100 protein-coding genes, 1 tRNA gene and 3 pseudogenes (2 of these 104 running past the window's edge) are annotated in these 113794 nt (G+C 67.0%); 68 read left to right on the forward strand and 36 right to left on the reverse strand.

Features of this window, described 5'->3' with window-relative positions; genetic code table 11:
* Positions 1-587 carry the final stretch of a DUF6351 family protein gene (locus tag DELCS14_RS22495; protein ID WP_013803695.1) on the forward strand. 1738 nt of this gene lie to the left of the window's left edge, so only the last 587 of its 2325 coding nucleotides appear in the window; its start codon lies beyond the left edge, outside the window; the stop codon is at positions 585-587.
* 114 nt (positions 588-701) lie between these two features.
* Positions 702-1394, forward strand: a complete 693-nt coding sequence (locus DELCS14_RS22500; RefSeq protein WP_013803696.1) for a Crp/Fnr family transcriptional regulator — start codon at positions 702-704, stop codon at positions 1392-1394.
* A 16-nt stretch (positions 1395-1410) separates the two neighbouring features.
* Here DELCS14_RS22500 and DELCS14_RS22505 read toward each other — a convergent pair whose 3' ends face one another.
* Together DELCS14_RS22505 and DELCS14_RS22510 are read right to left on the reverse strand one after the other, a co-directional pair.
* Positions 1411-3690: a diguanylate cyclase gene (locus DELCS14_RS22505; RefSeq protein ID WP_043796433.1), complete on the reverse strand. Its 2280-nt coding sequence runs from the start codon at positions 3688-3690 to the stop codon at positions 1411-1413.
* A 120-nt stretch (positions 3691-3810) separates the two neighbouring features.
* Complete coding sequence (locus tag DELCS14_RS22510) at positions 3811-4446, reverse strand: Crp/Fnr family transcriptional regulator (RefSeq protein ID WP_013803698.1); 636 nt, start codon at positions 4444-4446, stop codon at positions 3811-3813.
* A 140-nt stretch (positions 4447-4586) separates the two neighbouring features.
* Between DELCS14_RS22510 and DELCS14_RS22515 the strand changes: the two genes are divergently transcribed.
* The gene (locus DELCS14_RS22515; RefSeq protein ID WP_013803699.1) at positions 4587-6470 is read left to right on the forward strand and encodes a phosphodiesterase; all 1884 of its coding nucleotides are present in this window, start codon (positions 4587-4589) and stop codon (positions 6468-6470) included.
* A gap of 97 nt (positions 6471-6567) precedes the next feature.
* Here the strand turns inward: DELCS14_RS22515 and DELCS14_RS22520 are convergent, their stop codons facing one another.
* Together DELCS14_RS22520 and xdhC are read right to left on the reverse strand one after the other, a co-directional pair.
* Positions 6568-7917: a urate hydroxylase PuuD gene (locus DELCS14_RS22520; protein ID WP_013803700.1), complete on the reverse strand. Its 1350-nt coding sequence runs from the start codon at positions 7915-7917 to the stop codon at positions 6568-6570.
* Between the two features lie 186 nt (positions 7918-8103).
* The gene (gene xdhC / locus DELCS14_RS22525) at positions 8104-8988 is read right to left on the reverse strand and encodes a xanthine dehydrogenase accessory protein XdhC (protein ID WP_013803701.1); all 885 of its coding nucleotides are present in this window, start codon (positions 8986-8988) and stop codon (positions 8104-8106) included.
* A 130-nt stretch (positions 8989-9118) separates the two neighbouring features.
* Between xdhC and DELCS14_RS22530 the strand changes: the two genes are divergently transcribed.
* Positions 9119-9607, forward strand: a complete 489-nt coding sequence (locus tag DELCS14_RS22530; protein WP_013803702.1) for a hypothetical protein — start codon at positions 9119-9121, stop codon at positions 9605-9607.
* Between the two features lie 13 nt (positions 9608-9620).
* Here the strand turns inward: DELCS14_RS22530 and DELCS14_RS22535 are convergent, their stop codons facing one another.
* Positions 9621-10010: a hypothetical protein gene (locus DELCS14_RS22535; RefSeq protein WP_013803703.1), complete on the reverse strand. Its 390-nt coding sequence runs from the start codon at positions 10008-10010 to the stop codon at positions 9621-9623.
* Positions 10011-10103: 93 nt separating this feature from the next.
* Between DELCS14_RS22535 and DELCS14_RS22540 the strand changes: the two genes are divergently transcribed.
* Positions 10104-10433 (forward strand): Arc family DNA-binding protein, encoded by a 330-nt coding sequence (locus tag DELCS14_RS22540; RefSeq protein ID WP_012204047.1) that lies wholly within the window; start codon positions 10104-10106, stop codon positions 10431-10433.
* Between the two features lie 66 nt (positions 10434-10499).
* Here the strand turns inward: DELCS14_RS22540 and DELCS14_RS22545 are convergent, their stop codons facing one another.
* On the reverse strand, positions 10500-11084 hold the full coding sequence (locus tag DELCS14_RS22545) for a YSC84-related protein (protein ID WP_013803704.1): 585 nt from the start codon (positions 11082-11084) through the stop codon (positions 10500-10502).
* Between the two features lie 318 nt (positions 11085-11402).
* Between DELCS14_RS22545 and DELCS14_RS22550 the strand changes: the two genes are divergently transcribed.
* Positions 11403-11792, forward strand: coding sequence for a DoxX family protein (locus tag DELCS14_RS22550; protein ID WP_013803705.1), 390 nt, complete (start codon positions 11403-11405; stop codon positions 11790-11792).
* A gap of 106 nt (positions 11793-11898) precedes the next feature.
* Here the strand turns inward: DELCS14_RS22550 and uraH are convergent, their stop codons facing one another.
* On the reverse strand, positions 11899-12249 hold the full coding sequence (gene uraH / locus DELCS14_RS22555; RefSeq protein WP_013803706.1) for a hydroxyisourate hydrolase: 351 nt from the start codon (positions 12247-12249) through the stop codon (positions 11899-11901).
* A 339-nt stretch (positions 12250-12588) separates the two neighbouring features.
* On the opposite strand from uraH, the gene ggt reads away from it, so the two are divergent.
* A complete protein-coding gene (gene ggt, locus DELCS14_RS22560; protein WP_013803707.1) occupies positions 12589-14409 on the forward strand; it encodes a gamma-glutamyltransferase in 1821 nt (606 codons plus the stop codon).
* Positions 14410-14505: 96 nt separating this feature from the next.
* Here ggt and glxR read toward each other — a convergent pair whose 3' ends face one another.
* The 3 genes from glxR to gcl all read right to left on the reverse strand — a co-directional run bounded on the left by glxR (position 14506) and on the right by gcl (position 18303).
* Complete coding sequence (gene glxR / locus DELCS14_RS22565) at positions 14506-15420, reverse strand: 2-hydroxy-3-oxopropionate reductase (protein WP_013803708.1); 915 nt, start codon at positions 15418-15420, stop codon at positions 14506-14508.
* A 52-nt stretch (positions 15421-15472) separates the two neighbouring features.
* Positions 15473-16273 carry a hydroxypyruvate isomerase gene (gene hyi / locus DELCS14_RS22570; RefSeq protein WP_012204041.1) on the reverse strand — a complete coding sequence of 267 codons (801 nt, stop codon included), beginning with the start codon at positions 16271-16273 and terminating at the stop codon, positions 15473-15475.
* Positions 16274-16512: 239 nt separating this feature from the next.
* Entirely contained in the window at positions 16513-18303 is a 1791-nt protein-coding gene (gene gcl, locus DELCS14_RS22575) for a glyoxylate carboligase (protein ID WP_012204040.1), read from the reverse strand.
* Positions 18304-18424: 121 nt separating this feature from the next.
* On the opposite strand from gcl, the gene DELCS14_RS22580 reads away from it, so the two are divergent.
* The gene (locus tag DELCS14_RS22580; protein WP_013803709.1) at positions 18425-19342 is read left to right on the forward strand and encodes a LysR family transcriptional regulator; all 918 of its coding nucleotides are present in this window, start codon (positions 18425-18427) and stop codon (positions 19340-19342) included.
* A gap of 337 nt (positions 19343-19679) precedes the next feature.
* Here DELCS14_RS22580 and DELCS14_RS22585 read toward each other — a convergent pair whose 3' ends face one another.
* The 3 genes from DELCS14_RS22585 to DELCS14_RS22595 all read right to left on the reverse strand — a co-directional run bounded on the left by DELCS14_RS22585 (position 19680) and on the right by DELCS14_RS22595 (position 23252).
* Complete coding sequence (locus tag DELCS14_RS22585) at positions 19680-21002, reverse strand: glycerate kinase (protein ID WP_013803710.1); 1323 nt, start codon at positions 21000-21002, stop codon at positions 19680-19682.
* A 104-nt stretch (positions 21003-21106) separates the two neighbouring features.
* Complete coding sequence (locus tag DELCS14_RS22590) at positions 21107-22087, reverse strand: tripartite tricarboxylate transporter substrate binding protein (protein ID WP_013803711.1); 981 nt, start codon at positions 22085-22087, stop codon at positions 21107-21109.
* A 52-nt stretch (positions 22088-22139) separates the two neighbouring features.
* Positions 22140-23252 carry a tartrate dehydrogenase gene (locus DELCS14_RS22595; RefSeq protein ID WP_013803712.1) on the reverse strand — a complete coding sequence of 371 codons (1113 nt, stop codon included), beginning with the start codon at positions 23250-23252 and terminating at the stop codon, positions 22140-22142.
* A gap of 124 nt (positions 23253-23376) precedes the next feature.
* Here DELCS14_RS22595 and DELCS14_RS22600 point away from each other — a divergent pair, with 124 nt between their 5' ends.
* The 8 genes from DELCS14_RS22600 (at position 23377) to DELCS14_RS22635 (ending at position 33641) form a co-directional block, all read left to right on the forward strand.
* Complete coding sequence (locus tag DELCS14_RS22600) at positions 23377-24300, forward strand: LysR family transcriptional regulator (RefSeq protein WP_013803713.1); 924 nt, start codon at positions 23377-23379, stop codon at positions 24298-24300.
* Between the two features lie 86 nt (positions 24301-24386).
* The gene (locus DELCS14_RS22605) at positions 24387-25064 is read left to right on the forward strand and encodes a GntR family transcriptional regulator (protein WP_012204034.1); all 678 of its coding nucleotides are present in this window, start codon (positions 24387-24389) and stop codon (positions 25062-25064) included.
* A complete protein-coding gene (gene puuE / locus DELCS14_RS22610; protein WP_013803714.1) occupies positions 25061-26017 on the forward strand; it encodes an allantoinase PuuE in 957 nt (318 codons plus the stop codon). The genes DELCS14_RS22605 and puuE overlap by 4 nt, the downstream gene beginning before the upstream one ends.
* A gap of 6 nt (positions 26018-26023) precedes the next feature.
* Positions 26024-27799, forward strand: a complete 1776-nt coding sequence (gene uraD, locus DELCS14_RS22615) for a 2-oxo-4-hydroxy-4-carboxy-5-ureidoimidazoline decarboxylase (RefSeq protein ID WP_013803715.1) — start codon at positions 26024-26026, stop codon at positions 27797-27799.
* Positions 27796-29088 (forward strand): M20/M25/M40 family metallo-hydrolase, encoded by a 1293-nt coding sequence (locus DELCS14_RS22620; protein ID WP_013803716.1) that lies wholly within the window; start codon positions 27796-27798, stop codon positions 29086-29088. Before uraD ends, DELCS14_RS22620 begins: the two co-directional genes overlap by 4 nt.
* 393 nt (positions 29089-29481) lie before the next feature.
* On the forward strand, positions 29482-30969 hold the full coding sequence (locus DELCS14_RS22625; RefSeq protein WP_013803717.1) for a nucleobase:cation symporter-2 family protein: 1488 nt from the start codon (positions 29482-29484) through the stop codon (positions 30967-30969).
* 185 nt (positions 30970-31154) lie between these two features.
* Positions 31155-33452, forward strand: coding sequence for an NADP-dependent malic enzyme (locus DELCS14_RS22630; protein WP_012204029.1), 2298 nt, complete (start codon positions 31155-31157; stop codon positions 33450-33452).
* 101 nt (positions 33453-33553) lie between these two features.
* Positions 33554-33641 (forward strand) — tRNA-Ser (locus DELCS14_RS22635).
* A gap of 172 nt (positions 33642-33813) precedes the next feature.
* Here DELCS14_RS22635 and DELCS14_RS30870 read toward each other — a convergent pair.
* A pseudogene (locus DELCS14_RS30870) lies at positions 33814-33956 on the reverse strand (IS3 family transposase); the annotation flags it as partial.
* Positions 33957-34102: 146 nt separating this feature from the next.
* On the opposite strand from DELCS14_RS30870, the gene DELCS14_RS22640 reads away from it, so the two are divergent.
* Entirely contained in the window at positions 34103-34678 is a 576-nt protein-coding gene (locus DELCS14_RS22640) for a Panacea domain-containing protein (protein ID WP_013803718.1), read from the forward strand.
* A 10-nt stretch (positions 34679-34688) separates the two neighbouring features.
* Positions 34689-35138, forward strand: coding sequence for a hypothetical protein (locus DELCS14_RS30875; RefSeq protein ID WP_013803719.1), 450 nt, complete (start codon positions 34689-34691; stop codon positions 35136-35138).
* Here DELCS14_RS30875 and DELCS14_RS31335 read toward each other — a convergent pair.
* Positions 35135-35257, reverse strand: a pseudogene (locus DELCS14_RS31335) (IS630 family transposase); the annotation flags it as partial. The gene DELCS14_RS30875 and the pseudogene DELCS14_RS31335 sit on opposite strands and share 4 nt — an antisense overlap.
* A gap of 749 nt (positions 35258-36006) precedes the next feature.
* Between DELCS14_RS31335 and DELCS14_RS22650 the strand changes: the two are divergent.
* On the forward strand, positions 36007-36648 hold the full coding sequence (locus DELCS14_RS22650; RefSeq protein WP_043796435.1) for a BRCT domain-containing protein: 642 nt from the start codon (positions 36007-36009) through the stop codon (positions 36646-36648).
* Positions 36649-37178: 530 nt separating this feature from the next.
* Here DELCS14_RS22650 and DELCS14_RS31340 read toward each other — a convergent pair.
* The 4 genes from DELCS14_RS31340 to DELCS14_RS29595 all read right to left on the reverse strand — a co-directional run bounded on the left by DELCS14_RS31340 (position 37179) and on the right by DELCS14_RS29595 (position 39157).
* Positions 37179-37652 (reverse strand): hypothetical protein, encoded by a 474-nt coding sequence (locus tag DELCS14_RS31340; protein ID WP_228676804.1) that lies wholly within the window; start codon positions 37650-37652, stop codon positions 37179-37181.
* Positions 37653-37947: 295 nt separating this feature from the next.
* Positions 37948-38649 carry a hypothetical protein gene (locus DELCS14_RS30195; protein WP_013803722.1) on the reverse strand — a complete coding sequence of 234 codons (702 nt, stop codon included), beginning with the start codon at positions 38647-38649 and terminating at the stop codon, positions 37948-37950.
* Between the two features lie 16 nt (positions 38650-38665).
* Positions 38666-38812: a Com family DNA-binding transcriptional regulator gene (locus DELCS14_RS30200; protein ID WP_013803723.1), complete on the reverse strand. Its 147-nt coding sequence runs from the start codon at positions 38810-38812 to the stop codon at positions 38666-38668.
* 60 nt (positions 38813-38872) lie between these two features.
* Entirely contained in the window at positions 38873-39157 is a 285-nt protein-coding gene (locus DELCS14_RS29595; RefSeq protein ID WP_013803724.1) for a hypothetical protein, read from the reverse strand.
* Positions 39158-39441: 284 nt separating this feature from the next.
* Between DELCS14_RS29595 and DELCS14_RS22665 the strand changes: the two genes are divergently transcribed.
* Positions 39442-40914: a glycosyltransferase family 39 protein gene (locus DELCS14_RS22665; protein WP_013803725.1), complete on the forward strand. Its 1473-nt coding sequence runs from the start codon at positions 39442-39444 to the stop codon at positions 40912-40914.
* A 24-nt stretch (positions 40915-40938) separates the two neighbouring features.
* On the opposite strand, the gene DELCS14_RS22670 is transcribed toward DELCS14_RS22665, so the two are convergent.
* Positions 40939-41466 (reverse strand): hypothetical protein, encoded by a 528-nt coding sequence (locus DELCS14_RS22670; RefSeq protein WP_013803726.1) that lies wholly within the window; start codon positions 41464-41466, stop codon positions 40939-40941.
* Between the two features lie 21 nt (positions 41467-41487).
* Complete coding sequence (locus DELCS14_RS22675; RefSeq protein ID WP_013803727.1) at positions 41488-41832, reverse strand: hypothetical protein; 345 nt, start codon at positions 41830-41832, stop codon at positions 41488-41490.
* Between the two features lie 158 nt (positions 41833-41990).
* Between DELCS14_RS22675 and DELCS14_RS22680 the strand changes: the two genes are divergently transcribed.
* Positions 41991-42539 carry a hypothetical protein gene (locus DELCS14_RS22680; RefSeq protein WP_013803728.1) on the forward strand — a complete coding sequence of 183 codons (549 nt, stop codon included), beginning with the start codon at positions 41991-41993 and terminating at the stop codon, positions 42537-42539.
* A gap of 31 nt (positions 42540-42570) precedes the next feature.
* Here DELCS14_RS22680 and DELCS14_RS22685 read toward each other — a convergent pair whose 3' ends face one another.
* Positions 42571-43230 (reverse strand): TetR/AcrR family transcriptional regulator, encoded by a 660-nt coding sequence (locus DELCS14_RS22685; protein WP_013803729.1) that lies wholly within the window; start codon positions 43228-43230, stop codon positions 42571-42573.
* Between the two features lie 60 nt (positions 43231-43290).
* Between DELCS14_RS22685 and DELCS14_RS22690 the strand changes: the two genes are divergently transcribed.
* The 12 genes from DELCS14_RS22690 (at position 43291) to DELCS14_RS22745 (ending at position 55258) form a co-directional block, all read left to right on the forward strand.
* A complete protein-coding gene (locus tag DELCS14_RS22690; RefSeq protein WP_013803730.1) occupies positions 43291-44499 on the forward strand; it encodes an arabinose transporter in 1209 nt (402 codons plus the stop codon).
* Positions 44492-45265 (forward strand): siderophore-interacting protein, encoded by a 774-nt coding sequence (locus tag DELCS14_RS22695; protein WP_013803731.1) that lies wholly within the window; start codon positions 44492-44494, stop codon positions 45263-45265. The genes DELCS14_RS22690 and DELCS14_RS22695 overlap by 8 nt, the downstream gene beginning before the upstream one ends.
* Before the next feature lie 130 nt (positions 45266-45395).
* Entirely contained in the window at positions 45396-46829 is a 1434-nt protein-coding gene (locus tag DELCS14_RS22700) for an amidase (RefSeq protein WP_013803732.1), read from the forward strand.
* 1 nt (position 46830) lies between these two features.
* On the forward strand, positions 46831-47706 hold the full coding sequence (locus DELCS14_RS22705) for a polysaccharide deacetylase (protein ID WP_013803733.1): 876 nt from the start codon (positions 46831-46833) through the stop codon (positions 47704-47706).
* 28 nt (positions 47707-47734) lie between these two features.
* A complete protein-coding gene (locus tag DELCS14_RS22710; protein WP_013803734.1) occupies positions 47735-49180 on the forward strand; it encodes an MFS transporter in 1446 nt (481 codons plus the stop codon).
* A gap of 7 nt (positions 49181-49187) precedes the next feature.
* A complete protein-coding gene (locus DELCS14_RS22715; protein WP_013803735.1) occupies positions 49188-49964 on the forward strand; it encodes an SDR family NAD(P)-dependent oxidoreductase in 777 nt (258 codons plus the stop codon).
* Between the two features lie 11 nt (positions 49965-49975).
* Positions 49976-50734: an SDR family NAD(P)-dependent oxidoreductase gene (locus tag DELCS14_RS22720; protein WP_013803736.1), complete on the forward strand. Its 759-nt coding sequence runs from the start codon at positions 49976-49978 to the stop codon at positions 50732-50734.
* A 191-nt stretch (positions 50735-50925) separates the two neighbouring features.
* On the forward strand, positions 50926-51258 hold the full coding sequence (locus DELCS14_RS22725; protein WP_228676805.1) for a hypothetical protein: 333 nt from the start codon (positions 50926-50928) through the stop codon (positions 51256-51258).
* The gene (locus tag DELCS14_RS22730) at positions 51255-52367 is read left to right on the forward strand and encodes a GTP-binding protein (protein ID WP_013803738.1); all 1113 of its coding nucleotides are present in this window, start codon (positions 51255-51257) and stop codon (positions 52365-52367) included. The genes DELCS14_RS22725 and DELCS14_RS22730 overlap by 4 nt, the downstream gene beginning before the upstream one ends.
* A 23-nt stretch (positions 52368-52390) precedes the next feature.
* On the forward strand, positions 52391-53581 hold the full coding sequence (locus DELCS14_RS22735) for an extracellular solute-binding protein (protein WP_013803739.1): 1191 nt from the start codon (positions 52391-52393) through the stop codon (positions 53579-53581).
* Between the two features lie 82 nt (positions 53582-53663).
* Positions 53664-54740: a GntR family transcriptional regulator gene (locus DELCS14_RS22740; protein ID WP_013803740.1), complete on the forward strand. Its 1077-nt coding sequence runs from the start codon at positions 53664-53666 to the stop codon at positions 54738-54740.
* Between the two features lie 128 nt (positions 54741-54868).
* Positions 54869-55258, forward strand: coding sequence for a hypothetical protein (locus DELCS14_RS22745; protein ID WP_013803741.1), 390 nt, complete (start codon positions 54869-54871; stop codon positions 55256-55258).
* A gap of 61 nt (positions 55259-55319) precedes the next feature.
* Here the strand turns inward: DELCS14_RS22745 and DELCS14_RS22750 are convergent, their stop codons facing one another.
* Positions 55320-56834: a L,D-transpeptidase family protein gene (locus DELCS14_RS22750; protein ID WP_013803742.1), complete on the reverse strand. Its 1515-nt coding sequence runs from the start codon at positions 56832-56834 to the stop codon at positions 55320-55322.
* Positions 56834-58186, reverse strand: a complete 1353-nt coding sequence (locus DELCS14_RS22755) for a tetratricopeptide repeat protein (RefSeq protein WP_228676806.1) — start codon at positions 58184-58186, stop codon at positions 56834-56836. The genes DELCS14_RS22750 and DELCS14_RS22755 overlap by 1 nt, the downstream gene beginning before the upstream one ends.
* Before the next feature lie 478 nt (positions 58187-58664).
* Here DELCS14_RS22755 and DELCS14_RS22760 point away from each other — a divergent pair, with 478 nt between their 5' ends.
* The 22 genes from DELCS14_RS22760 to DELCS14_RS22865 all read left to right on the forward strand — a co-directional run bounded on the left by DELCS14_RS22760 (position 58665) and on the right by DELCS14_RS22865 (position 89005).
* Positions 58665-63647 carry a hypothetical protein gene (locus DELCS14_RS22760; RefSeq protein ID WP_013803744.1) on the forward strand — a complete coding sequence of 1661 codons (4983 nt, stop codon included), beginning with the start codon at positions 58665-58667 and terminating at the stop codon, positions 63645-63647.
* A gap of 82 nt (positions 63648-63729) precedes the next feature.
* Positions 63730-64254 (forward strand): OmpA family protein, encoded by a 525-nt coding sequence (locus DELCS14_RS22765; RefSeq protein ID WP_012204004.1) that lies wholly within the window; start codon positions 63730-63732, stop codon positions 64252-64254.
* A 112-nt stretch (positions 64255-64366) separates the two neighbouring features.
* Positions 64367-67564 carry a Mur ligase gene (locus DELCS14_RS22770; protein ID WP_228676807.1) on the forward strand — a complete coding sequence of 1066 codons (3198 nt, stop codon included), beginning with the start codon at positions 64367-64369 and terminating at the stop codon, positions 67562-67564.
* Positions 67565-67663: 99 nt separating this feature from the next.
* Positions 67664-69544 carry an ATP-binding cassette domain-containing protein gene (locus tag DELCS14_RS22775; RefSeq protein ID WP_013803746.1) on the forward strand — a complete coding sequence of 627 codons (1881 nt, stop codon included), beginning with the start codon at positions 67664-67666 and terminating at the stop codon, positions 69542-69544.
* Positions 69541-70917 carry an HlyD family type I secretion periplasmic adaptor subunit gene (locus DELCS14_RS22780; protein ID WP_013803747.1) on the forward strand — a complete coding sequence of 459 codons (1377 nt, stop codon included), beginning with the start codon at positions 69541-69543 and terminating at the stop codon, positions 70915-70917. Before DELCS14_RS22775 ends, DELCS14_RS22780 begins: the two co-directional genes overlap by 4 nt.
* Entirely contained in the window at positions 70917-72650 is a 1734-nt protein-coding gene (locus DELCS14_RS22785; RefSeq protein WP_013803748.1) for a TolC family protein, read from the forward strand. Before DELCS14_RS22780 ends, DELCS14_RS22785 begins: the two co-directional genes overlap by 1 nt.
* Before the next feature lie 105 nt (positions 72651-72755).
* Positions 72756-72932, forward strand: a complete 177-nt coding sequence (locus DELCS14_RS22790) for a Flp family type IVb pilin (RefSeq protein ID WP_013803749.1) — start codon at positions 72756-72758, stop codon at positions 72930-72932.
* Positions 72933-73023: 91 nt separating this feature from the next.
* Positions 73024-73200: a Flp family type IVb pilin gene (locus DELCS14_RS22795; protein WP_013803750.1), complete on the forward strand. Its 177-nt coding sequence runs from the start codon at positions 73024-73026 to the stop codon at positions 73198-73200.
* 2 nt (positions 73201-73202) lie between these two features.
* Positions 73203-73772 carry a prepilin peptidase gene (locus DELCS14_RS22800; protein WP_013803751.1) on the forward strand — a complete coding sequence of 190 codons (570 nt, stop codon included), beginning with the start codon at positions 73203-73205 and terminating at the stop codon, positions 73770-73772.
* Between the two features lie 192 nt (positions 73773-73964).
* Positions 73965-75011, forward strand: coding sequence for a Flp pilus assembly protein CpaB (gene cpaB, locus DELCS14_RS22805; protein ID WP_013803752.1), 1047 nt, complete (start codon positions 73965-73967; stop codon positions 75009-75011).
* A gap of 25 nt (positions 75012-75036) precedes the next feature.
* Positions 75037-76542, forward strand: coding sequence for a pilus assembly protein N-terminal domain-containing protein (locus DELCS14_RS22810; RefSeq protein WP_013803753.1), 1506 nt, complete (start codon positions 75037-75039; stop codon positions 76540-76542).
* A gap of 4 nt (positions 76543-76546) precedes the next feature.
* The gene (locus DELCS14_RS22815; protein WP_013803754.1) at positions 76547-78031 is read left to right on the forward strand and encodes a pilus biosynthesis protein CpaE; all 1485 of its coding nucleotides are present in this window, start codon (positions 76547-76549) and stop codon (positions 78029-78031) included.
* Between the two features lie 7 nt (positions 78032-78038).
* Positions 78039-79361, forward strand: a complete 1323-nt coding sequence (locus DELCS14_RS22820; protein WP_012203993.1) for a CpaF family protein — start codon at positions 78039-78041, stop codon at positions 79359-79361.
* Entirely contained in the window at positions 79358-80320 is a 963-nt protein-coding gene (locus DELCS14_RS22825; RefSeq protein WP_013803755.1) for a type II secretion system F family protein, read from the forward strand. The genes DELCS14_RS22820 and DELCS14_RS22825 overlap by 4 nt, the downstream gene beginning before the upstream one ends.
* Before the next feature lie 60 nt (positions 80321-80380).
* Positions 80381-81385: a type II secretion system F family protein gene (locus tag DELCS14_RS22830; protein ID WP_013803756.1), complete on the forward strand. Its 1005-nt coding sequence runs from the start codon at positions 80381-80383 to the stop codon at positions 81383-81385.
* A gap of 2 nt (positions 81386-81387) precedes the next feature.
* A complete protein-coding gene (locus DELCS14_RS22835) occupies positions 81388-82431 on the forward strand; it encodes a tetratricopeptide repeat protein (protein ID WP_013803757.1) in 1044 nt (347 codons plus the stop codon).
* A 10-nt stretch (positions 82432-82441) separates the two neighbouring features.
* On the forward strand, positions 82442-82882 hold the full coding sequence (locus tag DELCS14_RS22840) for a DUF3613 domain-containing protein (protein ID WP_013803758.1): 441 nt from the start codon (positions 82442-82444) through the stop codon (positions 82880-82882).
* A 96-nt stretch (positions 82883-82978) separates the two neighbouring features.
* Entirely contained in the window at positions 82979-83431 is a 453-nt protein-coding gene (locus DELCS14_RS22845; RefSeq protein WP_267233355.1) for a TadE/TadG family type IV pilus assembly protein, read from the forward strand.
* Positions 83428-83970: a TadE/TadG family type IV pilus assembly protein gene (locus DELCS14_RS22850; RefSeq protein ID WP_013803760.1), complete on the forward strand. Its 543-nt coding sequence runs from the start codon at positions 83428-83430 to the stop codon at positions 83968-83970. Before DELCS14_RS22845 ends, DELCS14_RS22850 begins: the two co-directional genes overlap by 4 nt.
* 16 nt (positions 83971-83986) lie before the next feature.
* Positions 83987-86251, forward strand: coding sequence for a TadG family pilus assembly protein (locus DELCS14_RS22855; protein ID WP_013803761.1), 2265 nt, complete (start codon positions 83987-83989; stop codon positions 86249-86251).
* Between the two features lie 50 nt (positions 86252-86301).
* On the forward strand, positions 86302-87696 hold the full coding sequence (locus tag DELCS14_RS22860; protein WP_013803762.1) for a sigma-54 dependent transcriptional regulator: 1395 nt from the start codon (positions 86302-86304) through the stop codon (positions 87694-87696).
* 34 nt (positions 87697-87730) lie between these two features.
* Entirely contained in the window at positions 87731-89005 is a 1275-nt protein-coding gene (locus DELCS14_RS22865; RefSeq protein ID WP_013803763.1) for a glycosyltransferase, read from the forward strand.
* 76 nt (positions 89006-89081) lie between these two features.
* Here DELCS14_RS22865 and DELCS14_RS22870 read toward each other — a convergent pair whose 3' ends face one another.
* On the reverse strand, positions 89082-90521 hold the full coding sequence (locus DELCS14_RS22870; RefSeq protein WP_013803764.1) for an EAL domain-containing protein: 1440 nt from the start codon (positions 90519-90521) through the stop codon (positions 89082-89084).
* Positions 90522-90536: 15 nt separating this feature from the next.
* Positions 90537-91094 (reverse strand): hypothetical protein, encoded by a 558-nt coding sequence (locus tag DELCS14_RS22875; RefSeq protein WP_043781120.1) that lies wholly within the window; start codon positions 91092-91094, stop codon positions 90537-90539.
* Positions 91095-91394: 300 nt separating this feature from the next.
* Between DELCS14_RS22875 and DELCS14_RS22880 the strand changes: the two genes are divergently transcribed.
* The 6 genes from DELCS14_RS22880 to DELCS14_RS22905 all read left to right on the forward strand — a co-directional run bounded on the left by DELCS14_RS22880 (position 91395) and on the right by DELCS14_RS22905 (position 97792).
* Entirely contained in the window at positions 91395-92819 is a 1425-nt protein-coding gene (locus DELCS14_RS22880; protein WP_013803766.1) for an ATP-binding protein, read from the forward strand.
* Entirely contained in the window at positions 92804-94150 is a 1347-nt protein-coding gene (locus tag DELCS14_RS22885; protein ID WP_013803767.1) for a sigma-54 dependent transcriptional regulator, read from the forward strand. The genes DELCS14_RS22880 and DELCS14_RS22885 overlap by 16 nt, the downstream gene beginning before the upstream one ends.
* 199 nt (positions 94151-94349) lie before the next feature.
* Positions 94350-95018 carry a hypothetical protein gene (locus DELCS14_RS22890; RefSeq protein ID WP_013803768.1) on the forward strand — a complete coding sequence of 223 codons (669 nt, stop codon included), beginning with the start codon at positions 94350-94352 and terminating at the stop codon, positions 95016-95018.
* 97 nt (positions 95019-95115) lie between these two features.
* A complete protein-coding gene (locus tag DELCS14_RS22895; RefSeq protein WP_012203978.1) occupies positions 95116-95463 on the forward strand; it encodes a DMT family protein in 348 nt (115 codons plus the stop codon).
* An 11-nt stretch (positions 95464-95474) separates the two neighbouring features.
* Entirely contained in the window at positions 95475-96686 is a 1212-nt protein-coding gene (locus DELCS14_RS22900) for an MFS transporter (RefSeq protein ID WP_013803769.1), read from the forward strand.
* A gap of 140 nt (positions 96687-96826) precedes the next feature.
* Complete coding sequence (locus DELCS14_RS22905; protein ID WP_013803770.1) at positions 96827-97792, forward strand: DNA/RNA non-specific endonuclease; 966 nt, start codon at positions 96827-96829, stop codon at positions 97790-97792.
* 356 nt (positions 97793-98148) lie between these two features.
* Here the strand turns inward: DELCS14_RS22905 and DELCS14_RS22910 are convergent, their stop codons facing one another.
* The 4 genes from DELCS14_RS22910 to DELCS14_RS22925 all read right to left on the reverse strand — a co-directional run bounded on the left by DELCS14_RS22910 (position 98149) and on the right by DELCS14_RS22925 (position 99885).
* Positions 98149-98754 carry an ATP-dependent Clp protease proteolytic subunit gene (locus DELCS14_RS22910; RefSeq protein ID WP_013803771.1) on the reverse strand — a complete coding sequence of 202 codons (606 nt, stop codon included), beginning with the start codon at positions 98752-98754 and terminating at the stop codon, positions 98149-98151.
* A gap of 117 nt (positions 98755-98871) precedes the next feature.
* Positions 98872-99228, reverse strand: coding sequence for an SRPBCC domain-containing protein (locus DELCS14_RS22915; RefSeq protein ID WP_013803772.1), 357 nt, complete (start codon positions 99226-99228; stop codon positions 98872-98874).
* The gene (locus DELCS14_RS22920; protein ID WP_013803773.1) at positions 99225-99539 is read right to left on the reverse strand and encodes a metalloregulator ArsR/SmtB family transcription factor; all 315 of its coding nucleotides are present in this window, start codon (positions 99537-99539) and stop codon (positions 99225-99227) included. The genes DELCS14_RS22915 and DELCS14_RS22920 overlap by 4 nt, the downstream gene beginning before the upstream one ends.
* Before the next feature lie 25 nt (positions 99540-99564).
* On the reverse strand, positions 99565-99885 hold the full coding sequence (locus tag DELCS14_RS22925) for a hypothetical protein (protein WP_228676908.1): 321 nt from the start codon (positions 99883-99885) through the stop codon (positions 99565-99567).
* Between the two features lie 188 nt (positions 99886-100073).
* Here DELCS14_RS22925 and DELCS14_RS22930 point away from each other — a divergent pair, with 188 nt between their 5' ends.
* The 3 genes and pseudogenes from DELCS14_RS22930 to DELCS14_RS22940 all read left to right on the forward strand — a co-directional run.
* Complete coding sequence (locus DELCS14_RS22930; protein ID WP_013803775.1) at positions 100074-100406, forward strand: helix-turn-helix transcriptional regulator; 333 nt, start codon at positions 100074-100076, stop codon at positions 100404-100406.
* A 218-nt stretch (positions 100407-100624) separates the two neighbouring features.
* Positions 100625-103612 carry a metallophosphoesterase gene (locus tag DELCS14_RS22935; protein ID WP_157158314.1) on the forward strand — a complete coding sequence of 996 codons (2988 nt, stop codon included), beginning with the start codon at positions 100625-100627 and terminating at the stop codon, positions 103610-103612.
* A 461-nt stretch (positions 103613-104073) separates the two neighbouring features.
* A pseudogene (locus DELCS14_RS22940) lies at positions 104074-104229 on the forward strand (DbpA RNA binding domain-containing protein); the annotation flags it as partial.
* Between the two features lie 161 nt (positions 104230-104390).
* Here the strand turns inward: DELCS14_RS22940 and DELCS14_RS22945 are convergent.
* Positions 104391-105338, reverse strand: coding sequence for a LysR family transcriptional regulator (locus DELCS14_RS22945; RefSeq protein ID WP_013803777.1), 948 nt, complete (start codon positions 105336-105338; stop codon positions 104391-104393).
* A 66-nt stretch (positions 105339-105404) separates the two neighbouring features.
* Here DELCS14_RS22945 and DELCS14_RS22950 point away from each other — a divergent pair, with 66 nt between their 5' ends.
* Complete coding sequence (locus tag DELCS14_RS22950; RefSeq protein ID WP_013803778.1) at positions 105405-106187, forward strand: SDR family oxidoreductase; 783 nt, start codon at positions 105405-105407, stop codon at positions 106185-106187.
* A 63-nt stretch (positions 106188-106250) separates the two neighbouring features.
* Here the strand turns inward: DELCS14_RS22950 and DELCS14_RS22955 are convergent, their stop codons facing one another.
* Entirely contained in the window at positions 106251-107288 is a 1038-nt protein-coding gene (locus tag DELCS14_RS22955) for an LLM class oxidoreductase (RefSeq protein WP_013803779.1), read from the reverse strand.
* 20 nt (positions 107289-107308) lie between these two features.
* Positions 107309-107932, reverse strand: coding sequence for a glutathione S-transferase family protein (locus DELCS14_RS22960; protein WP_013803780.1), 624 nt, complete (start codon positions 107930-107932; stop codon positions 107309-107311).
* Positions 107933-108049: 117 nt separating this feature from the next.
* Here DELCS14_RS22960 and DELCS14_RS22965 point away from each other — a divergent pair, with 117 nt between their 5' ends.
* Genes DELCS14_RS22965 through DELCS14_RS22975 form a run of 3 tightly spaced genes read left to right on the forward strand, consistent with a single transcriptional unit; the run spans position 108050 to position 109897 of the window.
* Complete coding sequence (locus tag DELCS14_RS22965) at positions 108050-108952, forward strand: LysR substrate-binding domain-containing protein (protein WP_013803781.1); 903 nt, start codon at positions 108050-108052, stop codon at positions 108950-108952.
* A 29-nt stretch (positions 108953-108981) separates the two neighbouring features.
* A complete protein-coding gene (locus DELCS14_RS22970) occupies positions 108982-109449 on the forward strand; it encodes a MerR family DNA-binding transcriptional regulator (protein WP_013803782.1) in 468 nt (155 codons plus the stop codon).
* A complete protein-coding gene (locus tag DELCS14_RS22975; protein ID WP_013803783.1) occupies positions 109442-109897 on the forward strand; it encodes a PaaI family thioesterase in 456 nt (151 codons plus the stop codon). Before DELCS14_RS22970 ends, DELCS14_RS22975 begins: the two co-directional genes overlap by 8 nt.
* Positions 109898-110003: 106 nt before the next feature.
* Here the strand turns inward: DELCS14_RS22975 and DELCS14_RS30205 are convergent, their stop codons facing one another.
* The 3 genes from DELCS14_RS30205 to DELCS14_RS22985 form a co-directional block, all read right to left on the reverse strand.
* Positions 110004-111305, reverse strand: a complete 1302-nt coding sequence (locus DELCS14_RS30205) for a multidrug transporter MatE (RefSeq protein ID WP_013803784.1) — start codon at positions 111303-111305, stop codon at positions 110004-110006.
* Positions 111306-111759: 454 nt separating this feature from the next.
* Positions 111760-112875, reverse strand: coding sequence for a 3-deoxy-7-phosphoheptulonate synthase (locus DELCS14_RS22980; protein WP_013803785.1), 1116 nt, complete (start codon positions 112873-112875; stop codon positions 111760-111762).
* Positions 112876-112947: 72 nt separating this feature from the next.
* A protein-coding gene (locus tag DELCS14_RS22985) for a hypothetical protein (RefSeq protein ID WP_013803786.1) crosses the window boundary here: on the reverse strand, positions 112948-113794 show its final stretch. Its footprint extends 1403 nt past the window's final position; 847 of the gene's 2250 nt are visible here — the last part of the coding sequence; the start codon falls outside the window, past its right edge; its stop codon occupies positions 112948-112950.

Consider the following 113794-nt stretch of genomic DNA (forward strand, 5'->3'; position numbering starts at 1 on the left):
TGACCTGGCGCAGCCTGCAGCAACGCGCACGGCTGGATGCCGCCAACGGCCACCATGACAACCATGTGATCCGCGCCAGCAAGGGTATGGTCCCGCTGCTGATCGCCCCGGCCATGCGACGCGAGGCCTTTGTCATGATGGACCGCTGGCTGACCGCCGTGGAGCGCGACACCACCGGCGCTGCGCTGGCACAGAAAGTGGTGCGCAACAGGCCTTCGGATGTCAGGGATGGATGCATCGCCGCAACGGGAGCCGCCCCTTCGGATCTGGACAAAGTCCTGGCCCTGGACGACCCAGCCTGTCCCCTCAAGCCGACCCTGTCGCCACGCCAGGTGGCCGGAGGTCCGCTCGCGGAGGACATCTACCAGTGCCAGCTCAAGCCCCTTTCGTTCACCAGCCCGGAGTACGCCGGCATCACCTTCAGCCCGGCCCAGCAAAAGCGCCTTGCCGCAGTGTTTGCGGCGGGAGTGTGCGACTGGAGCCAGGCCGGAAGGGGCCAGAGCCAGGAGGCGGCCTTCCTGACCGATTTCAGTGCCGGCCCGGCGGGCACCAAGGCCGGGCCTGCGCCGGTCTCGCGCAACGATTGAGTTGCACCCTGCGCGAAGTCCCGCAGGCGTCCAGGGGCCGGTGATCAGGGTTTGCAGCGTGCCAATTCATGCAATGAAGCAGCAGACTTTCATTGAAGATTTGCATCAAGCACCATGCAGCCGCCCACGATCAACGCCGTCCTCAAGTCCGCGCCCTTTGCGCCCCACCTGAGCAGGGCCCACCTGCTCAGGTTGCGGCGGGAGGTGCTGTTGCGGCACATACCGGCCGGCACCCCGCTTTGCCACAAGACGCACCGGGCCGGCCACTGGGCCGGCGTCGTCCAGGGAGCGATCAAGATCCATGCGCTGTCGCCTACCGGGCGCAGCACCACGCTGGCCACCTTTACCCCGGGTTGCTGGTTCGGCGAGGGCACACTGCTCAAGCACGAATGCTGGCCGTTCGACGCAACGGCGATCGAGGATACGCTGGTGGCACTGATGCCGGCCAGCACCTTTCACTGGCTGCTGGAGCGCAGCCTCGGCTTCAACCGCTTCCTGCTGGACCAGCTCAATGCGCGCCTGGGCCAGTTCATCGGCCGCTGCGAGCATGCGCGGCTGCACCATTCCAGCCGCCATGTGGCGCACTGCATCTCGGAGCTGACCGATTCGAGGCTGTATCCGGACACCGGCAACCGGCACCTGGGCATGTCGCAGGAGGAGCTGGCCAGCCTGGCCGGCGTGTCGCGCCAGATCGTCAATCGCACCCTGGGGGAGCTGGAGGACATCGGAGCGGTCCGCGTCTCCTATGGCGCATTGACACTGATCGATCCCGAAGGACTGCGGCGCTTCAGCGAATCCTTCGAGTGAGGCTCGGCCCCGGCGCTCAGGCGGCCTCCAGCACCTCGACGCGGTTACGGCCCTTGCGCTTGGCCGCATAGCAGGCCATGTCGGCCGAGCGCAGCGCGCTGCTGACCGTGTGCTGGCGGGCATCGAGCACCACCATGCCGACGCTGGCGCCCATCAGGTAGCGCTGGCCCTCGTGCGCGCCCTCCCAGTCCTGCACGGCCATGCACAGGCTTTGCGCCAGCAGCATGCCCTGCTCCGCCGAGGTGCCCGCCAGCAGCACGGCGAATTCATCACCGCCCAGGCGCGCCACCCAGCCCAGCGGCCGGACCACGCTGTCGATCAGCCGGGCCATGTGGCACAGCACCTCGTCGCCGGCCGCATGGCCGCCCTGCTGGTTGACGTGGGCGAAGTGGTCCAGGTCCAGGAACAGGATCACGCCATGCTGCTGCAGGCCGACGGTCTCCTCCTCTGCCTCTTGCGCCTCTTGCGCCTCCTCGATCGTGGCGACGGCGGTGTTGTCGCTCTGCTGCAGGGCGGATTCACCCTGCTGCAGCGCCTCGGCCGGCAGGCGCTGGGCGGCACTGCATTCCTGCAGCCATTCATGCAGGCGCATGGCAAAGGCCTCGCGGTTGGGCAGCAGGGTCAGCGGATCGTGCATGGCCTTCCAGCCCGGCTGCTCGCGCACCAGTCGCTGCATGGTCACGTCCTCGACCACCCAGACCAGGGTGGGGTCTGCCGGCACCACGGCGCGCGGCTCCAGGCCGCGCTGCAGGCGCTGCAGGCTCTGGCCGTGCAGGCGCACCCAGATGGGGCGGCCGTCCTTGCGGACAAAGCACTGCTCGCTGTCGAACTGGCCGTACATGTCCAGGTCCTTGCGCACGCGCTCCAGCAATTGGATGTGCGCCGCGTCGGAGGCGCACAGCTGGCGTATCGCCTGCCCCTGCAGCTCGCGCGGCGGGTAGCCGAGCATGCGCGCGGCCTGCAGGCCCACCAGCTCCAGATGCGCCGACCGCGTGACCACCAGGCCCACGGGCGCGTAGTCCATCAGCGTCTGCAGCTGCAGTTGCAACCGGCCGACCTCGTGCGCCTGCTCCTGCCCCATCTGCCCCAGGCGATGCAGGGCCTGCCACAGCGTGGAGGCTTCGCCCCAGGCATGGGTCCAGGGCATGCGCCAGCCGCCTTCCTCGGCATGGCCCGGCTCGGGTTCGGGCGCGGGATCGGGCTCCTCGGCCATCAGCCTGCCCTGGCTCGCCAGCCATTGGCGTGCAGTGCGGTGCAGGGCCGCCATGGGTTCGGTGACCAGGATCAGCAGCAGGACCAGCAGGCCAGCGACACCGGCCACGGCGGCCAGCAGCCACCACAGCACGCGCGGCGCCAGGCCGGGTGCGATGGCTTCCTCGGGGGTGATCCTGACCACCAGCCACTGCGGCAGCGGCATGCCTGCCGTCGTCACCAGGTAGCCCGCGCGCCGCTGGGTGTCGGGGCCCACCTGCACTGCGCCGGCCGCGGGGTCCTGCAGCCAGTCCGCACCCAGGCCGGGCTCGGCCTCGGCGCGCGCCGACCAGCGCGAGGGGTCGGAGTGGGCCAGGATCTGCCCGTCACGCTGCATGACCAGCAGGCGCCCGCCGGAGCGCGAGGGATCGATGCTGGGCGGCAGCAGTGCCTGGGCGGACATGCGCACGCCGGCCGACAGCACGCCGCTGACCGTGCCGTTGCCAGTGCGCAGCGGCACGGCGTACAGCAACTCCATCATTCCGGGATCAGCCCCCTTGCGCACCATGGTGGAGACCACGGGCCGGCCATCGGCCAGGCTGCGCCGCATCACGTCGCGCACGCCTTCGTCCAGATCGACCAGGGGCTCGGAACGGCCGCCGCGCAGGCTGAGCTGCAGCTGGCCACGCGCGTCCGCCAGTTGCAGGGTGTCGAACAGCCGCACGGATGCGTCTCCGCGCAGCATCTCGCCCATCAGCCGGCTCGGGTCGCTGCCCTGGTCGGCAATGCCCTGGGCCAGCACCCACAGCAGGCGCTGCTGCTGCTCCAGCCGCGCGGCCAGCATGCGCGCCACGGTATCGACCTCGTCGGCCTGCCGGGCCATGGCGCGCTCCAGTGTCTGCTGGCGCATGTTGTGCGAGACCCACCAGGCACTGCCAAGGCCCGCCAGCAGCACGGCCGCAGCGGCCAGCGCCAGCACCGTGCAGCGCATGGCGCCCCAGCCTGTGGCCGCGCGCGGCCGCGAGGGTGAATCCGGCAGCTGCGGAGCATCCTGGGATGCCAGCAGTGCCTGGAAAAAGGGAGATCGGCGGGCGTCCAGTGACATGACGCCATCAATATATGCAGGCCCGAAAGCCGTCCCACTGGGTGGAACCCGCGAACCAGTGGATACCCCGCCCCACAAGGCCCGGCGCTTGCAGGCCGGCACCCGTCAGCGGCGTGGGAATCAGCCTACTGCGAGCACTTCGAGGGCCGCCGGCTTGGGCAGATCGATGACATTGCCCCGGCCCGCGATGAGCCCGTGCTCACGCAACTGGCGCAGCACGCGCGAGAAGGTCTCGGGCGCAATGCCGAGCTGGGCGGCGATCAGCCGCTTGCGCAGGTGCAGCGTCACGCGCAGGCCGCCAGCCTCGTGCGGCATGGCATGGCGCAGCAGCCACTGGGCGCAGCGCGCCTCGGCGTCCTTGGACAGGCGGCTCACCGCCAGCTCGGTCTGCGCGCAGTAGGCCTGGGCCATGTCCTGCAGCAGTTGCTGGGCGGGCGAAGGCAGCTGCGAGACGGCCTTCAGGAAGTCGGCCTGGGGAAGTTGCTGCACGCGGACATCGCTGTCGGCCAGCATGTCCAGGCTGCTGCCGCGCCGCTGCAGCACAAAGGCGGCGTCCAGCCAGGCCGGCCCCTCCACGACACCGAGCTGGTGGCGCATCTGCCCACCCTGGCCTATGCCCAGGAGCACGCGACCGCGCTCCAGATACATCACCGTATCCGGCGACTGCCGACGCAGCCTGAGCCAGGTACCCGCGGCCAACACCTGGGCGGAACCCGGCGCGAAGGCGAAAGCTTGCAAGGAAGACAGGGCGAACATGCATGCAACTTTGCCGGCTTTGCTCCCGCCGCGTTTTGAGCCATGTCAATCCGCCGCCAGCACACCGGTCCGCAGGCGGCATACTTGTCACAAGAATGTCACCAATGAAACGTAATGTATCCAACTGAAAAGTTGAGCCCATGATCGATCCCCAGATGCTCGCCAGCCTGCCCGCTGCCGCGGCCGTGCTGTCCACCGCCGTGCGGTCAGGCGCAGGCCCCGTGGCGCAGCTCATGCGCGCGGGCGGCCTGTACTGCGTCTTCCAGCCGCTGGCCGATCTGCGCAGCGGCAGCATCTACGCGCATGAGGCGCTGATCCGCGGCCCCCAGGGAACGCCGCTGCACACGCCCGACGCCCTGCTCAAGGGGGCGGCGGCCGAGGGCATTCTTCGGGAATTCGAGCTGCTGGCGGTCTGCGTGGCGCTGCAGGACTGGGGCCGGCAGAGTGCGCCGGGCCGGCTGTTCGTCAACCTCAGCGCCCAGGCGCTGGTGCAGGCCGTGGGGGTCTGCGGCCCCGGCATGGTCGGGGACACGGTGCGCAGCTTCGGCGTGCAGGCCCGCTCCCTGGTGGTGGAGATCACCGAACACGACCATGTGACCGACCTGCCCGCCGTCTGCGCCGCCGTGAAGGCCGTGCATGCCACGGGCGCGCGCCTGGCGCTCGATGACTTTGGCGACGGCCGATCCAGCCTGCGCCTGTGGTCCGAGGCCAAGCCCGACTTCGTCAAGATCGACAAGTACTTCATCCACCAGATCGAGCAGCGCCCGGCCACGCTGCAGCTGCTGCAGGCCATCAAGGGCATTGCCGAGGTCTTCGGCACCACGCTGATCGCCGAAGGCATAGAGACCGAGGACGAGCTGCGCACCCTGCGCGACCTGGGCATTCCGTATGGCCAGGGCTGGCTGCTGGGCCGCCCTGCCGAAACCGCCCAGCCCCAGATCAGCACGCAGGCGCGCAGCGTGGCCCAGGACCCGCGCGTGGCCGTGCTGCCCCACCAGGGACACAGCGCGCGCCCGGGGGTGCTGCGCAATCTGATGGTGATGCAGGCGCCCTGCGTGGTGCCTGCGGCCAGCAACGACGAGGTGGCCGAGCTGTTCCAGGCCGGCCAGCAGTTGCATGCCATTGCCGTCGTGGAGGCCGGCCGGCCGCTGGCGCTCATCAACCGCCAGCAGTTCATGAACCACTACGCCACGCTGTACTTCCGCGAAGTGCACGGGCGCAAGCCCTGCCTGGCCTTTGCCAACGTGCAGCCGCGCATCGTGGAGCTCGATTGCGATGTGGACCAGCTCGTGGGCATCCTGACCTCGCAGGACCAGCGCTACCTGAGCGACGGCTTCATCGTCACCGACAACGGCCGCTATGTGGGCCTGGGCACGGGCGAGCAGCTGGTGCGCCGCGTGACCGAGGCCCGCATCGAGGCCGCGCGCCACGCCAACCCGCTGACCTTCCTGCCCGGCAACATCCCCATCAGCCTGCACATGCAGCGACTGCTGGACAGCGGCGCCGGCTTCGTGGCCTGCTACGCCGACCTCAACCACTTCAAGCCCTTCAACGACCACTACGGCTACTGGCGCGGCGACCAGATGATCCGCCTGGTGGCGCGGCTGGCCGTGGCGCACTGCGATGCGCGGCGCGACTTCGTGGGCCATGTGGGCGGGGACGACTTCATGCTGCTGCTGCAAAGCGAGGACTGGCAGCGGCGCTGCGAAGGCATTGTGGGCGCCTTCGCCAGCGAGGCGCGCCAGCTGTTCGACGACCAGGCGCGCGAGGCCGGAGGCATCTGGGCCGAGGACCGCCACGGCATCCGGCGATTCTTTGCCTGCACTACGCTGTCCATCGGCGTGGTGCGCGTCACGCCGGGCAGCGTGCTGGCACCCGAGGACATCGCCAACCTCGCGGCCCTGGCCAAGCAGCAGGCCAAGGCACAAAGCCTGCCGGGGCGCGGCGCCATCGCGCTGCACACGCCGCGCGATGAAGCGCGGCGCCCGGCCCTGCACGGCACCGCAGCGGCCTGGCCTGCCTGAAACAGAAAGCCCGCAGGCTCTTGCGAGGCTGCGGGCTGGTGGCTGGCCGCCGAACGCTGACAGCAAACGCCGACAGCGTCTGGGCGCGGCCCAGCGATCAATTCACCGATGCACCAGACTCGTACCAGCGCTTGACCATGCTGCGCTCGTCATCGTTCAGGGCACCCGGATTGCCAAAGGGCATCTTGCGCAGTTGCACCACCTGCTGGTAGATCTGCTGGGCGTGGGCCTTGACCTGCTCGGGCGAGTCCAGGCGCACATTCTTTTGCTGCAGGGCGGCACCGTGGCAGACCACGCAATGCTGCTGGAAGAAGGGCGCCATCTGGGCGTAGCCCACGGCGCCGTCGGCGGCGGGAGCAGCGGTCGCAACGGGTGCAGCGGCCGCAACGGGTGCAGCAGCTTCGGCACCGGGCGCCGCCGTCGCAGCGGGCTCGGCACCAGCAGGCGCCTGCACGGCGGCGGGAGCCGGTGCGGGGGCTGCGGCAGGCGCAGACACAGGGGCGGCGGCAGGCGCCGGTGCAGGCTTGAGCCAGACGGCCGTGCCGATAAGCACCAGCACGCCAACCAGAGCGTAGGGCCAGGGATGGGCATTGCGGCCCAGCTTGAAGCCGTGGCGCATCACGAAGAACTGGCGGATGGCAGCGCCCGCGAACATCATCAGGATCAGCACCAGCCAGTTCAGCTCATGGCTGTACAGCCAGCCGTAGTGGTTGGACAGCATGGCGAACAGCACCGGCAACGTGAAGTACGTGTTGTGCACGCTGCGCTGCTTGCCGCGCTTGCCGTGGATGGGGTCCACGGGCTGGCCTTCCTTCAGGGCCTTCACCACCGTGCGCTGGCCGGGGATGATCCAGAAGAACACGTTGGCGCTCATCGAGGTCGCCAGCATGGCGCCCATCAGCAGGAAGGCGGCCTGGCCCGGGAAGATGTGGCAGGCCAGGAAGGCCGCAATGCACACCAGCACCAGCACCATGGCGCCCACCGTGGCGTCGCCGTTCTTCTTCTGGCCGAAGACGCGGCAGATGCCGTCGTACAGCAGCCAGAACACGACCAGGAAGGCCAGGGCCGAGGCAATGGCCGCAGCCGAGCCCATGGCGTTGGGATCGGCCGGATTGACGAGGTAGATCTTGGCGTTCCACAGATACGACACCGTCAGCAGCGCAAAGCCGCTGAGCCAGGTGGTGTAGCTTTCCCAGTAGAACCAGTGCAGGTGGTCCGGCAGCTTGGGCGGGGAGACATTGAACTTGACGGGGTGGTAGAACCCACCGCCGTGCACGGCCCAGAGTTCGCCGCTGACGCCCTGCTTCTTGAGGTCATCATCGACAGGCGGCGTCAGGCTGCTGTCGAGGAAGACGAAATAGAAGGAGGAACCGACCCAGGCGATGGCCGTAATGACGTGGAGCCACCGCAACAGCAGGTTGGCCCAGTCGAGAATGTAGCTTTCCATAGCTCTCAACCTTGGCAGCGTGGGGGCCGCCGGTGTTCAACCTGCTCACCACTGCGGGCGCTCTGAGCAGAAGAAAAAGGCCGCGCACCCGGTAGATATACCGCCGGTGCACCGCTGCGACCATTTCGTAGACACAAAGTGTATGCAATTTTTCGACAGCCAGCCGGCTTGCGCGACATCAATTCACTAGAGATTTCCCTGATTCTGCGCAGGCGCGGCGCTGCGCCGCTGCAGCAGCTGCGCCGCCACGGCCACCGCGATCACCTCAGGCTCCTTGCCCTTGATGCCGGGCACGCCGATGGGGCAGGTCACATGGTCCAGCTCCGCATCGCTGAAGCCGCGCTCGCGCAGCCTGCGCCGGAAGGTGGCCCATTTGGTGGCGCTGCCGATCAGGCCCACATAGGGCAGGTCGCCGTGCTGGCGCTGGCGGCTCAGGCATTGGGCGACCACCTCCAGGTCCTCGGCATGGCTGAAGCTCATGATCAGCACCTGGGAGCCGGCGGGCAGGTCGGCCACGGCGGACTGCACGGGATCGGAGTACTCACACTGCACGAGCTCGTGCTCCTCCTCGGGGAAGACCGAATCGCGGCTGTCCACCCACATCACGCGGTAGGGAAGATTGCACAGCAGGCGCACCAGCGCATGGCCGACGTGGCCTGCGCCGAACAGCGCCACGCAGTCGCGCGGCGGCTGCAGCCGCTCGCGCAGCATGTCCATGCGGCCCTGGGGCACCAGCACGAACCTCAGCATCACCACGCCGCCGCAGCACTGGCCCAGGCTGGGGCCCAGCGGATAGCGATGCTGGTGCTCGGCAAGGGCGGGACCGGCCTGCCCAGGCTGTCCGGGCAATCCGGCCTGAAGGGCAGCGTCGCGCAGCAGGCTGCGCGCGCGGTCGATGGCGTCGAACTCCAGGTGCCCGCCGCCAATGGTGCCGGCCACGCGGTCGGCAAACACGGCCATCCAGGCGCCGCGCTCGCGCGGCACCGAGCCGCGCGACTCCATCACCTCGACCCAGCACAGCGGCCCCTGCGCAAGGCCCTGCTCGACTTTCTTGAACGTGTCACTCCACATGGGCGCACCTGACAGCCCGTCGTGGCGCCTGCGGGCTTCGTTGGAATTTGTTGCGGGATTTTCCGCTGCGGCACTTGAGTTTTGCGCTCCGACTGCCGGTGCCGCAGCGTTTCAGGATACGCTCGCAATCATGCCCGATTCCCCCGATTCCTCTCAGCACAGTTGCGTGCAAAAGCCACGTTCCGGCCGTCCCTGGCTGTGGGCGGGACTGATGGCCGCCATTGCCTCCCTGGTCACGGCCTGCAAGTCGCCACCCGGCCCCGGCCCGCGCCCCGACGAGGCCACATCCAGCGCACAGTTGCAGTACCGCAAGGTGGCGGCCAATCATCTGTACACGCGCAATGCCGAGCGCATCTACAAGGGCAAGTTGCCGCCCATGCTCTACGCGATCGGCGTGCTGCAGGTGCAGATCGACCGCAACGGCCAGGTCCAGCGCCTGCACTGGATGCGCGCGCCCAGCCATGCCCCCGAAGTGGTGAGCGAGATCGAGCGCCTGGTGCGCGCCGCCGCGCCCTTCCCCGCCCCGGCCGGCGCCGCCCGCATCACCTATACCGATACCTGGCTCTGGGACAAGTCCGGCCGCTTCCAGCTCGACACGCTGACCGAAGGCCAGCTCTGAGCTTCAGCACGGTTCAGGCAGATTCACGCGGCTGGCCGTCGGCAAAGCTCCTGGCGCTTCTGAGCAGGCAGGTCACGGCATACAGCACCAGGTCCTCCGGGGCATCGTCGTTCACGCGGTCGATGACCTCGATGGCATAGCCCAGGTCCTGCGACATCTGCGGCAGCACGCCTGCCGCACGGTCGCCGGCCTGCAGGCTGGCCACCGCCTGGTCAGCGCTGGCGTGGTAGCCGCGCAGCAAATCACGCGCGGCACACACCATGGCCGAGTCGGCGCGCTCTGCATGCAGCTCCAGCACGCCCAGGGCCGCGCCCATGTGGCACAGCGCATCGACCGCCAGTACCTCCTGGTGCTGTGGTGAGTATCTTCGGTGGCTGCGGCCCGATGGGTTGACTGTCTTCATGGCTCCCCTTGCGCGGGACCGTGCTGGTCCCGAAGCAACAATACCTTTCAGGTCCCTTGCAGTCAATACCTTTCCGGTCCATGATTGCCGGCGATGAAACAGACCGATCCTCAGTACAAGCTGCGCCTGCCGCAGGAACTCAAGGACCTCGTCGAGGAGGCAGCCAAGCGCACCGGCCGTTCCATGAACGCCGAAGTCGTGGCCCGGCTGCAGACCACGTTCGAGGCCCCTCTGCTCGGCCGCCTGTCGGCCGCGACGGACCCTGCGCTGGAATGCGAGGAGCCCGTGAGCATCTACGACATCAAGATGAGCGCCGAAGCCGTGGAGCGCATCGAAAAGCGCCTCGAACGCATAGAGCAGGCCGTGCTCCCGCCCGCTGCGCCGGGCAGCGCCAATGAAGACGGCGCCGCTGGCGCCGACTGAGACAACCGCACAAAGAAAAAACCGGCCCGCAGGCCGGTTTCGTTCAAAGGCCCCTCAGGGCCTGGATCACTCGACCACCTTGGTGATCTTCGAGCCCTGCAGCGACACGCCGGCTTCCAGACCCGCATTGGTCAGCACATAGCTGGTCACGGGGCCCTGGGCGGTCGTGGTGTCCACGCTGCCATTGGCGCCCACCTTGCCTGCGGCCACCGTGGCATCGGCGCCCACGGACCAGCCCTCGCTGGCCAGGAACTTGTCCAGCGCTTCCTGGGTGTTGAACACATAGATCACAGCCTTGGACTGGCCACCGGCCTGCCAGCCCACCGAGGCGCCTGTCGTGCTGTAGTAGCCCTTGTTCTGGCCGCCGACGCGCAGCACGCCGCGGCCATGCTCGACACCGATGACGAAGCTGCCGCCGATCACCGAGGGGAAGATCAGCACGCCCTTGGAGCGGGCCACCATTTCCTTGGAGCCTGGCGCCGTCTGGTACAGCCGCTCCAGCGCAGCGTTGGCGCGCGCATTGACGGTGGTGGCATCAGCGCGCGGCGCGGACTGGGTTTCCGGCTTGGTGGTCGTGCAGCCGACCATGGCAATGCTGCCGGCCGCCAGTGCAGTGGCCATCACGACGGTACGCAAAGAAAACTGACGCATGGGAAAACCTGCCTTTCTTGATTGGACGTTTTGGGGAGACCCCATCGGTTCATTGGATTGATCACCTTGCCTCCCGGTCCCGGGCACCCCTTCCAGTGCTCGCAAACCGTTTCCGAGACAGGCTGGGGATGATGCTAGGCGGCTTTGCGGTACTTGTGATGAGACATGTCACAAGTTGCGCCATAGGACTACAGGCCCGCAGGAAATGTCTGAAAATCCCGTGCCGGGCCGCCACAGCCGACACCGAAAGCGCGCTGATGCCAGAATGCACGCACAGCAACACCCGGCCCACCGGGCCTATCCACACCGAGGGAGTTCATGAAGTTCTGGAGCCACTTTCACCATCCCCAGGCAGCCATGGTGCTGCTGCGCGTCACGCTCGCGGTCCTGTTGCTTTTTCACGGCTGGGCCAAGCTGCGCTACGGCATAGGCAGCATCGAGCGCATGGTGGAGTCCACGGGCGCACCGGGCTGGCTGGCCTATGCGGTCTATCTGGGTGAGGTGGTGGCGCCGCTGCTGCTGCTGGTCGGCCTGTGGGTGGTGCCTGCGGCGCTGGTGATTGCGATCAACATGGTCGTGGCCTTTGCGCTGGTGCACACGGGCCAGGTGATGCAGCTGCACAGCTCGGGAGGCTGGGCGCTGGAGCTGCAGGCCTTCTTCTTCATCACGGCCCTGGTCGTGGCCATGGGGCATTCCAAGGGCAAGTAGCCCGCACGCTTGCTGGAGCCCCAAAAGCAACGGCCCGCAATGCGGGCCGTTTTTCGTTTCAGGGCTCACTCCAGGCCATCCCCCGACAGCCTGCCTGCAGCAGGGCTCAGGAGCCCCGGTACGTGGAATAGCTCCAGGGGCTGACCAGCAGGGGCACGTGGTAGTGCTGGTCGGCATGGGCCACGCCGAAGTCCAGGCTCACCTTGTTGAGGAAGTTGGGCTCCGGCAGTTGCACGCCACGGGCCTTGAAGTAGGCCGCCACGTCGAAGGTCAGGCGGTAGGTGCCGATCCTGAGGCTGTTGTTGTCGAACAGCGGTGCATCGGTGCGGCCGTCGTGGTTGAGCACCAGGCTCTTGATCAGCGTGGCCTGGTCGCCATCGGTGGAATACAGCGCGACAGCCATGCCGGCTGCGGGGCAGCCGTTCATGGTGTCGAGGACGTGGGTGCTCAGGCCCATGGAAATCTCCTGTGCGGCGGGAGCTGGCCCGCCCGGTTGTCATTGGTTGGTCAATGCAAGGAGCGCGGCGCGCGACAGCACTCGCGGCCCTGCCCTGCATTCGCAAAGTGTATACAGTTTTTGTACGCCCTTGAAGGGCGTTGCACGGCCGACGCCTAGGCAGATACCCGCACTTTGGGCGCCCGGGCCGGCGCGCGGGAAGCCTGCCGACGCCATGCTTCTACACTGTGGTCCGCCGCCGCCCTGGCCGCAGGACCCTCCGGCCGGCGCGCACAGGGCGGCACAGGACTCGCGCTTTTTTTCCACTGTTCCACTGTTTCATCTGCCAAGGAGATACCGATGCAACTTCGCTCCCCCTTGCTTGCAACCAGCCTGGCGCTGGCCATTGCCAGCCTGGCCGCCTGCAGCAGCACGCAGCCGCCCGCGGCTTCGGCGGCGCCAGCACCCGTGGCCGCAGCGCCTGCCCCGGCAGCGGCGCCCATCACGCAGAGCAACGCGGCCCAGGCCGCCAGCGCCGCCTATGACTTCGACATGGATGTGTTCCATCCCGTCGTGGGCAGGAGCGGCATGGTGGCCAGCGAGCAGGAGCTGGCCTCGCGCATCGGCCTGCAGGTCCTGAAGTCCGGCGGCAATGCGGTGGACGCCGCCGTGGCCATGGGCTTTGCGCTGGCCGTGGCCCTGCCCAACGCAGGCAACATCGGCGGCGGCGGCTTCATGGTGGTGCATGACGCCAAGAGCGGCAAGAACATTGCGCTGGACTTCCGCGAGGTCGCGCCCTCCAAGGCCACGCGCGACATGTACGTGGGTGCGGATGGCAAGGTCATCGACGGCAAATCGCTCTACACCCACTACGCCGTGGGCGTGCCCGGGACCGTGGCCGGCATGGAGCATGCATTGAAGAAATGGGGATCGCTGCCCTTGTCCACGGTGATTGCGCCGGCCGCAAAGCTGGCCGACAAGGGCTTTGCGGTCAGCGAGACCCTGGCCAAGATCCTGGAGCAGGAAAAGAAGAACATGGGCCAGTGGCCCGCCACCCAGGCCATCTTCTGGCGCAACGGCGAGCCCCTCAAGCGCGGCGACCGCCTGGTGCAAAAGGACCTGGCGCAGTCGCTGCGCCTGATCGGCCAGCAGGGCTCCAAGGTGTTCTACGAAGGCTCCATCGCCCGCAAGATCGCGGCCGAGATGGCGCCGCATGCAGGCGCCCTCTCGCTGCAGGACCTCAAGAGCTACAAGGTCGCCGAGCGCGAGCCTCTGCGCGGCACCTACCGCGGCTACGAGATCGTGACCATGCCGCCTCCGTCCTCCGGCGGCGCCCACCTGATCCAGATCCTCAACATGATGGAACGCTGGCCCATGAACCAGTGGGGCGTCAACAGCGCGCAGAGCATCCACTACATGGCGGAAAGCATGAAGCTGGCCTATGCCGACCGTGCCGAATACCTGGGTGATCCCGACTTCGTGACCGTGCCGCTCAAGGGCCTGACCTCCAAGCGCTATGCCGAGGCACTGGCCGCCGGCATCGACCCCTACCAGGCGCGCGCCGGCAAGGACATCCGGCCCGGCAAGCCCCAGCCCTACGAGAGCGACCAGACCACGCACTACTCGGTGGTGGACAAGGCGGGCAACGCCGTGGCCGTGACCTATACGCTGAACACCAACTTCGGCAGCGGCATCGTGGCCAAGGGCACGGGCATCCTGCTCAACAACGAGATGGACGATTTCTCGGCCAAGCCCGGCGTGGCCAACGCCTATGGCCTGGTCGGCGGCGATGCCAACGCGGTGGCCGCAGGCAAGCGCCCGCTGTCGTCGATGACGCCGACCATGGTGCTCAAGGGCGGCAAGCCCGTGCTGGTCACCGGCAGCCCCGGCGGCGCACGCATCATCACCACCGTGCTGCAGACCGTTGTCAACACCATAGACTTCGGCATGAACCCGGCCGAGGCCGCCGCCACGCCGCGCTTTCACCACCAGTGGACGCCCGATGAGCTGCGCGTGGAAAAGGGAATCAGCCCCGACACCGTGGCCCTGCTCAAGTCGCGCGGCCACAACGTTGCCGTGAAGGCGTCGATGGGCCGCACCCAGACCATCGAGCTGCGCGACGGCATGCTCTACGGCGCCTCCGACCCGCGCAACCCCGACGGGCAGACACTGGGCTATTGAAGCAAGAAAAAGCCGCGCCCGTTGCCGAGCGCGGCTTTTCACAACAGGGCGGCGCAAGGCCGCCCTCCCACCAATCGCGTTGTCAGTTGCGCGGCATCAGGCCGGGACCTTCTGGCCCACTTCGAAGTTGGCCTGGATCTCCAGCGCACGCACCATGCCCGAGTGATCCCAGTTCGCGCCGCCGTGGGCCACGCAGCTGTTGAACAGCTCCTGCGCCTGGGCGGTGTTGGGCAGGGACACGCCGAGCTGGCGCGCGCTGCTCAGGGCCAGGTTCAGGTCCTTCTGGTGCAGCGAGATGCGGAAGCCCGGATCGAACGTGCGCTTGATCATGCGCTCGGCATGCACTTCCAGGATCTTGGACGAGGCAAAGCCGCCCAGCAGCGCCTCGCGCACGCGGGCCGGGTCGGCACCGGCGCGCGACGCGAACAGCAGGGCCTCTGCCACCGCCTCGATGTTCAGCGCCACGATGATCTGGTTGGCCACCTTGGCGGTCTGGCCGTCGCCGTTGCCGCCCACCAGGGTGATGTTCTTGCCCATGCGCTCGAACAGCGGCTTGACGCGCGCGAACACGTCCTCCGGGCCGCCGACCATGATGGACAGCGTTGCGTTCTTGGCGCCCACCTCGCCGCCGGAGACCGGCGCATCCAGGTACTGGGCGCCGATGGCCTCGATGCGGCGAGCGAAGTCCTTGGTGGCCACGGGCGAGATGGAGCTCATGTCCACCACCACCTTGCCGCTGCTGCCCTTGAGGCCGGCGGCCACGCCGTCCTCGCCGAACAGCACCTTCTCGACATCGGGCGTGTCGGGCAGCATCAGGAAGATGATGTCGGCCCGCTCGGCCACGCCGCGCGCGGTGGTGCACTGGGTGGCGCTGCTTTCGGCGATCTGCGCGGGGATCTTGCCCAGGGTGTTCACGAACAGCTGGTGGCCTGCCGTCAGAAGGTGGCCCGCCATGGGCGCGCCCATGATGCCCAGGCCCACGAAACCAAGCTTGAGAGAGGATGCATTCATGCTGTGTACTCCTTGTCGTTTTTGAAAAGCTGAGAAAAAACTCCGGCGGCGCTCAGGCGGCGACTGCCGCGCGCACGCTGGTGTGGGCGTCCAGCCAGCCCAGGCCCGATTCGGTATCGCGCGCGGGCTTGTACTCGCAGCCCACCCAGCCCTGGTAGCCGATGCGGTCCAGGTGCGCGAACAGGAAGGGGTAGTTGATCTCGCCCGTGCCCGGCTCGTTGCGGCCCGGGTTGTCGGCCAGTTGCACGTGGCCGATGCGCGCCAGGTGCTTTTGCAGCGTGGCCGCCAGTTCGCCCTCGGTGCGCTGCGCGTGGTAGATGTCGTACTGCACGAAGGCGTTGGGCGCACCCACCTCATCGAGGATGGACAGGGCCTCGTCCGTGCGGTTCAGATAGAAGCCGGGAATGTCGAAGGGGTTGATGGGCTCGATCAGCAGGCGCAGATTGGCCGCGCTCAGCGCCGATGCGGCAAAGCGCAGGTTGTCCACGAAGGTGCGGCGCAGCAGCGCGGCATCGGCACCGGCAGGCGCCTTGCCGGCCAGGCAGTTGAGCTGGGGCACGCCCAGCGCATGGCCATAGGTCACGGCCTTGGCCACGCCGGCGCGGAACTCGTCCACACGGTCGGGGTGGCAGGCAATGCCGCGCTCGCCCGCATCCCAGTCGCCGGCCGGCAGGTTGTGCAGCACGATCTGCAGGCCGTGGGCGTCCACGCGCTCCTTGATCTCTTCGACCGTATGGGCGTAGGGAAACAGGAATTCCACGGCCTCGAAGCCGGCGCGCGCCGCGCGCTCGAAGCGGTCGAGGAAGGGCACCTCGGTGAACAGCATGCTGAGGTTGGCAGCAAAACGGGGCATGTCAGAAGTCTCCGGTTGTCGTTTGGTGGGTTGGGAGCGGCAGGGCGCGCAAGGCGCCCCGCCGGTAAAAATGCCCAAGGGGCAATGGAAATCGGAACCCCCGAGTGCCTGCACCGCCCGCAATGCAGGCATTGGCGCAGCGCCAGCCAGGGATGCCAGGCAAGGGCCGCCCCGCAGCGATGGCGTCGTCCCCTCCGAAGAGAGGGGAAGCGGCGCAGCCGCTCAGGGGGTGCCTTGCTTCAGTCCAGCAGGGCCAGGGCGCTGGGCACGTCGGCAGGCGCTGCGGCCAGGTCCTCGAACTCGATCACGTTGTCGATCTCGGCGCCCATGGAGATGTTGGTCACGCGCTCCAGGATGACCTCGACGACGACCGGCGTGCGGTGCTCTGCCATCCAGGCCTCGGCCTGTTGCATGGCGGGCGCGAAGTCCTCGGGACGGTGCACGCGGATGGCCTTGCAGCCCAGGCCCTCGACCACCTTGACGTGGTCCACGCCATAGCCCTTGGACTCTTCCTTGTCGTCGACATTGATGTTGTCGAAGGCCAGTTGCACGCAGTAGTCGATGGAGAAGGCGCGCTGCGCCTGGCGGATCAGGCCCAGGTAGCTGTTGTTGACCAGCACATGGATGTAGGGCAGCTTGAACTGCGCGCCCACGGCTAGCTCCTCGATCATGAACTGGAAGTCATAGTCGCCCGACAGCGCCACGATCTTGCGGGCCGGGTCGGCCACGCGCACGCCCAGGGCGGCCGGAACGGTCCAGCCCAGCGGGCCGGCCTGGCCGCAGTTGATCCAGTTGCGCGGCTTGTAGACATGCAGGAACTGCGCGCCGGCAATCTGCGACAGGCCGATGGTGGAGACATAGCAGGTGTCCTTGTCCAGGCTGCGGTTCATGCACTGGTAGACGCGCTGCGGCTTCATGGGCACGTTGTCGAAATTGGTCTTGCGCAGGTACTCCACATTGTTCTTGCGGGCCTGGCATTCGGCCACCCAGCCGCTGCGGTCCTTCAGGCGGCCAGCCGCCTTCCACTCGCGCGCCACCTCCACGAAGAGCTTGAGCGCAGCGCCTGCGTCCGAGACGATGCCGTAGTCGGGCGCGAACACGCGGCCGATCTGCGTGGGCTCGATGTCCACGTGCACGAACTTGCGGCCCTTGGTGTAGACCTCGACCGAGCCCGTGTGGCGGTTGGCCCAGCGGTTGCCGATGCCCAGCACGAAGTCGGAGGCCAGCATGGTGGCATTGCCGTAGCGGTGGCTGGTCTGCAGGCCGCACATGCCGGCCATCAGGCGGTGGTCATCGGGAATGGTGCCCCAACCCATCAGGGTGGGAATCACGGGCACGTCCAGCAGCTCGGCGAACTCCACCAGCAGCTCGGACGCATCGGCGTTGATCACGCCGCCGCCCGAGACCAGCAGCGGACGCTCGGACTCGTTGAGCATGGCGATGGCCTTTTCCACCTGCTTGCGCGTGGCGGCAGGCTTGTAGACAGGCAGGGGCTCGTAGGTGTCGATGTCGAACTCGATCTCGGCCAACTGCACGTCGATGGGCAGGTCGATCAGCACGGGGCCGGGACGGCCCGAGCGCATCAGGTGGAAGGCCTGCTGGAAGGCGCGCGGCACCTGGGCCGGCTCCAGCACCGTGGTGGCCCACTTGGTCACGGTCTTGGCGATGGAGGCAATGTCCACGGCCTGGAAATCTTCCTTGTGCAGACGCGAGCGCGGCGCCTGGCCCGTGATGCAGAGAATCGGAATCGAATCCGCGCTGGCCGAGTACAGGCCCGTGATCATGTCCGTGCCGGCCGGGCCGCTGGTGCCGATGCACACGCCGATGTTGCCGGCCACGGCGCGGGTGTAGCCCTCGGCCATGTGGCTTGCGCCTTCGACGTGGCGCGCCAGGATGTGGCCGATGCCGCCATGGTCCTTGAGCGCTGCGTACAGCGGGTTGATGGCGGCACCGGGAACGCCGAATGCGACGGTCACGCCTTCTTTTTCCAGCACGCGGACTGCGGCTTCGATTGCTTTCATTTTTGCCATGGGAGGTCTCCTTCAAATTGGAGTCAACTCTAGGCAGACAGGCCGATTGGCGGAACGCCTGCGCAGACCATAAAATTTATTCCGCACAGGAATAACTACCAATGAAAAAGGAGACAGCGCCATGGACAGACTCGATGCCATGCACATGTTCGTGCGCGTGGTGGAGACCAGCAGCTTCACCAAGGTCGCGCACGAATTCGCCACCACGCAGCCCACGGTCACCAAGCAGATCGCAGCCATGGAAGCGCGCCTGAAGGTGCGCCTGCTCAACCGCAACACGCGCGGCGTGAGCCTGACCGAAGCGGGCGCGCTGTACTACGAGAAATGCAAGGCCATCGTCAACGACGTGGCCGAGGCCGACAAGGTGGTCCAGGTGCGACAGACCCAGGTGCAGGGCCAGCTGCGCATTGGCAGCTCGGTGGCCTTTGGCCGGCGCGTGCTGATACCGCTGGCGCTGGAGTTCATGGCGCACAACCCCCAGGTGCAGGTCGACCTGAGCTTCGAGGACCGCTACACCGACCTGGTGGCCAACGGCATCGACGTGGCCCTGCGCCTGGGCAAGCTGGCCGACTCCAGCCTGGGCGCACGCACGCTGGGTGTGAACCCCTGGGTGCTGGTGGCCTCGCCCACCTACCTGCGCAAGCGCGGCACGCCGCGCCGCCCCTCCGACCTCAAGGAACATGCCACGCTGATCTACAGCAGCGTGCAGGGCAACGACATCTGGCGTCTGCGCAACGCCAGCGGAGAACCGGTCTCGGTGGCAGTCACGGGCCGGCTGCGCTCCAACAACCTCTCGGCCCTGCTGGCGGCCTCACGCTCGCACATGGGCATCGCCGCCCTGCCCCGCTACGTGGCCCACGACTCCCTGGAAGCCGGCCGCGTGGTCGAAGTCCTCAAGACCTGCCGCCTGCCCGAGCAGGAAATCCACGCCGTCTACCCCTCGCCGCGCCTGGTGCCGCAGAAGGTGCAGTCCTTCATCGCCTTCCTGCAGGGGCGGTTCGATGCCGAATGGTGGGAGACGCTGCCGCGCGGGGCGTGACAAAGGAAGCCAGGCCGAGCACAGCAAAGGCCCGTGCCACCAACCCTTATGGCCGCGCCTGCGTCGTGCCATCTGCGGGGTGGCAAGCCTGCCGAAGGACAGGCTTGTTTCGTGATCTGACTCGCCGTGCTTGTCTGAACGGAGCGCGTAGCGCGCAGTGAGTTGCACGGCGCACCCCGCAGATGGCACGGCGCAGGTTGCCCCAGCGCGCAGCGCTGGGGTCGCGGGCATCAGGGCGCGTTTCTTTGCTTACTTTCTTGCCGCGCGGCAAGAAAGTGAGTCGGCCGCCGGGCCGAAACCCGGCCTCGAAAAACAACCACCCGGCAGGATGAAAAACCTAGAGAACCAGAATCGCCCGGAAGTCATTCACGTTGGTATGCGTGGGCCCGGTCACCACCAGATCCCCCAACGCATCAAAGAACCCATACGCATCATTGCGATCCAGATACTCGGCAATCCGCATGCCCTGGTCCTGTGCCCGCGCCAACGTATCCGGTGACACGCGCGCTCCCGCGTTGTCCTCCACGCCATCGATGCCATCGGTATCGGCCGCCAGCGCCCAGACCTTGTCCTGCCCCTGCAGGGCCTGGGCAAGACCCATGCAGAACTCGCCCGCGCGCCCGCCGCGCCCCTTGGGCGTGCCGGCCGGGCGCTGCCGGATGGTGACCGTGGTCTCGCCGCCGGACAGGATCACGCAGGGCTTTGCAAACGGCTGGCCGTGGCGGGCCACGGCGCGCGCCAGGGCGGCGTGGACCTTGGCGACTTCGCGCGATTCGCCCTCGATCTCGTCGGACAGCACATGGGTGCGCAGGCCTGCGGCCTCGGCCACGCGTGCGGCCGCCTCCAGCGAGTGCTGGGGCGTGGCGATCATGTGGACCTCATGGCCGTCGAAGCGCGCGTCGCCGGGCTTGGGGGTTTCCAGCTCGCCCGCCTCCAGCGCGCGGCGCACGGATTCAGGCACTTCGATGCGGTAGCGCGCGAGGATGGCCAGCGCGTCGGCGCAGCTGCTGGCATCGGGCACGGTGGGGCCGCTGGCGATGATGGAGGGATCGTCGCCCGGCACGTCGCTGATGGTCAGTGTGACCACGCGCGCAGGCGCGCAGGCCGCGCCCAGGCGCCCGCCCTTGATGCGCGACAGGTGCTTGCGCACGCAATTCATCTCGCCGATGGCGGCGCCGCTTTCCAGCAGGGCGCGGTTGATGCGCTGCTTTTCCTCCAGGTCGATGCCTTCGGCCGGCAGGGTCAGCAGGGCCGAGCCGCCGCCCGAGATCAGGCACAGCACGAGGTCGTCCTCGGTCAGCCCTTCGGTCAGCGCGAGGATGCGCTCGGCGGCAGCCAGGCCTGCCGCATCGGGCACGGGGTGGGCGGCCTCGACCACCTCGATGCGCTGCGCCAGCCCTTCGGGGCGCGGCGGGATGTGGTGGTAGCGCGTGACCACGAGGCCGGACAGCGGCGCGTCCGCTGGCCACAGCGCCTCCAGCGCCTGGGCCATGGAGCCGCCGGCCTTGCCCGCGCCCAGCACCAGGGTGCGGCCCTTGGGAGGCTTTGGCAGGCATTGGGCCATGCTGTACAGGGGCTGCGCATCCTTGACCGCAGCGCGGTAGAGGTCGAGCAGAAAGGCTTGGGGATCGGTGAGGTGCAGGTCCGTGGTGCTGGTCATGGTGTGTTGTCTCCGCCGGGCATTATGGAATTTCCTGCACCGGCGGTGGCATGCGGTCAAGTCACAACTGATTCGCCCGGCCTCGTTCCTCGCGCCAACTCAACTCAATCCAGGGCCACCTTGGCGTCCTTGACCAGCCTGGCGAAGCGGTCGGTGTCGTCGCGGATCTGGCGCGCCATCTGCTCGGGCGATCCGCCGATGGGCTCGGCGCCTATCTCCTCCATCTTCCTGCGGAACTGCGGCGACTCGATGATGCGGTTCATGTCAGCGCCCAGCCGCGCCAGTACCTCGCGGGGCGTGGCGGCCGGTGCCAGCACGCCGAACCAGGTGCCCATGTCGAAGCCCTTGAGGCCGGCCTCGTCCAGCGTGGGCACATCGGGCAGGGCCACCGAGCGCCTGGCCGTGGTCACGGCCAGCGCGCGCAGCTTGCCGGCCTTGATGTGGGGCAGCACGGGCGTGACGGTATCGAAGGACATGGCGATCTGCCCGCCCAGCAGGTCCGTGGTCAGCGGGCCGCTGCCCTTGTAGGGCACGTGCAGCAGCTCCACGCCGCCCATGGACTCGAACTGCGCGCCAATCAGGTGCTGGCCCGTGCCCGCGCCGTTGGAGCCATAGGCCAGCTTGCCGGGCTGAGCGCGAGCCTGGGCCAGCAGCTCCTGCACGGTTTTGGCGGGCACCTGCGGATTGACCACCAGCACATTGGGGACCACGGCCACCACGGTGATGGGCGCCAGGTCCTTCTGGAAGTCATAGCCCAGCCTGCGGTAGACGCTGGTGGCAATGGTGTGGTGCACAGCGCCCATGAGCAGGGTGTAGCCGTCAGGTTTCGCCTTGGCCACATGGTCGGCGCCCAGGGTGGCGCCCGCGCCGGGGCGGTTTTCCACGACCACGGGCTGGCCCAGACTCTTGGACAGCTCCTGGCCCAGCGCACGTGCCAGCACATCGGTGGTGCCGCCTGCGGGAAACGGCACGATGAGGTTGACGGGGCGCGCCGGCCAGGCCTGGGCCCAGGCCGAAGACATGGCGGCTGCAATGGTGGCGGCGGCCAGCGCGCACGCGGCGGCAACCCTGGTGATGCGGTTCATGGTTTGTCTCCTGTCTGTTCTTTTGTGGGTTATCGGACCATGCAGCGCGCGCTCAGGCAGGCACGGGCTCGGCCTGGGCCTCGGCCTCGGCAGTCTGCGCGCGCAGCCGAGTGCAGACCGCGTCGGTGACCTGGCGCGTGGTGGCCTTGCCGCCCAGGTCGCGCGTGTGCAGCGAGGCATCGGCCGTCACCTGCTCCACTGCCTGCATCAGCCGCTGCGCGGCGCGGTGCTCGCCCAGGTGCTCCAGCAGCATCACGCAGCTCCAGAACGTGCCCACGGGGTTGGCCAGGCCCTGGCCCATGATGTCGAAGGCCGATCCGTGGATGGGCTCGAACATGCTGGGGTAGCGGCGCTCCGGATCGATGTTGCCCGTGGGCGCAATGCCCAGGCTGCCGGCCAGCGCGGCCGCCAGGTCGCTGAGGATGTCGGCATGCAGGTTGGTGGCGACCAGGGTGTCCAGCGAGGCGGGGCGGTTGACCATGCGCGCCGTGGCCGCGTCCACCAGCTCCTTGTCCCAGCGCACGTCGGGGAACTCGGCGGCCACCTGCACCGCGATCTCGTCCCACATCACCATGGCGTGGCGCTGGGCGTTGGACTTGGTGATCACCGTCAGCAGCTTGCGCGGCCGCGACTGCGCCAGGCGGAAGGCGAAGCGCATGATGCGCTCCACGCCCGCGCGGGTCATCATGCTCACGTCGGTGGCCACCTCGATGGGATGGCCCTGGTGGGCGCGGCCGCCCACGCCCGCGTATTCGCCTTCGGAGTTCTCGCGCACGATGACCCAGTCCAGATCCTCTCGCGCGCAGCGCTTGAGCGGCGCATCGATGCCGGGCAGGATGCGCGTGGGCCGCACATTGGCGTACTGATCGAACCCCTGGCAGATTTTCAGGCGCAGGCCCCACAGCGTGACATGGTCGGGAATGTGCGGGTCGCCGGCCGAGCCGAACAGGATGGCGTCCTGGCCGCGCAGCGCGTCCAGCCCGTCGGCCGGCATCATCTCGCCGTGCGCGCGGTACCAGTCGCCGCCCCAGCCGAAACTGGTGAAGGCAAAGCCCAGGCCAGGCTGGGTTTCGGCCAGCGCCTGCAGCACCTCCTGCCCTGCGGGCACCACTTCCTTGCCGATGCCATCGCCGGGAATGCAGGCGATGCGGTATGTCTTTGTCATGAGGGCTCCTTGGATTGCGGTGGATGAAGCGCCATGCGGATCCATGGCCTTGTTCGTGAATCTATCGATGGAACAACGCCGCGCGCGCCTCTAGAGTGATGGCATCGTTCACTTTGATTCAACAATGAGCACACCCGTCTCAGCGCCATCGGAGATGGCCTTCTTCTGCCTGCTGGCCCGCAGCGCCAGCCTGTCAGCCACGGCCCGCGAGCTGGGCATCACCACGCCGGCGGCCAGCAAGCGCCTGTCCCAGATGGAGGCGCGGCTGGGCGTGCAATTGGTCAGCCGCACGACGCGGCGCCTGGGCCTGACCGATGAGGGCCAGACCTACCTGGCCCATGCGCGGCGCATCCTGGACGACATTGCCGCCATGGAGCAGGCCGTGGCCGGCATGCCCGGGCAGCCGCAGGGCCTGCTGCGCATCAATGCCACGCTGGGATTCGGGCGCAGCCATATCGCGCCGCTGATCGCCAGCTTCGTGCGCAAGCACCCGCAGATCCAGGTGCAGCTGCAGCTGTCGGCCTCGCCGCCGCCCCTGGTCGATGACAGCTTCGACCTGTGCATACGTTTTGGCGAACCGCCGGACGCGCGCATCATCGCGCGGCGCCTGGCGCCCAACCGGCGGCTGCTGTGCGCGTCTGCCGCCTACCTGGCGCGGCGCGGCACGCCGGCCACCCCGCGCGAGCTGATGCAGCACGACTGCATCGACATCCGCCAGGGCGACGACACCCACGGCGTCTGGCGCTTCACCCACAACGGCCCCGGCCGCAAGACCGAGGCCATCCGCCTGCGCGACAGCCTGAGCACCAACGATGGCGAGATCGCCGTGGGCTGGGCCCTGGCCGGCCTGGGCATCGTCATGCGCGCCGAATGGGATGTCGCCCGCTACCTGCGCAGCGGCCGCCTGGTGCAGGTGCTGGCCGACCATGCCACGGCGCCGGCCGACATCCATGTGGTCTATCCGCAGCGGCATGCGGCAACCCAGCGCGTGCAGCGCTTTGTCGAGCACCTGGCACGGCACTTCGACACGGCCGCGCCCGGTTTCTGAAAAGGCATGCCGTATGCGGGGAAACGCCAATAAGCAGTAGACAGAAACTGTATACAACTCTTGTGACCAGCCGCTATGATGGCTGAATGGAGACTTCCACCACCAGTTTCATTGTCGAGAGCCTGACCCGGGCCATCGTCGAACACCGTCTTCTGCCCGGCACCAAGCTGGCCGAGCAGAAATTGGCAGACCATTTCGGCGTCTCGCGCACCCTGGTGCGCCAGGCGCTGTTCCAGCTGTCGCAAAACCGCCTGATCCGGCTCGAACCCGCGCGCGGGGCCTTCGTGGCCACGCCCTCGGTGGACGAGGCGCGCCAGGTCTTCGCCGTGCGCCGCATGCTCGAAGCCGAGATGGTGCGCGCCTTCATCGCCCAGAGCACGCCGGCCAAGATCCGCGCGCTGCGGCAGCACGTGGCGGCCGAGAAAAAGGCCATGGACGGCAACGACGTCGGCCAGCGCACCGAGCTGCTGGGCGACTTCCACGTGCGCATGGCCGAACTCATGGGCAACGAGGTGCTGGCCCAGCTGCTGGGCGAGCTGATCTCGCGCTGCGCGCTGATCACGCTGATGTACCAGTCCAGCACGGCCGCCGAGCATTCCCATGACGAGCATGCCGAAATCGTCACGGCCCTGGCCGGCGGCGACGCCGACCACGCCGTACAGCTCATGCAGCAGCACCTGGACCACGTGGAAGCCGGCCTGACCTTCGACCGCGACATGCCGACCAGCGATCTTTCGATGGCCCTTTCCTCCGTATCCGCATGACCTACGACGCCACTGCCCCCTATCCCCGCGACCTGATCGGCTACGGTCGCACGCCCCCCCACGCCCGCTGGCCAGGCCAGGCCCGCGTGGCCGTGCAGTTCGTCCTCAACTATGAAGAGGGCGGAGAGAACTGCGTGCTGCACGGCGATGCCGCCAGCGAGCAGTTCCTGTCCGAAATGTTCAATCCGGCCGCCTACCCCGAGCGCCACATGAGCATGGAAGGCATCTATGAGTACGGCTCGCGCGCAGGCGTCTGGCGCATCCTGCGCGAGTTCGAGAAGCGCGGGCTGCCGCTGACCGTGTTCGGCGTGGCCACGGCCCTGCAAAAGCACCGTGAGCTGGCCCAGGCCTTCGACGAGCTGGGCCATGAAGTGGCCTGCCACGGCCTCAAGTGGATCCACTACCAGAACATTCCCGCCGAGGTCGAGCGCGAGCACATGCGCCAGTGCATGGAGATCTTCGGCGAGCTGTACGGCCACGATGGCGACCACGGCCTGGGCTGGTACACGGGCCGCGACAGCCCCAACACCCACCGCCTGGTGGCCGACGACGGCCGCTTCGCCTACGACAGCGACTACTACGGCGACGACCTGCCCTTCTGGATGAAGGTCGGCAGGAGCGACGGCAGCACCCGCAGCCAGCTCATCGTGCCCTACACGCTGGACTGCAACGACATGCGCTTCGCCCTGCCCCAGGGCTACTCGCACGCCGACCCGTTCTTCCAATACCTGAAGGACACGTTCGACGCCCTCTACGCCGAGGGCGATCCGGCCGGCGATGACTCCCCCAAGATGATGAGCATTGGCATGCACTGCCGCCTGCTGGGCCGCCCCGGCCGCATCACGGCACTGCAGCGCTTTCTGGACCACATTCAGCGGCACGACAAGGTCTGGGTCTGCCGCCGCATCGACCTCGCGCGCCACTGGGCGCACCACCATCCCGACAAGGAATAACGCAGCATGGCTCTGACGCTGGAACAACTCAACGCCGCCGACCTGGCCACCGCCGCCAGTCTGCTGGACGGCCTCTACGAACACTCGCCCTGGATTGCCGAGGCCGCGCTGGCCCAGCGCCCCTTCCGCTCGCTGGCCCAGATCAAGTACGCCATGGCCCAGGTGCTGGACAAGGCGCCGGTGCAGGCCAAGCTTGACCTGATCCGCGCCCACCCGGAGCTGGCCGGCAAGGCCATGGAGACCAACACGCTCACGGCCGAATCCACCAACGAGCAGAACAAGGCCGGTCTGACCCGCTGCACGCCCGAGGAGTTGGAGCACATCCGCAAGCTCAACGCCGAGTACGGCAAGCGCTTCGGCTTTCCCTTCATCCTGGCCGTGCGCGGTCCGCGCGGCGCGGGCCTGGCCAAGGCCGAGATCATCGAGACCTTCGAGCGCCGCCTGCACAACCACCCCGACTTCGAGCTGGGCGAGGCGCTGCGCAACATCCACCGCATTGCCGAGATCCGCCTGAACGACAAGTTCGGCTACACGCCCGAGCTGGGCAACGATGTCTGGGACTGGCAGGAAAAGCTGGCCCAGCACAGCGACCCCGGCTATGCCGAAAAGGGCCAGCTCACCGTCACCTACCTGACCGATGCCCACCGCGCCTGCGCCCAGCGCATCAGCCACTGGATGCGCGACTGCGGCTTCGACGAGGTCGAGATCGACGCCGTGGGCAACGTCGTGGGCCGCTACAAGGCGGCCACCGAGGACGCCAAGACCCTGCTGACCGGCAGCCACTACGACACCGTGCGCAACGGCGGCAAGTACGACGGCCGCCTGGGCATCTTCGTGCCCATGGCCTGCGTGCGCGAGCTGCACCGCCAGGGCAAGCGCCTGCCGTTCCACATCGAGGTCGTGGGCTTTTCCGAAGAGGAAGGCCAGCGCTACAAGGCCACCTTCCTGGGCTCGGGCGCACTGATCGGCGACTTCAAGCAGGAATGGCTGGAGCAAAAGGATGCCGACGGCATCACCCTGCGCGAGGCCATGCAGCACGCCGGCCTGTGCATTGACGACATCCCGAAGCTGCAGCGCGATCCGGCCCGCTACCTGGGCTTCATCGAAGTGCACATCGAACAGGGCCCGGTGCTCAACGAGCTGGACATCCCGCTGGGCATCGTCACCTCCATCAACGGCAGCGCGCGCTACATCTGCGAGATGATCGGCATGGCCAGCCACGCCGGCACCACGCCCATGGACCGCCGCCGCGATGCCGCCTGCGGCGTGGCCGAGCTGGCGCTGTACATCGAAAAGCGCGCCGCGCGCGACGGCACCTCGGTGGCCACCATGGGCCAGCTCAATGTGCCCAGCGGCTCGGTGAACGTGGTTCCCGGCCGCTGCCAGTTCAGCCTGGACCTGCGCGCGCCCACCAACGAACAGCGCGACGCCATGGTGGCCGACATCCTGGCCGAGATCGAGGCCATCGCCCAGCGCCGTGGCCTGCGCTACAGCACCGAGCTGGCCATGAAGGCCGCCGCCGCTCCCAGCGCCCCCGAATGGCAGCAGCGCTGGGAAGCCGCCGTGGACGCCCTGGGCGTGCCCCTGTACCGCATGCCCAGCGGCGCCGGCCACGACGCCATGAAGCTGCACGAAATCATGCCCCAGGCCATGCTGTTTGTGCGCGGCCTGAACGCCGGCATCAGCCACAACCCGCTGGAAAGCTCCACCGCCGACGACATGCAACTGTCCGTCGATGCCTTCTCCCACGTACTGAACCAGCTGGCCCAAGAGCAGCAATGACCGACATGAACCAAGACAAGCAAGCCACCTACGCCGCCCTGGACGCCTGGATCGACCAGCATTTCGATGAAGAGGTGCAATTCCTGCAGGCCCTGGTCCAGGTTCCGACCGACACCCCGCCCGGCAACAACGCACCCCACGCCGAGCGCACGGCCGAGCTGCTCAAGACCCTGGGCTACGAGGCCGAGAAGCACACCGTGCCCGAGGCTGACGTCAAGGCCTACGGCATGGAGTCCATCACCAACCTGATCGTGCGCCGCCCCTACGGCAGCGCAGGTGACGCCGGCGGCGGCCTGACCATTGCGCTGAACGCCCACGGCGACGTGGTGCCGCCCGGTGAAGGCTGGACCCAGGACCCCTATGGCGCCGCCATCGAGGACGGCAAGCTCTACGGCCGCGCCGCCGCCGTGAGCAAGAGCGACTTCGCCACCTTCACCTACGCCGTGCGTGCGCTCGAAGCCGTGGCCCGGCCCTCCAAGGGCGCGGTGGAACTGCACTTCACCTACGACGAGGAATTCGGCGGCATCCTGGGCCCCGGCTGGCTGCTGGCCAACAACCTCACCAAGCCCGACCTGATGGTCGCGGCCGGCTTCAGCTACGAAGTCGTCACCGCCCACAACGGCTGCCTGCAGATGGAAGTGACCGTGCAGGGCAAGATGGCGCACGCCGCCGTGCCCCACACGGGCGTGGACGCGCTGCAGGCCGCCGTGGTGCTGATGAACGCGCTGTACGCTGAGAACACCAAGTACCAGCAGGTGACCTCCAAGGTGCCGGGCATTAAGCACCCCTACCTGAACATCGGCCGCATTGAAGGCGGCACCAACACCAACGTGGTGCCCGGCAAGGTCTTGCTCAAAATCGACCGCCGCATGATCCCCGAGGAGAACCCGGCCGAGGTCGAGGCCAGCATCCGCGCCGTCATCGCCCAGGCCATTGCCGACTTCAACGCCAAGGGCGGCTACACGGGCGAGGATGCCGTGCGCGTGGACATCAAGCGCCTGCTGCTGGCCAATGCCATGACGCCGCTGGCGGGCAACAAGCCCCTGGTGGACGCCATCCAGGCCCATGGCGAAGCCGTCTTCGGCGAAAAGCCCCCGGCCGTGGGCACGCCGCTGTACACCGACGTGCGCCTGTACGTGGAGCGCGGCATTCCCGGCGTGATCTACGGCGCAGGCCCGCGCACCGTGCTGGAGTCCCACGCCAAGCGCGCCGACGAGCGCCTGGTGCTGGAGGACCTGCGCCGTGCCACCAAGGTCATTGCACGCATGCTGTGCGACCTGACGGCCTGACCGCCTGACGGCCCGCATCAAGGCCTGACACCCAAGCCCGGCGCCGCCGGGCTTTTTTGCGCCCGGGCACCGCATCGGGGCGCATGCACCACCGCAGCCCATGCCGTGCGCCAGAGCCGCGCACGAGCCGCGCCCAAGCCGCGCGGTAGCGGCCGCCAGGCACCAGCACGGTGCCTGGCGCTTGCCTGGCGGCTGGCATCCATCTTGCAATGCACCATGGCACTCCCGCCCTGGCAGGCGATGCGCACCAAAACGGGTTGGCGCGACTGCCGCAACAGGGTTTACCGGGAGCAGAAATTTCCCATGATCTGTATACACTTTTTGTATGGATGTTGGCGCCGAACCCTGCCACGCCGGCGTCCGTTCCCATAAATCCCGAGGAGACAAATCCCCATGCAATCTTCCGTTCATCCCGTCGATGAGATGCTGCCCGCAGGCAAGCTCACGGCGCTGGGCCTGCAGCACGTTCTCGTGATGTATGCGGGCGCCGTGGCCGTGCCCCTGATCGTCGGCCGCGCACTCAACCTGCCGCCCGAGCAGGTGGCCCACCTGATCTCGGCCGACCTGTTTTGCTGCGGCCTGATCACGCTGATCCAGGCCATGGGCGCGACCCAGTGGTTCGGCATCAAGCTGCCCGTGATGATGGGCGTGACCTTCGCCAGCGTGGCGCCCATGGTGTCCATGGCGCAGAGCACGGGCGGCTCGGCGGGGGCGGGGCTGATCTTCGGCTCGGTGATCGGGGCGGGGATCGTGTCCATCCTCATCGCCCCGCTGATCAGCCGCATGCTGCGCTTTTTCCCGCCCGTGGTGACCGGCACCATCATTGCCGTCATCGGCATCAGCCTGATGCGCGTGGGCGTGAACTGGATCTTCGGCAACCCCGTCGGCCCCACCGCTCCCAGCGTGCCCAACCCCGAGCACCTGAAATGGCTGGCCGACGCCCAGGCCACGGCCGGCGCGCCGGGCTCCTCGCTGCCGCCCGTGCCCAAGGGCTTCGCGGTCGTGCCCACCATTCCCAACCCCAAGTACGGCGACCTGACCGGCGTGGGCATCTCGGCCATCGTGCTGCTGTCCATCCTGCTGATCGCGCGCTTTGCCAAGGGCTTCCTGGCCAACGTCTCGGTGCTCATGGGCATCCTGATCGGCGGCGTGCTGTCCGTGGCCATGGGCCTGATGGACTTCAGCAAGGTCGCCAAGGCCGAATGGTTCACGATGGTGCTGCCCTTCGAGATCGCCACGCCGGTGTTCGACCCCATCCTCATCCTCACCATGAGCCTGGTGATGGTGGTGGTGATGATCGAGTCCACCGGCATGTTCCTGGCCCTGGGCGACATGACCGATCGCAAGATCAGCCAGGACGAGCTGACGCGCGGCCTGCGCACCGACGGCCTGGGCACGCTGATCGGCGGCATCTTCAACACCTTCCCCTACACCAGCTTCTCGCAGAACGTGGGCCTGGTCGCCGTCACCGGCGTCAAGAGCCGCTGGGTCTGCGTGGCCGGCGGCGTGATCCTGATCGTGCTGGGCGTGCTGCCCAAGATGGGCGCCCTGGTCGAGTCCCTGCCCACCGTGGTGCTGGGCGGCGCGGGCCTGGTGATGTTCGGCATGGTGGCCTCCACCGGCATCCGCATCCTGAGCAACGTGGATTTCCAGACCAACCGCAACAACGCCATGATCGTCGCCGTGTCCATCGGCGTGGGCATGATTCCGCTGGTGGCGCCGAATTTCCGCCAATGGATGCCCCACGGCATTCATCCGTTGATCGAATCCGGTATCCTGCTGGCCTCGATTACCGCGGTGGCATTGAACATTTTCTTCAACGGAGCCAGCAGCGATACCTCTGCTGCCGTCCGGGCCGCACGCCAGGCAGACGCCCACTGATGAAACAGTGCCCGCCCTGGCGGGCACGCCCAACAATCGCCCGGCCTACCCGCCGGGCTGTGCGCCCCCTGCCGTCCATAGGCGCCAGGGGGCTTGTTGTCGAAATCCCTGAGGCAAAACTGTCCTGACCCTCATAGGCTGTAGCTATCCGGTAAGCTCCGAGAGCATTTGCAGAGAATTCCTGTATGACCCAAAACCTGTCCAACGCCGAACAAGCCCTGCGCGACGCAGCCCGCGAATACCATCGCAGCCCCAACAAGGGCAAGATCTCCGTCACGCCCACCAAGCCCTTGTCCAACCAGCGCGACCTGTCGCTGGCCTATTCGCCCGGCGTGGCCTACCCCTGCCTGGACATCCAGGCCGACCCCTCGCTGGCCGCCGAATACACGGCGCGCGGCAACCTGGTCGGCGTCATCACCAACGGCACGGCCGTGCTGGGCCTGGGCGACATCGGCCCGCTGGCCGGCAAGCCGGTGATGGAAGGCAAGGGCTGCCTGTTCAAGAAGTTCGCCGGCGTCGACGTGTTCGACATCGAACTGGCCGAGCGCGATCCGGACAAGCTGATCGAGATCATCGCCTCGCTCGAACCCACGCTGGGCGGCATCAACCTTGAGGACATCAAGGCGCCCGAGTGCTTCTACATCGAGCAGGAGCTGTCCAAGCGCATGAACATCCCCGTGTTCCATGACGACCAGCACGGCACGGCCATCATCTCCAGCGCCGCCCTGCTCAACGGGCTGGAGCTGGTGGACAAGCAGATCGGCAACGTCAAGATCGCCGTCTCCGGTGCCGGCGCTGCCGCCATCGCCTGCGTGAACGTGATGGTGGGCCTGGGCGTCAAGCGCGAAAACGTCTTCATGTGCGACTCCAAGGGCGTGATCTACGAAGGCCGCCCCGGTGGCCTGGACGCCTCCAAGGCCCAGTACGCGCAAAAGACGGACGCCCGCACCCTGGCCGACGCCGTCAAGGACGCCGACGTCTTCCTGGGCTGCTCGGCTCCCGGCGTGCTCACTGCCGACATGGTCAAGACCATGGCCGACAAGCCCATCATCCTGGCCCTGGCCAACCCCGAACCCGAGATCCGCCCCGAGCTGGCCAAGGCCGTGCGCCCGGACTGCATCATGGCCACGGGCCGCTCGGACTACCCCAACCAGGTCAACAACGTCCTGTGCTTCCCCTACATCTTCCGCGGCGCGCTGGACTGCGGCGCCACCAAGATCACCGAAGCCATGAAGCTGGCCTGCGTGCGCGAAATCGCCGCACTGGCCAAGCAGGACGTCAGCGATGAAGTCGCCGCCGCCTACCAGGGCAAGGAGCTGAAGTTCGGCCCCGACTACCTGATCCCCACGCCCTTCGACACCCGCCTGATCCTGCGCATCGCGCCGGCCGTGGCCAAGGCTGCCGAAGAGTCCGGCGTTGCCACCCGCCCCATCGCCGACTACGACGCCTACCGCGAGAGCCTGACCCGCTTCGTCTACCAGACCAGCATGTTCATGCGTCCGGTGTTCGCCGCTGCCAAGGCCAACCAGCAGCGCGTGGCCTACGCCGAAGGCGAAGACGAGCGCGTGCTGCGCGCCGCCCAGGTCGCCGTCGATGACGGCCTGGCCAAGCCCATCCTGATCGGCCGCCCCGCCGTGATCGAGGCCCGCATCGCCAAGGCCGGCCTGCGCCTGGTGCTGGGCAAGGACGTGGAGATCTGCAACCCCGAGGACGATCCGCGCTTCCGCCAGTACTGGGAAACCTACCACCGCCTGATGGGCCGCAACGGCGTTACGCCCGAGACCGCCAAGGCCGCCGTGCGCCGCTCCAACACGCTGATCGCCGCGCTCATGGTCCACCTGGGCGATGCCGACGCCATGCTCTGCGGCCTGGTCGGCAAGTTCGACAGCCACCTGGCCCATGTGCGCGACGTGCTCGGCCTCAAGCAAGGCGCTGGCGAATTCGCCACCGTCAACGCCGTGATGCTGGACAGCGGCACGCTGTTCATCGCCGACACCTACATCAACGAGGCGCCCAACGCCACCGAACTGGCCGACATCGCCCGCCTGGCGGCCGAGGAAGTGGCCCGCTTCGGCCTGCCGCCCAAGGTGGCCTTCCTGTCGCACAGCAACTACGGCTCGTCCAGCCGCCCCTCGGCGCTGAAGATGCGCGCCGCGCGCGACCTGTTCGCCGCCGCCAACCCCGACGTGGAATGCGATGGCGAAATGCACGGCGACTCCGCCCTGTCCGAAGCCATCCGCGACCGCGCCCTGCTCGAGTCCTCGCTGCACGGCGAGGCCAACGTGCTGATCTGCCCCAACCTCGACGCCGCGAACATCCTGTTCAACGTGCTCAAGACCACGGGCGGCCACGGCACGACCATCGGCCCCATCCTGCTGGGCGGCGCTGCAGCAGCCCACGTGCTGACCCCCTCCGCCACCGTGCGCCGGGTGGTCAACATGACGGCCCTGGCCGCAGCCCAGGCCATCGCTGCCCGCGGCTGATCCGCGCCGCACCCAAAAAAGGCGCCCCTTCACAGGGGCGCCTTTTTTACGCCCCCTGCCCCGGCAGGAGCGGCCTAAGCCCGGCTAGAATACGCAGCTTCGGAGGTTTGGGTGAGTGGTTTAAACCAGCAGTCTTGAAAACTGCCGACGGGCAACCGTCCGTGAGTTCGAATCTCACAGCCTCCGCCAGATGACTAGGAAACAAGCGCCTCTCAGGGCGCTTTTTTCTTGTATCCATCAATCTACCCATCAATACTGAAGGTATGCGTTGAAATCGTTCGCACTGTCAGATTGAGATCCACCCTTCCTTCGAAACAGCATCGGTTGGCGGATCTTTCGGGGTTGGCGTAGAGCGGCGGCTCCTGCCCTGGAGCTCCCAATGCATGCGCCGCGAGCCGTAGGCGGCCTTGCCCCCGCATGGATGCTCTCCATCAGGCCCACGGCCTGTGGGTCCGTCAGGTGTGTGCGACCTGGCTTGCCGCTGCGCTTGCAAGCGCGGTACCCAGGCTGCGTGGCACGCCTCAGGCCACGTTGTCAGTACCCATGGCACGTTGACTGCCATAGGGGTGCTGTAGGTTGCTTACCCATGGTGAATGCCATAATACAAGTCCGTATGGACTCCTTGTAATAGCCTCCCTTTCCTCACCCGCATGACCCACCGGCAACGACTGATCAACGCAGTTTTGTTCTTTGCGAAGAACGCGAACTACTGCGGCAAGATCAAGCTCTTCAAGCTGCTGTACTTGCTCGACTTTGAGCACTTCCGGCAGACGGGCAAGAGCGTGACCGGCTACGACTATCAGGCTTGGAAGTTCGGACCAGTCCCAGTGGACTTGATGGAGGAATGGGAACAGCTGGAGCCGGATCTTGCTCGGGTTGTTCACATCATGCCCGAGCAGGTGGTGGACTTCATACGGTATAGCGTGAAGGCGAACGACGGAGCAGAGTTCGACGACAGCGAATTCACTCCGCGTCAACTGCGCATCATGACCGAACTGGTGGATAAGTACCGCGATACGCTTTCTGCAGCAATGATTGATGTCACCCATGCACAGAACGGTGCTTGGGACAAGGTCTGGCAAGACGGCAGGGGCGCACACCAGCCAATACCCTATGCGCTGGGCATCGCCGACGATGCGCCAGAGAAACCCATCCTTCTTGAAGTTGCGAAGGAACAGGCGATGCATGAGGCATCTCTGGCTGCAGAGCATTCCCCGGCGAACTGACTGATCCTGAATGGCGTTCTTCAAGGCTAACACCTTGTGGTGTGACTCGCGGTATTACCTCAACAAGGAAACAGGCGAGTACATGCGTAAATATGTGCTGATCTTGGCAACCAGTCCGAGTGGAGACGATGCTCTGTCGGCTGTACTGACTTCCAAAGCTAACGGGTTGCGCGAAGAACCTGCATGTGACCCTGGACCACCTCGGGCTGGTTACTACGTCGGGGTACCTGGCGACGGCTTGCTGAAGCCTACGTGGGTGGACTTCAGCAGCGTGAAGGACGAAGACGACTTCGATTTTAAGAAGCTCGTCGGCAATGGCCGCATAACCTCTCATGCGCTCACCCTACCTGATGCCATTTTCTGCGGCATCCTGCGCTGCTTAAGTAAATCAGAGGACATTAACAACCGGCAGCATAAGTGGCTTGCCGCGACAATTGCGTCCCTGGGTTGCCCCTACTAGTGGTGAGAACCAGAAGTTCGTATACAGAATTGGGCGACAGATTTCAGAATCTGGTCAGCCGACTTTGTCCAGATGAAGAGCTTGGGCGAAGCATTACTGTTGGCCACATAGGCCCTGATATATAGCTCCCATCCCCTTCCGTCCATCGTTCGTCTTCGCATAGACTCTCGCTCATGGTGGAATCAACGGTGATGCCGTCCCCACCTAGGGCCTGAGAAGGCCTGGGGCCGCGACTCAAGCGGCTCAAGGTCATTCCGCCAGAGGAGCCCCGGATAGGGCCAACCAAAAGTGGATAAAGCCGAACGCTGGAAGTCATCCTAGGTAGACGGACAGCTAGTGTCTGGCAAGGCACGATAAATCAAGCCGACCCTCATGAAGTTGGCGGGCCCGCCAGCGAGACTTTGGAGTAATCCATGATCAAGCTGTGTGTGCAGTATGGAAAGCTGAAGTTCAGCCTGTCGGTCCCCGGCGCTCTGATTCTGGTAATCCTGTTCAAGCTGCTTTAGTAGTACGGGGCGGGGCTTGCACCCGCCCCCGAAACTAAATCATGACGACCTTTGTTCTGCATGTTGCTTTCCCTTGCAGTGGTGCGCAGCACAAAGCCTCGCTAGGCGAACCGTGCGGTCCGGTGTTCTCGGGAAAACATTGCGCGCGCTACCTGGACACCCAAAGTGGGGGTCCGGCTCCTGCTGCATGATCAGGCCGAGCAGCCGCCGTGCCCTGAATTTTGGATGTGAAGAATCTGCGGGAGCTATGGGTTCAGCCCGATCATTTCTTGTTTCGTGAGTCCTCGGGTATACAGCCTCCAATCGTAACGAGCTGTTGCACGACTTGCGCCCGTAGGTCATCATCCGGGGCAAGGGAGGTGATGATGGACGCTCAGTCTCTGTACACACGCCAAGCTGCTGCTTTCCGCAGCGAGATGAAACAGACGTGCGCTGCACTGGTCGGCATTGTTCAAGGAGTGCTTGCCGACGGCGAGTTGCACGACCGGGAAATCCAGTTCCTCGATGAATGGCTGACCAAGGCAGAGAGTGTTTCTCTCCTCTGGCCAGGCACCGTCATTCATGCCCAGGTTAAGCACATCCTCGCCGATGGCTTGGTCACGCCTGAGGAACGAGCCCACCTCATTGCCACGCTCAATGCGCTCATCGGCGGCGCTTTGGACCAGTTAGCCGAGACACCCCGCGTCACCACACTAGCCTTTGACGATGATGTGGTGATCGAGCACCACGAACGCCTGTTCTGCTTCACGGGAGATTTCGCATTCGGTCCAAGGAGCATCTGCGAGAAAGCAGTGATTGCCCGCGGAGGGAATGTTGCCAATGTCACCAAAAAGCTTCACTACCTGGTCATCGGTGGCCTTGGCAGTGCCGAATGGAAGCACGGATCTTTCGGGACAAAGATCGAGAAGGCCATGGAGCTAAAACAGAAGGGACTGGATCTCAAGATCGTCCCAGAAGATGCATGGGCCACGGCGCTTGGCGCAACGCCAGAGCACACGATTTAGGAAGCCGTCGCTTGAAGCAACTTGCTTATGTCGGCCGTGAAAACCACTGTGACCCCGGTTCGCGCACAAACCTTCTCAATCTCACTGGATAGGTCAATGTGGAGATCTTCTCCGCGAAGACCCTGCCACATTGCCACGTAGTGCAGTGCGCCGGTTTTGGTGGCGCGTATCTCGCGCTCAACTCCACCTTTGAATGGCAGAGGGGGTAGTTCTCCCCTTGCCGCTGCCAAGGCGATCTCAGACCATGCTGCGCGCTGTGCACTTCCTGCAAGCCACGCGGAAATCAGCCCCTTGTCCGCACCTTCTTGGCGCTCGTCCCATGACGTACCTTGCTCAGGTGGATTGATGGCAGATGCGGTTATCAACACTGGCTCCTCCATTGAGTGCCGGGGATGATAGCTGGCTTCCGCCTTTGAGCTGCATGCAGTACCCGGCTCAAATTTGAGCCGGGCCTTATTCCGCCCATTGGAGCAAGAGCGAGTGCTCAACTGAGCCTTGCATCGGCCGTGTTGGTGCGGCGGCGCGTCTCGTCAGCGATCTGATTCACGGTGCGGCACCCCTGCACCGGCATCGAGATGTTCCGGACGAAGCCGCCGCCACCCCTTCGGACGGAGATCGACACGGCCACTACCGGAACTCATCAGGAGCGTCCTGCCGCCCTGGGTGAGTAGCTCATTGTCATTGTCTTTCTCATTCACCCCGTAGAACTTGCCGGCATGGACAGGACTGCCGTTCGCGCGCTCCTCCGAAGAGCCCACCCAGGAAGTCCAAGATGCCGCCACCAGAGGGCACCGCTTGGCCAAGCCAGTTGCTGCCGACGCCTCCTGACTGACCGAAACGATGCGCTGCCGCAGCTTGACCAGGCTCTGCCGATTCCTGCCAACGTTGGTGGCGCACAGGGGCTGCCAGTTGCTGAGCCGCCAGAACAGCGACTGATCCCCGCGATGCGGGGTGATGTAGCCAACGACCGTGGCAGCCTCGATCCTGCCCTGCACTTGGTACATGACGCACAGCGGGTGCTCCCCGCAAGAACTGGTCGCGGGCCTTCTGCCATTTGTAGCCGTAGCCCCGCTGAGCCTCCGTCTGGTCGCTGATGCGCCAGCTGCCGGCCTGCATCTTCTGCACGCGGTGGGTATCGAGGACAGGAAGCTTGCTCTTCAGGGTCTGGAGCTTGAACATGGCAGGCCCCAAAATGAAAACGCCACCCGAAGGCGGCGATAAACAGCAAAGCCTGACATGGCCGGGCCTTGTGAGTCAAAACGAAGAATCGCTCCTATTCGTCAGACTGTGTCGCGACAATTAAGGATTTTGTACCGTTTCGTCAATACTGGACCAATAGCTCGTCAAATCCTTATAGTGGAAACCTGCGGTAGGCTTGGAGGCATCATGAATGCTGAACAACACCACCTTGCCAGCGTCACGAGAGACATAGTTCTGCGAGTAACTGGACCAGTAGTCCTGGAGCGTATAAACCGTCTGCTGCGTAGTTTTATTGATAACACGAATCGTATGCCCGATGGCACCTGCTTGGCTGACACTTTCGATCACCAATCGATACCACGTGTTTTCTTGCATAAATGGGTTGCCAAGTGCGCCTCTCGGATGCTGCGCTGACATCGGGTGATGGGAATCGCCGTTTTGAGCACCGGGGTAGATTTCGATCTCCTCCAAGGCAATACTTCCGCTGCCATAACCCCAGTTTCCGGCAATCACTGCACCCCCTCGATTATCACCCGGGACATAAGGGACACTGTTGCTACCTTTATGCCTGGAAATAATACCCATGTGACAGAAATTCAAATACCCACCTACAAACATCACATCCATTGCGATAGTATGCCGATTGAGGGCAGGGTTGTAGTAGGAGGGCTTTCCGGTGTCATCAAACACCAAAACATAGGGATTCGTTTGAAGAATGTGCCGCGAACCTGCGGTCACTGGGAAGCCAGATGCATTACTGCAAAATTGTTGCGCACCGACCAAGCCTTTTGATGTCGTCATAAGTTTTTACTTTCGTCTATGAAGGCGCTCGATGGCACTCAGGTTTGGGGTTCTCGACCCTCAAGGAATTCATCGTCCCGCAGCGCGGGCACTTGATGTTCAGGTGCTGGAACACCCCAGCAGCCAGCTTTCGATTGCAACTGGCACATCTCATTTCTTGCATCGTTGAAGTCTGCTTGTTGCATTGACTTTATTGTGCTGTTGGCAACGGCGGCTATCCAGGTCAGCACCGCGTGAGGGCGGCACTCACATCACACCCCAAAGGGATGGCGTCGCCAAAGCATGAACAAAGCAAAAAGCCCGCAGAGCGTGAACTGTGCGGGCCTTGTCCATGCAGCCCAAGCAGCGAGTCACGGTGGCGGCTCTCGCACAGCGCGATGCACACGTACTGCCGGTTCTGCTTGACGTGTTGCGCCTCACTCAGGTCAGGGGTGTCGCACATGCTGCAGGCCAGCTCCTTCACTGCGGCCAGGCGCTCGCGCTCCCGGTCGTTGAGCTTGTTCAGCATGCGGACAGCTGCAGCCACGCAGCCCGCCGTGAGCCTGCAGGCAACGGCCTCCACACATTCTTCACACAGTCTTTACATTGGATTAACCAAGCAGACATAAGCTGCCGGGCTTCTAGCGCTCGCGTAAGCCAAGAGTCCGTAGCCAACGCTGAAGCTCCCGTTCGACCGCCTTCCTGGGAATTTCCCCTGTGCCAGCGCACTTGTCGTCGCCGCTGGCATTTCCTATGACCCATCCCGTCCCCTCACAAGCAGCGAGCGCGATCACGCGAAGCGCTCCGCTGGCCATGCCCGCACCGTCGCTTTCCCTGGACATCAAGGTCCTCATCGGCCTCTTTCTCTTTTCGGTGGTCTGGCTGCTGCAGATCGACAGCTCCAGCCTCACGGCACCCAAGGACAACCTCGAACAACTGACCTGGGTGCACAGCCTGGAGTGGGGCTACTACAAGCACCCGCCCCTGCCGACCTGGCTGCTTTCGGCGCCGGTCCATTTGTTCGGCCTGTCTGCGCGCACCAGCTACGCCACCGGCGCGCTTTTCACGCTGGCGGGCCTGTTCCTTTTCTGGAAGCTGCTGAATGACTTGCGCGGCAGCGGCTACGCCACGCTGGCCCTGTTGGCGGCCATGTGCATCACCTACTACAACGAGCGGATGCACTTCTTCAACCATGAAGTCGTGCTGATGCCCTTCTTCGTGGCCAGCGCCCTGCTGGTGTGGCGTGCGGTGGGCAGCAGGCAGCTGCGCTGGTGGGCCGCCCTGGGCTGCTGCCTGGGGTTGGGCGCACTGGCCAAGTACCAGATGATCCTGGCCGCCGTGGCGGTATTCCTGTTCTGGCTGGCGTCAGGCGCCTGGCGCGAGCGGGTCCACATGATCGGCCTGGTGCTGGCGGCGGCCATCTCGCTGGCCATCATCTCGCCGCACCTGTACTGGCTTTTCCTGAACGACTTCGGCCCCATCCGCTATGCCACCGAATCCTCGCTGGGCGCCAGCCTGGGCGGTGGCGCAAGACTGCTCAATACGCTGCACTGGCTGGCAGACCAGTTGCTGAACCGCGCGCTGCTCGCCTGGGTGCTGCTGGGACTGGTGATGGCCCTGCACCGCCGCAGCCGCCGTGCGCCGCAGGACACACCGCAGCGTCCCGGGACAGCCGATGCATCGCGCGCGCTGATCCTGTGCTTTGGCCTCACGCCCATCGTGCTGACCTGCGCCATCGGCATCTTTGCGGGCTCGTCGCTGCAGCTGCACTGGGGCACGCCCTTTCTGCTGCTGGCCGTTCCCGTCGCCATGGAGCTGGCCGGTGCCAGGCTGCACCCGTCGCGCATATCGATCACCACCGCCATCAAGTGCTTCGTGGCGCTTCAACTGGCCTTGCTGCTCGTGGCCCAGATGACCTCGGCGCGCAGTGAACTGCGGCTTAACAGCCGGCACTGGAGAAACTTCGATTCAAAGGCCTTGAGCCAGGCGCTTGCCGAACCCGCGCGCGAAGCGCTGGGCGGCGATATCCGCGTGATCGCAGGCCCCACGGCCGAGGCCAAGGCCCTGGCCCTGAAGCTGCGCGAAAAGCCACTGGTGCTGATCGACGGGCGCATGGACATCAGCCCCTGGATTTCCCAGCACATGGTGGATGCCTGCGGCGTGCTGCACCTGCAGCTGGCGGCATCGCAGCCGCCCGGCCATCAGCCGGTGGGAGAAGGCTTTCCATCCCTTTTCTGGCGTGTCACCCCGCCGGAGGAAGATGCGGGCAGCTGCGTCCCAAGCTGAACAGGGTGATGGCTGGGCCGGGCACTAGCGAACCAGCACGTGCCGCACATCGATGGCAAAGCCGCTCAAACCCTTGCCCGGGGTTTCGCCGTCTTCGACGTCCACATCGAACAACTGCCAGTGCGCTTGCCTGCCTTGCGGCAAAGGCAGACAGGAGATCTGCGGCCCCATGTCGATCATGGCTGCGATGTCATTGACAGCATGCGCCTGTGCCGCGCGCACCAGGGGCATCAGCAAGTCGTCGGCAATGCCCAACGCGCGCAGGCGGCCCAGCGCCTGCTGCGCATCGCTGAGCAACGGGCCTTCGTTGACGTTCAGATCTCCTTGGTGCAACTGCTCCAGCCAGCGGCTGTCTCCGGCAGCCGCCACCTCGCTGCACAACCCGTGAACCAGTGCCGCCATGGCCACGGTGGGCTCTCCGCGGCTTTCGCTCAGAGCCCATAGCACGGGCTCGGCAAAACCCAGGGATTCGTAGTACGGAAAAAGCGCGTGCAGCTCGGGATGCTGTTCGAGCAGGTATTCGCTGTAAGTCTTCTTGGGCTTCTTGGACATGGGCGCGCTATGTGTTTCAAATCAAGGCTTTTCAATTTTCTGCTGTCTGGGCTGAATCACGGTCACATATCCAATGACCATTCCACCGATCAAGGCCATGGGCCAACCCAAAAGAAACACCACCACATAGGCCATGGATGCACCGCCGCCTGCATAGGGCGCGCATTCTTGTGCATTGGCCCACAGACTGAAAATCAGCACCGTTGCCGCAGAAACCAGGCAAGGCCAGGAACTGGGCCAAGCCAGCATGCCCAGCGGCACCAGCATCACGAGTGCATTGGCAAGCCAGAAACGGGTCAGACCTGCATGGCACCAGATCTGTGTGAACAGGGATTGAATGGGAAAGCTGGCAAGCAGGGCCAGCATGCCAAGCCGTCTGACCGCGTAATGGCGACGCAAAAATCCAGGCCTCATGTCACATTGCCTTGCTCGAGAAATGATGGGCAGAAAGAATACGCTGCCTGCGGGCCGCGCCTGTCCGCATTGCGTGATTGCACCCATTGTTGAGAACCACCACCGTGCCCATGAAATCCCCTTGCGAAGAACTCATCGACATGCTGGGCCAGCCCTATGACGCCGGCAAAGTGGCCCGACTGCTTGGCCCATTGGGCGTCAAGCGAATGCCCAGGCCGTCGAGCCATTTTGACGACGACATCATCTGGTCCGCCAAGTCCTCGCTGCGCATCGATGTCTATCGTCCCCGGGCACTTTCCAGGCGGACGGGGAGAGACTGGGAGGATGGCGATGTCTGGCTCATTGGCTCCGTGCATTTTCTTGCGCCGGGGGCAGACAGCAGAATCCGGGCCGTATTTGCGGGCAGCCTGCCTTCGGGGCTGAGCATGCGATCCGCACCTGAAGCGCTGGTGGCGGTTTTTGGGCCGCCGCAAATGGATGATGGGATCGAGCGACCGGGACATGGCGGACGTCTGCTGGCCTGGCGCAAGCCGCAGGTCAACATCGTGGCCAAGTATGAGGACGCGGGCGAAGCTGGCTCCATCACCAGCTTTGTGGTGTGCCTCATCGGCTGCATAGGCGCATGGCGCCACGACGATCCGGAGGTCTTCGCGCCCTGAGGACCTGGCGGCCAAATCGCGCCTTGCATCCTCAACCCAGGGCAGGCGCTCGCAGATACCCCATCAGCACCTGCACGATGCCATCCTCCAGGGCCTGGGGGGTGAACATGGCCGGCGGATCGATGACGGCGGCATGCACCAGGGACTCCATGGTCTGCAGCAGCATCCAGGTGGCCAGGTCCAGATCGCGGTGGGCGAGCTGACTGCGGTGCAGCTCCAGGAGCTGGCGCACCTGGCGGAAGATTCCGCCGTCCGCCGCGCTTTGCTCGCGCGGCGCGTCGAAGAAGGGGAACTCCTTTTCCAGCACCCGGTGCAGATCGGGCTCGACCCGGTGCGCCGCCAGCAGCGCGCGGACCATGGCCTGCACATGGCCTTGCAGGCCCTGCGGCCGCTCGGCCGCAAGCACGGCGGCAATGGCCGCGTACATCTGCGCCGCGTGGCGCTCGTGCAAGGCCGTGATCAGCGAGTCCTTGTTGGGAAAGTACTGGTAGAGCGAACCCACGCTCACACCTGCGCGCTCGGCCACCAGATTGGTGTTGGTGGCGGCGTAGCCGCGTTCTGCAAGAACGCGAGCCGCGGCCTCCAGAATGGCCTCGACCGTGGCAAGGGAACGCGCCTGCCGTGGCTGCTTGCGGGGCTGGGGCGGCTGCCGCTGCGCCGCCTGCGAATGCGAGTTTTCAATGCGAGCCATGGCTCATATTCTCCTGGACATGTGACCTGAGTTTTTACTCGTATTTGAAAGGGAATGCACATGTCTTCCGGAATTTCGCCATCCGCGGCCGCGTCGCCGCCGGTGAACGCATTCGCGCGGCTGCTGCCGCTGACGCTGGCGGTCTTCGTCAGCTTTCTCTGCCTGGGCATGCCCATGCCCGTGCTGCCCCTGCACCTGAGCCAGACCCTGGGACTGGGCACGCTGGGCGTGGGCACGGTGATGGGCTGCCAGTTCGCGGCGGCCCTGCTGTCGCGGGCATGGGCCGGCTCTCTGGCCGACACACGCGGCGCCAGGCGTGCCGTGGTGCTGGGCATGTTGCTGGCCGCCGCTTCGGGCGTGGCCTACCTGATGTCCCGCGCCTTCGAGGGCGGACAGGCCGCAGTCTGGGTGCTGGCCGCCGGCCGCGTGATGCTGGGCTGCGCCGAGAGCCTGATCATCACCGGCGCCCTGAGCTGGGGCATGGGAATGATCGGCCCGCAACATGCCGGCAAGGTGATGGCCTGGGTGGGCATTGCCATGTACGGCGCCTATGCGGCGGGCGCGCCGGCCGGCGTGGCAGTGCAGGCGGCCTGGGGCTTCTCGGGCATTGCCGTGGCCACCATCGTGCTGCCGCTGGTCGCCCTGGCCATGGTCTGGGGCCTGCGCGCCACGCCGGCTGCGGCCCAGCGCCGCACGCCGTTCTACAAGGTGCTGGGCACGGTGTGGCTGCCCGGCCTGGGGCTGGCCCTGTCCAGCGCGGGCTTTGGCGTGATCACCACTTTTGCGGCGCTGCTGTTCGCGTCGCGCGGGTGGGGCGCGGCCTCGCTGGCCTTCACGGCCTTCGGCCTCGCCTTCATCGGGGCGCGTTTGTTCTTCGGCCATCTGCCTGACAAGCTGGGCGGCGTGCGGGTGGCGCTGGCCAGCATTCCGCTGGAGGCGGCGGGCCTGCTGCTGATCTGGGGCGGCGGCGATGCGGCCTGGGCCTATGCGGGAGCCGCACTCACCGGCTTCGGCTATTCGCTGGCCTTCCCGGCCTTCGGCGTGGAAGCCGTCCGCCGTGCGCCACCCCAGGCGCGCGGTGCGGCCATGGGGGCCTATGTGGCCTTCTTCGACCTGTCCATGGGATTGACGGCTCCCGCCGCCGGGCTGCTGGCCAGCGTCACCGGCGTGGGAGATGTGTATTTCGCCGCCGCCGTGAGCGTGGCGCTGTCCATTGCCGTGGCCCTGCTGCTGCGCGTGAACGCAGCCCGGGGAGCCTCCCATGGCTGAGCCGATTCACACCCCCGCCGGCACGCAGCGCGCCCTGGGCACCGTGGTGAACGTGCAGTCCATCACCCCGCGCATGCGCCGCATCACGCTGGGCGGCGAGCAGATTGCTGCCTTCTCCCGAGCGCCCGCAGCGGATGCGCCCGCTGCCTGGGTCAAGCTGTTCCTGCCGTCCGGCGAAGGCCGGGCCTATACGCTGCGCAGCGTGGACTGCCAGGCCGGCACGCTGGACATTGACCTGGTGCTGCATGGCGATGCGTTCAATGCCAAGCATGAGAACAACACCTCAGCTGGCGGCGACGGCCCCGCCTCCCGCTGGGCCGCCCAGGCCCGCGTGGGCGAGCAGGTGGCCATTGCCGGCCCGCGCAGTGGCGGCTTCGCCCCACCGGCCGACACCGATTGGATGATGCTGGCAGGCGATGCCTCGGCCCTGCCGGCCATGCAGTCCATCGCCGCGAGTCTGCCGGCATCCGCCCGGGTCAAGGCCTATGTGGAAATCGTCGACGACGGCGAATGCCAACCCATGGACAGCGCCGCCAACTGGCGCACCGAGTGGATCACCGCTGCGCCAGGCCAGCCCGGCCAGAGGCTGTGCCAGCGGCTCATGTACCGGCCGCTGCCGCTGGGCACCGGCTATCTGTGGATGGCCGGCGAGTCCGGCGCCATGCGCACGTTGAAGATGCACTTCCTGGACCGTGGCATCGCCCGCACCCAGTTGAGCACCAAGGGCTACTGGAAATCCGGCGAGGCGGACCACAAGGATCGCTAGAGCCGCTAGGGCTGCGCGCAGCTTTCTCCACCCATCAACAGCGCCACACCCCCCGGGTAACCACCCGGACGCGGGATGCAGGCGCTCACTAGAATCAAAAAATGAACTTTGACATCAACATTCAAATTCAATGAAAACCGATGGCTGCCAGACGGCGCCTCCCTCGGCCTCCGAACTGCATGCGGCGTATGCAGCCGGCACGCTGACGCCCATGCAAGCCACGGAGCACTGCCTGCGGGTTGCCTGCGCAAGCCAATCCGTGTTCACGCGCATCACGGCGGACCGCGCGCTCGAAGAGGCCCGGCAGTCCACCGAGCGCTGGCGCGCGGGCCGGCCGCTGGGGCCGCTGGACGGCATCCCCATCAGCTGGAAGGACTTGTTCGACGTGCGCGGCACGCCGACCACGGCGGCCTCGGCCCTGCTGCAGTCGGCCGCGCCAGCCCGGGCCGACGCCACCGTGGTGGCGCGTGCCGCAGCGGCCGGCATGGTCTGCCTGGGCAAGACCAATCTCAGTGAGTTCGCCTACTCGGGCCTGGGGCTCAATCCCTGCTTCGGCACGCCGGTGTTTGCACATGAGGGAGGCCACGACCGGGCGCCCGGAGGCTCGTCCAGCGGCGCTGCGCTGGCCGTGGCCCTGGGGTGCGGGCCGCTGGCCATGGGCACGGACACGGCGGGGTCCGTGCGCATTCCCGCCGCCTTCAACGGGCTGGTGGGCTATCGCGCCAGCAGGGGGCGCTATTGCCTGCAGGGCGTGTTTGCGCTGGCGCCGTCCCTGGACGCCCTGGGGCCGCTGGCCCTGAGCGTGGCCGACTGCATGGCGCTGGACCGCGTGCTGCGCGGGCTGACCGACGACGGCCATGCCAACGCATCCCCCGCCGCGGACCTGCGCAATCAGGTGTTCTGCACGGACCTCAGCCTGCTGGATGACGACCGCGTGCAAGCTCCCGTGCGCAACAACCTCCTGTCCTCCCTGGCCTTGCTGGAGACCCGGGGTGCCCGCGTGGAGCGCCGCACGCTGCGCAGCCTGCGCGCCGTACGGACGCTGACCCGGCGCCATGGCTGGCTGGGCGCCCATGAAGCCTTTGCCACCCACCGCGCACGCCTGGACGATGCCGATCAGGCCGCACGCATGGACCCGCGCGTGCGCCAGCGCCTGGAGGCGGCCAGGCATCTGAGTCCTGACAGCTACCGGACATTGATCGCCCAGCGCGCACCACTGATGGCCTTGTTCGCGCAGGAGCTGGGCGATGCCACCCTGGTGCTGCCCACCACGGGCCACACCGCACCCCTGCTGCTGCCGCTGCTGGACGACGACAGGCTGTTTGCCGAAACCAACCTCGCCACGCTGCGGCTGACCATGCCCGGCAGCTACCTGGACACGCCGGCCGTGGCCCTGCCCAGCGGCGTGCAGCGCATTCCCGGCCTGGACGGCAGGCCTGCGTTTCTGCCCACGGGCCTGCAGCTCATGCGCCCCCGGGGCGATGACGACCGGCTGCTGCGCATTGCGCTGAGCGTCGAACAGGTTCTTTCCCCCTCCACCGTTCCCATTGATAGGAGTGCATGACATGAGCAAGGAAATCCAGATCACGTTTGGCGTGGACGTCGATGCCGTCGGCGGCTGGCTCGGTTCGTATGGCGGGGAGGACTCTCCCGACGACATCTCGCGCGGCATGTTCGCGGGCGAGGTCGGTTCGCTGCGGCTGCTCAAGCTGTTCCACAAATACGGCCTGAAGACGACCTGGTTCATTCCGGGCCACTCCGCCGAGACCTTTCCCGAGCAGATGAAGGCCGTGGTGGACGCGGGCCACGAAATCGGCATCCACGGCTACAGCCATGAGAACCCGATTGCCATGACGCCCGAGCAGGAAGAGGCCGTGCTGGACCGCAGCATCGAAGTCATCACGCGGCTGGCCGGCCGCGCGCCCACGGGCTACGTCGCTCCGTGGTGGGAATTCAGCCCGGTCACCAACGAGCTGCTGCTCAAGAAAGGCATCAAGTACGACCACAGCCTGATGCACAACGACTTCCACCCGTACTACGTGCGCGTGGGCGACCAGTGGACCCGCATCGACTACAGCAAGCATCCGGACACCTGGATGAAGCCCCTTGTGCGCGGCAAGGAGACACGGCTGGTCGAGATCCCCGCCAACTGGTATCTGGACGATCTGCCGCCCATGATGTTCATCAAGAAGTCGCCCAACAGCCACGGCTTCGTCAACCCGCGCGACATAGAGCAGATGTGGCGCGACCAGTTCGACTGGGTCTACCGCGAGCACGACTACGCGGTCTTCCCCATCACCATCCACCCCGATGTCTCCGGCCGCCCCCAGGTGCTGCTGATGCTGGAGCGCCTGATCGAGCATTTCCAGTCGCATGAGGGCGTGCGCTTCATGACGTGCGACCAGATCGCCGACGACTTCCTGCGCCGCCAGCCGCGTTGATGCCGCATCCCACCTCAGCGAGGACACCATGAATACCTCCGCCATTGCCTCCGACGCCCCAGGCGCCGGCCATCCGACCCCGGCCGGGATCGATGCCCCCTGGACCGCGCCCACCGTGACGCGCAGGCAGGTCAGCTACGCCACCTGGGTCTGCTTTTTCGCCTGGGTCTTTGCCGTCTACGATTTCATCCTCTTCGGCACCCTGCTGCCGCAACTGGGCGAGCACTTCCAGTGGAGCGCCGAGCAGCAGGCGCGCCTGAACACCTGGGTGACGCTGGGCACGGTGATCGTGGCCTTTGCCATCGGCCCCATTGCGGACCGGCTGGGGCGGCGCAAGGGCATCATCATCGCCGTGGCGGGCGCCGCGCTGTGCTCGGGACTGACGGCGCTGGCCGGCTGGGTGATCGGCCTGTCGGCGGGCCTGGGCTTCGTGCTGCTGATCGTGGTGCGCTCGCTGGCGGGCCTGGGCTATGCAGAGCAAAGCATCAACGCCACCTACCTGAGCGAGCTGTTCTCCCTGGTCTATACCGACCCGGCCTCGCTGCGCCGGCGTGGCTTCATCTACTCGCTGGTGCAGGGCGGCTGGCCTGTGGGCGCCGTGCTCACGGCCGTGCTGGTGGCCCTGCTGTATCCGCTGGGCGAGCGCTGGTTCGGCCAGGGCGGAGGCTGGGCGCTGTCCTTCGTGTTCGCCATGTTCCCGGCCCTGGTGATTGCCGTGCTGGGCCGACGGCTGGTGGAAACGCCCCAGTTCCTGACCGCGCGGCGCGTGGCCGATCTGCGCCGCGCCGGGCGCGAGGCAGAGGCCATGCGCCTGGCGCAGGAGCATGGCGCCAGCCCACAGCAGGAGCAGCACACCGGCCTGTCGGCCATGTTCCGCGGTGCCTCGCTGCGGCCCACGCTGTCGCTGGCCCTGGGCTTTTTCCTGAACTGGTTCGCCATCGTGATCTTCGCGGTGCTGGGCACCTCGGTGCTGGGCGGCGCCGGCGGCACGCCGGGCAAGGGCGTGGATTTCTCCAGTGCGCTGCAGGTGCTCATCATCTCCAATCTCGCGGGCTTTCTGGGCTATGTCTTCCATGGCTGGCTCGGTGACCGCATAGGCCGGCGCAACGCCGTGGCCATCGGCTGGATGCTGGGTGGCCTGGCCTTCGCGCTCATGCTGAACGCGCCCTCGGGCGACTTCTGGCGCATCGTGCCGCTGTACTCGCTGGGGCTGTTCTTCCTGATCGGCCCCTATGCAGCCGCCCTGTTCCTGATCGGCGAGAGCTTTCCCAGCCACATCCGTGCCACGGCCAGCTCCTTCGTCAACGCCATGGGCCAGGTGGGCGCCATCGCGGCAGGATTTGGCGTGACCTGGACGCTGTCGCAAGGCTCGGACTGGGTGCAGGCGGCGCTGTACTGGGGCGCCATTCCCTGCGCGGCCTCGGGCCTGCTGATGTTTCTGGCGCCCCATGTCGATCCCGAGACCGTGAAGTGAGGCCGCCATGAACCCGGACACCCCCAGCAACAAGGTGGCCCTCGTCACGGGCGCCGCCAGCGGCATCGGCCAGGCGCTGGCCCTGGCCTATGCGCAGGCAGGCATTGCCGTGGCCGGCAGCTACTACCCCCGGGATCCGCACGATCCCGGCCAGACCCTGGAACTCGTCGAACGCGCAGGCGGGCGGTGCGTCATGGAGGCGGTCGATGTGGGCGATGCCGCACAGGTCGAGCACCTGGCCCGGGTCGCCGTGGACCGCTTCGGCCGGCTGGACTTCGCCGTCGCCAATGCGGGTTTGCTGCGCCAGGCGGCCCTGGTCGAGATGAGCGATGCGCAGTGGCTGGAGGTCATCAACATCGACCTGGGCGGCGTGATGCGCACCTTCCGGGCCAGTGCGCGCCACATGGCTGCAGGCGGGGCCATGGTGGCCGTCTCCTCCATTGCAGGCGGCGTCTACGGCTGGGAGCAGCATGCCCACTATGCGGCCGCCAAGGCAGGCGTGCCCGGGCTGTGCCGCGCCGTGGCCATGGAGCTGGCACCGCGCGGCATACGCTGCAATGCCGTGATTCCGGGCCTGATCGAGACGCCGCAATCGCTGGACCCGGTCAACTCGCTGGGGCCGGAGGGCCTGGCGCAGGCGGCCAGGGGCATCCCGCTGGGACGCGTGGGGCAGGCCCGCGAAATCGCCGCCCTGATCCGCTTCCTGACCAGCGACGAGGCCTCCTACATCACCGGCCAATCCATCATTGCCGACGGCGGCCTGACCGTGCGCTGGCCCAGTTGAGGACATCCGACATGAACACCTCCAAGCCCCTGGACGGCCGCCGCGCCGTCGTGACAGGCGCCGGCAGCGGCATCGGCGAGGCCATCGCCCTGGCCTATGCGCAGGCCGGCGCGCAGCTGTTGCTGGCCGACATCGATGCCGCCCGCGCCGACAGCGTGGCACAGCGCTGCCGCGCGCTGGGCGCGCAGGCCGAAACCGTGATCGGCGACGTGGGCGACGAGTCCACGGCCCACCGCATCATCGACCGCTGCGTGCAGGCCTTCGGCGGCATCGACATCCTGGTGAACAACGCCGGCATGCTCACCCAGTCGCGCTGCGCCGACATGTCCACCGCGATGTGGGACGAGATGCTGCGCGTGGACCTGCGCAGCGTCTTCCTGTGCGCGCGGCGCGCGGTGCCGCACATGCAGGCCCAGCGCTGGGGCCGCATCATCAACATCGCCTCGCAACTGGGCATCAAGGGCGGCGTGGAGCTGAGCCACTATGCGGCGGCCAAGGCCGGCGTGATCGGCTTCACCAAGTCGCTGGCGCTGGAAGTGGCACCCGACAATGTCCTGGTCAACGCCATTGCCCCCGGCCCCATCGCCACGCCGCTGGTCGATGGCATCAGCGCGGACTGGAAGCGCGCCAAGGAGGCCAGCCTGCCGCTGGGCCGCTTCGGCCGCGCCGACGAGGTGGCGCCCACGGCGGTGCTGCTGGCCTCCGATCCCGGTGGCAATCTGTATGTGGGACAGACGCTGGGGCCCAACTCCGGCGATGTCATGCCGTGAAAAGAAGCACCCCCTGAGTCGCTTCGCGCCTTCCCCCTCTCTTCGGAGGGGGGCGTACGGGCAGCCGGCGACACCCTCTGTGCGGGGCGGCGCGGCCGGCATAGGCCCTTCCTCGGTGTCTCTGCTCTTTGGCTGCGCCAGTTTCGCAGGCGGCTCCATTCGCAACCGAAAGGGTTTCTGTCATGTGTGGAATGTGCGGTTTGCTGCAGGCCTCCGGCCACTGGAGCCAGGCGCCGGCCGGATCGGCCGGGCGACGCCAGCGGCTGATTCAGATTGCGCGCGCCAACCGGCTGCTGGCGCTGTGGCGGCTGCGGCTCAGCGACTTCCATGGCCAGTCCTATGTGCTGGCCGGCCCCACGGGGGCCAGCGTGCTGATTGCCGATTTCGGCGCGCTGTGGCCCGCCGCCGAGCAGATGCTGGGCCGAGCCCTGGATCCGCTGGCCATGCCGTGGCAGCCGGCGCAGGCACAAGTGCGGTCACAAGGGCGTGCACCAGCGCAGGAACACAGGGAGCAGGCGCCATGAGCGGCCTGACGGACCGCCACGGCGAGCGGCTGCCCGTGGGCGTGCTCACGGGCTTTCTGGGCAGCGGCAAGACCACGCTGCTCAGGCAGTGGCTGCAGGACTCGCCCGCGGGCGAGACTGCGGTGCTCATCAACGAATTCGGCGCCGTGGGGCTGGACCATCTGCTGGTGGGCCGTATAGACGCCGACACGGTGCTGCTGGACAACGGCTGCGTCTGCTGCGCCATACGCGGCGAACTCAAGGACGCTTTGTGGCGCCTGCACCAGCGCCGCCTGCGCGGCGAGCTGCCGCCTTTTCAAAGGGTGCTGATGGAGACCACGGGGCTGGCCGCGCCCGGCCCCGTGATCGCCACCCTGATCGGCGATGCGCAGCTGCGCCAGATCTTCAGGCCGGCCTTCATCTCCACCGTGGTCGATGCGCTGCATGCCCCGTGGCAACAGTCCCAGCGCCCCGAATGGCTGGCCCAGGTCGCGGCGGCCGACCGGCTGTACCTGAGCAAGACCGACCTGGCCACGCCACAGCAGGCCGAGGCACAGCGCGCGCAACTGGCGCAGATCAATCCCCTGGCCAGCATCGTCACCTGCGGTCCTGGCGCAGCGGTACCGCCTGCCTGGCAGATGCAGGAATCCCATGCTCTGCAAACCGATTGGCTGGCACGCGCCATTGTCGGCACGCCGCGCGGCCGCGCGGGCCAGGGCCAGGGCCAGGGCCAGCGCCAGGGCCAGGGTCTGCACGCAGGCGCCCAGGCGTTCTGCCTGGAACTCGACAGCCCGGTGGACTGGTGCGTGCTCACCCTGTGGCTGACCATGCTGCTGCACCGCCATGGCGACCGGCTGCTGCGCCTGAAGGGACTGGTGGCCGTGGCCGCGGATGGCTGGCCGCAGGGGCAGCCCACGGCGCTGCACGGCATGGGCCATCTCATGCACGCCCCCGAGCACTTGCCCGAGTGGCCGGGCGAGGACAGGCGCTCTCGCCTGGTCTTCATCACGGCCGGGCTCGATGAGCAGCAGATCAGGGCCTCCTGGCAATCGTTCCAATCGTTCTACCGCCTCCACTCGCAGGACAATGGCAGCCAGACCCCGGCAAGTCCCTCACCCCACACTGCGTGAACCTCCACGGCAAGGACCGCAACATGCGCAAGAACGATCCCGAACTGCGTGTCCTCGGCACCTCGGTGACGCTGACCGAAGCCCTGCGCCAGCGTGCGCAGCAGGACCTGGGCATACGCATCCATTTCGAGGTGCTGGACGGCTTCGACGCCCAGCGCCAGGCCGTGATGCGCCAGGACAGCTTCGACCTGTACGACCAGTGGTTCCACAGCGTGGATTTCCTGTGGCCCACCGGCACCCTGCAGCCCATCGACACGGCACGCCTGACCTGTTGGGACGAGGTCAACGCCCTGCCCCGCACCGGCCGCATCACGCCGCAGGCGGCCTTTGGCGCGGGCTGCAATCCTGTCACGCGCCTGTATGTGCAGGCCGATGGCAGCGTCAGCGATGTGCCCAGCGCGCATATTTCCATGCTGCCGCTCACGCACAACGTCGACAGCTTTGTCTACCTGCCCGCCGCCCTGCCCGCGCTGTTCGACCAGGCCGAGGAAAGCTGGTCCTGGCTGGTCTCCCCCGCCTGCCGAGGGCGCGCTGCGCTGCAGGCCGATGCCGCCATCGGCGCGCTGGACGCGGCCCTTGCCCTGCAGGCCAGCGGCGACATGCGTTTCGGCGACATCAGCAACCTGGGGCTGGAGGAAATCGACCGGATGATGGCCGTGCTGCTGCAGCGGCAGGAGTCCGAGCAGTTCAGGGGCTTCTGGGGCAACTACGCCGATGCGGCACGGCTGATGATCGATGCAGGCGTTGCCATCCAGAGCCACTGGTCGCCGGCCATGGGCCACTACCGCGCGGCGGGGCTGGACTACCGGCTGGCCTGTCCGCGCGAAGGCTACCGCGCCTGGTACGGCGGCCTGGGCATCTCCAGCCAGGCCAGGGGCGACACGCTGGACGCCGCCTACCGCTACCTGAACTGGTGGCAATCCGGCTGGCCCGGTGCCGCGATGGCGCGGCAGGGCTACTACATCTCCAACCCGCTGCGCACGCGCGAGCACCTGAGCGCCAGCGAATGGGACTACTGGTACGCCGGCCTGCCCGCCGCCGAAGACCTGCAGGGCACCGACGGCCAGCTCGTGGTCCCGCGCGGCAGCGTGCGCGACGGCGGCTCCTACGAGCAGCGCCTGGGCCGCATCGCCGTCTGGAACACCGTCATGGACGAGCACAACTACCTGGTGCGCCAGTGGGCCACGCTGCTGCGCCGTGCGCGCGCCTTATAGTCCTGCCCGATGACGGCCCCCGCTGGCGGCGGCACACGCACACGCACACGCACACGCACACGCACACGCAGATGAAGCAGGAATGAGAAGAGCCATACAAGCATCCACGCAGACTGCGCGGGACGAAGAGACCGGCGAGAGCGGCGAATCTGGCGATTCCGAGCGCCGGCTGCGCTATGAACTGATACGCCAGCGCCTGCGCCAGGCCATCGTCGAGCAGCGGGTGGCGCCCGGCCTGGTGCTGCTGGAGGGGCCGGTGGCCAAGGTCTTCGGCACCAGCCGCATTCCCGTGCGCAAGGCCTTCGAGCTGCTGCATGCCGAAGGGCTGCTGAGCACCTTCGACGGACGCGGCTACCTGGTCGCCCGGCCCGGGCAGGCCGTGCAGCCCCAGCGCCTGACGCTGGACGCGCAGGCCCTGGGCCTGGAGGCGGGCCAGGCCACGATCCACATTCCATCGGAGAGCGAGCGCATCCACGACGAGCTGGAGCAGTCCATCTCCATCGCCATGATCTTCGGGCGCTTTCAGATCGATGAGAGCGCCGCCATGGACCACTTCAACGTCAACCGCGTGGCCCTGCGCGAGGTGCTGAGCCGGCTGGTAGATAGAGGGCTGGTGGAGAAAAGCACCTACGCCGCCTGGCGTGTGGCCGCGCTGACGGCACGCGCGGTGAATCAGGACTTCGAGCTGCTCGCCTTGCTGGCGCCCGCAGCGCTGCGCGAAAGCGGGCCGCGCCTGGACAGGGACATGCTCGCCAGTCTGCGCCACGGCCTGCAAGGCGCGACGGCGCCAGGTGTTCTGGACACGCAGGAACCATTGCGCCTGGAACAGCGCCTGGAACAACGAGTCGAGCAGCACCTGCATGGCGACTTCCTGGCCCGGCACCCCAACGACAAGCTGGTGGGCATGCTGCAGCAGTGCCAGATGCCCTGGCTGATCCACAGCACCTTCTGCCGCATGTTTCCGCAATCGCCCAACCCGCCGCTGACCGAGAACTGCCGGCAGATCGTCGATGCCTTGTGGGAGGGGGAGTATGAGCGGGCCGCACAGGCGCTGCAGGACTATCTGGCCCAGGCGCGCAAGCGCGCCCAACTGCAGCTCAAGGTGCTGGCCGTGCTGCCTGAGACGCAGCTGCCCGCCTACCTGGTGCGGCAGGCCTGATCTTGTGATTGCTGCAGTCGGCTGCCGCTGGCCGGCGCGGCTGGTTGCATGTGGAACCGCTGGTTTGCCTGCCGTTCACCGGGCGTTTACGCAAGCACGGCATATTGGGCGCCCAAAGGACCGCACCGATGAACGCCCTGCGCATCAGCACCACCGTCTTCACCGAAGCCAGATTCTGGAGCCTGGTGGTTTTCTCGGTCGTTCTTCCCTGCGCCATCTACGCGGCCCTGCTGGCCAAGCGCAGCATCTCGCGCACCACGGTGCTGCTGTTCGGGCTGGCCCTGGTGGCCATGGCGGGGGTGGATGTCTACCTGCTGCAAAGCCTGGCATCGGCGGCCCGGCAGACGCCGTCGCTGTCGGACAACGCCATCTTCGTCTCGGAGCTGTCCACGGCGCTGTACCTGCTGCCGGCCATGATTGGCGGGATCGGCGTGAACATGACCTCGCATGTGCTGATACAACATCTGTTCGATGCGGAGCGGCGGTTCGACAGCAACCGCAAGAACGAGACCACCTGAGCCGGCCGGGCCCCGCCTGGCGCTATCGGACGCTATCGGGAGCAACCGGACTCGGCCCGGTTCAGCCCATCACGTCTTCGGAAAAGAGCTGCCAGCGCCCGCCCGTCTTGCGCCAGTACTGGCGCAGCGGCAGGCCTTCGGCGAAGGCCTTGCTGCTGGCGCGCAGGTTGACCACGCGGATCTCTCCCTTGGCATCTTTCCAGGAATAGATGGACAGGTCCTGCAGCGTCACGCCGGGGCGGTTCAGGTAGGCAGCCAGCCGTTCCTGCGATGCGCGCGAGGCGGGCGACTGCAGCAGGTCCGGCGCGTAGAGCGCGGCCAGCTTGCGCGGGTCGGCCCCGTCCCAGGCGCTCTTCCATTCCTCGACGACACGCACAAAGGCATCTGCCGCCTTCTGCTGGGCCTGGGCCTTGGGGGCCACCCACTGCAGCTTCTCGCGGATCAGCACCGGCGTCTGCCGGTCCACGGTCTGCATGAGCAAGGTGAGGTCGGGGTTGGCCAGCACCAGGCAGCCATCGCTGGCCTCGGGCGCGCGCGAGAACTGGTCGGGCGGCGAGCCATGCAGCCAGATGCCGCTGCCCGATCGGCCCACGGCCTTGTCCCAGTCGTTGGGGAAGTTGACCGTGAGCGCACCCTTGCCATAGAACTCCGGCAGCCGGGGTCCGGGGATGTGGCGGCCCACGAAGTAGATGCCCAGCGGCGTGCGCTGGTCGCCTTCCTGCCATTTGTCCGTGCCCAGCTTGCCCACGGAGACATAGAAATCCCCCACCAGCCGCAGCCCGCCCGCCTCATGGGCGAACAGGTACAGCCGTGACTTGCTGGCGTCGATGGCAATCGCATGCCGCACCGACGCGCCCAGCATCAGGAACTCGCCGGGAACGGAGCCCGCGGGCGGCGCGCCGCTGTCGGCCTGCAGGCGGCGCTTGAGTTCGTTTTGCAGATCCTGCAGCTGGGCCTGCGTGGGACTGGCCGGGCCTTCCAGCCGCGCGACACTGCCCACGGACAGGTTGTGCCGCACCAGCACGCCCTGGCCCGGATGGCCGGGGGCGGAGGAGGCGGCGACGGGCGTGCCCGCCAGCACCTCGCCGGCACGGCCGGTCTTGAAGCGCAGCAGGTCGGCATACACCAGCTGGGCTGCGCGGAAATTGGGAACCTCGGCGGTGAGATCGCCGGCGGCCTTCAGCGCGCCGTCCAGATCCCGCTGCTCCACCTGGCGGATGATGGCCAGCAGGCGGGCCTCCGCCTGGCTTTGCTGTGCGGGGGCGGCGGCCTTGGCATGCGTGGCTGCCACGGCAGCGGCACCGCCCGCCGTGGCCACCGCAGCGGCGGCCAGGGCGGGCTTGCCCGATGCCGCGCGCAGCCTGGCTGCGCCCGCCTTGCCGGAGGCAGGCTTGGAGGAGACAGGCTTGGCAGCTGCCGTTTTGGAGGCCTTGGCCTTGGCCTGCCTGGCATGGGCTGCCGGGCTGAAGGACACCGCGGACAGCGCGACCAGCAGCACGGCCACCCCGGCGGCCCGCGCATGCAGGCGCAGCAGGCCGGTGGGTGGCAGTGCCAGGGGACGCGCTTTTTCAGGCATCAGGAGCCGGTTCCTTCATGGGTGATGCGCCATTGTCCCTTTTCGCGCTGCATGCGCAGGGTCTTGCGGGTAGTGGTCTTGAGCGCGCCCGATGCGTAGTACTGGCGGAACTGGGCCGTGGCCTTGTCGCCATCCACGGTCACCTTCAGGTCGCGCACATTGACGACGATGGCGGTGCGGCCAACGATGCGCTGGCGGCGCTGTTCCTTCCACTTGGCCAGGCTGCTGCCATCGGCCGGGGAGAAGTGGTCGCTGTAGGCGTCCAGGTAGCGGTCCATGTCCTGGCCGGCCCATGCGGTGGACCAGGCCTTGACGGCGGCTTCCACTTCCTGCGCGGCAGCCGACTGTGCGGCCTTCTTCTCATCGACGGCAGGCGCTGCCTTGGCAGGCTCGGCGGCGGCCACGGCGGCCACGGCGGTGGCGGCGGCTGCGGTGGCCGGAGCAGCGGCCTTGGCCGCTGCCTGCCTGGCTTCCTCGGCCGCGCGGGCCTTGTCCTGTGCGGCCTGCGCTGCCTGAGCTGTCTTTTCCTGGGCCAGCTTGGCCTCTGCCGCCTTGGCTTCCGCCGCCTTGGCCTGGGCCAGCTTGGCTTCTGCAGCCTTGGCCTCGGCAGCCTTGGCTTCTGCAGCCTTCGCTTCCGCCGCCTTGGCCTGGGCGGCCTTGGCATCGGCGGCCTTCACTTCAGCGGCCTTGAATTCGGCAGCCTTGGCCTCTGCGGCCTTGGCTTCGGCGGCGCGGGTCTCGGCCAGCTTGGCGTCGGCTTCGCGGGCCTGGGCTGCCTTGGCATCGGCCACCTTGGTCGAGGCGGCCGTCGCTGTGGCCGTGGCCTGGGCCGTCTTGACCTGGGCGCCGCCCTGCTTGGGGAAGATCTGCGTGATCAGGGCCAGCTTGGGCTGGATGGCCTGGCGCGATCCGTCCAGCTGCAAGGCCTTGGCATAGGCATCGCTGGCCATGCGCGCATACAGGTCGCCCAGGTTCTCATGCGCCGTGGCGTAGCTGGGGTTGGTGCGAATGGCCTGCTCCAGCACTTCCGAGGCCTTGCGCTCCTGGCCCTCGGCTGCGTAGAGCACGGCCAGGTTGTTGTAGGGCTCGGGCAGGCTGGGGTAATCACGGGTCAGCGCCGTGAAGATCTTGATGGCCTGGGCGTTCTGGCGCTGCTCCGCCGCGATCACGCCCTGCAGAAAGCGCATCTGCACATCGGCCGGGTTCTGCTTGAGGTAGGCCTCGGCCTGCTTGGCGGCCTGGGGCGCCTTGCCCTGCTCCAGCAGCCGGGAGACCTCGTCCACCGCCTCCTGCGACGCATGGGCAAACGCCCCGCACAAAGCGGCCCCCAGGCTGAAGGCGGCAATGGCCACAGGTCGGGCTATCCGCAAATAGGTACGACCCGGCACTCGCGACGGAACTCTGGACGAAATCAGCATATGGGCGCTCTCTACGCAATGAAAGTTGGAAGACGGGCCTGTTCGCTTTTGGGCTTCTTGCACACGCCGATATGCGCCTGCAGCCAAAAGCCAGCGATTTTATAGGCGAAAGCCACCTTGCCCCGCTGCATGGGTCCTTGAGACAAGGGCCATGAAACACGGCGCAAAGCCTGCTCCGAGGTAACGGAGCGGACCGGGCGGCGTTACGTAACGTGTGCCGTAACAGACCGTTGCTGAGACATTGTGATCAATAGCAAAAACCATACAAATCAATATCTTAGGAAGATTCCTAGGCCATCCAGACCTGCCACCGGCACATGGCATGCATGTTGCACAAAAGGGCTCGACAGATTTCACGGCTTCCAAGCCACCGTCTGACCTTGTCGTTTCAACCCTTGTCTGGAGAGAGCAAATGACCGCCCAATCGATGCAGCCCACTGGCAACACCACCGTCAGCCCCGTGCAGTTTGCTGACCAGCAGCCCTCCACCGTTGTGCTTGCACAGCTGGGCACATCGAACACGCAGCCCGGCGCGGCTGCGGTGCTCATGCCCCGGGGCGCCGGTCCCGCCACGATGTCCCAGGTCAGCCCGGGCGTGCAGATAGTGCGCAACGGAGAAACCCTGATGGCCCAGCCCGGCAGCGCGCTGCAGGTGGGCGACAAGATCATCGTGCCCGCCGACGGCAGCGCCAAGGCGCTGTTCCAGGGCAAGGACGGCCAGACCCTGGTCGGCACCTTCGAGGGCGGCACGCAGGCCACGCTGACCCAGCGCGACGGCGACGGCGCCGGGGCCATGGTGCTGGACCTGGCCTCTGGCAACGTCCAGGTGGCACCCGCCAATGACGGCGACGCCCTGGGCCTGATCGTCACCAAGGAAAGCGCCGCAGCCGCAGCCGGTGGCTCCGTGCTCAGCGACTTCCTGCTGGCCGGCCTGATCGGCGCGGGCGGCGTGGGCCTGATCGCAGCAGCCAACAGCAGCGACGACGATCCGGCGCCCCCGCTCCCGACCGACCCCACCAACCCGACGAATCCGACGGATCCCACGAATCCGACCAACCCCACGAACCCGACAAACCCCACCAATCCGACCGACCCCACGAATCCGACCAATCCCACGAACCCGACAAATCCGACCAATCCTACGAATCCGACCAATCCCACGGATCCTACGAACCCGACCAACCCCACCAATCCAACAAACCCAACGAACCCGACCAATCCGACCAATCCGACCAACCCCACGGATCCCACGAATCCGACCAACCCCACGAACCCGACAAACCCGACAAACCCCACCAATCCGACCAATCCCACGGAGCCCACCAACCCGACCAACCCGACGAATCCGACCAACCCCACGGATCCCACGAACCCAACCAACCCTACGAACCCCACCAATCCGACCAACCCTACGGATCCCACGAACCCGACCAATCCCACGAACCCCACCAATCCGACCAACCCCACGGATCCCACGAACCCGACCAATCCCACGAACCCCACCAATCCGACCAACCCCACGGATCCTACGAACCCGACCAATCCCACGAACCCCACCAATCCGACCAACCCCACGGATCCTACGAACCCGACCAACCCCACCAATCCCACGGATCCGACGAACCCGACCAACCCGACCAATCCCACGGACCCCACCAATCCGACGGATCCCACGGACGGTCATGGCCTGATCACCTCGGTGCAGGACGTGGTGGGTGCACTGGCAGGCGGCACGGTGGCCGGCCCGGTGGGCAACCTGATCGATACGCTGGTCAATCCCGGCAACGGCACGCTGTCCGGGGTGACAGGCCTGCTGGAGAGCCTGACCAGCACCAATGGCGGGCCGCTGGGCGTGCTGACCGAGCTGGTGGACGGCCTGGTCAATATCCAGAATCAGGGCCTGGAGCCCCTTATCAGCACGCTCAATGAGCTGCTCAAGGGCCTGGACGAAGCGGGTTCCGGCGGCTCCATCGGTACGGTAGTGGACAACGTGCTCGGCGGCCTGCTCGACGAAGACGGTGCGCTGGGCAGCCTGCTGGCCGGCGTGGGCGGACTGCTGGGCGGCCTGGTGGGCGGCGGAACGGGCAATCCTCCCGGCACGCCGGACAGCGGCGTGGTCACCTCCGTGCAGGACGTCGTGGACGGCCTGCTGGGCGGCACCGTGGCGGCCCCCGTGGGCCAGTTGCTCGATGCGCTGACCAATCCCACGGACGGACTGCTGTCCACCGTGACCGGCGCGCTGGAGAACCTGACCAATGTCGAGGGCGGCCCGCTGGGTGTGCTCACCGAGCTGGTCAACGGCCTGACCCAGGTGGACGGCGAAGGCCTGGCCCCGGTGATCGGCACGCTCAACGAGCTGATTGCAGGTCTGGGCAACGGCCTGGGCGAAGATGGGCTGGGCGGACTGGTCGGCAGCCTGCTGGGCGGCCTGGTGCCCGGTGGCGGCACGGGTGGCGGCACGGGCGAAGGCCTGGTCACCACGGTGCAGGATGTGGTGGACGGCCTGCTCGGCGGCACCGTCGCAGCCCCTGTGGGCCAGCTGCTGGACGCGCTGGCCAATCCCACCGATGGCACGGCCTCGGTCGTCACCGGCCTGCTGGAAGGCCTGACCAGCGTGGACGGCGGCCCCCTGGGCGTGCTGACCGAACTGGTCAATGGCCTGACCCAGGTCGATGGCCAGGCACTGCAGCCGGTGATCGGCACCCTCAACGGCCTGATTGCCGGCCTGGGCAGCGGACTGGGCGAGGGCGGCATCGGCGAGCTGGTGGACGGCCTGCTGGGCGGCCTGATCCCCGGCGGCACGGGCGGTGGTAGCGGCGACGGCCTGGTCACCACGGTCCAGGACGTGGTGGACGGCCTGCTCGGCGGCACCGTCGCAGCCCCTGTGGGCCAACTGCTGGATGCGCTGGCCAATCCCACCGATGGAACGGCCTCGGTCGTGACCGGCCTGCTGGAAGGCCTGACCAGCGTGGACGGCGGCCCCCTGGGCGTGCTGACCGAACTGGTCAACGGCCTGACCCAGGTGGACGGCCAGGCCCTGCAGCCGGTGATCGGCACCCTCAACGGCCTGATTGCCGGCCTGGGCAGCGGCCTGGGTGAAGGCGGCATTGGCGAGCTGGTCAGCGGTCTGCTGGGTGGCGATGGCGGCCTGCTGGGGGGCGTGCTTGGCGGCGACGGTGGCTTGCTGGGCGGCGTGCTTGGCGATGATGGCCTGGTTGGCGGCCTGCTGGGTGGCGACGGTGGCCTGCTGGGTGGCGTGCTTGGCGATGACGGCCTGGTTGGCGGTCTGCTGGGCGGCGACGGCGGCCTGCTGGGTGGCGTGCTTGGCGATGAAGGCCTCGTCGGCGGCCTGCTGGGCGGCGATGGTGGCCTGCTGGGTGGCGTGCTTGGCGAAGACGGCCTGGTCGGCGGCCTGCTGGGCGGCCTGGTTCCGGGCGGCGGCACAGGCAGCGGCGACGGCCTTGTCACCACGGTGCAAAACACCGTTGGCGACCTGCTCGGCGGCACGGCCGGCGCCCCTGTGGGCCAGGTACTGGATGCGCTGATCGACCCCGGCACCGGCGCACTGTCCGTGGTCACGGGTCTGGTGGAAGGCGTGACCCAGGTCAACGGTGGTCCGCTGGGTGTGGTGACGGACCTGGCCAACGGCCTGACGCAGGTCCCGGGCCAGGCACTGCAGCCGGTGATCGGCACCGTCAATGGCGTGCTGGCCGGCCTGACCGGCGGCGATGGCCTGCTGGGTGGTGTGGTCGGCGGCGACGGCGGCTTGCTGGGCGGCGTGCTTGGCGACAACGGCCTGGTCGGCGGTCTGCTGGGTGGCGTCCTTGGCGATGATGGCCTCGTCGGCGGTCTGCTGGGTGGCGACGGTGGCCTGCTGGGCGGTGTCCTTGGCGGCGATGGAGGCTTGCTGGGTGGCGTGCTTGGCGATGATGGCCTGGTCGGCGGTCTGCTGGGTGGCGACGGTGGCCTGCTGGGCGGCGTCCTTGGCGGCGATGGCGGCCTGCTGGGTGGCGTGCTTGGCGAAGACGGCCTGGTCGGCGGCCTGCTGGGCGGACTGGTTCCGGGCGGCGGAACAGGCAGCGGCGACGGCCTTGTCACCACGGTGCAAAACACCGTTGGCGACCTGCTCGGCGGCACGGCCGGCGCCCCTGTGGGCCAGGTACTGGATGCGCTGATCGACCCCGGCACCGGCGCACTGTCCGTGGTCACGGGCCTGGTGGAAGGCGTGACCCAGGTCAACGGTGGTCCGCTGGGTGTGGTGACGGACCTGGCCAACGGTCTGACGCAGGTCCCGGGCCAGGCACTGCAGCCGGTGATCGGCACCGTCAACGGCGTGCTGGCCGGCCTGACCGGCGGCGATGGCCTGCTGGGTGGTGTGGTCGGCGGCGACGGCGGCTTGCTGGGTGGCGTGCTCGGCGATGACGGCCTGGTCGGCGGTCTGCTGGGTGGCGACGGCGGCCTGCTGGGTGGCCTCACGGGCGGACTGACGGGCGGCTCCGGCCTGGTCGGCGGCCTGCTCGATACGGTAGTGGGCGACAACGGCATCGTTGGCGGACTGCTGGGCGGCGACGGCGGCCTGCTGGGCGGCCTCACTGGCGGTCTGACGGGCGGTCTGACGGGTGGCTCCGGCCTGGTCGGCGGCCTGCTCGACACGGTGGTGGGCGACAACGGCATCGTTGGCGGACTGCTGGGCGGTGACGGCGGCCTGCTGGGTGGCCTCACGGGCGGATCGGGCCTGGTCGGTGGCCTGCTGAACACCGTGACGGGCGACAACGGCGTCGTCGGCGGGGTGCTCAACACCGTGGCCGGTGACAACGGCATCGTCAGCGGCGTTCTGGACACGGTGGCAGGCAACAACGGCATCGTCAGCGGCGTGCTCGACACCGTGGCCGGTGGCAGCGGCATCGTCAGCGGCGTGGTCAATACCGTGGCGGGCGACAACGGTGTCGTCAGCGGGCTGGTGAACACCGTGGCCGGCGACAACGGAATCGTCAGCGGGCTGGTGAACACCGTGGCCGGCGACAACGGAATCGTCAGCGGCGTGGTCAATACCGTGGCGGGCGACAACGGTGTCGTCAGCGGGCTGGTGAACACCGTGGCCGGCGACAACGGAATCGTCAGCGGCGTGGTCAACACGGTGGCCGGCAACAACGGCATCGTCAGCGGCCTGCTGGGTGGCGGCAGCAGCGGCGGCGGCCTGCTGGGCGGGCTGCTGGGGGGATCGTCCGGCGGCGGGCTGCTCGGTGGCCTGCTGGGTGGCACATCGCACGCGGCAGCGGCCTCGGTCGCCGAGCTGGATCCGATTGCCACCTCCATCAGCAGCCATGCCAGCAGCACGGCCGATGCAGCAGCCAGCGTGCTGACGCAGCAACTGCACCACAACACCCTGCTCTGAGCGGCCGCGGCGCCTGCGGGCGCCGCATCCATCCCCTGCGCCGCCGCCCCACGGTGGCGGCGCACGTCCCAGGAGATCCTCCATGTCACACACTTTCAGGCTGTGCACCATCGTGCTGCTGGCCGCAGGGCTGGCCGCCTGCGGATCCACCGCCACCACCAGCACGCAGCGTTCCGAGCACCACTACGCCTTCGGCAAGGCCCCGGCACCAGCGCCGGCAAGCTCCGGCGTCGCGCCCGTGGTGGCCACCACGCAGGCCGACCAGCGCGGGCCCGCCAACGTCGCCCACATCGTCTACTTCGACTTCGACGCCTACACCATCCGCAACAGCGACCGGGCCATCGTGGAAAGCCATGCGCAGTGGCTGCGCAGCAATCCCGGCCGCTCGGTGATGCTGCGCGGCCATACCGACAGGCGCGGCGGCATCGAATACAACCTGGCGCTCGGCCAAAAGCGTGCCGACGCGGTGCGCAACAGCCTGCAGCTGCTGGGCGTGAACCCGGCCCGCGTGGAGTCCGTCAGCTACGGCAAGGAGCGGCTGGCCGACGAAGGCACGAGCGAAGAAGCCCACCAGCGCAACCGGCGCGTGGAATTCGACTACCGCTGAGCCGCCGCGCTCCGCATCCGCCTGCCGCCGGGCCGCCATGAAGGAACAGATCCGCACGCGGTCGGTGCACCGCGGCCCGGCGTCCCGTCCCCACGGGAAGAGCAGCCTCCCAATGACCCTGACCGAGGCCGAGAGCATGTTGTCGCAGCAATTGGCAAATGGCCTGGAGTACCTGGCACGGCACATGGTGCTGCTGCCCGAACCCTACCCCGGCTGCATTCTTTTCTTCACGGTGTCGGCCGAGAACAAGGTTGCCTCCGTCTTCCACGTGCGCGCCACCACGCTGGAGGCTGCCTGGCGCGAGGGTGCGACACGCGTGCGCCAATGGGCCTGGGCCCGCAAGCGTGACGAGGTCGATCTGCGCATCGACTGGGCGCAGGACATCACGCCCCTGAAGGCGGACAGTCCGCTGCCGGACTGCAGCGCCTGGACCCAGGCGCCCATGCGCTCCCTGGCCCTGGCTGATGCCAGCCTGGAGCGTGCGCAGCTGCTGCAGCCCCTGCTGCCAGATCCGCACCCGCTGGGCAGTGAAACAGGCAGCGCCCAACGGCCCCTGCACCCGCCCTGCCTGCTGCTGCACCTGCGCGGCATCTATATCAGCGGGGAGCAGCCCGCCCTGGCCGTGCCGCGCACCGACCCGCCCGAGCAGCGCCTTTGGCCCCACCTCGTACCCGTGCACGCTGCGCTGCAGCAACTTTTGGCGCAGCAGGGCAAGGACGGAAGCTGGCCCGGTTGCGGGGATGTCTGCGACCACCTGGGCGTGACCTACGCCCTGCTGCAGGCCCAGCGCCATGCGGGCAGCGCCGCGCTGGCGCAGGCCATTGCGCTGGCCGTGGACCATGTGGAGCAACGGCTGCAGCCACTGCCCGGCGACTGCCTGCCCAGCGCGCTGGCCATGCTGGTGCTGGCCCGCCACCTGCGCAACAGCTTTGTCCTGGGGCCGGGAGCCGACAGCCAGGCCCGCGCCCGCATTCCGGCGCTGATGGACCCGCTGGCGGAAAGCCTGCTGTCCATGGCTGCCGCTTCGGCCAGCACCACCAAGGCTGCCGCCGCTGCCGCCAATGCCGCTGAAGCCGGCACACCCCGCTCCGGCCAGCCCATGCTGACCTGGGCCGAGCTGGCCATGCATGTCTATGCAAGCTCGCGCCCCCCCACCAGCGACAGCCCCACGCTGCGCGCGGCGCGCAGCGCCCTGCCCGACACGGCGGCCCTGCCTGCCGCCTTCCTGCAGGCCGCGCTGCCGCAGCTGCTGGGCATGGGGGACGGCAATGGCGACGATGGCGACGATGGCGAAAGTGTCGAGAAGGCAGGCGCCCTTTGTGCACGCTGGATAGGCATTGCCCTGGTCGAGAGCCTGCAGCTCGACGCAGGCCTGGAGCCGCAGCCCACCGACCTGCTGCGCCAATGGCAGATCAGCCTGCAGCGCCATCTGCAAGGCATGGCCCAGCGCGCCATCTGGCCTGAGCAGGCGCTGTACCTGCCGCCCGCCCGGCGCCGCCATGCAGCCTTTACCGATGGCAGCCTGCGCCAGGTGCTGCAGTCCCCGCGCGAAATCGCCTGGCTGCTGGCATCCAGCCTGGCAGGCCTGGAACTGCTGGACGCCCTGACCCAGGCACTGCGCGCGGCCACCAGCCATGCCGCGGCCGAATCCGGGGAAGACGCGCTGCCTGCGCAGGCAGGCCACGGCCTGAGCGCGGGTGACAGCCCTGCCAAAGCTTCCCCGCCCTCGCCATCACTCTCCCTCGCGTCGCGGGCCGATGAGACTGCGGGCCAACCGGCTTTCCCGCCCCCCGCCGGCTCCATGTACCCGCCCATGTCCTGGGACAGAGCTTCCCTGGCCGAACTGATGAACGGGCGCTGGCTGGATGCAACGACGGAGCCCGGTACAGATCCCAGCACAGATAGCGGCACCGGCTGCGCGGGATTGGACGCCAGCCGCCTGCACCACCAGCCCGGCGCCGCCGTGCTGGTGCGGCGTGCGGGCATGGCGCTGGGCGTGCAGGCTGCGGCCCTGCCCACGCTGCGCGCCTCGGCGCTGATCAGCAGCAGCCCGCAGGGCCTGCTGGACCACGGCGTGCCGGTGCTGCATGTGCCTGATATGGAAGAGGGCCTGCGCAATCTGGCGCAGGCGGCCCGCCGCCGCATCCAGTCGCCCGTGGTCGCCGTCAGCGGCTGCGTGGGCAAGACCTCCACCCTGGGCATGATGCGCCAGTGCCTGCAGGACGGGGGAGACGCGCGTGGCGATGCCCTGCTGTCCCAGGGCACGGCGCTGCAGATGATCAATTGGAGCGAGGCCTCGCCCTGCGCCCTGCTGGAGCTGCCATTGCAGGCACTGCGTGGCGACCTGCCGCTGATTGACCCAGATATTCTGGTTATTACTAATCTTTCAATAAATAACACCCCCCATTCAGGGGAGTCCGAGCCCTCCGGACAGGCCGGTCTGTCCGGTGAAAGAAAATACGAAGCATTGCAGGAAGTGCTTGAGGCCATGCAGCTCATGCACAAAGGCAGTGCGCTGGTCACCGATCAGGACATAGGTGAAAACCCCAGTGTTATTGAGCATGCCAAACGCATGGGACTGCGCCTGATCACGTTTGGCCCCCATTGCAATGCACAGGTCCGTGAAATGGGGTTTCACAATGGAAATCTGCAAATAGGCATGGGCAGCCTGCGCCTGGGCATTTCCCTGCAATCCGACGGCCACCACATGGCACTCAATGCGCAGGCGGCCCTGGCGGCCCTGCATGCATTGGGCTATGCGCCCGCACAGGTGCAGGCCTCCCTGGCCCATTGGCAGCCCATGATCGGAGCCGGGCAGCCGCAGCTCCTGCCCAGTGGAATCTGCCTGCTGGACCACAGCCTGAGCAACCACTTACTGTCCATGACGGCTGCATTTTCCCAGCTGCAGTCGGTCGCTCCCCATGTGAGCAGAAGGCTGATCGTGCTGGCGGGCATACAGCCCGGCCAGGCCAGCATCGACGCTGCGCAGCTGGCCCTGGAGCCGCTGGTGCGGGATGCCCAGGCCCGGCGCGTGCTGCTGTACGGGGAGCCGCTCAGGCCGCTGGCGGCAGCCTTGGGCGATCTTTTGCACGTCAATTGGTATGACGATCTGAATCAGCTGATTTGCTCGCTGCTGAGAACAACCCATAAAGGCGATACGGTTTTGTTGGCCGGCCGCGCCACGACCAATCTTGCCCTGGCGGCCGATGCCATACGGGATAGTTTCAGTGGGCACGGGGGCCATTTAATAGCGTCTATTCAGGCTCCGTGCTTTGATCCACATCAAAAACAAATGAACATGCATTCTTGATTGAATAAAACTTATAGAGGGCTGTATATAACTCGCTACAGTGTTTGTGAAACGAGTACCTTTACATTTTGTAAAGATGCTTACTAAGCCCATCAGAACATGATCCGATACCTTCTTCCCCGTCAGTTGGCCAAGGCCACGGCGATGCCGTCGGGAACGGAGACGGTGGGGGCTTTTGCATCTGCCATCGCCGAGTCCTTCGACCGGGCTGCGCACCAGCTGCGCCGGGCTGGCTGGCTGTCGCTGCCCATCAGTCTGCTGGGCCTGCTGCCGTCCATCTTCCTGCTGCAGGTCTACAACCGCGTCATTGCGCGTGGCGGCACCGCCACCCTCACGGCCATGGTGGCGGGCGTGCTGTTCTTCCTGGGCGTGGAATGGTGGCTGCGGCGCAGGCGCGCCCGCGCCCTGCGCGAAGCCGGCGCCATGATCGACCGCGACGTGTCCCAGGCGCTGATGCACTCCATGCTGCGCCACCCGCTGGCCGCGCTGGAGCAGCGCTCCTCCAGCCAGTGGCTGCAGCTGTTCCGCGACGTGAGCGCCATGCGCTCGGGCATGTCCGGGGGCCTGGCGACCTCGCTGCTGGACCTGCCCATGGCCCTGCTGGCCCTGGTGGTCATCGGCATCATTGCCTGGCCCGTGCTGCCGGTGATTCTGGTGGCCATGCTCATCATGGGCGTGCTGGCTTGGTGGTGGGCCGACGAGGTGCGCAGCGGCCGCGTGGAGGAAATCGCCCAGGCCCGCATGCTGGACCGGGGCACGGCCGAGATCTGCAATGCCCGCGCCACGCTCAAGGTGCTGGGCTACGACGCCGCCGCACGCCAGAACTGGCAAAGCGGCTATGACCGCTGGCTGGCCGAGAGCTTTGGCAAGAACGGCGAGATGGAGAACGCACGCGAGGCCAGCACCGTGCTGCTGACGCTGTTCTCCATTGCCGTGATCACCGTGGGCGCCATTGCCATCAATGCGCAGTGGATGAGCATCGGCAGCCTGATGGCCGTGAACCTGCTGTCGGGCAAGGCGCTGGGCCCCATCTCGCAACTGGCCAGCAACTGGCGCTCGCTGGCCCATGCCAACGAGGCCGCACGCCGCCTGCAGGCCGTGCTGGAGGAACCCGTCGAGGCCATGACCGACACCGTGGACCTGCCCCGCCCCCAGGGCCGGCTGCGCCTGGACCAGGCAAGCTTCCACTACCCGGGCGGCCATGTGGCGCTGGAGCAGGCATCGCTGGAGATCGGCCCCGGCGGGCTGCACGCCATCGTGGGGCGCAACGGCGCCGGCAAGTCCACCCTGGCCAAGCTGCTGGCCGGCCTCTACCAGCCCACGCAGGGGCGCATCTTCATCGATGAATACGACATGGCCCAGTTCCCGCGCGCCGAACTGGGCCGCTGGATAGGCTGCCTGGCCCAGCAGGTGTACTGGTTCAGCGGCCCCATCGTGGACGGGCTGCGCATGGTCAACCCCGATGCCGACGACCACAAGATCGTCACCGCCTGCCAGATCTCGGGCGCGCACGGCTTCATCAGCCGCCTGCCCCAGGGCTACCAGACCGTGCTGGGCGAAGGCGGCGCGGGCCTGTCGGCCGGCGAGCTGCGCAAGCTGGCCCTGGCCCAGCTGTTCCTGCGCAACCCCTCGGTGCTGATCCTGGACGAGCCCAGCAACGACCTGGACTTCGAGAGCGAAACCGCGCTGCTGCAGACGCTGCGGCAGATTGCGCTCAAGCACACGGTCATCGTCGTCACGCACTCGCTGCGCGTGGCCTCCATGGCCCAGCATCTCTACCATGTGCGCGGCGACGGCGGCATCGAGCATGGCTCGCCCCAGCTGCTGCTGCCCCAGCTGTTCGGCACGGCGCGCGAGCCTGCGGCTCCCGCGGCTCCCGCAGCACCCACAGCACCCGCTGCGTCCACAGCCCCCGCAACGCCGGCCGACCCGGCCCCGCATGCCGACCACCCCGCCGTGGCGCAGGAGCTTGCCTCATGAGGGCCGGGCGCTACGACGACCTCCCCCTGGTGCTGCGCCAGTCGAGCGAAGCGCAGGCGGCCGTGCACGGCCAGCCGCCTGCGGACGCGTCCGGCACAACGCCCCCCACCCCTGGCCGCACCGCCCTGGCGCGGGGCAAATGGCTGCTCGTCATTCCCGTTGCCGCCCTGGTGGTCACCGGCCTGTTCTATCCGGTGGAGAACGTGGTGGTCGCCAGCGGCCAGGTCATCCCTTCCGACCGCGTGCAGACCGTGCAGCATCTGGAAGGCGGCATCGTCACCGCCGTCCATGTGCGCGAAGGCCAGGCCGTGACCCAGGGCCAGCCGCTGCTGGAAATCGACCTGGGCAGCAACAGCCTCAACCTCGAACAGCTCACCGCCCGCATGGCCACGGCCCAGGCCGTCAAGGCGCGTCTGGGCGCGGAAAGCCAGGGCCGGCCGCTGCAGCGCACCGCCTTCCCCGCCGACCTGGACGCGCAGGTGGTCCAGGCCGAACTGGGCGCCTTCTCGGCGCGCGCGCTGGAGCACCAGGGCAGCCTTGCCGCAGCCCAGGCCCAGCTGCAGCAGGCGCGCGGCGACGTGGCCCAGGTGCAGGCGCGCATCGAGGGGCTGGAGACCAATCTGCGCCTGCACCAGCAGGAAGCCTCCATTGCCGGCCAGCTCGCCTCCGAGCAGCTGATAGGCCAGCTGGAAGTGCTGGACAAGCAGCGGGCGCTGGAGCAGGTGCGGGCCGAGCTGGCCGCCTCGCGCCAGACGCTTTTCAGCAACCGCGCCAAGATCGAGCAGGCCCAGGCCAAGCTGCAGGAGACCCAGGGCGCCTTCCGCCGCCGCGCCTCCGACGAGCTGGCCCAGACCGAACGCGAGCTGGCCAGCCTCAACGAAGACCTGGTCCGCGCCCGCACCCAGCGCACGCGCACGGCCGTGCTGGCGCCCACCAGCGGCTTCGTCAAGGGCCTGCGCAGCTCGGGCGCCGGTTGGGTGGTCAAGCCCGGCGAGCCCATCCTCGAAATCGTTCCGGACAAGGACGAAGTCATCGTCGAGGCGCGCCTGAGCCCCGCCGACCGTGGCTATGTGCACCCCGGCCAGGCCACCCGGGTGAAGATCTCGGCCTACGACTTCCTGCGCTACGGCTCGGTGCCCGGCCAGGTCACCCTGGTGGCGGCCGATGCCGACCGCGATCCCAACCTGGCCGACTCGCCCTCGTACTTCCGCATCCAGGCCAGCCTGGAGCAGCCCTGGGTGGGCCGCACCGACAACCGCATCACCACCGGCATGCAGGCCGAACTCGACCTGCTGCTGGGCCACGAACCCTTTATCTGGTATTTGCTGCGGCCCGTGCTGCGCATCCAGAGCGAAGCCTTCCGGGAGCCCTGATGCCAGGCCGCCCGACCTCCCCTTCCATGGGCTGGCACGCCCGCTGCCACACCCGGCTGCGCCAGCTGCTGGCCGCTGCCTGCTGCCTGTCCGCACTGCAGGCGCTGCAGGCCGCTGCCGCGCCCGTGGCTGCGGCGGACAGGGATCTTGATACGGACATCGGCATGGTTGCAGCAGCCGCGCCCGCATCCGCAACACCGGACCCCGTGATCCTGCGCCTGGCCCAGCACCTCACGCCCGGCACCCTGGCCAGCGACGGCGGGCAGCGCCGCCTGCTCGATGCGCTCTACGCCCTGATCGACGAATACCCCGACGTGCGCAAGGCGCGCGCCGCGCTGGAATCGGCCGGGCATGACGTGAACACCGCGCGCGGCGCGCGCTGGCCCACCTTCAAGGTGGGTACCAACACGGGCGATGCCAAGCTTCGCCGGGGCCGCGAGTCCTACACCGCCGTCAACGCCGAAGTGCGCATGGCCCTGCTGGACGGCGGCGCCATCGGCGCGGGCATACGCTCGGCCGAATCGCAGGAGGCGGCCCAGGGCAGCGTGCTCTACGGCACGCGCCAGAACGTGCTGCTGGAGGCGCTGACCGCCCTGCTGGAGTTGCACCGCTTCGAGGACAAGGCCCGCGTGGCGGCCGAGTCGGCGCGCATCATCGGCCAGCTCGCGCGCATCGAGGAGCGCCGCGCCGAACTGGGCGCCGTGGGCCGCAACGACCTGCGCCAGGCCGCCTCGCGCCAGGCCGGCGCCCTTGCCCAGCAGCACGCGCTGGAGTCGCAGCGCATGGATGCGCAGGCCCGCTTCACGCGCTACTTCGGCTTCACGCCCCAGCCCGGCTGGCTGCCCCAGCTCAACGTGCCCGTGCAATGGATGCCGGCCAACGAGGACTCGGCCCTGCAGGCCTCCGAAACCGTCAGCCCCGAGCTGCAGGAGATGGAGCAGCAGATCGAGAAGGCCCGCGCCGAAGTGGACCGCAGCAAGTCCCAGCGCTTTCCCACGCTGGCCGCCGTGGTGGCCCACACGCGCGACCCCAGCGGCGTGCTCTATGCCGAGGGCACGCGCTACGGCGTGGAGCTGAGCTGGAACTTCGGCAACGGCTTCGAGCTGCGCGACCGCATCCTCAAGGCCATCAACGAACTGCAGGCCCAGGAAGCGCAGCAGGAAACCGTGCGCCGCCAGGTGCGCGAAACCGCCTCCGCCGCCTGGGGACGCACCCAGTCCGGCCGCCAGCGCGAAAGCCAGCTGGCCGACGCCGTGCGCGAGGCGCGCGCCGCCTTCGAGGGGCGCCGCCGCCTGCTCGAAGTCGGGCGCGGCAGCCTGGCCCAGGTGCTGGACGCCCAGCTGGACATGCAGCGCCTGCTGCTGGACGAGGCCGACGCCATCTACGACCAGCGCATCAACGAACTGCGCCTGGCACGCACCACCGGCCGCCTGCTGCCCCAGGACCCGCCCGACCATTGGCTGAACGCGCTGTTCACCCCGCAAAAACCGATTCCGGCAGGCGGTGGTGCGCCAGGCACTGCCCCCATGGACGAGCCCGGGAACGCACCCGGCCCTGCGCCCGACATCCAACCCGGCCCTGCGCCCTCGCGCATCCGCCCCGAACCCCAGGACGCTGCCGTGGCCACCCTGTCCGCCAGCGCCATGCCCCAACGAATACAGCTGCGCCTTGAGCAGCAGTTGCGCCCCGTTTCAGACGCTTTTCCAACCACCGCCTCGCGACAGCAGTGGTGAAGTGAGAAGCGGCAGGTGAGGTTTCCCGTGCAGCGGCCGGCTTCTGCCCATCGCCAGCCGCCGCCATCGACAACGATGGGCTTTTGCAACCGAAAGGACGATGCCATGACCGACATCATCAAGAACTTCTGGAAAGACGAAGAAGGCGCCACCGCCATCGAGTACGGCTTGATCGCCGGCCTCATCGCCGTGGGTATCGTGGTGGGCGCCACCGCGCTCGGCACCAATCTGAATGGGCTGTTCACCCGGATCGCCACCAAGCTCACCGGCTTCGTTCCCTGAGCGCCGGCTCCGGCGCGATCTGGCCGGGCTCGGGCGGGGCTTGCCTCCGCCCCCGGCGCCAAGGCATTTTGCAAACCGAAAGGACCATGCCATGACCGAAATGATCAAGAACTTCTGGAAAGACGAGGAAGGCGCCACCGCCATCGAATACGGGCTGATCGCCGGCCTGATTGCCGTGGGCATCGTCGTGGGCGCCACCGCGCTGGGTACCGATCTGAACGGACTGTTCAGCCGGCTTGCCACCAAGCTCAACGGACTTGCCCCCTGAAGATGGAGTGGGCCTCGCTATGGCTGTGCGTCTGCATCACATGGCTCGCAACGATTGCGGTCATGGATCTGCGCATCCGGCGCGTGCGCAACTGGATGGTGCTGCTCGGCCTGGCCACAGGCGCGGCGGCGCTGGCCAGTGGGGCGCAGCCGTTCCAGGTCTCGGCCTGGAACGCGCTGGCCGGACTGCTGGCGGGGTTTGTCGTGCTGCTTCCTTTCTATGCACTGCGCTGGATGGGAGCGGGCGACGTCAAGTTCGGCGCGGTCGCAGGGCTGTGGTTCGGGCTGAGCTTCGACCTGCTGCTGATCTGGACCGGCGGCAGCCTGCTGGCCGGCTTGCACGGCCTTCTGGTGCTGTCATTGCGCCACCTGAGCCACAGCCCCACCGGCCTGTGGCTGCAGGCCCGGCTGCCCCTGGCCTGGGCGGCCCGCCTGGCACCGCTGGGCGCTGCGTCTCAGCCCGCAGGCGCCACCGATGGACCGCGCCAGCCCCAGCGCTCCATTCCCTATGCCGGCTACATGGCCATTGCGGCCATCGCCCTGGCCTGGCGCCACAGCCAGCCGCTTGCCTGAACGGGAGATACCCATGCAGATCGCTTTCCCCGCGCCACGCACCACACGGCCCGGCCCCGCCGCAAGCCGCCGCCGTGCGCTATCCGGACGCTTTCCTGCCCTGGCGGACCCTCTGCGCCATGGCAGGAAAGCGCCAGGGCAGCCCCCATGCCTGAACACCGTCGCCACCCACTTGCACCAGGAGCCCCAGCCATGAACCTCACCAAGATTCTTGCCGGACTGCTGGTGGGGCTGGCCCTCGTGCTCGCAGGCCTTGCCTGGCTGCTGGGCAGCCAGCCCGCACGCCCCGTGGCCCAGCCCTCACCGGCCGCCTCGGCGCAGCCGGCCCCCGAGCCCGTGCCGCAGCATGCCGTCGTGGTCGTGGCCCAGGCCATTGCCGCAGGCCAGCGCATCGGCAGCGAGGATGTGAAGCTGGCCCAGTTGCCCGCCCCCGTACCCGGCAGCTTTGCCGCGACCGACGACGTGCTGGGCCGCACCACGCTGATGGCGCTCACCCCGGGCACCCCGCTGTTCGAGCAGCAACTGCTCAGCGGCCTGGCCCTGCAGCTGGAGCCGGGACAGCGCGCCCTGGCGATTGCCATCCGGGAGCAGATGGCCGCGGGCCACCATGTGCGCCCCGGCGACTTCGTGGATGTCTACTTCACGCTGGACGGCAAGTCCGACCAGGCACCCGTGGACGCGCAGACCCGGCTGCTGCTGGCGCGCAGCCGCGTGCTGGCCTACGGCTCCGGCAGCGTGGAACGCCCACCCATGTCGGCCGTCCAGCGCCAGGCGCAGCAGGACAAGGAATCGGCAGGCTCGTCGCTGCGCCGCGCCAGCGCTGCGGATCAGACCGGCCAGCGCCCTGAGAACGTGCAATCGGCCGTGCTGGCCGTGCCGCTGGACGACGTGGAGCGCCTCACGCTGGCCGAGAAATTCGGCCAGCTCACCCTGGCGCTGCGCAACCCGGACGACCTGTCCGTGCCCGATCCCAAGCTCTTCGCCGCCCTGCCCAGCGCACTGCAGCCGGTGGCGGGCCGCCTCAGGAAAGACCAGGCACTGGAAGGTGCCGACCGCGCCTTCGCCGGCCTGCGCATGCAGGACCTGGCCACCGGCGCCGACGCCAAGAACATCCGCAAGCCTGCCGCCCAGCCCATGACGGCCTTCGCACCCGCCGTGCGGCCGCCGCCGCAGCGGGCCCCGCGCGAACGCACCGTGGAGCTGCACAACGGAGCCGCGGTGCAGATGGTGAACTACTGAAAACACACAACAAGAGGGAGATGCCATGAAGTGCAAGAACATCTCGACGGCCGGAGCAACACCGCTGCAGCGCGCGGTCTGGACACTGTGCGGCAGCATGGCCTTGCTGGCATTGCCGCCAGCGGTGTCGGCGCCTGCGGACACCGCTGCCGTCCAGGGCATGCACAACCCCGGCGCCGGGGACATGCCCTCTGGCGACTCCCTGCAGCTGGTGGCCGGACGCCAGCACCTGATGCCGCTGGCCAGTATCCCGGGCCGCATCGCCGTGGGCGACCCCAATGTGCTGGACGTGAAACTGCTGCGCGCCACGCCAGGCTCCGGCGGCAGTGCCGGCTCCGGCTCCGGCTCCGGCGGAACCGAGCTGCTGCTCACGCCCAAGGCCCAGGGCAGCACCACGTTGGTGGTGTGGCCCCAGAAAGGTGGCGCACCCCAGCGCTGGGAGGTCCAGGTCCGCGGCCAGCACCTGCTGCTGGAAAAGCGCCTGACCTCGGTTCCAGAACATGCCCAGGCCGTGGCCGAACTGCGCCAGTACGCGCCCGCCCAGACGCTGCTGGTGGACAACTCGCAGATCGACGTCAAGAGCAACACCGTCCAGGTGGACGTGCAGGTGGTGGAGTTCAAGAAATCCGCGATGAAGCGCATCGGCGTCAACATCTACAGCGGCGGGCGCAACAACCAGGGCTTCAGCTTCGGCAGCTTCAGCCCCGGCGTGGTGGGCAGCATCAGCACCAATACCAACGGCACGGGGACAGGAACGGGAACGGGCAATACCGGCTCGGGCGGCACGGGAGGCACGGGCTCGGGCGGCGTGTCCAACAACACCTCGTCGGCCATTGCCAGCGCCATGAGCCTGGTGATGACCTTCGGCAAGGCCTTCAGCGGCGCCGGCATCGTCACGCAGCTGAGCATCCTCGAAGGCAATGGCATGGCACGCGTGCTGGCCCGGCCCACCCTGCTGGCCCAGACCGGCCAGAACGCCAGCTTCCTGGCCGGCGGCGAGCTGCCTATCCCGGTGCCCGCGCGCGACGGCAACATCGCCATCCAGTACAAGGAATTCGGCATCAAGCTGCAGCTGACGCCTACCATCCTGTCGGACGATCGCATCGCCCTGAAGGTCTCGCCCGAGGCCAGCGACCTGGACTTCAACAGCGGCGTGACCATCAGCGGCGTCACCGTGCCCGCCATCCGCACGCGCCGCGCCGACACCTCGGTGGAGCTGGCCGATGGCGAGAGCTTCGTCATCGGCGGGCTGGTCAGCCGTGCCACCACCTCCAACGTCAGCAAGGTGCCGGTGCTGGGCGATCTGCCCATCCTGGGCACCTTCTTCAAGAACCTCAACTACACGCAGGAAGAGTCCGAGCTGGTGATCATCGTCACCCCGCGCCTGGTCCACCCGCTTCCCGCCAGCACCAATCTCGAAGCCCTGCTGCCCGGTGCGCAATCCGAGCAGCGCAACGCCGGCAAGGTCTGGCTGCCCTACCTCGCCGGCGGAATGAGCACCCAGACCGCCGTACCCGGCTTCTCGTACTGACGACATGACAAGCAAGCCCACCGCAACCGATTCGCCTGTGGACGCCACAGGCTCGCCGGCCATCGGCTCACCCACCTCGCTGGAGACCCTGCTGGGGCTGCGTTCCTCGGCCTCGCTGGCCGGCAAGCCGCAGCCCGGCACCGATGCGCTCGCGCAGGACAAGTCACCGCTGGACAGGATGCCCGCGCCCGCCGCGCCCCGCCCGACGCCGCAGCCGCTCGACAACGACCTGCAGGTGGAGCTGCTCTTCATCCACGCAGGCACCCCCGAAAGCTCGCTGGCCCAGGCCTGGCTGCAGCACATGCTGGACGGCGCACGGCTGCATGTGGCGCGGTTCCAGGACAACGTCACCGAGCAGGTGCAGCGCTACATGCCGCATGCCGTGCTCGTGCATTTCGACCCGCTGTCCACCGACGAGGCGGCCCACCTTGCCTCCCAGCTGCACATCTCCCACCCCCACCTGCCCTGCCTGGCCGTGGGCCGCACCAAGTACCCGCAGTGCATGCTGGCCGCGCTGCGCGCCGGGGTGCAGGACTTCCTCGACGTGGACGGCCCCGTGCAGGCCGCGCACCAGACGGTGATCGATCTGATCAAGCGCGTGCCCCCGTCGGCCTCGGGCATGCCCAACGCGCCGCTGACCGCCATCATGTCGGCCCGCGCCGGCCTGGGCAGCAGCCTCATGGCATCGCACTTGGCCTGGTACCTGCAAAAGCGCCTGCATGGCACGACGGCCGTGCCGGGCAAGGACGCCACGCCCCGCGAGATCAGCAACGAGACGCTGGACGGCCTGCTCATCGACCTGGGCTTTCCCAGCGGCGACTGCGGGCTGTACCTGGGCACGCTGGGCGACTTCGACTTCATCGAGGCCGTCAACAACCTGCGCCGCTTCGACCGGCGCCTGGCATCGACGGGACTGGCCCGCCATGAAAGCGGCCTGCGCCTGCTCACGCTGCCGCGCCAGCCCGCCCGCCTGCGCGACGTCTCCTATGCCGATGCCGACGCGCTGCTGCTGCGCCTGCGCCAGTACTTCCGCCACATCGTGGCCGACCTGGGGGCCGTCGTGCCCACGCAGCTGGCCATGCGCGTGGCGCTGCGCGCCAGCCAGATCTGGGTGGTCTGCGACCAGAGCGTGGCCAGCGTGGTCTCCACCACCGAGCTGCTGCGCCAGCTCGACGAGCAAAAGGTCGATCGCGAGCGCGTGCAGCTCATCGTCAGCCGGCACGACAGCCAGCTGGAGCTGGAGGCCCCGCAGATCGCCCGGCAACTGCAGCTGCCGCTGCTGGCCACCATTCCCGAGCGCCGGCGCGAACTGGTCCAGGCCGTCAACCAGGGCCAGCTGCTGCCCAGCCGGCTGCAGCGCGAGCCCTATGTGCAGGCCGTGGACAAGCTCGCCACCTTGCTGATCACCACCCACCACCAGGCCCATGCGGGCGATCAGGCCGCGCCCGCCCGGGGCCTGAACCGTTTCTTCCACCGAACAAGAAGCTGAACGCACCATGACGACCACGGCTTATTCCCATCTGGCCGACGCCCAGGCCAGCGAGTTCGAGCGAAGCGCGCTGTTCCTCGACCTGAAGAACCGCACGCACGAGCACCTGCTCAGCCGCATCGAGGAGCTGGGTGCCGAGTTCGGCCGTTGGTCGCAGGCCGCCATCGCGCAGTTCGTGCTGATGGAGCTGGACAGCTTCATCCGCCTGCACTCCGTGCCCGTCAACGAGCAGGAGGCGCTGCAGGTGGCGCGCGCCCTCACGCGCGAGCTCACGGGACTGGGGCCGCTGCAGCCGCTGCTGGAAGACCCGCTGGTCGAGGACATCCTCATCAACGGCCACGGCAACATCTACGTCTCGCGCGGCGGCGTGCTGCAGCGCGAGACGCTGCACTTCAAGGACGACGAGCATGTGCTGCGCATCGTGCGCCGCATCCTGGCGCCGCTGGGCCGGCGCCTGGACGAGTCCAGCCCCATGGTCGATGCCCGCCTGCCCGATGGCGGGCGCATCAACGTCATCATCGAGCCGCTGTCCATCGACGGCCCCTCGGTCTCCATCCGCAAGTTCCGCAAGGACCCGCTGACACCGCCCGAACTGGTGCAGCTGGGCACCTTCAACCAGGACATCTGCCGCATCCTGGAGATGGCCGTGCAGGCGCGCTGCAACATCCTGGTCAGCGGCGGCACCAGCTCGGGCAAGACATCCCTGCTCAATGCGCTGGCCAGCTTCATCCCGGGCAGCGAGCGCATCGTCTCCATCGAGGACACAGCCGAGCTGGCCCTCAACCACAACCACGTGGTGCGGCTGGAAAGCCGCCCCGGCGGCTTTGACGGCTCGGGCCACGTCAGCATCCGCGACCTGCTGCGCAACAGCCTGCGCATGCGGCCCGACCGCATCATCGTCGGCGAGGTGCGCGGCGGCGAGGTGCTGGAGCTGCTGCAGGCCATGAACACCGGCCACGACGGCTCCATGGGCACTATCCACGCCAGCTCGCCGCGCGAATGCCTGTACCGCGCCGAGATGCTGGCCGGCTTCGCGGGCTTTCAGGGCAGCGAGGTCAGCCTGCGCCGCCAGATCGCCAATGCCGTGGACTTCATCGTGCAGATCGGCCGCCTGTCCAACGGCCGCCGCCGCCTGCTGTCGCTGACCGAAGTCACGGGCATGACGGACAACATGATCTCCATGCAGGAGCTGTACCGCTACGAGCCCCAGGTGGGCCCTGACGGGCAGGAGATCGACCAGTGGGTGTCGCTGGGCATCTCGCCGCACTCGCCCAAGCTGCTGAGCTGGTGGCGCATGCAGCAGCAGACCGGCCACGGAGGCGTGCGATGACAGGCCTGGCACCCGCCGTCCTCATCCTCGGCGCGCTGGCCTGCCTGCTGCTGGCCCTGGCGCTGTGGGTGATCATGCGCGGGCGCCGCAAGGAGCATGAGCAGTCGATCAACCTGCACATGAAGCGCAGCGTGGACGGCCACCGGGAGGTGATCTCGCCCTCGCCGCCCATGGCCGAGCCCGCCTTCCGCGCCCCCGCGGCGCAGCCCGCGCCCTCACCCGCTGCCGTGCAGTGGCTGGCCCAGCGGCTGGGCGTCCAGTCCTGGGGAATCTCGTCCAACACCCTGGCCCTGTTCGCCATCACCGGCCTGGTGCTGGCCTTGCTGGCGACCAGCCAGGCAGGTGCTGCCGCGGGGCTGGTGGTGGCCGTGCTGTATGCCGTGGTGCTGGCCTTCGGCATCTGGCGGCGGCAGGCCAAGCGCCGCGAAAGACTGCTGCAGCAACTGCCCGGCTTCCTGGACAACATGGTCCGCCTGATCTCCATCGGCAACTCGCCCCATGCGGCCTTCCAGATGGCGCTGAACAATGTCCCCGATCCGCTGGGCGACGCGCTGCAGCAGGCGGCGGCCATGCTCAGCGCATCGCCCGACCTGGGGCAGGCCATGGGCCAGCTGGAGCGCAACTGGCGCCTGCCCGAATTCGGCCTGCTGGCCGCCGTGTTCCGCATGAGCGTGCGCTATGGCGGCCGCGCCGACCTGGTGCTGGAGCGTGTATCGGCCTACATCCGCGACCGCCAGTCCGCCGAGCGCGAGCTGCATGCGCTGTCCTCCGAGATCCGCATGTCGGCCTGGGTGCTGGCCCTGCTGCCCCTGGTGGTGGGGGCGCTGATCATGGTGATCAACCGCGGCTACTTCATGCGCATGTGGAACGACGACAGCGGCCAGACCATGGTCCTGGTCGCCGCCGCCCTGGAGGCCCTGGGCGCCTTTCTTCTCTACCGGCTGGCCAAGCTGAGGTGAACCCATGACAGCACAGGCACAGGTACAGGCCCACCCATCCGTCTGCGCAAGGAGCCACGCATGACCCCGCAGCAACTGTGGATCGCCAGCATCAGCCTCGGCGCGCTGGGACTGGTGCTGTGGGCCTGCGCCCTGGTGTGGAAGCTGTGGCGCTCGGCCCGTGCCTCCAGCCAGGTCGCCAGGATATTGCAGGCGCGCGATACCGCATTGACCCCGAAGGCCGCCACGAAGAGCGCCCTGCAGGCCAACGACGCGCAGTTGCTCAACCCGCTGTCCATCAACGTGCGTTCCTCCGATTCGCCACAGGCGGTGGCCGCCAACCTCCCGCCCCCGGCCTGGCTGCAATGGGGCGTGGCCAAGGCCTTGCTGGCCGATGAGGACCGCAAGCTGCTGGACCAGGCCGGCGTGGGCACGCGCAACGGCAGCATGGCCTATGTGGCCAGCCGCATGGTGCTGTGCGTGGTCCTGCCCTTGCTGGCGCTGGGTGTGCTGCGCCCCGGCGAGAACGCGGCGCTGATCTACGGCTTTCTCGGGGTGAGCCTGGGGCTCATGCTTCCCAAATGGTTTCTGCGCTCGCGGGCCAAGGGCCGGCGCGAGCAGGTGGTCGAGGAACTGCCGCTGTTCGTCGACCTGCTGCGGCTGCTGCAGGGCGTGGGCCTGAGCGTGGACCAGAGCCTGCAGATCCTGGCCTCGGAATTCAAGAGCGTGCTGCGCGTCATCAGCGGAGAACTGGCCCTGGCCAACCAGCTCTACAACACCGGGCGCACGCGCGAGCAATCCTTCCAGCGCATGGTCAACATGAGCGCCGACGACGACATGAGCGCCATCGTCAACCTGCTGGTGCAGGTGGACAAGCATGGCGGCGCCGTGCAGGAGCCGCTGCGGGAATTCAGCATCCGGCTGCGCGAAAAGCGCCAGGCCAGCTTCAAGGAAAAGATAGGTTCCATCACCGTCAAGATGACGGGCGTCATGGTCCTCACGCTGCTGCCCGCCCTGCTCGTCATCACGGCGGGCCCCGGCTTCCTGGCCGTGATCAGGGCATTGACCACCATGGGAGGACGCTAGGCATGCGACACCAGGAAAACACCCGCGCAGGGCGGACGCCAGCGCCGGCACCCCTTGCAACCCTGGCAGCCCTGGCGACCCTGGCCTTGGCCCTGGCCGGCTGCGCCAGCAAGGGGCCGCAGGGCTACGGCGCCCCTTCCGCGCAGCAGGAAACCGCCGCCCAGGCCCAGCAGCAATTGCAGAACGCCCAGCAGGCCACCCAGGTGGACAACGCCCAGACCTATCTGGACCTGATCACGCAGATGCAGCAGGCGGGCCAGTGGTATGCCTCGCTGGCGCACACCGAAGCCTTCGAGCAGCAGTACGGCGTGAACCCGGAGTCGCGCCTGATGCGGGCCGACGCGCTGCGCAACACCGGTCAGGTCGAGCAGGCCCGGCAGGCCTACCTGGCGCTGCTGCAGGGCGCCACCACGGCACGGGCGCGGCGCGGCCTGGGCCTGCTGTACGCAAGCCAGGGCCAGTATGGCCAGGCCGTGGAGCAGCTGGACAAGGCGCGCCAGCTCAACCCCATCGACGCCAACGTGCTCAGTGACCTGGCCTACGCCCACATGCTCGACGGCCGGCTGGCCGCCGCGCAGATGCCCATCATGCAGGCCTCGCAACTCGCCCCGGCCAACGCACGGGTGCAGCTGAACATGGCGCTGTTCTGGCTGGCCAGCGGCAACCAGGCCCAGGCGTCGCAGCTGCTGCGCCAGCTGGCCCAGCCCCAGGCCAAGGGCGCCCTGCCCATGATCGACCAGACCTCGCTGCAGACCCTGCAGGCACAGCTGACCAGCGTGCGCGATGCCGTGCGCCTGCGCGGCGACAGCCTGCCCGCCGAGGTCGGTGCCGGTGCCAGTGCCGCTGTGTCCAGCGCCCCTGTGCTGCCTTCTGTGCCGCCTTCTGTGCTGCCCCCTGCACTACCCCCTGTGCCGACCCTGGGCACCCGCCCCGAAGCACGCGCCACCGAGGCCCTGCCCGAGACCCTGCCGGCCGGCATCACCCGGCGCATTCTTCTTTCCGAGCCGCCCGGCGCCGCAGGCGCAGCACCGGCCTCGCCACTTTGAGGAGCACGACATGCAAGACACATACCGCATGGACCCGCCGCGCCGCACTGCAGTCGCCAACGCTCTGGCCCCCTGGCTGCTGACCGCCGGCCTGGCCCTGCTTCCCGCGGCCGCGCTGCATGCCCAGGCCTTTGGCGAAGTGCAGAGCCCGCCCGAGCAGGTGGATGCACGGCCCCATGTGTTCGCCGAGCCCTCCACCGACTCCATCCTGGTCGGCTACACGCTCTACACCAACCCCGATGGAACCGTGATGTACCTGCCCCGGCGCGAGATCGACATCGGCGGGGGCACCCTGCGGCTGCTGGAAATGCAGCACAGCCAGCCGGGCCAGCGTGCGCGCCCCATCGCGGGCGAGCAGGCGCGGCGCAGCTATGCGCGCTACCTCAAGAGCTTCGAGACGGAAATCCCCGCCCTGTACAAGACCGGCGTCGAAGCCGGCGGCAAGAACTGAGGCCGGCTCCGGCAACGGCTTGCAGGAACGACCATGACCCGGTGCCAACCCCGCGCTCACCACCCTCACCGATCTGCCAGCCTGCGGCAGCGGGGGGTGTATGCGCTGGAGTGGGCCATCATCTTCCCGGTGTTCTTTGCCCTGCTGTATGCCTGCATCAGCTACGGGCTGGCGTTCCTGGTGCGCGAATCCATGCAGGCCGCCGCCGAAGACGCCGCGCGGGCCACGCTGCGCTACCAGACCAGCCGCAGCGCCCGCCTGGATGCGGCCCGCAGCCTGGTGCAGCAGCGGCTCGACTGGCTGCCCGCCGACCTCCGGCCCACGGCTGGCAGCATCGACGTGCGCATCTGCAGGCTGCAGAACAGCGAACTGTGCTCGGCCACGCTGACCTGCGGCGTGCTGGTTGCCGAACGCTGCATGGTGCGCGTGGGCTTCACCATCCTTTATGGAACCAGCCCGATAGCGCCCGCCCTGCCGGGCTTCGGCCTGGTCATGCCCACCACGTTGACGGCCAGCGCCAACATCATGGTGGACAGGGGGGGGCTATGAAGCTCCCCCTGAGTCGCTTCGCGCCTTCCCCCTCTCTCGCTTCGCGGGAGGGAGGCATACGGGCCACCGGCGACACCCGCGGGGCAGGGCTGCACAGGCGGCAGCGTGGCGTGGCGGCGGTGGAGTTCGCGCTGATCGCCGGGGTGATGGTGATGCTGCTGATGGGCATGTTCGTGTACTGGCGCGTGCTGCAGGCACAGCAGTCGCTGGCGCGTGCCACGGGCGATGGTGCGCGCATGGTCCAGCATCTGGCCTTTGGCGGGATGGCGGGCTACAACCCGGCCAAGCCGGCCGAACGCGCCAACATCCTGCAGGCCACCAGCGATGTGGTGAACCAGAGCCTGGCGGCCAGCGGCATTCCAGCGGGCACGGCGCCCACCCAGATACAGATCAACTGGGGCACTTCCCAGGCCACGCTGAGCGTGGTCTACATGCTTCCCCCCGTGCTGGGCCAGGGCCTGCAGGTGGGCAGCCAGACCTTGGGCGAACCCACGCGCCTGGAGTCCCGCAGCCTGATCAGGCTTGCGCCCGGCAGCTAGACAGGAGGACCAGAGCATGCTCACCCACCTCCCCGCATCCGCACACCGCCCCCGAACGCGCCGGCAAGGGCGCCGGCAAGGCGGCAGCCTGCTCGTGCAGTTCGCCCTGCTGGGCTCGGTGCTGTTCCTGTTGCTCGGCGTCGTGGACCTGGGCTACATGTACTACGCCAAGCGCGACCTGCAGCGCATTGCCGATCTGGCGGCCACCCAGGCGGCCCAGGCCATCAATGCCGAGCGCAGCAACCGCGCCGCATGCGTGACGGCGGGCGAGGACAGCATCACGGCCAACTGGCCGGTCCCGCTGACCCGCAACAGCACCCAGACCGTGGTCAGCTGCGGCAACTGGAACCCGGCGGACCCGGCGCGCCAATCGAGCGGCGGCCGCTTCTTCGACGCCAGCTCCGGCCCGCTGAACGCGGCGCGCGTGACGGTGGGCGGCACCTCGCCCACCATCTTCCCCGGTCCCTGGAGCCGTGCCGTGGTGGCCGAGGCCATTGCCATGCGCAACGACTCGGTGGCGTCCTTCCAGGTGGGCTCGCAGCTGCTGCGCTTCAACAAGGACACGCCGCTGGGCGGGCTGCTGGGCCTGGTGGGGCTGGACGTGGGCATGCTGACCCTGCTGGACTCCAAGGGCCTGGCCGATGCCAAGATCAGCCCGGCCGGCCTGCTCAAGGCCCTGGGCGTGAACCTGGGCATAGAGCAGCTGCGCGCGCTGTCGCCCGAGGGCCTGGCCAACATCGCCAGCGTCACCCTGCTGAACGTGATCGACGCCTCCATCAGCGCCATCACCGACAACGCGCTGGCCGTGCAGCTCAATGCGCTCAAGACCCAGATCATCAACGCGGGCCTGAGCACCATCAAGATCCCGCTGGGCAGCCTGGATGACCAGAAGGGCCTGTTCGCCTTCCTGGGTGCCGGCCGCACCGATCCGCTGAACGCGGCCATGGATGTGCAGCTGGGCATTGGCGACCTGCTGAAGACGGCCATTGCCATCGGCGCCAACGGCCATGCGCTGCAGGCCAACCAGCTGGATGTGGCCGGGCTCATCAAGGGCCAGCTGACCATCGTGCAGCCGCCCACCATTGCCGTGGGCCCCGTCGGCACGCAGGGCTACAGCGCGCAGATCCGCCTGAACCTGAACGTGGACACCGACCAGCTGCTGGGCGGCGCACTCAAATGGCTGGTCAAGGACATCCTTGGCACCCAGGTCAAGCTGCCCATTGCCGTGGACATCACCAACGCCACCGGCACGCTGACCGCGCTGCAGTGCAGCGCCAGCCCGCAGACCATGGACCTGTCGGTCAAGTCCTCCATCCTCAACGCCTGCGTGGGCAAGATGGACCCCAACAACAAGCAAAGCTGCGAGAAGGGCCTGCAAAATGAGCAGCTCATCACCCTGCTGCACCTGCCCGTGCTGAACGGCAAGCTGTGGGTGCCGGCCCTGGAGTACACGGACTCCACCACGGGCCTGGGCATGGAGCCGGGCTACGAAGACCCGGCCGACCCCAACTGGTCCAAGACCAACCGTTCCACGCAGGTGAACCAGCTGGCGCTGGGCGACACGGTCAACAACATCGTCACGGGACTGCTCAACCTGCTCAGCGGCCTGCTGCAGCCACCGAACAGCACGCCCACCGACATCACCACGCGCCTGCTGGGCTCCTACCTGGACGCCTCCATGGTGAACGGGCTCTACAACGTGACCAGCCTCACCAACCTGCTGCTCAGCGGGCGCGGCGTGGCCGGCGACAAGGACTACATGCCGCCGCTGCTCACGTCCAACTTCACGTTCAACAACGCCATCGCCAAGTCCTGCCTGCTGGTGGCCTGCCCGTCCTCCACCTGGCCCAGCGGCACGTTCTCGGCCGCCCTCAACTCCTACACCAGCGTGCCCGGCGGCCTGCTGGATGTGCTGGGCATCTCCACCTACGACAACGGCTACCAGAGCTGTGCGGGCCTGCTCAGCTCGCTGCTCAACTGGAATGGCTGCGTCAAGAACAACGTGACCAAGCTGCTGACCTCGCACCCGCAGTACCTGTACACGATCAACCCGAACAGCCCCGAGATCCAGTCCCTGCTCAACCGCGACAACAACCTCACCTGCACCGGCGCCCTGTGCACCCTGCTCAAGCCGCTGGTCACCACCGTGCTCAAGCCCATCCTCAACGGCGTGGGCACGCTGCTGACCAGCGTGCTCAAGGACACGCTGGGCCTGGAGGTGGGCCGCACCGACATCAAGGCCCTGTCCATCGGCTGCGACACGGCGCAACTGGTTTTCTGAACGGCAGGCAAGGCCATCCAATCCATGAATCGACAACGAGGGAATGCAACGTGAATCTGGACGAGCTCGTCATCTATGTCTGGGAAGGCCAGGCCGACATCGCCGAGCGGGTGGAGCGCTGCGTGCTCAACCTGGGCGTGGACGTGGTGCGCGCCGACGGGCTGACCCTGCCCGCCGACACCAGCGAGCTGGGCAATGCGATCGCCGTGGTCAGCGTCTCGGTGCTGGAGGGCGCGCGCTTCACGCGCCAGGGCGTGGAGGGCACCTTCGGCATGCCCGTGCTGTGGGTCAGCGCCAAGCAGCGCGACGCCAACGCCGGCACCTATGCCATGGAGTACTCGCATGTGCTGCCCTTCGACTTCACGGGGGCCGAGCTGCGCGCCATGCTGGTGCGCATCCTGCGGCGCATGCAGAGCAACCAGCGCCAGGTGCAGCGCTCGGAGGACATCATCGCCGTGGCCGACTGCATGCAGCGCCTGCTGCGCGACGTGGACACCTTTGCCGACTGCGAGCACAGCGTGCTCATCATCGGCGAGACCGGCGTGGGCAAGGAGCGCATTGCCGAGCGGCTGCACGAGCGCAACAACCGCTACGGCCAGGGCCCCTTCGTGGTGGTCAACTGCGGCGCCATCCCGGACGGGCTGTTCGAGTCCCTGTTCTTCGGCCATGCCAAGGGCTCGTTCACGGGCGCGGTGAATGCCCACAAGGGCTATCTGGAGCAGGCCAACGGCGGCACGCTGTTCCTGGACGAGATTGCCGACCTGCCGCTGTACCAGCAGGTCAAGCTGCTGCGCGTGCTGGAAGAGCGCGCCATCACGCGGCTGGGGTCGGCCGCCGCCGTGCGGCTGGACTTCCGGCTGGTGGCGGCCACCAACAAGCCGCTGCGCGGGCTGGTGCGCGAGGGGCGCTTCCGGGCCGACCTGTTCTTCCGCCTGGCCGTGATCGAGCTGCAGATTCCCAGCCTGGAGGAGCGCGGCGAGGCCGACAAGCTGGCCATCTTCCACGCCATCCTGCGCAAGGTGGTGGGCGAGGCCACGATGAAGGAGCTGGGCGAGGCGCCCTTCTTCATCCTCGACGCCGTGGCCCAGATGTACTTCCCCGGCAATGTGCGCGAGCTGCGCAACCTGGCCGAGCGCATCGGCGTGGCTGCCCGCCAGACGCGCGACTGGAACGCCGACGGCGCCACGCAGCGCATCCTGCAGCACGCCCAGGCACTGTCGGCCACCACCTTCCCGCCGGACGCGGGCGCCGCCGAGCCCCTGCTGGCCGACCGCAGCAACTGGGACATGGACGAGCGCAACCGCATCATCGCGGCGCTCAACACCAACGACTGGAAGCGCCAGAACACGGCCCAGCACCTGGGCATCAGCCGCAAGGTGCTCTGGGAAAAGATGCGCAAGTACCAGATCAGCGACGGCGAGCCCGAAGTGCCCGTGCCGGGCTGAGCACGCCCTCCGACACATCCCCATCCCCCACGCCATGGAGACTTCCACGAACATGCAGGACAAGCCGGTCATCATCTTCGTCAGCGCCGTCTACCCCAGCCAGTACAGCCTGCTGTGCAGCCACCTTCGCGCCAGCGGCGCGGCCGACAGCTGGTTCATGACCATGCCCGGCCATGCCGAGAACTACGCCAGCCAGTGCGACCACCTGCTGTCGTTCCGGCCCGATGGCGACATCGTCGGCCCGCAAAGCTACTACTACTCCAGCAAGGTGGAGCGCTCGGCACGCATAGGCCGCGGCCTGCTGCAGGGCCTGCAGGCCTTCGAGAAGGAAAAGGGCAAGCGCATCGACGTGGTGGTCGCCCACTCGCTGTGGGCCGCGCCCAACCTGCTGTACGGCGAGATCGATGCCGCCATCGTCAGCTACATCGAATTCCCCAGCTACCGCGAGCACGGCAACGAGCCCGACTACCCGCCCGACCTGTCCCAGCGCCTGGCCGACCGCAACATGGAAATGCTGCACTACCACCAGGTGCTGTGCAGCGACCTGACCATCACGCCCAGCGCCCATGCGCGCTCGCTGTTCCCGCCGCTGCTGCAGGAGCGCGTGGCCGTGCAGTTCGAGGGCTTCGACATCCAGGCGCCCGACGAGCAGGCCGAGCCGCCGCCGCGCCAGGACACGCGCTTCACCGTGGCCTTCTCATCGCGCGACCTGTCCAGCTCCAAGGGCTTCGAGACCTTCATGCGCCTGGTCGATCGACTGGTGCGCGAGGGCGATGGCCAGCAGATGCGCTTCATCGCCCTGGGCGACCCTACGGCCGTGACCTACGGTTACGAACAGCAATGGGTTGAGCGCCGCTACCAGGGCAAGGTGGCCAGTTTCCGCGACCATCTTCTGCAGATCCACCCGGCCGCCCAGGTGGTGGAGTTCCCGGGCAAGCTGCCGTATGACGAGTTCGCGCGCACGCTGGCCTCGGTGGACCTGTTCCTCTACCCGCTGCGCTACGGCGTGGCCAACTGGGGCCTGATGGAGATCCTGGCGCGCGGCGGCTGCGTGATCGGATCGAACTGGGGCTTTGTGCCGGAGCTGGTGCAAAACGATGTCAACGGCCTGCTGCTGCCCGACAGCGACGACGCCTGGATCGGCGCCATCCGCCAGCTGCGCGACGACCCGGCCCGGCGCCAGCGCTACGGCCGGGCCGCGCGCGAGACGGGCAAGCGCTTTCACATCTCCAACGTGGCTCCGCGCTTCATGGACCTGTTCCGCCTGGCCATGGCGCGGCGCAAGGCCGCCCCGCTGATGCTGGAGTGAGGTGCCGCACCGGCCCGGGCCAGGCACGGGCCAGGGGCGGCCCAGGCGCGGCCCAGGGCCGGGCTCGGTCCAGGCCTCAGGCCCGCGCCTGCAGGAAGAATCCCGTGCCCATGCCGGCCTCGGCGGCCGACACCTCGGCTCCACCAGACACGGTGGAGGCCGCCACAAGAGCAGACATGCGCTCCATGCCGCTCCAGCTCAGGGCCATGTCCAGCTCGTCGCCGTCCTGCACCTCGGTCGCCTCCAGCACCTCCAGCACGTCTTCCACGCGCACCACCTGGTCCAGCAGGCCATGCAGCGAGGGCCGGGCGATGAAGAAGCCCTGCGCGCCATGGGCCCCCGCCAGCGCCACGGCCTCCAGGCCCTGGGCGGACTCGATGCCTTCCACGATCACGCAGGCGCCCCGGTCGGCGCACAGGCTGACCAGGCCCTGCATCATCCGGGCCGAAGGCCGGGCCTGCAGGCTCTGGTCCAGCACGGACTTGTCGATCTTGACGATGTTGGCGCGCAGCTTGCCCAGAATGTCCAGGCCGCCGCGCCGGGGCACGATGTCGTCCAGCGCCACGCGCACGCCCAGGATCTGCAGGTGCCGCACCAGGCCCAGCGCGGCCTTCTCGCAGGGGAAGGCGCCGGTCTCGGTGATCTCCAGCACCAGGCGCTGGGCGATCTCGGGCCGGTCCTCCAGGTAGTCGAACACGCCATCCCACCAGGCGTCGTCGCAGAACGAGGCGGCCGACAGATTGCAGCCCAGGCTGTGGCCGGTCTTCATCTCCAGCGCACCTATCACCGACCACAGCACGCTGCGGTCCAGCCGCGCGGCCAGGCCCAGGCGCTCCAGCGCCTCGATGGCATGGGGCACGGCATAGTTGTCGTAGGCAGAGAACACGCTGCGGCGCAGCAGGCACTCGTGGTAGAGCGTGCGGCCCGCGCCGGCCCCACTGCCCCCGCCTGCCATGCCTGCGGGCTCCAGCAGCGTCACGGGCTGGAATGCCAGCGCCAGGTGGCCCAGCCGCAGATCGTCCAGCAAGCGGCCCGCCAACTGCATGTCGGCCTGGTAGGCCTTGATCAGCCTGGGGTGCATCCTGCGCACCGCCATGTCCTGGACGCCCGCCGTGGCGTGGCCCTTGCCGCGTATCTCATGCAGGCCCGTCAGGGAGACGCAGCCCAGCGCCTGCACTTCGGCGCGCAGATAGGCCTGGCGCGCGCCGTCCACCACCGGGTCGCGCACCAGGGCGGACTCCAGCGCATGCATCCAGCCATGCCGGGCCTGATTGCCGGGCAGCACCGTGTCAGCCATCGTGCGGGGGTCGAACCCCCGAACCAGCACCGTGTCGCCCGCACGCTCCAACGATTCGGCATCGATGCCCAGGCCCGTGAGCCGCTCCACGCAGACCCGCATGGCCTCGTCGCAGAAGCCGTTGCCGTAGACGCTGCGCCAGGTCTGCAGGGGCGACAGCCAGATGGCCAGGTCCACGGGGGTGTCGCCGGGCGGAGCTTCGATGATGTCGTCGTGCATGGTGTGCTCCTTCATTCAACGGCCTGCAATGGGTTGTGAATAGCAGTGAAATCCGATCGCCCTGCGCCCCCGGCCGGACGGCCCGCCGCCGAGCACGCCGGCATCCACGGCCGACAGCGCCAGGTCCACATGGCCGGCCACCAGGTCAAAGACCACCGAGCAGGCATCCGCCTTGCGGCTGAAATACGCCAGCGTGGCGTCCGTGCCACCTGCGAAGCTGCCCAGCAGCGCCTGCCCGTCCTGTTCCTGGAACACGGCCTGCGCGCCGCCCTGCTGAGGCACGATGACGCGGTCGCCCTGCTGCAGCACGGCGCCGGCCTGGGCCGCGATCACGTCGTTGCGCCGCACGATGCGCACGCCCTCGCTCACGCGCGTCAGCATTGCCACCGGTGCCATCTGTGCATGCGCGCCTCCATCGCCGGCCTCGCGCGCAGAGGCAAAGCCAGAAGCGCGCGGCACCGCCGCAGACGCAAACGAGGCGGGCACGTTCAACGGCTTGCTGCGCGCCCTGTCCGGGTGGGCGCGCAGTCGCGGCAGGGGCACGCCTGCAAACGACAACGAGACAGCGGCCATGGTTTCTCCTCCGAAAGACTGCGATCGATGGGGCGGGTGGCGCAGCACCCGGTTTTCCAGACACTGCGACAAGCTTTTTGCATCCTGTTGCAACAAGCGTGCCATGGGCTCGGACGTCTTCATCCAACGCAAAGCCATCTGTAACCTATTGATTTATTTGGACACCCACGCATAGCCGCCACCATGTCACCCCGCAGCGTTACGGGCGATGTCACGTAACGCCGGCGCGCCACGGCGTTACTTTCGCAGCGGCCGCGCAGGGCGGCGCGGCCCTGGCTGCCAGGCGCGGCCCCCCTTTCGGTGTATGTTCCAGCGCATCACTTTCAGGAGCCGGCCCTGTCCCCGCAAAAGTCCATCCAACGGGATCTGGTGATCCTCTGGCTCACCATCTCGGCCGTCGCCCTGGTGCTGGCGTGGCTGCTGCTGCTGCTGAGCCGGCAGGGCACCGACCAGCAGGTTGCCCGCGCCCGGGACGCCGCAGGCGTCAGCTGCAGCGCACTGCAGGCCGGGGCCGCGCGCATGGGGCTGGCGGGGCTGATGGCGGACACGCCCAGCGCACAGGCCCGGTCCGCCGCGCAGGCCGTGCTGGACCTGGCGCTGCGCGACCGCCCCGGCATGGAAGGCGGCTTCTGGCGCGAGGGCCCCGGCGTGGTGGCCTATGCCTTTCCCACCTATGACGGCTCCGGCATCAAGCGCGATGCGCCCAGTGCGGAGATGGAGCGCATCGCCTCCACCGCCCAGCGCGCGCGGGACAGCGCAGGCCTGGTGACCGACCTGCGCCCCGGCCTGCGCGAGGCGGTGGTCTTTGCCGCCTGCCCGGCCCAGGCGGACGCACCCGGGCTGGTGGCCTGGACACTGATGCGCGTTCCCCTGATCAGCGCCGACGTGGTCAACCCCCTCATCCTTGCCGTCAGCCTGCTGCTGGGCATGGTCCTGGCCTCGGGCCTGTGGCTGGGCAGAATGCTCCGGCGCTGGCAGCGGCAGTCGGCACAGATGGAGCAGCAACTGCTCAGCGCCGAGCGGCTGGCCACCCTGGGCCGGCTGTCCGCAGGCCTGGCGCACGAGATCCGCAACCCGCTGGGCACCATGCGCATGAAGGCCGAGAACGCGCTGGCAGCGCCCGCGCCACTGCGCGAAGCGCGCAGCCAGGGCGCCCTGGAGGCCGTGCTGGCCCAAACCGCGCGCCTGGAAGACCTGGTATCGAGCCTGCTGGCCTTGACCCAGCCCTTCCGTGTGCAACCGGAGCCGGTGGACCTGCAGCAGCTGCTGGACGAAAGGCTGCAGGCACATGCCGAGCTGGCCCAGGCCAGGGGCGTGCAACTGGCAACGGCGGTTTCTGCCGGCCTTGCCCGGGACCTGCAGGATGGGCGCCGCCCGCTGCTGGACCCCGTGCAGATGGCCAGGGCGCTGGACAATCTGCTGCTCAACGCCCTGGCGCACACGGCGGCCGGCGGCCGGGTGGAACTGGGCGCAGACCGCAGCGGCACCACCGTTTCCCACCGCAACAGCCCGCTGCAACTCTGGGTGGCCGATGACGGCACGGGCATTGCGCCCGAGCTGCGCGACACGCTGTTCGAGCCCTTCACCACCGCGCGCCCCGGCGGCACCGGGCTGGGATTGGCGCTGGTGCGCGAAATCGTGCTGGCCCATGGCGGCCGCATCGCGCTGGGCAAGACAACACAAGGCACACGCATAGAAATGGAATTTCCATGGCCCGCATCCTGATCGTTGACGATGACACGGCCTTCCGCGAAAGCCTGGCCGAGATGCTGGGCGACCTGGGCCACGCGGTCAGCGCGGCGCCCACGGTGGCGGCGGGGCTGCAGGTGCTGCAGGCCGGTTCGGTGGATGTGGCCATCGTCGACCTGCGCATGCCCGGCGAGGACGGGCTGGCCTTCCTGCGCAAGGCCCGCGGCCTCTCGCGGGCGCCCTGCATCATGCTCACGGCCTACGCCAGCGGCGGCAACACCATCGAGGCCATGCGCCTGGGCGCCTTCGACCACCTGACCAAGCCCATTGCCAGAACCTCGCTGGTCGAGGTGCTGGAGCGCGCCTTGCTCAGTGCGGGCCAGGCCGGCAGCCCCGAGAACGCCGCACAGAATCCGGCGCAGAACCCGGAGCAGGAAGGCGATGAAGCCGAGCTGGTCAGCGGCAGCGAGGCCATGCGGCAGGTCTTCAAGCGCATCGGCCTGGCGGCGGACAGCGACGCCACCGTGCTGGTGCTGGGCGAGACCGGCACGGGCAAGGAACTGGTGGCCCGAGCCCTGCACCGCAACAGCGCCCGGGCGGAGCGCCCCTTCGTGGCCGTCAACTGCGCGGCCATTCCGGCAGACCTGATGGAAAGCGAACTCTTCGGCCATGTGAAGGGCGCCTTCACGGGCGCTGTCAGCGACCGCGCCGGGCGCTTTCGCGAGGCGCAGGGCGGCACGCTGTTCCTCGATGAAGTGGGCGACATGCCGCTGCCCACGCAGGCCAAGATCCTCCGGGCGCTGCAGGAGCGCGAGATCACGCCCGTGGGCGCCAGCCGGGCGCTGCCCGTGAACGTGCGCATCATCGCGGCCACGCACCGCGACCTGCCGGACGCCGTCAGGCAGGGGCGCTTTCGCGAGGATCTCTGGTACCGGCTCCAGGTCGTGCCCGTGCACCTGCCGCCGCTGCGCGAGCGCCTGGGCGACGTGCTGCTGCTGGCCGAGCATTTCCTGCGCCAAGGCGGCGGCGCCTCGCCCAAGCGCCTGGGTGCCGACGCCGCGCGCCTGCTGCTGGCCCACGACTGGCCCGGCAATGTGCGCGAGCTGCGCAACGCCATGGAGCGCGCGGCCCTGCTGTGCCCCGGGCCGGTCATCGGGGCCGAGCACATCGGCCTGCAGCCTGCCGCGGCGCACGGGCCCGCCATCGACTGGAACGGCCCGCTGGCCGCCGCCGTCGCCCAGCTGGAGCGCGAAATGGTCACGCGTGCCCTGGCCGCCGCCACGGGCAACCGTGCCGAGGCCGCGCGCCGCCTGGGACTGTCGCGCCAGCAGCTGTACCGCAAGCTGGCGGAGTTCGGGCTGGGCTGAGGCCGCAATGGGCGCGCGGACGCACGGACGCGCGGACGCACGGACGGCGCCGCATGTGTCCGATACGGTGACACCTGCTGTCTCCACATCGGACACCGGGCCCGCAGCATCCGCTGCAAGCCATTGATTTCATGAGGATTCCTGATGGCATGGCACTTGCATTGACGGATGCGTGTCCATCGCCAACCTAGGAGCCCTCATGTCCCGATTTGTTCTTACCTCCGCCGTTCTCTGGCTGGGTTCCAGCGCATTGAATGCGCATGCCGTCCCGCCCGGCGGCTTCGCCCCTTCAGCCCCTGCAGGGCCTGGTGCGCCGCACGCACAGGCCGTGCTCGAAAGCGCCGTCGCCCGGCTGCTGACCAATCCGTATGGAGAGGTGGACGGCCTGCGCCTGACCGACGGCACGGTGGTCCGGTTCCCGCCGCATATGTCCGACGCGCTCACGGCAGCCGTGAAGGTGGGCGACACGGTGCGCATCATCGGCCGCAGCGAAGCCGGTGGTGCGGTCAAGGCGGATGCCATCGTGAACTCGGCCAGCGGCCAGACCGTGTACGACCAGCCGCCCGCCCGCGACGGCGCGCGCCCCATGCCGCCGCACCTGCGCATGGCCGGCCTGCAGACGCAGCAGGCCCAGGGCCGCATTGACGTGGTTCTCACCGGCCCGCGCGGTGATGCCAACGGCGTCATCCTGTCCGACGGCGCCATCGTGCGCTTCGCCCCCCATGCGCTGCAGCAGCCGCTGCAGCCGGGGCAGCTGTTTGCCGCCTCGGGCCTGGGCACGCGCAACGCGCACGGCACCTCGCTGGAGGCCACCAGCATGGGTGCCAGCCTGTCGGACCTGCAGCCGCTTTACGACCGCGCGCGCTGACGCCACCGCCCGGTCCCCGGGGCCGGGCGGGCTCCTGCCCTTTCCTGCTGTTCTGCTTTCCTGCTTTCCGGCTTTCCTGTTTTCATCGAACCCCGCCATGTCCCCCAAGATCGCCCCCGTCCTGCTGCTGCTGATCTCCAACGTCTTCATGACCTTCGCCTGGTACGGGCACCTGAAGTTCGAGAACCGGCCGCTGTACCTCGTCATCCTGGTGAGCTGGCTGATCGCGCTGGCCGAGTACTGCTTTGCCGTGCCCGCCAACCGGCTCGGCCATGAGGTCTACAGCGCGGCCGAGCTCAAGACCATCCAGGAGGTGATCACGCTGGTGGTGTTCGCCGTTTTCTCCGTGCTCTACCTGGGCGAGAAGCTCACCCTCAACCACCTGGTGGGCTTCGGCTTCATCTGCCTGGGCGCCTTCTTCGTGTTCAAGGGCCCCCTGCGCTGAAGGAAGCCGCCATGCACCGCACACACCACCATGCGCGGCGCTGGCTGCCGGGGCTCAACTTCTTCCTGGCCGATGTGCGCGACGGCCTGGGACCGTTCCTGGGCGTGTTCCTGCTCGCCCAGGGCTGGCGGCTGGACGACATCGGCTACGTCATGGCCCTGGGCGGCATCGCGGGCATGCTGGCCACCACGCCGCTGGGCGCGCTGGTCGATGCCTCGCGCCGCAAGCGCAGGCTGCTGGCCGCGGCCATCGCCCTGCTGCTGGCGGGCAACCTGGCCATCTGGATCGCACCATCGCTGGCCGTCACGGCGGCATCGCAGGTCATCACCGGCGTGGTCGCGGCGCTCATCGCGCCCTGCCTGCTGGGCATCACGCTGCAGATCACCGGCCATGCGGACCTGCCCCGGCAGCTGGGCATCAACGAAGCCTGGAACCACGCAGGCAACGTGGCCACGGCCGCACTGGCGGGGGCCATGGGCCTGCGCTGGGGACTGCCCTCCGTCTTCGTGCTCATGGCCCTGATGGGCTGCGCCTCGCTGGCCTGCCTGGCGCTGATGCGGCTGGATGAAACCCCGCAAGACACGCCGCCTCCAGAGCAGACCGGGCCTTGCGCACCCGGCCTGCTGCAAGTGCTCACGGGCACGCCGGCGCTGCGGGTGCTGGCCGTGGCCATGCTGCTGTTTCACTTGGGCAATGCCGCCATGCTGCCGCTGCTGGGCCAGGCTGCCGTGGCGCGCGGCCATGCCAACCCCAGCGGCTTCACGGCGCTGACCATCATCGTGGCGCAACTGGTCATGATCCCCATGGCCTTGCTCGCCGGGCGCCACGCCCAGAGCAGCGGCTACTGGCTGCTGGTCAAGGCGGCCCTGCTGTCGCTGCCGCTGCGCGGCCTGGTCGCCGCCACCTGGGATTCGGACTGGGCGCTGATTCCCGTGCAGGTGCTCGACGGCGTGGGCGCGGGGCTGCTGGGCGTTGCCCTGCCAGGCCTGGTCGCGCAGACGCTGCGCGGCACCGGCCACGTCAACGCAGGCCTGGGCGCCGTGATGACGCTGCAGGGCCTGGGCGCGGCCGCCAGCCCGGCACTGGCGGGCTGGATTGCACAGCGCTTCGGCTTTGATGCGGCCTTTCTTTCGCTGGGCGGCATCGCGGTGCTGGCCCTGGCGCTGTGCTGGTTCGGCGCGCCTGCCGAACCAAGGGCTGCCCACCTCCAGCCCAAGACCTGACATCAGGCCATGCGCGGCCCGCTTTCAGGGCATCTGGAAACATTTGGGGGCCTGGAAACATAGGAGAATTCCTAGGACCCGAATCAGAACCCGCGCCATCGCGGACTTGCCTCCCAGCGGCCAGCGCCTGCCGCCCCCGAATGACTGTCAAGAACAAGAAGCCTTCCGCGCGCAAGCGCAGTTCCTCCCCCGCCTCCAAGAAGAAAGCCTCCAGCCGCAGCGGACTGTGGCGCTCCATGCTCGCCGCCCTTGTGGCGGCAGCGGGCACCTTCCAGATCGCCAGCTGCAGCCTGGACCCGAACTGGCACCCCAAGCTTCCCGAGCCGCCCTTCCTGTCCACCCTGCCCATCCCCGGGCTGGAGCACCTGCGCAAGCAGCCGGAGACAGGTTCGGGCACGGCATCCGGTGGCGGCAGCCCGCCTGCCGGCAGCATGGCCACGGGCTTTTCGCACTGCCGCGATTTCTTCCCCGGTGGCGAGCCCCCTGCCCTGCAGATCCAGCCCCAGCAGCGCGAGCTGTGCTTCAGCGCCTTTGCCGTGCTGCACAGCGGCCAGACCAAGACGCCCGTCTTCGTGGTGGAGCGCCTGAACCGCAAACTGCTGGACCAGGGCCAGGGCCTCAAGCGCAGCGACAAGTTCTATGCCGATGCCCGCCTGCCCCGCGCCGAGCGCGCCGAGCTGGACGACTACCGCCGCTCCGGCTACTCGCGCGGCCACATGGCGCCGGCCGGCGACATGTACTCGCCCGAGGCCATGGCCCAGAGCTTCAGCCTGGCCAACATGGTTCCGCAGGACCAGACCCACAACGGCGGCGTCTGGAGCAAGGTCGAGCAGGACACGCGCCGCTACGCCCAGCGCGCCCAGGGCGATGTCTATGTGTTCACCGGGCCGGTGTTCGACGGCCAGCCGCTCACCATCGGGCCGGGCAAGGTCCATGTGCCCAGCCATATCTTCAAGCTGGTCTACGACGCCAGCACGGGGCGTGCCTGGGCGCACTGGCAGGCCAATAGCCCGGATACGCGGATGAGTGCGCCGATCAGTTATGAGGAGTTCACTCGGAGGACGGGGATGCCGTTGTTGGCGGGGGTGATGAGGGGGCGCAGCTAGTCTTCTGGCGTGGGCCAGGGGGCTGCTTCTTGCCCCTGCCGGGGGGTTGTTTTTCGAGGCCGGGTCTCGGCCCGGCGGCCGACTGCCCTTTCTTGATTCGCCAAGAAAGGTCAGATCAAAGAAGGCGACCCGAATGTCCGCGACCCTCCGCTTCGCTGCGGGCAACCTGCGTCGTGGCGGTTGCGGGGTTTGCCGCAGAACTCGCTTTGCGCTTCGCGCGCCGCTCAAACAACTGCGGCAAGTCAGTTGACGAAGCAGTCCTGTCCTTCGGCAGGACTGCAACCCCGCAACCGCCACGCCGCAGGCGCGGACATACGGGATTGGGGAGAAAGGCAGCCGCTCGCTGGCGCTGTGGCTCAGGGGGTTACTGTGCGCCGGTCCAGAACCTTGTCTATCAGGCCCCATTCGCGGGCTTCTTCTGCGGTCATGAAGCGGTCGCGGTCCAGGTCGCGTTCCACCTCTTCGTAGCTGCGGCCGCAGTGCTGGGCGTACAGGCGTGTCACGCGGTCCTTGGTGCGCAGCATTTCCTCGGCATGGATGCGGATGTCAGAGGCCTGGCCCTGCACGCCGCCCAGCGGCTGGTGCACGTGCAGACTGGCATTGGGCAGGGCCATGCGGTGGCCGGGCTCGCCGGCCATGAGCAGGAAGGAGCCCATGGAGCGCGCCGTGCCCATGCACAGCGTGTGCACGGGTGACTTGATGAACTGCATGGTGTCGTACATGGCCAGCCCGCTGGTGATCACCCCGCCCGGCGAGTTGATGTAGAGGTGAATGGGCTTGTCCGGGTTCTCCGCCTCCAGGAACAGCAGCTGCGCGCAGACCAGGGCAGAGACCGCATCGTTGACCTCGCCGTTGAGAAAGATCACGCGGTCGCGCAGCAGGCGCGAGTAGATGTCGAAGGACCGCTCTCCGCGCGCCGACTGTTCGACAACCATGGGGACGAGCATCATCGATTCGCGCATGGGCGAACTCCTGTGTGTGGTGGTGAAAAAAGAAAGGGCTGCAGCCCTGCGCCGCACGCCCCGTTGCCGGGGCCCTCAGGTCGCGTGCATCAGGTCACGTGCATCAGGTCAGGTGCATCAGGTCGCGTACATCAGGAAGCCGCCGTCGTTGGCCGCTTCCCTGGCGGGCTGCAACCGCGCATCGGTCAGCACATGGACGATGCGCAGCAGCGTGCCGCCATCGGCGCCGGGGCTGATCTGCAGGTCCACCGTGCTTTCCAGAAAGGGCGGCTCCGCCTCTCGCAGCCGCAGGCGCAGTGCCTGCTGCGGCACCTGCTGCAAAGGCTCGGCATGCTCGGTGCCCGGCAGCCACTGCGCGCGCAGCTCGGGAATGCTCAGCGCGCGCCAGACCTTCTCGGGCGGGGCGTCCAGCGCGTACTCCTGCACCAGCTCGCGGGCCGCATCGCCGGTGTCCATATCGCTCATCTTGTTCATTGGTCCATGTCCTTGAGCAGGCCCTTGAGTGCATCCACGCGCTGCGGCCAGTAGGCGCGGTACTTCGCCAGCCAATCCGCAATCTGCGCCAGCCCGTCGGGATCGACCTCGTAATGCATGAAGCGCCCCTGCCGCTGCTCGCTCACCAGCCCCGCATTGCGCAGCACGGCCAGATGCTGGGACATGGCCGACTGGCTGATCTCCATCCCCTCGCGCAGCGCGCTGGCATGCATGCTGCCAGCGGCCAGCTTCTCGAAGATGGAGCGGCGCGTAGGGTCGGCCAGGGCCTTGAAGATGTCGTTCTCGGGCATGGCGACACTTTAGCAATCACTTATTTCAAATGCAAGCCCCGCACGCCAATCCCGCCGCCACGCCCTCATCCGCAAACCGCTTGGCCGCCTTGAGCAGATAGCTCACGGCATAGAGGATGGGGTCGTCGGCCTCGTCGCCATTCAGATGGTCCACCACCTCGATGGCATAGCCCAGGTTCACCGCCGTGTCGTGCAACAGGCCCAGCAATTCCGCGTCCTGCGGCTCCAGCGACTGCGCCTGGTCGGCCTTCACGTAGTAGATGCGCAGCAGGTCGCGGCAGACGCAGTTGATGGCTGTGATGTTGTGGCGAGCGTGCAAGTCCAGCACATCCAGCGCGGCGCCCATGTGCAGGACGGCGTCTATGGCGAGGTCGTCGAGTTGAGGAGAGATGGCGAGGTTGGGTTCATCCATGGAGGCTCCCTGGGCTTGGATGATGTCGAACAACAGGCACACGGAAATCGACCGCGTGAAGCGCCGTTTCATTCTACGAATTTCGTAGAGACGAAATCAATACACCCTACGACTATCGTAGGATGCCTCCACGGACCAAGCCACCCTCCAGCCTATTTGGCAAACGCCTGCGCGAGGCAAGGCTGCGTACCGGGATGCCGCAGGATCAGTTGGGGGTTGCCGTCGGTCTTGATGAGACAACGGCAAGTGCTCGGATGAGCAGATATGAAACTGGCGTCCATGAGCCACCTCTGGATATTTCCAACCGGATTGCGCAAGTGCTGGGCGTGCCGACTGCCTACCTTTATTGCGAGGACGATGATCTTGCCGACGTGATCCTGGCATGGAGCAAGCTGGCTCGCGGCGGTCGGGTGCAGGCGAAAAAAGCTGTGCTGGGGTTGGTGGCTGGGCGGTAGGGACAAAGGAACTGCGGCCCCTATGACGGAATGATGGCAGGATTAAGCGGCAAGAGATCGTTGACTACTTATCGATATCGCCAAGGGAGGCGGCTCTTCTCAGACGACTGCAAACGGCCAATAGCGGCCGGTCAGGCTGTCGTGCGGATAGCAGTCATTTGTAGTGCGCGTTTGCACCACTAGGCTTCATGAAATACTTTAGAGATATGTACTCCACAATGAACTACTCGCTGGGTTGGCTTCACATTTCGGATTTGCACTTCCTCGACCGACATGCTTGGCGGGACAGCCAGCCGCTTAAGAAACTGATAGATGACCTCGATGACTTGCTGAAAAGCGGTTTGCGAGTCGATCTGGTGCTCTGCACCGGGGACATAGGCTTTGGGGAAACCAAAGCCGAACCTTTGGCAGAGCAATATGCCGTCGCCAAGGCTTTCTTCGATAAGGTTCTCGAAATCTGCAAGCTGGGCAACGACCGCCTATTTCTGGTTCCTGGCAATCACGATATTGACCGTAGCAAGGTACGCGAATCGCAAACTGCTTGGCTCCGCTCAGGCGAGCGAAAACCAGATCAAATCAACCAAAGATTTCGAGATAATGACGCCGAAATCAAACAAGCCATGGAGCGCCTCACCCTGTATCGACAGTTCATTGCGGAGCACTATCCCCATATCTGTCTTGATAGCAGCACCTCCTTCGGCACTAAGGTCGATATCGACCACATCTCCATCAGCATCACTGGCCTGAATTCCGCGTGGACCTGTGCGGACAACGAGGACAAAAACAAGATTTGGCTGGCCGGCGAAGCCCAACTGCATGCCAGCGGAAAAGCCATCGATGCCGTGACTGGCGGCATTCGACCGCATCTACGTCTTGCATTGATCCACCATCCGCAGGATTGGCTCCAACCTTCAGAAGCTCAGCAACTCCGCGGACGACTGGAACAGGAGTTCGATTTCCTACTCCATGGCCACGCTCACGACCAATGGGTACACGAGATAACTAAACCCCAGCACATCGTCATCGCCGCAGGAGCGACTACGGGCGAAAGCCAGCAGGAATTTGGTTACAACGTGGTTCAGTTGGCCCCTGGCAAGGCCGAGGTGCATTTGCGTCGGTACGACACCAAGGGCCATGGGTGGATTGAGGAGAGCATACACGGGCGTACGAAATATGGGGTTTGGACTCTCGGGCCCCTGCATAGCTTGCCTGCCCCTGCCCCCCCACCTACCCAACCGCCCTCTACCCCCACCAACGCTACCCCCCTCAGTCGCGGCCACTATGGCCTAGATGCCGCCTTGCGGGACTGCTCCAAACGACTGAAGAACAGCGGACTACTGGTCGTAGTCGGCATGGCTGGGGCAGGTAAAAGTATCCTAGTGGAAGAGTTGCGCCGGTGTCAGGAGTGGCAAAATCTCCGCCTAGTACAAATCACGGCGCTGGAGAACAGCGGCATCACCGATTTCTTCGGCCAGATCGCCCACCTTCTGGGCATCCACGACGAACGTCCACGCCCACCGGCAGGCGAGACTGCCGCGAAGGTGGCTGAAGCCTTGCGTCGAATGGCGCCTTTGGTGACGCCCTTCTTCCTTCATGTTCAGCGAGCTCATCTCTGGCTCCGCCACGGCCACTGGAAGGACGCGACCCTGGCCCGGTTGCTGGAAGGCTTGTGCAGCGCCTATCCAGAATGCGTTATCGTCTTGGAAACCCGGGAACAGCCTGAGGTCGGCCTGAGCAGCTACGAGGTCACTGGACTGCCCAAGCAAGCCTTGGCCGACTATCTGGCCCGTCCACCTGGCCTGACAACGGGCTGGACGCTTAACAGTGACCAACGGGCCTATCTGTTTAGCCGCCTGGGCGGTGGTCACGGGCGCGGCGCCCATGCCTATGGCCTGGCGTTGCTGGTACGGCTCGCCGCAGAAAAGTCCACCTCACCCTACGATGTTCTGAAGCAATACCCGGACGACTATGCACTAGCGCTCTACGACAAACTGTTCCGCGATCTCTATGAAAACGTCCTGGCTGACGAAGAAAGAATTCTGTTGTTCGCCTGCTCCCTCTACCGCGACGGCCTGCACTACAGCCACTTGCCTCGTCTGGAGCAAATCCTTCCCGCCCAGGATGCCGGTGCCGCTTTGATCCGACGTCGGTTGTTGACGGAAAACACCGACTGGCTCTACCTCCACGACCTAGCGGCAGAGCAGGCCCGCAAGCTGGCGCCCGATGAAAATCGCACCCAGGCATTGCACCAAGTCATCGCCGGCTTTTGGCTGGACGAGCTGCATGGGCAGAAAGCGTTGATGGATGCCAACATCCGCCGTGCCCTGGAAGCGCTTTATCACCTGGAACAAGGCGGCCAGGGCGAAAGGGTGGCGGAAATCGCACCCACCCTGTTTGGCCGCCGCCCAGAAGAGACCGTACAGACCTTGTGGCGGATGGAAGAACGGTTAATTGCCCAAGGGCAGGACGACAAGGTTTGCCTCGTCCTGGAATACCTACTCAAGGTCAGCCCGGATGACCACCGGGCCATGCGCTTTCTGGGCGAATGCCGAAGAAGGATTTATGGCAGCAAGGACCGGGAGGCGCTGGAACTGTTTCGACAAGCCACCCGCGTACGCAGCGACTTTCCCCAATACTGGGCCAACTACGGCCATGCCGCCATTGCCAGCAAAGATAAGGAAGCCCTAGCCGAATTTCTCGCTGAAGTTGTAGAGGCCCCGGAAAGCGCACGAAACGACCATGTCGTCGCCATCCGAGCCGCTGCTCTTGAAGCAGCAGACCGGGACGACGAGGCAGCAACCCTGCGCGAGGAAAAGATCGATGCAGGGAGCCTTCATCCCGCGTTCTACGTCGACCACGCCAAGTGGCTGCTCGACAAGAAAAACGATGACGATTCCATTGCTGCGCTCAAGGTGCTTGAACTGGCCCAACAACGAAATTGCGCCGACGACTTCACCCAAGCCATCTACGCCTCAACTTTGGAAATAGTGGGCCGCGACGACGAGGCGGCCAAGCTACGCCAACAAAAGATCGATGCAGGGAGCCTCAATCCCGCGTTCTACGCCGACCACGCTATATGGCTGCTGAATAGGAAGGACGGTACCGACACCGCACTCAAATTGCTGGAACTAGCTCGGCAACGGGGGTGCGAAGACGATGTAACGAGGTACATCCGCGGCCAAATCGTGCGGCAGCAGGCTAGATAGGATGCATTCCGCCTACTCGGGCAACGCTTGAAGCGGGTGAGAGTAGAGTGAATTCGCGAAGCGACCCAGCACGACCCGTCACTTGCCCATGATGGGTTATTGCTGTGCTCCGAACCCGCCCTACATCGTCCGCTTTTCAATCTTTCGACCGTCTGCATTGGGTCGGAACCTGCCCAAGGGCAAGGATCTGAGCGTGCACAGCCAGGACGACCTGAACGCCATCGCCGGCAGCCTTCACGGCCGACCTCGTGCCATCCATGGCGTCAACACCCCGCTTCCCGTCTTCTCACACATGCCGGCAACGGCCCAGCAAGCCCCTGTTCTTTCTCAGTGACCAACGTGCCGCACCTCGGTCTTGAGAGCGCCAAAACAAAAATGTCGCCATGACTCCACCCTGGGCTTCCCCCCATTCCTTCGACAAACTTGCGCTTTCGCCTGCGACGCTCGCCAATCTTGAGCGGCTCGGCTACATCCGCGAGCAGGTGGGCAAGATCGACATCAACGAGTTCGCAACCCATGTGGCCGTGGACCGCAAGATTGCGCATGACGTGGTTGCCCGGCTCAATAGCGGGAAGATCAAGGGGCGAACGGTGAAGGCGCGCTTGCTCAAGGAATGAGGGGTTGCAGGCGTCGAGGCACGAACGACCACAACGGGTCGTTCCGCGCCAGCCAAGGCCCATTCATGTTTCGCTGGGATCAACGACCAACGATGGTCCTGGCTGCTCACCGGGTCCGTCGGCCGCGCCCCGCCTTGAAAGGTCTTGAAAGACCGGGCCTGTCATGGCTTCGCAGCGGGGCTGGCCGCCTTCGCCATTTCTGCTGGCAGTTGCAGCCCGTCTGCCAGCGCCACGCCCAGCGCGTCAATGACCGCCCGCACGCCCGGCACGTTGCGGCGGTCGCGGTGATAGGCCAGGTACACCGGGCAGGACGGCAGTGGCGCGTCCACCTCCAGCCGTGCCAGGCCGGGCACGGCATGGGCCATGGCGTCGGGCAGCAGGCAGATGCCCTGCCCTTGCTCCGTGGCCTCCTGGCGGGCCAGGTCGGAGCCGGATCGAAAGACGAACCGGGTAGCGCCCCGGCTGGCCAGCCACGGGTTGGAGGCGTCCTGCCGGCCGGTGGCCAGGTCCTGTCCCACGAAGTCGTGGCAGGCGAAGTCCTGCACGCGCAGGTGGCGACCCGGCAGGCGCTGCTCGACATAGCCGTGCGAGGCGTACAGGCCAAACGTCAGTTGCCCCACCCCTTTCTCCACTACCACGGCCGAGCTGGAGCGCCCGACCCGGAGCGCGACGTCCACTTCGCGCCGCCCGACATCCGTGAAGCGCGACTCCACGGCCACTTCAATATGCAGTCCGGGGTGCGCGCTTCTCAACTGCGAGAGCACGGCGGTCACGGGCTTCACGAAGCCCTCGCCCATGCTGACGCGGATGGTGCCGGTCAGCGCATGGGCCTTCTCATCGGGCCGGTCGTCGCGCTTGATGCCGCCCAGTCCCAGCTCGAACTGCTCGGCCAGCTCCACCAGTTCCATCGCATCGGGCTCGACCGTCGTCCCTGCGCTGCTGCGGTGTACCAGGGCGCGGCCCAGGGATTGCTCCAGCGCCTCGATGCGCCGCGCGACGGTCGAGGTGGACAGGCCCAGGGCAGCGCCTGCAGCAAGCAGGCTTTGGTGGCGGTGAAGCGCCAGGAGCACGCGCAGGTCATCCCAGGTGGTGGGCGGTTGGTTTTTCATGAATGCAAATCAGCTTACCAGCGCTACCCATTCCCAGCCGGGCACCCCGTCGCAATACTCGAGTGCATGAAAACCCCTTTTGATTTCTCCCAGAAAACCGTCCTGGTGACCGGTGCCTCCATGGGCATCGGCGAAGTATTTGCCAGGGAGCTTGCCCGCCGTGGCGCCAAAGTCGTGCTGATCGCGCGCAGCCGCGACAGGCTCGAAAAGCTCGCCCACGAATTGCCCGGCGCCGAATTCCTGGTCGAGGACCTGGCCGCACCCGGGGCGGCTCGGCGGGTCTTCGATGCCGTCAGCGCCAGGGGCCTGCTGCCGGATCTGCTGGTGAACAACGCCGGCTTCGGCACCCACGGCAGGTTTGATGAACTGGCGCTGGCCATGCAGCGGGAGGCCATCGATCTGAATGTGGGCGCCCTGGTGGAATTGACGCACCTGTGTCTCCCCGCACTGGAGCAGCGCCAGGGCGGCGTCATCAACATCGCCTCCACGGCAGCGTTTCAGCCGGTCCCGTACATGGCGGTCTACGCCGCGACCAAGGCCTTCGTCCTTTCGTTCAGCGAAGCGCTCTGGGCCGAGTACCGGCCACGCGGCGTGCGTGTGCTGGCGTTGTGCCCGGGCGCTACCGACACGGCGTTCTTCGCCCGCGCCGGCGAGGCCGCATCCTTCGGGAAAAAAGCATCCAGCGAAGACGTGGTTCGCCTGGGGCTGAAAGCCTTCGACGACAACCGCGCCTCGGTGGTGCACGGTTGCGCCAACTACCTGACGGCCCTGGGCGCCCGCGTTGCCACGCGCGAGTTCATGGCCCGGTTCACGGCGCGCGTGATGAGGCCTGCAGCGCAGCCGGCTTGAATGCCCCCGGTCTCAGGGATGCAAGCTTGCCGCGGCCCGGCCATTCCTGACCAGGGCCTGCGTTCACCAGTCAGTCGCCACCGCCGGCAGCCCTTCGTGCGAGGGAAAGTGCGGCAGCACGTCCTGGGCCAGTTCCTCCAGCACCTCGGCGGGCGGGCGCTGTGTCCACTGGATGCCCAGCGCCGCGTGGTTCACCCCTGCCGCCTGCCACTGTTCGAGCAATGCCACCAGTCCCTTGCGCCCGGTGCGCAGGACATAGCCCCCATGCAACGGGGTTGGGGGATGGCCGGGGTCATCGACCAGGTCGATCCACTCATTCGTCATGTGCGGGCGGAATGCGCCTCCAGGGATCAGGTCACGCCAGGCGCGGATTTTTTCCGCCAGGTGCTGGGGCCCCCGGGGGGTATGGGTGGCACCGGGGTAGGTCAGCCAGCCATCTGCATGCTCTGCAATCCACGGCAGCGATTGGCCTGACGATCCCGTCACCATCAGCGGAATGCTCCCCGCAACGGGCTGGGGGAGAAACTCGGCTCCTTCCAGGCGCCCCAGCGGGGAATCGATGTCCAGGTGCCCGGGCTGCATGAGCTGGCGCATATAGGCAACCGCGTGGGAAAAGCGCTGTGCCCGGGCCGCGTGTTCCAGTCCGTAGGCGGGAAACTCCATCGGCCTGTCGCCAGAGGCCAAGCCCATCACCAGCCGGCCGCCGGAGAGCTGGTCAATGCTTGTGGCGGCCTTGGCCAGGTCGATCGGATGGCGCAGGGAGACGATGGCGCTGCCGGTGGCCAAGGCGACCTTGCGGGTACGGGCAGCCAGGAAGGACAGGTAGGTGAAGGGGTCGAACACCTGCCCAGCGTCCCCGAACGAGGGATCGAACAAGGGGACATCGCGCACCCACACGGCGGCAAAGCCATGCTGGTCGATGCGGGTGACCAGATCGGCCTGCCCGCGCAGCACCGACATGTCGCCCTTGTAGCTGCGCAGCGGCAGGAAGATGCCCACGGTCAGCCGGTCTGGTGCAAACATGCGCCGGTAGCCAGGGTGTGCGTAGAACGAGGCATAGGAAGCCCCACCCGTGCGCGGGGAGAGAGGAGTTGCGTTCATTGTCTGGACCTGACTCGTGTTCATGCGCCGGTTGCCGGTGCCGGCAGCGTGATGCCCTTGCGCACCGCAGGCCGCGCCGCGACCCGCTCATGCCATGCGCTCAGATGGCGGTGCCGGCTGAAGTCGAAGTGGATGATTCGCGCGATGTGCATCCAGCCGAAATGAGCAATGTCTGCAATGGAGTAGCAGTCGCCCGCCAGGTAGGGGCGGCCTTGCAACGCGTGGTCCAGCACCGTGAACGCATCCTCCGTCAGGCGCCGGTAGCGTTCGATTGCGGCAGGAACTGGGCTGTCCGCGAACAGCTCGAAGTGCACGCGCTGGCCTAGCAGCGGCCCGACACTGGACGCATGGAATTGCAGCCATTTGATCGCCTCCCAGCGGGCCTGCAGGTCCTCTGGCAGCAGCTGCCCGCTCCTGTCGGCCAGGTACAGAAGAATGGCCGCTGACTCAAACAACACCACACCCGTCTCGCTGTCCGTGAGCACGGGAATGCGGCCATGGGGATTCAACGCCAGAAAGGCCGGCTGCCGGTGCTCGCCTTCATCGATGCGCACATGGTGCAGCTGGTAAGGCAGCGAAAGCTCTTCAAGCGCAATGGTCGCCTTGAAGCCATTGGGGGAGCTGTCTGAATAGAGATGGAGCATTTGAATTTTAGATAAACTTAATTCATAGAATCGCTGGAAAGACTTATTCTCAAAAGATATACGTTTAATTTGAAGCGATAATTTCTGCTCCATGAATTTAGTAAATCTAAAAATAAGATGACCTATCCATTGCAGGCGCTGCGCACTTTCGTGGAAGTGGGGCAGCGCAAAAGCGTCAAGGCTGCGGCACAGGCGCTGCACGTCACGCCCGGTGCCGTCAGCCAGCAGATCCGCGTGCTGGAAGACCGCCTGGGAGTGGTGTTGCTGGAGCGTGAGCGCCTTGGCATGCGGCTGACCGAGGCAGGCGCCAGCGTGTTCCCCAGGCTGCGCGAAGCGTTTCTTCAAATCGACCAGGCCATGCACGACCTGGAAAGCACCAAGGCAAGACGGAGCCTGACCGTCACCACGGTCGCCACGTTCGCGGCATCGTGGCTGGTGCCCCGGCTGGGGCGTTTCAAGCAATTGCACCCGGACATCGAAATCCGCGTGGAAGCCACGTCGGAACTGGTGGACCTGCGGCGCGACCGGGTGGACGTGGCCTTGCGCCATGGGCTGGGAGACTATCCGGGGCTGGAGGTTCTCCCCCTCATGGCGCCGGTTCTGACGCCCGTCGCCTCGCCGGGATTCCTGAAGGCGCACGGGGCAGTGATCCATGAGGCCGGCGATTGCCTGGGCTACCCCCTGCTGCATGACGGCGACCGCGCAGACTGGCCGCTCTGGCTGAAAGCGCATGGCGTGGCCGACGACATGCGCGCGGAGCGCGGCAGTGCCTTTGACGATGACTTCCTGCTGATCCGTGCGGCAGAGGCTGGCCAGGGCCTGGCGCTGGTGCCGCAGGCCTATGCCCAGGAAGAAATCGCGGCGGGCCGGCTCATCCAGGTGCTGGACAAGCAATGGCCCGCAAGGTTTGCCTACTACGCGGTGACGCGGCCCGGAGCGGCCGACCGCCCCGAAGTGCGCGCGTTCCTGGAATGGATTCGCGACGAGGCGGAAAAAAACCTGTCACCTCCCCAACCCTAGCCCAGCACAAGCCTTGCTAGCCTTGGCACATGCTGATCTCCGAACTCGCCCAACTCACGGGCGTCTCCATCCACGCGCTGCGGCACTACGAGCGCGCGGGCCTGCTCAAGCCCCGGCGCCTGCCCAATGGCTACCGCGACTATCCGCGCTCGGCCCGGCGCGAGGTGGTGTTCATCGCCATGTCCCGCGCGCTGGGGTTCGGGCTGCCGCGCATTGCGGAGAACCTGCGCGCCTGGCGTGCGGGGCGCATAGGCCCCGGTGACCTGGCCGATGCCGTGCAGCAGCGTGTGCAGGAGATAGACGAACAGATCGCCGCGCTGCAGGCCCAGCGCGCCCAGGCCCTGGACCATGTGCAGTGGCTGCGCGCCCGCCAGGCCGAGCGGGATCTGGCGCAAACGGCATCGACCCCAGCCAGGACCCCCGACAAACCCGCCGCGCCCTGGCCGCGCGTGCGCCGTGCCGCTTCACCCACCACGAAGGAGACAAGCCATGACTGAGCCGACCACCCACCCCACCCCATCCACCCATGCGCTGCAGAAGGCCGTGCTGGCCATGCCCATGGCGCGCACCCTGGGCCTGCGCTTCGTGCGGGCCGAGCCCGGCGCCACCGAGCTGGAGATGCCCATTGCCGATGCCCTGTGCTTTCAGCCGGGCCAGTTGCAGGCCACGGCGATCTTTGCGCTGGGCGACTTTGCGGCGGTGTCGGCCGCAGGTTCACTACTGCCTGCTGGCTGGGCCAATGCCACGGTGGACGGCAGCGTGAAGCTCTTCGCCCCCGCACGCGGCACCCACCTGCGCGCGCGCGGCCGCGTGGTGGATGCCGGCCGCGTGCTCAGCATCTGCGCAGCCGACCTGTACGCGGTAGCCGAGGATGGACATGAAACGCATTGCGCGACCTGGCTGGGGACGGCGCGCAATCTGGAGCCCAGGCCAGCGCGGGCCTGAGGGCGCCCCCGCCGCCTCCCCACCCCGTATGTCAGCGCCTGCGTCGTGGCGGTTGCGGGGCTGCGAGATTGTCGAAGGGCAGGCGACCTCGCCAAGGCCACCACGGCTACAAGCTTTTCTTCAAGCCAATCTTTTCTTCAGATAGAGACCCTCGCCTATTGTGAACAAGCAATACCAACATCACACAGGACACGAGAGAAGAAAACGAGAAAATATAGTTGATCATGGAATAACTGGAGCCATGAAATCCCAACGACATCGGGGCAAAAAACACCAATGCGTAAACAATCCAAAAAATGATTCTTGACGACCAATAAAGACCTAGCCCACCAGAAATTGCTGCCGCATAGAAGAACACCACATCCGTAACCCCTTTGCACACCAAGGAAAGGAATCCCTCACCGACAATTTCAGAACCATTCGCTTCTGATATTTCATAGAACAGCATGAATACAGCCAATGCAACAACTGGAATAATGGCACAAAAAATCATCAATGACGATGAATCTTTGATGAACTGAAATTGCACTGCCCATTTTCCACGATTTTTGGATATCTCCATTGCCAGAAGAGCACAGACTCCCATGGCAGGCAGTTCTGCCAACAGCAATATGGCAGAAGCTTGAGATTGAATTGCAGAATACATTGCACCCAGCCCTGCAACAGACATTGACAATATATAAAGCAGATATTTCCCAAAGAACGCATTGGCATAGCCAGGGATCAAAACGGAAAATATTCTTCTGCCAGGCAATACGCGAAAATTGAATGAAAAACTGAATTGACAGTATTTCCGCATCAAAGCATATGCGGCAACGGAAAAAATGATGTCACTGAACAGATAGGCAAGAGCGACCGAATCATCACTCATCCACTCATTCTTCCCAAGCAGCGCCAGCACAACAATCACACAGGCTGCATGGAAAAAAACCTGCCACATTCTGAATTTTGCAACGATGGCAGTATGTGATCTTGACTCAAGAACGCAGCCGCATACATTGATGATTCCGAAGAAGGGAATACACAGAATTATCAATCTTGCCTGGGATATGGCTCCATCCAATAGCTCCTCTGGCAAACCGGATATCAGGGTTTTCGAGATAACAGGAAGCCAATACACCAAAATAAAACAAAACCCGGTGTACAGGAATACCAGCCAAAACAGCAAACTGATGAGTGAGTCCGATTGCTCCTTATCTTTGCTGGCAGACATTTCCGAAAAAAAGATCGCACCAATACTCGCTGGCAACACAAAGAAAAGTGATGCAAAGGAAAGGGCTATGCTGAATTGGGCAACGAGAGTCGAGCTATAAAAACTAATGGCAAAAATGGTGACCATGGAGGCAAGCGGTGGGGCGGAGCGCCCAACTGCAAGATCAAATACCCGCTTTGCATCGCCAGGCCTCATACCTACCCCTCCTCCGCAGAATCAAAACCAATGATATATGACTCGAATTCTTTGAAATGAAGATCCTGCTCTTCTTTGATAGAGCCATTAATTTCCCTTGTCCTTCGCCCCTCTCATCCCGGAATATGGACCACCATAACAATGACGGCCAAATATATTGGTGCAATCCTCGAAATACATCTGGATGCAGCAATAGAAGAATTTTTTAATCCGATATGAATAAATCAATCATTCATTGCAAAAATGCATGATGCAATCGGACTGATCTGAAAGTCTTGATGCACAGCCTGGGCTGCACCAGCGCCTGAATGGAATTCGCAGTCTGCCGACCCTGCTTTTACATCGGCGGCTCATATGCATGCCACTGCGCTGTGGCGATTGCATTGCAGTCCTGCCGAAGGACAGGACTGCCCCATTGCCTGACGCGGGTCCAAAACAGACCCGGCCAGTCAACTCACCCCCGCAGCTTCGCCCGCCGCGCCTTCACCGCCGCAGCCAGCTGCTCCAGCACAGGCACGGTCTGCTCCAGGCTGATGCAGGCATCGGTCACGGACACGCCATGCGCCAGCGGCTGGCCGTCCACGATGTCCTGCCGCCCTTCCTGCAGGTGGCTTTCGATCATCAGCCCCGTGATGCGGGCATCGCCACCGGCGATCTGCTGGGCCACGTCGGCCGCCACGTCGATCTGGCGACGGTGCTGCTTGCTGCTGTTGGCGTGGGAGACATCGATCATGACCTGCGGGCGCAGGCCTGCGCCTTCCAGCAGGGCGCAGGCGGCCTGCACATGCTCGGCGCCGTAGTTGGGCTGCTTGCCGCCGCGCAGGATGACGTGGCAGTCGCCATTGCCACGGGTCTCGAAGATGGCGGACTGGCCCATCTTGGTCATGCCCATGAAGGCGTGGGGCGCGCTGGCCGCCTGGATGGCATCGCTGGCCACCTTGACACCGCCGTCCGTGCCGTTCTTGAAGCCAACGGGGCAGGACAGGCCGCTGGCCAGCTGGCGGTGGCTCTGGCTTTCCGTGGTGCGCGCGCCGATGGCGCCCCAGCTGACCAGGTCGCTGATGAATTGCGGCGACAGCAGGTCCAGGAATTCCGTGCCCACGGGCAGGCCCAGGGCCAGCACGTCCAGCAGCAAGGCGCGGGCCATTTCCAGGCCTTCGTTGATGGCGAAGCTGCCGTCCAGGTGCGGGTCGTTGATGTAGCCCTTCCAGCCCACGGTGGTGCGGGGCTTCTCGAAGTAGACGCGCATGACCACGAGCAGCTCGCCGGCCAGGGCGTCGGCCTGGGCCTTGAGCTGGCGCGCATAGTCCATGGCCTGGTCGTGGTCGTGGATGGAGCAGGGACCGACGACGACGATGAGCCGGTCGTCCCGGCCCTGCAGCACGTCCGAGATGGCGGCGCGGCTGGTTTCCACCAGTTGCTGCGCGGCCTCGGGCGCGGGCAGCCATTCCTGCAGCAGGGCCGGGGTGATCAGGGGGCGCACGGCCTTGATGCGCAGGTCGTCGATGCGGGTGGTGTCGTGCGTGCTCAGGGGCACGGCACTGCGTTGTACGTGGGTGGGGGTGATCATGGCGCTATTGTCGCGCCTTGAGGTTTCCCGACCGGGGCGGGGCAAGTGGCTTGCCCGCCCCTTGGCATCGACTTACTGAGCCGCCGCTGCAGGTGCCGGTGCCGGTGTCGCTGCCGGTGCAGGTGCGGACTCTGGCGCAGCCGGCACAGCGGCCGGTGCCGCGCCGTACTGCCAGCCGGCGGGCAGCAGGCCATCGACCCAGTGCAGGCGCCAGGCCATCAGCGCCAGCAAGGCCACCACGGCCAGCGCCACCAGGGTGTTGCGCAGGCCGTTGCCTTCCGCATAGGGGTCGCCCGCCGTGCGCCGCGCGCCCACCGGCACCTTGGCGGTCTGCGAGAGGCTGCGGCCCAGCGGCAGGTTGATGCGCATGCGGCCGTTGATGGCCCAGCCGCTGGCGTCCAGGATGGGCCCCAGGCTGCGCTGGCGCAGCTTGAGCCAGGCAATCATCATGCTGGGCCCGGAGATGGCGGCGATGAGGCCGACCAGGGCCACGGGAATCCAGGGCCCCAGGTCGATGAACTTGCCGAAGATGCCCACCAGCACGGCGCTGATGGAGCCCAGGGCCACGCCCAGGGCGGCCACGGTGCCTACATCGGTCTTGCGCGATGCGGCCGCAGCCGTGGCGGCTGTGGCGTTGGCCGCAGCGGTGCCGGGCGCCGTGACCAGCTGGCCGGCCTGCGTGCCCAGGCTGGCGGTCACGCCCTCTTCCTTGGCCGAGGCGCGCTTGGCCACCTGTTCCTCCACCATGCGCAGGAATTTCTTGTAGGGCAGGAAGAAGGCCTGGCCGATGCTGGTGGGGTTCTCGATGAGCTTGACGATGGTGGCGTCCCAGTCGTTGCCCGCGCGGTCATAAAACACGCCGTTGCGGCCCACGAAGAGAAAATCCACATCGCCCGCCGTGAAGGCCGCGACGATGGCT

This window comes from Delftia sp. Cs1-4 (assembly GCF_000214395.1).
GTDB lineage: Bacteria > Pseudomonadota > Gammaproteobacteria > Burkholderiales > Burkholderiaceae_C > Comamonas > Comamonas acidovorans.

What these genes read in the sequence shown, in the direction of transcription:
- DELCS14_RS22500 (WP_013803696.1), top strand. Translation starts at nt 702, where the DNA reads ATGCAGCCGCCCACGATCAACGCCGTCCTCAAGTCCGCGCCCTTTGCG.
- DELCS14_RS22505 (WP_043796433.1), bottom strand. Translation starts at nt 3,690, where the DNA reads ATGTCACTGGACGCCCGCCGATCTCCCTTTTTCCAGGCACTGCTGGCA.
- DELCS14_RS22510 (WP_013803698.1), bottom strand. Translation starts at nt 4,446, where the DNA reads ATGTTCGCCCTGTCTTCCTTGCAAGCTTTCGCCTTCGCGCCGGGTTCC.
- DELCS14_RS22515 (WP_013803699.1), top strand. Translation starts at nt 4,587, where the DNA reads ATGATCGATCCCCAGATGCTCGCCAGCCTGCCCGCTGCCGCGGCCGTG.
- DELCS14_RS22520 (WP_013803700.1), bottom strand. Translation starts at nt 7,917, where the DNA reads ATGGAAAGCTACATTCTCGACTGGGCCAACCTGCTGTTGCGGTGGCTC.
- xdhC (WP_013803701.1), bottom strand. Translation starts at nt 8,988, where the DNA reads ATGTGGAGTGACACGTTCAAGAAAGTCGAGCAGGGCCTTGCGCAGGGG.
- DELCS14_RS22530 (WP_013803702.1), top strand. Translation starts at nt 9,119, where the DNA reads ATGCCCGATTCCCCCGATTCCTCTCAGCACAGTTGCGTGCAAAAGCCA.
- DELCS14_RS22535 (WP_013803703.1), bottom strand. Translation starts at nt 10,010, where the DNA reads ATGAAGACAGTCAACCCATCGGGCCGCAGCCACCGAAGATACTCACCA.
- DELCS14_RS22540 (WP_012204047.1), top strand. Translation starts at nt 10,104, where the DNA reads ATGAAACAGACCGATCCTCAGTACAAGCTGCGCCTGCCGCAGGAACTC.
- DELCS14_RS22545 (WP_013803704.1), bottom strand. Translation starts at nt 11,084, where the DNA reads ATGCGTCAGTTTTCTTTGCGTACCGTCGTGATGGCCACTGCACTGGCG.
- DELCS14_RS22550 (WP_013803705.1), top strand. Translation starts at nt 11,403, where the DNA reads ATGAAGTTCTGGAGCCACTTTCACCATCCCCAGGCAGCCATGGTGCTG.
- uraH (WP_013803706.1), bottom strand. Translation starts at nt 12,249, where the DNA reads ATGGGCCTGAGCACCCACGTCCTCGACACCATGAACGGCTGCCCCGCA.
- ggt (WP_013803707.1), top strand. Translation starts at nt 12,589, where the DNA reads ATGCAACTTCGCTCCCCCTTGCTTGCAACCAGCCTGGCGCTGGCCATT.
- glxR (WP_013803708.1), bottom strand. Translation starts at nt 15,420, where the DNA reads ATGAATGCATCCTCTCTCAAGCTTGGTTTCGTGGGCCTGGGCATCATG.
- hyi (WP_012204041.1), bottom strand. Translation starts at nt 16,273, where the DNA reads ATGCCCCGTTTTGCTGCCAACCTCAGCATGCTGTTCACCGAGGTGCCC.
- gcl (WP_012204040.1), bottom strand. Translation starts at nt 18,303, where the DNA reads ATGGCAAAAATGAAAGCAATCGAAGCCGCAGTCCGCGTGCTGGAAAAA.
- DELCS14_RS22580 (WP_013803709.1), top strand. Translation starts at nt 18,425, where the DNA reads ATGGACAGACTCGATGCCATGCACATGTTCGTGCGCGTGGTGGAGACC.
- DELCS14_RS22585 (WP_013803710.1), bottom strand. Translation starts at nt 21,002, where the DNA reads ATGACCAGCACCACGGACCTGCACCTCACCGATCCCCAAGCCTTTCTG.
- DELCS14_RS22590 (WP_013803711.1), bottom strand. Translation starts at nt 22,087, where the DNA reads ATGAACCGCATCACCAGGGTTGCCGCCGCGTGCGCGCTGGCCGCCGCC.
- DELCS14_RS22595 (WP_013803712.1), bottom strand. Translation starts at nt 23,252, where the DNA reads ATGACAAAGACATACCGCATCGCCTGCATTCCCGGCGATGGCATCGGC.
- DELCS14_RS22600 (WP_013803713.1), top strand. Translation starts at nt 23,377, where the DNA reads ATGAGCACACCCGTCTCAGCGCCATCGGAGATGGCCTTCTTCTGCCTG.
- DELCS14_RS22605 (WP_012204034.1), top strand. Translation starts at nt 24,387, where the DNA reads ATGGAGACTTCCACCACCAGTTTCATTGTCGAGAGCCTGACCCGGGCC.
- puuE (WP_013803714.1), top strand. Translation starts at nt 25,061, where the DNA reads ATGACCTACGACGCCACTGCCCCCTATCCCCGCGACCTGATCGGCTAC.
- uraD (WP_013803715.1), top strand. Translation starts at nt 26,024, where the DNA reads ATGGCTCTGACGCTGGAACAACTCAACGCCGCCGACCTGGCCACCGCC.
- DELCS14_RS22620 (WP_013803716.1), top strand. Translation starts at nt 27,796, where the DNA reads ATGACCGACATGAACCAAGACAAGCAAGCCACCTACGCCGCCCTGGAC.
- DELCS14_RS22625 (WP_013803717.1), top strand. Translation starts at nt 29,482, where the DNA reads ATGCAATCTTCCGTTCATCCCGTCGATGAGATGCTGCCCGCAGGCAAG.
- DELCS14_RS22630 (WP_012204029.1), top strand. Translation starts at nt 31,155, where the DNA reads ATGACCCAAAACCTGTCCAACGCCGAACAAGCCCTGCGCGACGCAGCC.
- DELCS14_RS22640 (WP_013803718.1), top strand. Translation starts at nt 34,103, where the DNA reads ATGACCCACCGGCAACGACTGATCAACGCAGTTTTGTTCTTTGCGAAG.
- DELCS14_RS30875 (WP_013803719.1), top strand. Translation starts at nt 34,689, where the DNA reads ATGGCGTTCTTCAAGGCTAACACCTTGTGGTGTGACTCGCGGTATTAC.
- DELCS14_RS22650 (WP_043796435.1), top strand. Translation starts at nt 36,007, where the DNA reads ATGATGGACGCTCAGTCTCTGTACACACGCCAAGCTGCTGCTTTCCGC.
- DELCS14_RS31340 (WP_228676804.1), bottom strand. Translation starts at nt 37,652, where the DNA reads ATGTACCAAGTGCAGGGCAGGATCGAGGCTGCCACGGTCGTTGGCTAC.
- DELCS14_RS30195 (WP_013803722.1), bottom strand. Translation starts at nt 38,649, where the DNA reads ATGACGACATCAAAAGGCTTGGTCGGTGCGCAACAATTTTGCAGTAAT.
- DELCS14_RS30200 (WP_013803723.1), bottom strand. Translation starts at nt 38,812, where the DNA reads ATGCAAGAAATGAGATGTGCCAGTTGCAATCGAAAGCTGGCTGCTGGG.
- DELCS14_RS29595 (WP_013803724.1), bottom strand. Translation starts at nt 39,157, where the DNA reads ATGCTGAACAAGCTCAACGACCGGGAGCGCGAGCGCCTGGCCGCAGTG.
- DELCS14_RS22665 (WP_013803725.1), top strand. Translation starts at nt 39,442, where the DNA reads ATGCCCGCACCGTCGCTTTCCCTGGACATCAAGGTCCTCATCGGCCTC.
- DELCS14_RS22670 (WP_013803726.1), bottom strand. Translation starts at nt 41,466, where the DNA reads ATGTCCAAGAAGCCCAAGAAGACTTACAGCGAATACCTGCTCGAACAG.
- DELCS14_RS22675 (WP_013803727.1), bottom strand. Translation starts at nt 41,832, where the DNA reads ATGCTGGCCCTGCTTGCCAGCTTTCCCATTCAATCCCTGTTCACACAG.
- DELCS14_RS22680 (WP_013803728.1), top strand. Translation starts at nt 41,991, where the DNA reads ATGAAATCCCCTTGCGAAGAACTCATCGACATGCTGGGCCAGCCCTAT.
- DELCS14_RS22685 (WP_013803729.1), bottom strand. Translation starts at nt 43,230, where the DNA reads ATGGCTCGCATTGAAAACTCGCATTCGCAGGCGGCGCAGCGGCAGCCG.
- DELCS14_RS22690 (WP_013803730.1), top strand. Translation starts at nt 43,291, where the DNA reads ATGTCTTCCGGAATTTCGCCATCCGCGGCCGCGTCGCCGCCGGTGAAC.
- DELCS14_RS22695 (WP_013803731.1), top strand. Translation starts at nt 44,492, where the DNA reads ATGGCTGAGCCGATTCACACCCCCGCCGGCACGCAGCGCGCCCTGGGC.
- DELCS14_RS22700 (WP_013803732.1), top strand. Translation starts at nt 45,396, where the DNA reads ATGAAAACCGATGGCTGCCAGACGGCGCCTCCCTCGGCCTCCGAACTG.
- DELCS14_RS22705 (WP_013803733.1), top strand. Translation starts at nt 46,831, where the DNA reads ATGAGCAAGGAAATCCAGATCACGTTTGGCGTGGACGTCGATGCCGTC.
- DELCS14_RS22710 (WP_013803734.1), top strand. Translation starts at nt 47,735, where the DNA reads ATGAATACCTCCGCCATTGCCTCCGACGCCCCAGGCGCCGGCCATCCG.
- DELCS14_RS22715 (WP_013803735.1), top strand. Translation starts at nt 49,188, where the DNA reads ATGAACCCGGACACCCCCAGCAACAAGGTGGCCCTCGTCACGGGCGCC.
- DELCS14_RS22720 (WP_013803736.1), top strand. Translation starts at nt 49,976, where the DNA reads ATGAACACCTCCAAGCCCCTGGACGGCCGCCGCGCCGTCGTGACAGGC.
- DELCS14_RS22725 (WP_228676805.1), top strand. Translation starts at nt 50,926, where the DNA reads ATGTGCGGTTTGCTGCAGGCCTCCGGCCACTGGAGCCAGGCGCCGGCC.
- DELCS14_RS22730 (WP_013803738.1), top strand. Translation starts at nt 51,255, where the DNA reads ATGAGCGGCCTGACGGACCGCCACGGCGAGCGGCTGCCCGTGGGCGTG.
- DELCS14_RS22735 (WP_013803739.1), top strand. Translation starts at nt 52,391, where the DNA reads ATGCGCAAGAACGATCCCGAACTGCGTGTCCTCGGCACCTCGGTGACG.
- DELCS14_RS22740 (WP_013803740.1), top strand. Translation starts at nt 53,664, where the DNA reads ATGAGAAGAGCCATACAAGCATCCACGCAGACTGCGCGGGACGAAGAG.
- DELCS14_RS22745 (WP_013803741.1), top strand. Translation starts at nt 54,869, where the DNA reads ATGAACGCCCTGCGCATCAGCACCACCGTCTTCACCGAAGCCAGATTC.
- DELCS14_RS22750 (WP_013803742.1), bottom strand. Translation starts at nt 56,834, where the DNA reads ATGCCTGAAAAAGCGCGTCCCCTGGCACTGCCACCCACCGGCCTGCTG.
- DELCS14_RS22760 (WP_013803744.1), top strand. Translation starts at nt 58,665, where the DNA reads ATGACCGCCCAATCGATGCAGCCCACTGGCAACACCACCGTCAGCCCC.
- DELCS14_RS22765 (WP_012204004.1), top strand. Translation starts at nt 63,730, where the DNA reads ATGTCACACACTTTCAGGCTGTGCACCATCGTGCTGCTGGCCGCAGGG.
- DELCS14_RS22770 (WP_228676807.1), top strand. Translation starts at nt 64,367, where the DNA reads ATGACCCTGACCGAGGCCGAGAGCATGTTGTCGCAGCAATTGGCAAAT.
- DELCS14_RS22775 (WP_013803746.1), top strand. Translation starts at nt 67,664, where the DNA reads ATGATCCGATACCTTCTTCCCCGTCAGTTGGCCAAGGCCACGGCGATG.
- DELCS14_RS22780 (WP_013803747.1), top strand. Translation starts at nt 69,541, where the DNA reads ATGAGGGCCGGGCGCTACGACGACCTCCCCCTGGTGCTGCGCCAGTCG.
- DELCS14_RS22785 (WP_013803748.1), top strand. Translation starts at nt 70,917, where the DNA reads ATGCCAGGCCGCCCGACCTCCCCTTCCATGGGCTGGCACGCCCGCTGC.
- DELCS14_RS22790 (WP_013803749.1), top strand. Translation starts at nt 72,756, where the DNA reads ATGACCGACATCATCAAGAACTTCTGGAAAGACGAAGAAGGCGCCACC.
- DELCS14_RS22795 (WP_013803750.1), top strand. Translation starts at nt 73,024, where the DNA reads ATGACCGAAATGATCAAGAACTTCTGGAAAGACGAGGAAGGCGCCACC.
- DELCS14_RS22800 (WP_013803751.1), top strand. Translation starts at nt 73,203, where the DNA reads ATGGAGTGGGCCTCGCTATGGCTGTGCGTCTGCATCACATGGCTCGCA.
- cpaB (WP_013803752.1), top strand. Translation starts at nt 73,965, where the DNA reads ATGAACCTCACCAAGATTCTTGCCGGACTGCTGGTGGGGCTGGCCCTC.
- DELCS14_RS22810 (WP_013803753.1), top strand. Translation starts at nt 75,037, where the DNA reads ATGAAGTGCAAGAACATCTCGACGGCCGGAGCAACACCGCTGCAGCGC.
- DELCS14_RS22815 (WP_013803754.1), top strand. Translation starts at nt 76,547, where the DNA reads ATGACAAGCAAGCCCACCGCAACCGATTCGCCTGTGGACGCCACAGGC.
- DELCS14_RS22820 (WP_012203993.1), top strand. Translation starts at nt 78,039, where the DNA reads ATGACGACCACGGCTTATTCCCATCTGGCCGACGCCCAGGCCAGCGAG.
- DELCS14_RS22825 (WP_013803755.1), top strand. Translation starts at nt 79,358, where the DNA reads ATGACAGGCCTGGCACCCGCCGTCCTCATCCTCGGCGCGCTGGCCTGC.
- DELCS14_RS22830 (WP_013803756.1), top strand. Translation starts at nt 80,381, where the DNA reads ATGACCCCGCAGCAACTGTGGATCGCCAGCATCAGCCTCGGCGCGCTG.
- DELCS14_RS22835 (WP_013803757.1), top strand. Translation starts at nt 81,388, where the DNA reads ATGCGACACCAGGAAAACACCCGCGCAGGGCGGACGCCAGCGCCGGCA.
- DELCS14_RS22840 (WP_013803758.1), top strand. Translation starts at nt 82,442, where the DNA reads ATGCAAGACACATACCGCATGGACCCGCCGCGCCGCACTGCAGTCGCC.
- DELCS14_RS22850 (WP_013803760.1), top strand. Translation starts at nt 83,428, where the DNA reads ATGAAGCTCCCCCTGAGTCGCTTCGCGCCTTCCCCCTCTCTCGCTTCG.
- DELCS14_RS22855 (WP_013803761.1), top strand. Translation starts at nt 83,987, where the DNA reads ATGCTCACCCACCTCCCCGCATCCGCACACCGCCCCCGAACGCGCCGG.
- DELCS14_RS22865 (WP_013803763.1), top strand. Translation starts at nt 87,731, where the DNA reads ATGGAGACTTCCACGAACATGCAGGACAAGCCGGTCATCATCTTCGTC.
- DELCS14_RS22870 (WP_013803764.1), bottom strand. Translation starts at nt 90,521, where the DNA reads ATGCACGACGACATCATCGAAGCTCCGCCCGGCGACACCCCCGTGGAC.
- DELCS14_RS22875 (WP_043781120.1), bottom strand. Translation starts at nt 91,094, where the DNA reads ATGGCCGCTGTCTCGTTGTCGTTTGCAGGCGTGCCCCTGCCGCGACTG.
- DELCS14_RS22885 (WP_013803767.1), top strand. Translation starts at nt 92,804, where the DNA reads ATGGCCCGCATCCTGATCGTTGACGATGACACGGCCTTCCGCGAAAGC.
- DELCS14_RS22890 (WP_013803768.1), top strand. Translation starts at nt 94,350, where the DNA reads ATGTCCCGATTTGTTCTTACCTCCGCCGTTCTCTGGCTGGGTTCCAGC.
- DELCS14_RS22895 (WP_012203978.1), top strand. Translation starts at nt 95,116, where the DNA reads ATGTCCCCCAAGATCGCCCCCGTCCTGCTGCTGCTGATCTCCAACGTC.
- DELCS14_RS22900 (WP_013803769.1), top strand. Translation starts at nt 95,475, where the DNA reads ATGCACCGCACACACCACCATGCGCGGCGCTGGCTGCCGGGGCTCAAC.
- DELCS14_RS22905 (WP_013803770.1), top strand. Translation starts at nt 96,827, where the DNA reads ATGACTGTCAAGAACAAGAAGCCTTCCGCGCGCAAGCGCAGTTCCTCC.
- DELCS14_RS22910 (WP_013803771.1), bottom strand. Translation starts at nt 98,754, where the DNA reads ATGCGCGAATCGATGATGCTCGTCCCCATGGTTGTCGAACAGTCGGCG.
- DELCS14_RS22915 (WP_013803772.1), bottom strand. Translation starts at nt 99,228, where the DNA reads ATGAACAAGATGAGCGATATGGACACCGGCGATGCGGCCCGCGAGCTG.
- DELCS14_RS22920 (WP_013803773.1), bottom strand. Translation starts at nt 99,539, where the DNA reads ATGCCCGAGAACGACATCTTCAAGGCCCTGGCCGACCCTACGCGCCGC.
- DELCS14_RS22925 (WP_228676908.1), bottom strand. Translation starts at nt 99,885, where the DNA reads ATGGGCGCCGCGCTGGATGTGCTGGACTTGCACGCTCGCCACAACATC.
- DELCS14_RS22930 (WP_013803775.1), top strand. Translation starts at nt 100,074, where the DNA reads ATGCCTCCACGGACCAAGCCACCCTCCAGCCTATTTGGCAAACGCCTG.
- DELCS14_RS22935 (WP_157158314.1), top strand. Translation starts at nt 100,625, where the DNA reads ATGAACTACTCGCTGGGTTGGCTTCACATTTCGGATTTGCACTTCCTC.
- DELCS14_RS22945 (WP_013803777.1), bottom strand. Translation starts at nt 105,338, where the DNA reads ATGAAAAACCAACCGCCCACCACCTGGGATGACCTGCGCGTGCTCCTG.
- DELCS14_RS22950 (WP_013803778.1), top strand. Translation starts at nt 105,405, where the DNA reads ATGAAAACCCCTTTTGATTTCTCCCAGAAAACCGTCCTGGTGACCGGT.
- DELCS14_RS22955 (WP_013803779.1), bottom strand. Translation starts at nt 107,288, where the DNA reads ATGAACGCAACTCCTCTCTCCCCGCGCACGGGTGGGGCTTCCTATGCC.
- DELCS14_RS22960 (WP_013803780.1), bottom strand. Translation starts at nt 107,932, where the DNA reads ATGCTCCATCTCTATTCAGACAGCTCCCCCAATGGCTTCAAGGCGACC.
- DELCS14_RS22965 (WP_013803781.1), top strand. Translation starts at nt 108,050, where the DNA reads ATGACCTATCCATTGCAGGCGCTGCGCACTTTCGTGGAAGTGGGGCAG.
- DELCS14_RS22970 (WP_013803782.1), top strand. Translation starts at nt 108,982, where the DNA reads ATGCTGATCTCCGAACTCGCCCAACTCACGGGCGTCTCCATCCACGCG.
- DELCS14_RS22975 (WP_013803783.1), top strand. Translation starts at nt 109,442, where the DNA reads ATGACTGAGCCGACCACCCACCCCACCCCATCCACCCATGCGCTGCAG.
- DELCS14_RS30205 (WP_013803784.1), bottom strand. Translation starts at nt 111,305, where the DNA reads ATGAGGCCTGGCGATGCAAAGCGGGTATTTGATCTTGCAGTTGGGCGC.
- DELCS14_RS22980 (WP_013803785.1), bottom strand. Translation starts at nt 112,875, where the DNA reads ATGATCACCCCCACCCACGTACAACGCAGTGCCGTGCCCCTGAGCACG.